This is a genomic window from Oceanobacillus senegalensis (genome assembly GCF_900176885.1).
Classification (GTDB): Bacteria; Bacillota; Bacilli; order Bacillales; family Amphibacillaceae; genus Oceanobacillus; species Oceanobacillus senegalensis.
In genome coordinates, this window is the sequence record NZ_LT839648.1 from 295,946 (window position 1) to 379,351 (window position 83,406).

Annotated in this window: 60 protein-coding genes, 4 rRNA genes, 2 pseudogenes and 1 other annotated feature; of the genes and pseudogenes, 49 read left to right on the forward strand and 17 right to left on the reverse strand. The window is 39.9% G+C overall.

All coding sequences use genetic code 11. From position 1 onward, the window contains the following. Window positions 1-6 precede the first annotated feature (6 nt). From CAO17_RS01435 to rrf (CAO17_RS01445), 4 genes are all read left to right on the forward strand, one after another. Window positions 7-1,570, forward strand: a 16S ribosomal RNA gene (locus CAO17_RS01435). Between the two features lie 350 nt (window positions 1,571-1,920). Beyond that, a 23S ribosomal RNA gene (locus CAO17_RS21275) occupies window positions 1,921-4,586 on the forward strand. Together the 16S and 23S rRNA genes form the textbook arrangement of a ribosomal RNA operon. A 52-nt stretch (window positions 4,587-4,638) precedes the next feature. Further along, window positions 4,639-4,905: a hypothetical protein gene (locus tag CAO17_RS21280; RefSeq protein WP_218775516.1), complete on the forward strand. Its 267-nt coding sequence runs from the start codon at window positions 4,639-4,641 to the stop codon at window positions 4,903-4,905. A gap of 186 nt (window positions 4,906-5,091) precedes the next feature. Continuing rightward, window positions 5,092-7,429 (forward strand) — a sequence feature (most likely nonfunctional fraction of RNA operon). Between the two features lie 77 nt (window positions 7,430-7,506). After that, a 5S ribosomal RNA gene (gene rrf / locus CAO17_RS01445) occupies window positions 7,507-7,621 on the forward strand. A gap of 449 nt (window positions 7,622-8,070) precedes the next feature. Here the strand turns inward: rrf (CAO17_RS01445) and CAO17_RS01450 are convergent. Next, window positions 8,071-9,408 carry an MFS transporter gene (locus tag CAO17_RS01450; protein ID WP_085991069.1) on the reverse strand — a complete coding sequence of 446 codons (1,338 nt, stop codon included), beginning with the start codon at window positions 9,406-9,408 and terminating at the stop codon, window positions 8,071-8,073. A 626-nt stretch (window positions 9,409-10,034) separates the two neighbouring features. Between CAO17_RS01450 and CAO17_RS01455 the strand changes: the two genes are divergently transcribed. The 7 genes from CAO17_RS01455 (at window position 10,035) to CAO17_RS01485 (ending at window position 17,796) form a co-directional block, all read left to right on the forward strand. Then, window positions 10,035-10,331: a hypothetical protein gene (locus CAO17_RS01455; RefSeq protein ID WP_085991070.1), complete on the forward strand. Its 297-nt coding sequence runs from the start codon at window positions 10,035-10,037 to the stop codon at window positions 10,329-10,331. 574 nt (window positions 10,332-10,905) lie between these two features. Beyond that, window positions 10,906-11,922 carry a glycosyltransferase family 2 protein gene (locus tag CAO17_RS01460; RefSeq protein WP_085991071.1) on the forward strand — a complete coding sequence of 339 codons (1,017 nt, stop codon included), beginning with the start codon at window positions 10,906-10,908 and terminating at the stop codon, window positions 11,920-11,922. Between the two features lie 18 nt (window positions 11,923-11,940). Beyond that, window positions 11,941-12,303 (forward strand): GtrA family protein, encoded by a 363-nt coding sequence (locus CAO17_RS01465; RefSeq protein WP_085991072.1) that lies wholly within the window; start codon window positions 11,941-11,943, stop codon window positions 12,301-12,303. Further along, complete coding sequence (locus CAO17_RS01470; RefSeq protein WP_179151861.1) at window positions 12,303-14,900, forward strand: YfhO family protein; 2,598 nt, start codon at window positions 12,303-12,305, stop codon at window positions 14,898-14,900. The genes CAO17_RS01465 and CAO17_RS01470 overlap by 1 nt, the downstream gene beginning before the upstream one ends. 18 nt (window positions 14,901-14,918) lie before the next feature. Further along, complete coding sequence (locus tag CAO17_RS01475) at window positions 14,919-15,509, forward strand: glycerol-3-phosphate responsive antiterminator (protein ID WP_085991074.1); 591 nt, start codon at window positions 14,919-14,921, stop codon at window positions 15,507-15,509. 329 nt (window positions 15,510-15,838) lie between these two features. Beyond that, window positions 15,839-16,636 (forward strand): HAD-IIA family hydrolase, encoded by a 798-nt coding sequence (locus tag CAO17_RS01480; protein WP_085991075.1) that lies wholly within the window; start codon window positions 15,839-15,841, stop codon window positions 16,634-16,636. A 197-nt stretch (window positions 16,637-16,833) separates the two neighbouring features. After that, complete coding sequence (locus CAO17_RS01485) at window positions 16,834-17,796, forward strand: polysaccharide deacetylase family protein (RefSeq protein ID WP_085991076.1); 963 nt, start codon at window positions 16,834-16,836, stop codon at window positions 17,794-17,796. Window positions 17,797-18,335: 539 nt separating this feature from the next. Here CAO17_RS01485 and CAO17_RS21810 read toward each other — a convergent pair. Then, window positions 18,336-18,470 (reverse strand): hypothetical protein, encoded by a 135-nt coding sequence (locus CAO17_RS21810; protein WP_281252902.1) that lies wholly within the window; start codon window positions 18,468-18,470, stop codon window positions 18,336-18,338. A 41-nt stretch (window positions 18,471-18,511) separates the two neighbouring features. On the opposite strand from CAO17_RS21810, the gene CAO17_RS01490 reads away from it, so the two are divergent. The 17 genes from CAO17_RS01490 (at window position 18,512) to CAO17_RS01570 (ending at window position 37,689) form a co-directional block, all read left to right on the forward strand. Continuing rightward, complete coding sequence (locus tag CAO17_RS01490) at window positions 18,512-19,684, forward strand: glycosyltransferase family 2 protein (protein WP_245831737.1); 1,173 nt, start codon at window positions 18,512-18,514, stop codon at window positions 19,682-19,684. A gap of 35 nt (window positions 19,685-19,719) precedes the next feature. Further along, entirely contained in the window at window positions 19,720-20,649 is a 930-nt protein-coding gene (locus CAO17_RS01495) for an LCP family glycopolymer transferase (RefSeq protein ID WP_085991078.1), read from the forward strand. A 191-nt stretch (window positions 20,650-20,840) separates the two neighbouring features. Then, window positions 20,841-22,064, forward strand: a complete 1,224-nt coding sequence (locus tag CAO17_RS01500; RefSeq protein ID WP_218775517.1) for a capsular polysaccharide export protein, LipB/KpsS family — start codon at window positions 20,841-20,843, stop codon at window positions 22,062-22,064. Between the two features lie 144 nt (window positions 22,065-22,208). After that, window positions 22,209-22,940 (forward strand): 3-deoxy-manno-octulosonate cytidylyltransferase, encoded by a 732-nt coding sequence (kdsB, locus tag CAO17_RS01505; protein WP_085991080.1) that lies wholly within the window; start codon window positions 22,209-22,211, stop codon window positions 22,938-22,940. Further along, on the forward strand, window positions 22,933-23,757 hold the full coding sequence (gene kdsA, locus CAO17_RS01510; RefSeq protein ID WP_085991081.1) for a 3-deoxy-8-phosphooctulonate synthase: 825 nt from the start codon (window positions 22,933-22,935) through the stop codon (window positions 23,755-23,757). The genes kdsB and kdsA overlap by 8 nt, the downstream gene beginning before the upstream one ends. Before the next feature lie 27 nt (window positions 23,758-23,784). Next, on the forward strand, window positions 23,785-24,768 hold the full coding sequence (locus tag CAO17_RS01515; protein ID WP_085991082.1) for a KpsF/GutQ family sugar-phosphate isomerase: 984 nt from the start codon (window positions 23,785-23,787) through the stop codon (window positions 24,766-24,768). Between the two features lie 11 nt (window positions 24,769-24,779). Beyond that, a complete protein-coding gene (locus CAO17_RS01520; RefSeq protein WP_085991083.1) occupies window positions 24,780-25,301 on the forward strand; it encodes a KdsC family phosphatase in 522 nt (173 codons plus the stop codon). Between the two features lie 30 nt (window positions 25,302-25,331). After that, window positions 25,332-25,760, forward strand: coding sequence for an HIT family protein (locus CAO17_RS01525; protein ID WP_085991084.1), 429 nt, complete (start codon window positions 25,332-25,334; stop codon window positions 25,758-25,760). A gap of 27 nt (window positions 25,761-25,787) precedes the next feature. Further along, window positions 25,788-26,561: an ABC transporter permease gene (locus CAO17_RS01530; RefSeq protein ID WP_085991085.1), complete on the forward strand. Its 774-nt coding sequence runs from the start codon at window positions 25,788-25,790 to the stop codon at window positions 26,559-26,561. A gap of 12 nt (window positions 26,562-26,573) precedes the next feature. Then, entirely contained in the window at window positions 26,574-27,365 is a 792-nt protein-coding gene (locus CAO17_RS01535; protein WP_085991086.1) for an ABC transporter ATP-binding protein, read from the forward strand. Beyond that, window positions 27,316-30,723 (forward strand): capsular polysaccharide export protein, LipB/KpsS family, encoded by a 3,408-nt coding sequence (locus tag CAO17_RS01540; RefSeq protein WP_085991087.1) that lies wholly within the window; start codon window positions 27,316-27,318, stop codon window positions 30,721-30,723. The genes CAO17_RS01535 and CAO17_RS01540 overlap by 50 nt, the downstream gene beginning before the upstream one ends. A 56-nt stretch (window positions 30,724-30,779) precedes the next feature. After that, entirely contained in the window at window positions 30,780-31,856 is a 1,077-nt protein-coding gene (locus CAO17_RS01545; RefSeq protein ID WP_085994365.1) for a capsular polysaccharide export protein, LipB/KpsS family, read from the forward strand. A 35-nt stretch (window positions 31,857-31,891) separates the two neighbouring features. Continuing rightward, the gene (locus CAO17_RS21815; protein WP_085991088.1) at window positions 31,892-32,584 is read left to right on the forward strand and encodes a CatB-related O-acetyltransferase; all 693 of its coding nucleotides are present in this window, start codon (window positions 31,892-31,894) and stop codon (window positions 32,582-32,584) included. Window positions 32,585-33,332: 748 nt separating this feature from the next. Further along, window positions 33,333-34,637, forward strand: coding sequence for an ABC transporter substrate-binding protein (locus CAO17_RS01555; protein WP_085991089.1), 1,305 nt, complete (start codon window positions 33,333-33,335; stop codon window positions 34,635-34,637). 188 nt (window positions 34,638-34,825) lie between these two features. Next, the gene (locus CAO17_RS01560; protein ID WP_085991090.1) at window positions 34,826-35,917 is read left to right on the forward strand and encodes an ABC transporter ATP-binding protein; all 1,092 of its coding nucleotides are present in this window, start codon (window positions 34,826-34,828) and stop codon (window positions 35,915-35,917) included. Beyond that, on the forward strand, window positions 35,914-36,849 hold the full coding sequence (locus CAO17_RS01565) for a carbohydrate ABC transporter permease (RefSeq protein WP_085991091.1): 936 nt from the start codon (window positions 35,914-35,916) through the stop codon (window positions 36,847-36,849). The genes CAO17_RS01560 and CAO17_RS01565 overlap by 4 nt, the downstream gene beginning before the upstream one ends. Before the next feature lie 6 nt (window positions 36,850-36,855). Next, on the forward strand, window positions 36,856-37,689 hold the full coding sequence (locus CAO17_RS01570; RefSeq protein WP_085991092.1) for a carbohydrate ABC transporter permease: 834 nt from the start codon (window positions 36,856-36,858) through the stop codon (window positions 37,687-37,689). Between the two features lie 212 nt (window positions 37,690-37,901). Here the strand turns inward: CAO17_RS01570 and CAO17_RS01575 are convergent, their stop codons facing one another. Beyond that, the gene (locus tag CAO17_RS01575) at window positions 37,902-38,735 is read right to left on the reverse strand and encodes a metallophosphoesterase family protein (RefSeq protein ID WP_179151862.1); all 834 of its coding nucleotides are present in this window, start codon (window positions 38,733-38,735) and stop codon (window positions 37,902-37,904) included. Window positions 38,736-38,923: 188 nt separating this feature from the next. On the opposite strand from CAO17_RS01575, the gene CAO17_RS21820 reads away from it, so the two are divergent. The 3 genes from CAO17_RS21820 to rrf (CAO17_RS01585) all read left to right on the forward strand — a co-directional run bounded on the left by CAO17_RS21820 (window position 38,924) and on the right by rrf (CAO17_RS01585) (window position 39,509). Beyond that, a complete protein-coding gene (locus CAO17_RS21820; RefSeq protein ID WP_281252903.1) occupies window positions 38,924-39,058 on the forward strand; it encodes a VOC family protein in 135 nt (44 codons plus the stop codon). A gap of 11 nt (window positions 39,059-39,069) precedes the next feature. Beyond that, on the forward strand, window positions 39,070-39,336 hold the full coding sequence (locus tag CAO17_RS01580) for a VOC family protein (RefSeq protein ID WP_085991094.1): 267 nt from the start codon (window positions 39,070-39,072) through the stop codon (window positions 39,334-39,336). 57 nt (window positions 39,337-39,393) lie between these two features. Then, window positions 39,394-39,509: ribosomal RNA gene (gene rrf / locus CAO17_RS01585) — 5S ribosomal RNA — on the forward strand. 227 nt (window positions 39,510-39,736) lie between these two features. Here the strand turns inward: rrf (CAO17_RS01585) and CAO17_RS01590 are convergent. The 4 genes from CAO17_RS01590 to CAO17_RS01605 form a co-directional block, all read right to left on the reverse strand. Further along, window positions 39,737-41,020, reverse strand: a complete 1,284-nt coding sequence (locus tag CAO17_RS01590; protein WP_085991095.1) for a TRAP transporter large permease — start codon at window positions 41,018-41,020, stop codon at window positions 39,737-39,739. Next, window positions 41,017-41,517 (reverse strand): TRAP transporter small permease, encoded by a 501-nt coding sequence (locus CAO17_RS01595; protein ID WP_085991096.1) that lies wholly within the window; start codon window positions 41,515-41,517, stop codon window positions 41,017-41,019. The genes CAO17_RS01590 and CAO17_RS01595 overlap by 4 nt, the downstream gene beginning before the upstream one ends. A gap of 108 nt (window positions 41,518-41,625) precedes the next feature. Beyond that, window positions 41,626-42,678, reverse strand: a complete 1,053-nt coding sequence (locus tag CAO17_RS01600; protein WP_085991097.1) for a DctP family TRAP transporter solute-binding subunit — start codon at window positions 42,676-42,678, stop codon at window positions 41,626-41,628. A gap of 32 nt (window positions 42,679-42,710) precedes the next feature. Continuing rightward, window positions 42,711-43,976 carry a peptidase gene (locus CAO17_RS01605; protein WP_085991098.1) on the reverse strand — a complete coding sequence of 422 codons (1,266 nt, stop codon included), beginning with the start codon at window positions 43,974-43,976 and terminating at the stop codon, window positions 42,711-42,713. 372 nt (window positions 43,977-44,348) lie between these two features. Here CAO17_RS01605 and CAO17_RS01610 point away from each other — a divergent pair, with 372 nt between their 5' ends. Beyond that, window positions 44,349-45,071 (forward strand): DUF4652 domain-containing protein, encoded by a 723-nt coding sequence (locus CAO17_RS01610; RefSeq protein WP_179151863.1) that lies wholly within the window; start codon window positions 44,349-44,351, stop codon window positions 45,069-45,071. Window positions 45,072-45,228: 157 nt separating this feature from the next. Here the strand turns inward: CAO17_RS01610 and CAO17_RS01615 are convergent, their stop codons facing one another. The 3 genes from CAO17_RS01615 to CAO17_RS01625 are packed head-to-tail and all read right to left on the reverse strand — an operon-like array spanning window position 45,229 to window position 48,053. After that, window positions 45,229-46,575: an amidohydrolase gene (locus tag CAO17_RS01615; RefSeq protein ID WP_085991100.1), complete on the reverse strand. Its 1,347-nt coding sequence runs from the start codon at window positions 46,573-46,575 to the stop codon at window positions 45,229-45,231. Window positions 46,576-46,580: 5 nt separating this feature from the next. Next, window positions 46,581-47,303 carry a small-conductance mechanosensitive channel gene (locus CAO17_RS01620; protein WP_085991101.1) on the reverse strand — a complete coding sequence of 241 codons (723 nt, stop codon included), beginning with the start codon at window positions 47,301-47,303 and terminating at the stop codon, window positions 46,581-46,583. 39 nt (window positions 47,304-47,342) lie between these two features. Further along, window positions 47,343-48,053, reverse strand: a complete 711-nt coding sequence (locus CAO17_RS01625; RefSeq protein ID WP_085991102.1) for a DUF5058 family protein — start codon at window positions 48,051-48,053, stop codon at window positions 47,343-47,345. 166 nt (window positions 48,054-48,219) lie between these two features. On the opposite strand from CAO17_RS01625, the gene CAO17_RS01630 reads away from it, so the two are divergent. Beyond that, window positions 48,220-50,337 (forward strand): helix-turn-helix domain-containing protein, encoded by a 2,118-nt coding sequence (locus tag CAO17_RS01630; protein WP_085991103.1) that lies wholly within the window; start codon window positions 48,220-48,222, stop codon window positions 50,335-50,337. A 265-nt stretch (window positions 50,338-50,602) separates the two neighbouring features. Here CAO17_RS01630 and CAO17_RS01635 read toward each other — a convergent pair whose 3' ends face one another. Then, window positions 50,603-52,021, reverse strand: coding sequence for an alanine/glycine:cation symporter family protein (locus CAO17_RS01635; RefSeq protein ID WP_085991104.1), 1,419 nt, complete (start codon window positions 52,019-52,021; stop codon window positions 50,603-50,605). A 402-nt stretch (window positions 52,022-52,423) separates the two neighbouring features. Here CAO17_RS01635 and ilvA point away from each other — a divergent pair, with 402 nt between their 5' ends. Beyond that, window positions 52,424-53,707 carry a threonine ammonia-lyase IlvA gene (ilvA, locus tag CAO17_RS01640; RefSeq protein ID WP_245831738.1) on the forward strand — a complete coding sequence of 428 codons (1,284 nt, stop codon included), beginning with the start codon at window positions 52,424-52,426 and terminating at the stop codon, window positions 53,705-53,707. A gap of 607 nt (window positions 53,708-54,314) precedes the next feature. Beyond that, the gene (locus CAO17_RS01645; RefSeq protein WP_179151864.1) at window positions 54,315-56,609 is read left to right on the forward strand and encodes a glycoside hydrolase family 2 protein; all 2,295 of its coding nucleotides are present in this window, start codon (window positions 54,315-54,317) and stop codon (window positions 56,607-56,609) included. On the opposite strand, the gene CAO17_RS21285 is transcribed toward CAO17_RS01645, so the two are convergent. Further along, window positions 56,572-56,829: a hypothetical protein gene (locus CAO17_RS21285; protein ID WP_218775518.1), complete on the reverse strand. Its 258-nt coding sequence runs from the start codon at window positions 56,827-56,829 to the stop codon at window positions 56,572-56,574. The two genes, CAO17_RS01645 and CAO17_RS21285, sit on opposite strands and share 38 nt — an antisense overlap. A 352-nt stretch (window positions 56,830-57,181) precedes the next feature. Here CAO17_RS21285 and CAO17_RS01650 point away from each other — a divergent pair, with 352 nt between their 5' ends. From CAO17_RS01650 to CAO17_RS01660, 3 genes and pseudogenes are all read left to right on the forward strand, one after another. Beyond that, complete coding sequence (locus CAO17_RS01650; protein WP_245831739.1) at window positions 57,182-58,609, forward strand: MFS transporter; 1,428 nt, start codon at window positions 57,182-57,184, stop codon at window positions 58,607-58,609. A gap of 396 nt (window positions 58,610-59,005) precedes the next feature. Continuing rightward, window positions 59,006-60,322, forward strand: coding sequence for a flagellar cap protein FliD N-terminal domain-containing protein (locus CAO17_RS01655; RefSeq protein ID WP_085991106.1), 1,317 nt, complete (start codon window positions 59,006-59,008; stop codon window positions 60,320-60,322). A gap of 13 nt (window positions 60,323-60,335) precedes the next feature. Further along, window positions 60,336-60,560, forward strand: a pseudogene (locus tag CAO17_RS01660) (chemotaxis protein CheW); the annotation flags it as partial. A 200-nt stretch (window positions 60,561-60,760) separates the two neighbouring features. On the opposite strand, the gene CAO17_RS01665 reads toward CAO17_RS01660, so the two are convergent. From CAO17_RS01665 to CAO17_RS01680, 4 genes are all read right to left on the reverse strand, one after another. Next, window positions 60,761-61,981: an amidohydrolase family protein gene (locus CAO17_RS01665; RefSeq protein WP_085991108.1), complete on the reverse strand. Its 1,221-nt coding sequence runs from the start codon at window positions 61,979-61,981 to the stop codon at window positions 60,761-60,763. Then, entirely contained in the window at window positions 61,982-63,079 is a 1,098-nt protein-coding gene (locus CAO17_RS01670; protein ID WP_085991109.1) for a hypothetical protein, read from the reverse strand. It lies immediately after the preceding gene. 134 nt (window positions 63,080-63,213) lie between these two features. Next, the gene (locus CAO17_RS01675; RefSeq protein WP_085991110.1) at window positions 63,214-64,419 is read right to left on the reverse strand and encodes a CynX/NimT family MFS transporter; all 1,206 of its coding nucleotides are present in this window, start codon (window positions 64,417-64,419) and stop codon (window positions 63,214-63,216) included. A 250-nt stretch (window positions 64,420-64,669) separates the two neighbouring features. Next, a complete protein-coding gene (locus CAO17_RS01680; RefSeq protein WP_085991111.1) occupies window positions 64,670-65,890 on the reverse strand; it encodes an EAL domain-containing protein in 1,221 nt (406 codons plus the stop codon). Between the two features lie 299 nt (window positions 65,891-66,189). Here CAO17_RS01680 and CAO17_RS01685 point away from each other — a divergent pair, with 299 nt between their 5' ends. The 4 genes from CAO17_RS01685 (at window position 66,190) to CAO17_RS01700 (ending at window position 72,368) form a co-directional block, all read left to right on the forward strand. Continuing rightward, the gene (locus tag CAO17_RS01685; RefSeq protein ID WP_085991112.1) at window positions 66,190-67,356 is read left to right on the forward strand and encodes a nucleotide sugar dehydrogenase; all 1,167 of its coding nucleotides are present in this window, start codon (window positions 66,190-66,192) and stop codon (window positions 67,354-67,356) included. A 178-nt stretch (window positions 67,357-67,534) separates the two neighbouring features. Beyond that, window positions 67,535-68,434 (forward strand): formyltetrahydrofolate deformylase, encoded by a 900-nt coding sequence (gene purU, locus CAO17_RS01690; protein ID WP_085994369.1) that lies wholly within the window; start codon window positions 67,535-67,537, stop codon window positions 68,432-68,434. A 295-nt stretch (window positions 68,435-68,729) separates the two neighbouring features. Next, a complete protein-coding gene (locus CAO17_RS01695; RefSeq protein WP_085991113.1) occupies window positions 68,730-70,355 on the forward strand; it encodes an aryl-sulfate sulfotransferase in 1,626 nt (541 codons plus the stop codon). A 147-nt stretch (window positions 70,356-70,502) separates the two neighbouring features. After that, window positions 70,503-72,368, forward strand: coding sequence for a DUF2207 domain-containing protein (locus CAO17_RS01700; protein ID WP_085991114.1), 1,866 nt, complete (start codon window positions 70,503-70,505; stop codon window positions 72,366-72,368). A gap of 172 nt (window positions 72,369-72,540) precedes the next feature. Here the strand turns inward: CAO17_RS01700 and CAO17_RS01705 are convergent, their stop codons facing one another. Continuing rightward, a complete protein-coding gene (locus CAO17_RS01705; RefSeq protein WP_085991115.1) occupies window positions 72,541-72,930 on the reverse strand; it encodes a ribonuclease HI family protein in 390 nt (129 codons plus the stop codon). Between the two features lie 795 nt (window positions 72,931-73,725). Between CAO17_RS01705 and CAO17_RS01710 the strand changes: the two genes are divergently transcribed. From CAO17_RS01710 to mmsA (CAO17_RS01740), 7 genes and pseudogenes are all read left to right on the forward strand, one after another. Then, window positions 73,726-75,513 (forward strand): sigma-54-dependent Fis family transcriptional regulator, encoded by a 1,788-nt coding sequence (locus CAO17_RS01710; RefSeq protein WP_085991116.1) that lies wholly within the window; start codon window positions 73,726-73,728, stop codon window positions 75,511-75,513. 364 nt (window positions 75,514-75,877) lie between these two features. After that, entirely contained in the window at window positions 75,878-77,071 is a 1,194-nt protein-coding gene (locus CAO17_RS01715) for an iron-containing alcohol dehydrogenase (RefSeq protein ID WP_143833702.1), read from the forward strand. 26 nt (window positions 77,072-77,097) lie between these two features. Continuing rightward, window positions 77,098-78,450, forward strand: a complete 1,353-nt coding sequence (locus tag CAO17_RS01720) for a GntP family permease (protein WP_179151865.1) — start codon at window positions 77,098-77,100, stop codon at window positions 78,448-78,450. Window positions 78,451-78,509: 59 nt separating this feature from the next. Further along, a pseudogene (gene mmsA, locus CAO17_RS01725) lies at window positions 78,510-79,667 on the forward strand (CoA-acylating methylmalonate-semialdehyde dehydrogenase); the annotation flags it as partial. Further along, a complete protein-coding gene (locus CAO17_RS01730) occupies window positions 79,663-80,808 on the forward strand; it encodes an iron-containing alcohol dehydrogenase (protein ID WP_085991118.1) in 1,146 nt (381 codons plus the stop codon). The pseudogene mmsA (CAO17_RS01725) and the gene CAO17_RS01730, both read left to right, overlap by 5 nt. A gap of 26 nt (window positions 80,809-80,834) precedes the next feature. After that, window positions 80,835-82,187: a GntP family permease gene (locus CAO17_RS01735; protein WP_179151865.1), complete on the forward strand. Its 1,353-nt coding sequence runs from the start codon at window positions 80,835-80,837 to the stop codon at window positions 82,185-82,187. A gap of 59 nt (window positions 82,188-82,246) precedes the next feature. Next, on the forward strand, window positions 82,247-83,406 hold a 1,160-nt coding region (gene mmsA, locus CAO17_RS01740), incomplete at its 3' end, for a CoA-acylating methylmalonate-semialdehyde dehydrogenase (RefSeq protein WP_085991119.1).

The window sequence follows — 83,406 nt, forward strand, 5'->3', positions numbered from 1 at the left end:
CAAACTTTTTTGGAGAGTTTGATCTTGGCTCAGGACGAACGCTGGCGGCGTGCCTAATACATGCAAGTCGAGCGCGGGAAGCTAACTGATCCCCTTCGGGGGTGACGTTAGTGGAACGAGCGGCGGACGGGTGAGTAACACGTGGGCAACCTGCCTGTAAGATTGGGATAACTTGCGGAAACGTGAGCTAATACCGGATAATACTTTTCATCGCATGATGGAGAGTTTGAAAGACGGCTTCGGCTGTCACTTACAGATGGGCCCGCGGCGCATTAGTTAGTTGGTGAGGTAAAGGCTCACCAAGGCGACGATGCGTAGCCGACCTGAGAGGGTGATCGGCCACACTGGGACTGAGACACGGCCCAGACTCCTACGGGAGGCAGCAGTAGGGAATCTTCCGCAATGGACGAAAGTCTGACGGAGCAACGCCGCGTGAGTGAAGAAGGTTTTCGGATCGTAAAACTCTGTTGTTAGGGAAGAACAAGTATGATAGTAACTGATCATACCTTGACGGTACCTAACCAGAAAGCCACGGCTAACTACGTGCCAGCAGCCGCGGTAATACGTAGGTGGCAAGCGTTGTCCGGATTTATTGGGCGTAAAGCGCTCGCAGGCGGTCTTTTAAGTCTGATGTGAAATCTTGCGGCTTAACCGTGAGCGGTCATTGGAAACTGGAGGACTTGAGTACAGAAGAGGAGAGTGGAATTCCACGTGTAGCGGTGAAATGCGTAGAGATGTGGAGGAACACCAGTGGCGAAGGCGACTCTCTGGTCTGTAACTGACGCTGAGGAGCGAAAGCGTGGGTAGCGAACAGGATTAGATACCCTGGTAGTCCACGCCGTAAACGATGAGTGCTAGGTGTTAGAGGGTTTCCGCCCTTTAGTGCTGAAGTTAACGCATTAAGCACTCCGCCTGGGGAGTACGGCCGCAAGGCTGAAACTCAAAAGAATTGACGGGGACCCGCACAAGCGGTGGAGCATGTGGTTTAATTCGAAGCAACGCGAAGAACCTTACCAGGTCTTGACATCCTCTGACACTCCTAGAGATAGGATTTTCCCTTCGGGGACAGAGTGACAGGTGGTGCATGGTTGTCGTCAGCTCGTGTCGTGAGATGTTGGGTTAAGTCCCGCAACGAGCGCAACCCTTGATCTTAGTTGCCAGCATTCAGTTGGGCACTCTAAGGTGACTGCCGGTGACAAACCGGAGGAAGGTGGGGATGACGTCAAATCATCATGCCCCTTATGACCTGGGCTACACACGTGCTACAATGGATGGTACAAAGGGAAGCGAAACCGTGAGGTCAAGCAAATCCCATAAAACCATTCTCAGTTCGGATTGTAGGCTGCAACTCGCCTACATGAAGCCGGAATCGCTAGTAATCGCGGATCAGCATGCCGCGGTGAATACGTTCCCGGGTCTTGTACACACCGCCCGTCACACCACGAGAGTTGGTAACACCCGAAGTCGGTGAGGTAACCTTTGGAGCCAGCCGCCGAAGGTGGGACCAATGATTGGGGTGAAGTCGTAACAAGGTAGCCGTATCGGAAGGTGCGGCTGGATCACCTCCTTTCTAAGGAAGATAAAAGGCGTAGGCGACTGTTCAGCGGTGACCGCATAAGCAAGGAACCGTAAAGCACCTGGTCTTTGGTGCTTGGAGTGTCAATTGCTTATGACGCGAACCGCTAGGAGCTGAAGCTAGATTATTACGGAATATCTAAATATTTATTTGGATAAAGCATACTGGATTGTTTGGTTCAGTTTTGAGAGAGTGAATCTCTCAATTTTTGTACCTTGAAAACTAAATAAGAGTAATCAACGACATCAAAAATAAAAGAATGCAGCGACTGATTATGGTAGCTGAATCTAGATTAAAACGTAAAGCAAGGCTATTAATTTAGCACGCTTATTCATTGTAAATGTAGTTAAGTGAATAAGGGCGCACGGTGGATGCCTTGGCACTAGGAGCCGATGAAGGACGGGACTAACACCGATATGCTTCGGGGAGCTGTAAGTAAGCTTCGATCCGGAGATTTCCGAATGGGGAAACCCACTGCTCGTAATGGAACAGAACTTGTGTCTGAATACATAGGGCATAAGAGGCATACCTGGGGAACTGAAACATCTCAGTACCCAGAGGAAGAGAAAGCAAATGCGATTTCCCAAGTAGCGGCGAGCGAAACGGAAACAGCCCAAACCAGAGAGCTTGCTCTCTGGGGTTGTAGGACACTCCACATGGAGTTACAAAGGAATTCTTTAGACGAATCCATCTGGAAAGATGAGCCAAAGAGGGTAACAGCCCTGTAGTCAAAAGAGAATTCTCTCCGGAGTGTATCCTGAGTACGGCGGAACACGTGGAATTCCGTCGGAATCCGGGAGGACCATCTCCCAAGGCTAAATACTCCCTAGTGACCGATAGTGAACCAGTACCGTGAGGGAAAGGTGAAAAGTACCCCGGAAGGGGAGTGAAAGAGTACCTGAAACCGTGTGCCTACAAGTAGTCGAAGCGCATTTACGCGTGACGGCGTACCTTTTGTAGAATGGACCGGCGAGTTACGATCGTATGCAAGGTTAAGTGGAAGACACGAAGCCGCAGCGAAAGCGAGTCTAAACAGGGCGAATGAGTATGCGGTCGTAGACCCGAAACCGTGTGATCTACCCATGTCCAGGGTGAAGGTCAGGTAACACTGACAGGAGGCCCGAACCCACGTATGTTGAAAAATGCGGGGATGAGGTGTGGGTAGGGGTGAAATGCCAATCGAACACGGAGATAGCTGGTTCTCTCCGAAATAGCTTTAGGGCTAGCCTCAAAGATTTGAGTACTGGAGGTAGAGCACTGATTGGACTAGGGGCCCTCATCGGGTTACCGAATTCAGTCAAACTCCGAATGCCAGCTACTTAGACTTGGGAGTCAGACTATGGGTGATAAGGTTCATAGTCGAAAGGGAAACAGCCCAGACCACCAGCTAAGGTCCCAAAGTATACGTTAAGTGGAAAAGGATGTGGAGTTGCTTAGACAACCAGGATGTTGGCTTAGAAGCAGCCATCATTTAAAGAGTGCGTAATAGCTCACTGGTCGAGTGACTCTGCGCCGAAAATGTACCGGGGCTAAACGTATCACCGAAGCTGTGGATTGTCTTTTAGACAATGGTAGGAGAGCGTTCTAAGTGCTGTGAAGTCAGACCGTGAGGACTGGTGGAGCGCTTAGAAGTGAGAATGCCGGTATGAGTAGCGAAAAAAGAGTGAGAATCTCTTTCACCGAATGCCTAAGGTTTCCTGAGGAAGGCTCGTCCTCTCAGGGTTAGTCGGGACCTAAGCCGAGGCCGAAAGGCGTAGGCGATGGACAACAGGCAGATATTCCTGTACCACCTCGTGATCGTTATGAGTGATGGGGGGACGCAGTAGGATAAGGAATGCGCACCGATGGACGTGTGCGCCCAAGCAGTGAGAAAGTCAGATAGGCAAATCCGTCTGGCCATTTCAAGCTGTGATGGGGAGGCAACTATAGCCGAAGTTCCGGATTTCACACTGCCGAGAAAAGCCTCTAGCCAGATCACAGGTGCCCGTACCGCAAACCGACACAGGTAGGCGAGGAGAGAATCCTAAGGTGAGCGGGAGAACTCTCGTTAAGGAACTCGGCAAAATGACCCCGTAACTTAGGGAGAAGGGGTGCTCTATAGAGATAGAGCCGCAGTGAATAGGCCCAAGCGACTGTTTAGCAAAAACACAGGTCTCTGCGAAGCCGAAAGGCGAAGTATAGGGGCTGACACCTGCCCGGTGCTGGAAGGTTAAGGGGAAGAGTTAGGACCTTTGGTCCGAAGCTTAGAACCGAAGCCCCAGTAAACGGCGGCCGTAACTATAACGGTCCTAAGGTAGCGAAATTCCTTGTCGGGTAAGTTCCGACCCGCACGAAAGGTGCAACGACTTGGGCACTGTCTCAACGAGAGACCCGGTGAAATTATACTATGCGTGAAGATGCGCATTACCCGCGACAGGACGGAAAGACCCCGTGGAGCTTTACTGTAGCCTGATATTGAATGTCTGTGCAGCTTGTACAGGATAGGTGGGAGCCTCAGAAGCGTGAGCGCCAGCTTACGTGGAGGCATCCGTGGGATACCACCCTGGCTGTATGGACCTTCTAACCCAGGACCGTGATCCGGTTCGGAGACAGTGTCAGGCGGGCAGTTTGACTGGGGCGGTCGCCTCCCAAAAGGTAACGGAGGCGCCCAAAGGTTCCCTCAGAATGGTTGGAAATCATTCGCAGAGTGTAAAGGCAGAAGGGAGCTTGACTGCGAGACCTACAAGTCGAGCAGGGACGAAAGTCGGGCTTAGTGATCCGGTGGTTCCGCATGGAAGGGCCATCGCTCAACGGATAAAAGCTACCCCGGGGATAACAGGCTTATCTCCCCCAAGAGTTCACATCGACGGGGAGGTTTGGCACCTCGATGTCGGCTCATCGCATCCTGGGGCTGTAGTCGGTCCCAAGGGTTGGGCTGTTCGCCCATTAAAGCGGTACGCGAGCTGGGTTCAGAACGTCGTGAGACAGTTCGGTCCCTATCCGTCGTGGGCGCCNTGAAGGACGGGACTAACACCGATATGCTTCGGGGAGCTGTAAGTAAGCTTTGATCCGGAGATTTCCGAATGGGGAAACCCACTGTTCGTAATGGAACAGGACTTGTGTCTGAATACATAGGGCACAAGAGGCATACCTGGGGAACTGAAACATCTCAGTACCCAGAGGAAGAGAAAGCAAATGCGATTTCCCAAGTAGCGGCGAGCGAAACGGAAACAGCCCAAACCAGAGAGCTTGCTCTCTGGGGTTGTAGGACACTCCACATGGAGTTACAAAGGAATTCTTTAGACGAATCCATCTGGAAAGATGAGCCAAAGAGGGTAACAGCCCTGTAGTCAAAAGAGAATTCTCTCCGGAGTGTATCCTGAGTACGGCGGAACACGTGGAATTCCGTCGGAATCCGGGAGGACCATCTCCCAAGGCTAAATACTCCCTAGTGACCGATAGTGAACCAGTACCGTGAGGGAAAGGTGAAAAGTACCCCGGAAGGGGAGTGAAAGAGTACCTGAAACCGTGTGCCTACAAGTAGTCGAAGCGCATTTACGCGTGACGGCGTACCTTTTGTAGAATGGACCGGCGAGTTACGATCGTATGCAAGGTTAAGTGGAAGACACGAAGCCGCAGCGAAAGCGAGTCTAAACAGGGCGAATGAGTATGCGGTCGTAGACCCGAAACCGTGTGATCTACCCATGTCCAGGGTGAAGGTCAGGTAACACTGACAGGAGGCCCGAACCCACGTATGTTGAAAAATGCGGGGATGAGGTGTGGGTAGGGGTGAAATGCCAATCGAACACGGAGATAGCTGGTTCTCTCCGAAATAGCTTTAGGGCTAGCCTCAAGGAAAGAGTACTGGAGGTAGAGCACTGATTGGACTAGGGGCCCTCATCGGGTTACCGAATTCAGTCAAACTCCGAATGCCAGCTACTTAGACTTGGGAGTCAGACTATGGGTGATAAGGTTCATAGTCGAAAGGGAAACAGCCCAGACCACCAGCTAAGGTCCCAAAGTATACGTTAAGTGGAAAAGGATGTGGAGTTGCTTAGACAACCAGGATGTTGGCTTAGAAGCAGCCATCATTTAAAGAGTGCGTAATAGCTCACTGGTCGAGTGACTCTGCGCCGAAAATGTACCGGGGCTAAACGTATCACCGAAGCTGTGGATTGTCTTTTAGACAATGGTAGGAGAGCGTTCTAAGTGCTGTGAAGTCAGACCGTGAGGACTGGTGGAGCGCTTAGAAGTGAGAATGCCGGTATGAGTAGCGAAAAAAGAGTGAGAATCTCTTTCACCGAATGCCTAAGGTTTCCTGAGGAAGGCTCGTCCTCTCAGGGTTAGTCGGGACCTAAGCCGAGGCCGAAAGGCGTAGGCGATGGACAACAGGCAGATATTCCTGTACCACCTCGTGATCGTTATGAGTGATGGGGGGACGCAGTAGGATAAGGAATGCGCACCGATGGACGTGTGCGCCCAAGCAGTGAGAAAGTCAGATAGGCAAATCCGTCTGGCCATTTCAAGCTGTGATGGGGAGGCAACTATAGCCGAAGTTCCGGATTTCACACTGCCGAGAAAAGCCTCTAGCCAGATCACAGGTGCCCGTACCGCAAACCGACACAGGTAGGCGAGGAGAGAATCCTAAGGTGAGCGGGAGAACTCTCGTTAAGGAACTCGGCAAAATGACCCCGTAACTTAGGGAGAAGGGGTGCTCTATAGAGATAGAGCCGCAGTGAATAGGCCCAAGCGACTGTTTAGCAAAAACACAGGTCTCTGCGAAGCCGAAAGGCGAAGTATAGGGGCTGACACCTGCCCGGTGCTGGAAGGTTAAGGGGAAGAGTTAGGACCTTTGGTCCGAAGCTTAGAACCGAAGCCCCAGTAAACGGCGGCCGTAACTATAACGGTCCTAAGGTAGCGAAATTCCTTGTCGGGTAAGTTCCGACCCGCACGAAAGGTGCAACGACTTGGGCACTGTCTCAACGAGAGACCCGGTGAAATTATACTATGCGTGAAGATGCGCATTACCCGCGACAGGACGGAAAGACCCCGTGGAGCTTTACTGTAGCCTGATATTGAATGTCTGTGCAGCTTGTACAGGATAGGTGGGAGCCTCAGAAGCGTGAGCGCCAGCTTACGTGGAGGCATCCGTGGGATACCACCCTGGCTGTATGGACCTTCTAACCCAGGACCGTGATCCGGTTCGGAGACAGTGTCAGGCGGGCAGTTTGACTGGGGCGGTCGCCTCCCAAAAGGTAACGGAGGCGCCCAAAGGTTCCCTCAGAATGGTTGGAAATCATTCGCAGAGTGTAAAGGCAGAAGGGAGCTTGACTGCGAGACCTACAAGTCGAGCAGGGACGAAAGTCGGGCTTAGTGATCCGGTGGTTCCGCATGGAAGGGCCATCGCTCAACGGATAAAAGCTACCCCGGGGATAACAGGCTTATCTCCCCCAAGAGTTCACATCGACGGGGAGGTTTGGCACCTCGATGTCGGCTCATCGCATCCTGGGGCTGTAGTCGGTCCCAAGGGTTGGGCTGTTCGCCCATTAAAGCGGTACGCGAGCTGGGTTCAGAACGTCGTGAGACAGTTCGGTCCCTATCCGTCGTGGGCGCCGGAAGTTTGAGAGGAGCTGTCCTTAGTACGAGAGGACCGGGATGGACATACCGCTGGTGTACCAGTTGTTCCGCCAGGAGCATAGCTGGGTAGCTACGTATGGTAAGGATAAGTGCTGAAAGCATCTAAGCATGAAGCCCCCCTCAAGATGAGACTTCCCATCACTTCTAAGTGAGTAAGATCCCTCAGGGACTATGAGGTAGATAGGTTCGAAGTGGAAGCATGGTGACATGTGGAGCTGACGAATACTAATCGATCGAGGACTTAACTAACTTCTTAAAGGATGTCAGTGATTAACTCTTATTTAGTTTTGAAGGTGCAAACCTAAAAATATATGTCTAGTGACAATGGCGGAGAGGTCACACCTGTTCCCATGCCGAACACAGTAGTTAAGCTCTCCAGCGCCGATGGTAGTTGGGGTTAACCCCTGCGAGAGTAGGACGTTGCTAGGCAATTTTGAAAGGACAGAATACAAGTGTATTCTGTCCTTTTTGATTATCCTTTTATAGAAATGACGAGTATATATTATTTATTTGAAAGGCTCTTTGCGTATATTTTGTTGGTTTTTTACTTAGCATTTGAAGGATAATGTGCACTAACTTGTTAAGATAGTTGGTGCATTAATACCGCTACGGAAAGCGACTGCCCGCAGTGGAAATCAACGTGCACCAACAAACATTATTGTTCTGTAGGTTAATGCCCATCATATCTATTTTGTGTAAAAAGCAACAATCTTTTAGGAAGTAACCATTTCAAAAGTGTCAATAAAATCCTACTAAAAGGTTCAGCATTTTCATTTTTTATGACGAAACTAGGAACAATTCAGATTTTAGTAATAGGAGTTGCATAAAAATAGGGAGACTACAGAACTATCCTTGTAGTATCCCTAGTGTCCTTCATTTTATTGTGCTTTCTCCAACATTTGTCCAGTAGTAACAGTTTTTTTTCCTTGTTGATTGGCTATGACAATAGCTAATGCTGCAATGATTCCTGGAATAGCAAATATGATGAAATTCAGCTGTAAAGTTAAATTAGAATCGAGTAAAATACCACCAACGGCTGGTCCCATTATTGCACCTATCCGGCCGACCCCTAACGCCCACCCGAGCGCAGTTGATCGCATGGTTACCTCATAGAATTGGGAAGTGTAGGAATGGGTAAGGTTTTGTGTGCCAACTGTTGCAGCACCTGCAATCGCTACGATCCCATACAATAGTATCATATTCGTTGCAAATCCAAGACTTGTTATCGTGACAAACGCAACTAGGAAGAACAGAATAAGCGATTTTCCAACACCCCAACGGTCAGCAACCCACCCCATAAGTATGGAACCTACTGTAGCACCGGCATTTAATGCGAGCAAGAAGCTTAAACTTGAGCCAAGAGGGAAACCAGCTTCGGTCATAAATTTAGGAAGCCATGTATTCAAACCATATAACATCAGCAGAGACATAGCGTAGGTGATCCAGATCATCACCGTTAAAAGAGCTCTTTTTTCAGTAAATAAATTCTTCACTGGTGATGAGGTTTCCTTTGGCTTATTTAATACGAAAATTTCCTTTTCAGATGGTTTATAGTTTACATTTAACTTTAGAAGAATATTCTGTATCTTTTTCGTATCATTTTTAGTAATTAACGTACTGACTGAGTCTGGTAATAATTTGATTAAAAAAGGTATGAACAATAATGGAAGGGCACCAATGAAGAAGACGGATTCCCAGCCTAATTTTGCTACCATAAGCATACTTAAAAGAGCAGCGAAAACACCGCCAATTGAAAATCCGGTCATAATAGTAGCAATCATACGGCTACGCAATCTTTTCGGTGAATACTCACTAATCAATCCAATAACGTTCGGCATCATACCGCCCAATCCTAAACCGGTAATGAACCTGAATACTCCGAACCATTCTGGGCTTGGTGCTAGTCCTGATAGAACCATAAATAAACTGAAAATCGAAATACATATCAAGATAATTTTTTTTCGTCCTAATTTATCTGCCAAGGTTCCAAATATAAAAGCACCTAACATCATTCCAAATAAAGCATAGCTGCCATATATCCCTGCTTCAACAGATGATATTCCCCAATCTTCCATGATGGAAGGAACTACAGCACCATAGATGACTAAATCAAAGCCGTCAAACACCATTAAGACTGTACCCCAAAACAATAACATCCAATGAAACTTATTAAACTTTGCTTTTTCAATTAATTGTTCTGCATTTGTTGTATGCATTTATTCTCCCCCTCTAATTTAACCCCTAGTTAAGCGCCTAAAACAATCTATCTATGAATTCACATAATCGTTTATCACTGACACTTCATCCTGTCTCATTTTGTTGAATTATAGCTTGTAATCGCTGCCATTATTTTAGTATCAACTTCCAAAATGTACGCTACTTTCTTTTAGTCGCTTACTATTATTATAATACTAAGATTATTCCGACTTAAATTGAACTTTTCTTCGTTTTCGCCTTAATTCCAAAATATTCTTTATACTCTATGAAAAGGTGGCTTCATTAAATAGAGTGTGGGACTATAATATTCTTGTAAAATACGATGGAGATTTGTAGATTGTTTGCCGGCTGAATCTCGACATTAGGAACACTATTTATTAATAATTTGGCTGAAATAGATGGGAGTAAATGGTAATATAATGAATAAGAAAACTAGGAAAATGGGAAGATATTTGGACAGATCCAACGATAAACGGCTACTTTACGGGAGGATGGAGAACAAACCGAGGTCATATTAAATGAATCAATGGAACTTGAAATCAAATTCCAAGTTATGCTGGGAATTATGTGTTAGAAGTTGAGTTTTATACGAATTTTATTATAGTGTAAAAAGCGGGGTGGCTTTTTGAAAAAGATATTTGTGAAAGCTTGTAATTGGTTAGCCTTTATTCTTTTCATTCTTTGTATCATCAGTGTGTTATTTGATATTACGGTGTATCATTCTAATTACATTGTTTTCTATGGAATAAGTGTTTTAGGTTTAATTATCGGGCTAATGAGTTGGCTTTTTCGTAGGTTTAATCCAATGAAATCAGTCACTAAAATAGTAGGATATATTGGATTTTATGGGAATTTTGCCGTTGTTATTTTATTTTTTCCACCTATTTTTGCGATTTGGGGAACCTTTCTTTTTGGACCGTAAAAAGGATGGTTTAGGCTAGATATCTCTAGAATATAAAACCAAAAATATAGAGGGGAAAATGAATATGACCGTAAAGGAACGAATCAATAGAGAATACTTCCTGCAAATAAAGTCTCTATTTCCCTTCAACACCATCGACATTTCCTGGGAAATAATGATGGATTATGACAAATCAATCGACAGCTTAGGCGTTAGCAGATAGCGGTAAAATTAATTGTTTATCTTAACAAAATCCATTTACAAACCATCGTTTTGTTCTATAGAGCAAAACGATTTTTTAGTTTGAATTTTCATTTGTACTATTATGATAAATGTGCACTAACATGGAGTACGTTGATTTTAAGTTCGTATGAAGATTATTAGATACAAAATGAAAACCTTACAACCAGCGATGTGTTTTTCCGCAGTGGTATTAGCGCACCATCATCCCCTATTTATAATCAGTAACATAGCCTCAATTGATTAACAAATATTTAAACTACTTTTATATTTCCTCAATATTTACCCTATACAATCTAAGGTGAAGGATTGGTTGTGCATATTGTATTTGGAAGTTATAGGGGGTTGGGAAACGATGGAAATGCCGCTCATTACATTTTTACTTCCAGCGTATAATGAGGGAGAAAATATCCATGAACTGTATGAGCAATTGGTTTCGGAAACGAAGGATCTATATTATTCCTTCGAATACTTATTCATTGATGATGGTAGTACAGATGATACGCTTGATAAGATTAAATATCTTGCCTTTTATTCGGATGATGTGCGGTATGTTTCTTTCTCACGGAATTTTGGGAAGGAGGCTGCCATGTATGCTGGATTAAAGCATGCTAAAGGGGAGGCGGTCATCATTATGGATACGGATTTACAGCATCCGTCTCATTTAATTCCGTCCTTAATAAAGGGATATGAGGCGGGATACCATCAGGTGATTGCAAAGCGCAATCGCAAAGGGGAGTCCAGATGTAGTCAATTTTTCACCAGAAGCTTCTATCAAATCATGAATAAATGGAGTGATGTCGCCCTTCAGAATGGGGAAGGAGATTTTCGATTATTAAGTAGAAAAGCGGTAAATGCCCTTCTCAGTTTAAGTGAAGGGAATCGTTTTTCAAAAGGACTTTATTCATGGATTGGTCTGTCTCAAACGACGGTGACCTACGAGAATGTCCTTCGGGAAAATGGAAAAAGTAAATGGAAATTCTCTTCTTTACTTTCCTATGCACTGGATGGAATGCTTTCGTTTAATACGAAGCCTTTACGATTATGTTGCTATTTAGGGCTTATCACGATATTGATGTCGTTTATTTATATTTTCATTACGTTCCTTTCCATTATCCGTAATGGGGTGGAGGTGCCAGGATATTTTACAACGATTTCAGCAGTTCTCTTTCTTGGCGGTGTTCAATTATTTTGCTTAGGAATTATTGGTGAGTATATCGGCCGAATCTACAATGAAACGAAAAAACGACCGCATTATATTCTGGAGGAAAGTAACACAACGGATCCAAACGTAGAAGTTAGAGAAATCATACCCCCGCATCGTTCATGGGATTTATCAGAAAAACAAGGAAAAGAGAAAGTGACTTCATAGTTTGGGGGAAGAGAAAGTTTGAATAAAGAATTTGTTCGATTTGTTGTGGTAGGTGTGATCAATACCATCAATTACTATGTCCTTTATTTATTCTTGCTGAAGGTAATAGGCGTATTTTATCTACCAAGTCATTTTGCTGCTACAATCATCAGTATGTACATATCTTATTTCTTAAACGTTTATTTTACATACAAAGTAAAACCGTCCTTCCAATCCATTCTGATGTTTCCGCTCACCCAAGTTGTGAATGTGGGTGTACAGGGGATGTTACTACTTATTTTTGTTGAACTATGGGGGATACCAAATATAGTTGCACCATTTTTTGCAGCAGTGTTCACCATACCTGTTACATTTTACGTTACAAGGAGAATTTTGCACTAATGTATAAAAAAAACAGGAAGCATTGGGTGGGGATTATTGTTGTTGCCTTGGTCGTTTCCACGATATGTCATCTCTTTTTTATCCTACAAAAAGCAGATGGTATTCTGATGACGGGATTCAATGATGGATTGTCTCAGATGCTTCCATTTAAAAAGCTTATCTATGACGAATACACGAGGGCTAACTTCTTTTATTCGGATTCCTTTGGGTTTGGTGGGGGAATTTACTCCCAGCTAGGCTATTACTACTCAACCAATATCCTATTCCTTATCCATGTTGCTTTCATTTTTTTATTAGAAACGTTACATATTATACCCCATCCGGATATGGCTTTTTGGGCGGATGCTATTTTGCCAATGAGTATTGTGAAGCTTGCTGCAATCATTGTGGTGACGACCGTTTATTTTAAAAAAATATCTTTCCGAACGGCTGCTGCATTCCTAGGTGCCGTTGTTTACGCAGCGAATGTCCTTTATTTCCGACATGCGATGTATTGGGATTTCTTTACGGATGCGATGTTTTGGTTTGTCCTGCTTCTCATTGGGATGGAAAAAATAATACGAAAAGAGTCGACATTGGTTTTTGGAATCGCGGTTGCAGCAAATCTTATTACAAATTTTTATTTTGCTTACGTGAATTTTCTTCTAGCCTTCTTTTATATCTTGCTTCGGTTCGTGATCAAATTTGATAGAAACGAAGAAAAGCCTGTAAAGCAAATTCTTCGGTACAGTTACGTAGGGATGATTGGATTTCTAGTCAGTGCGTTCGCCTTTATTCCAAGTGTGATAGGTTACTTAAAGAACTATCGCCCAGCTTATACGGACATAATTCCGCTACTAGGCTTTACCGATAATATTTTGTTTAACAGTCGTGTTCTATTTTTGCCGGTATTTGTTGTCATCATGGTTTGTTTGATACGGTTTTATAAATATCCTGTATTTCGCTTTTTTGCGATACTATCAATTGTAGGATCCGTGCTCCATTTTGTTCCGTACGTTGGAAGTGTGTTTAACGGATTCTCGGCACCACAAAATCGCTGGGAGCACATCGTTTGTCTCGGCTTTGGTGGCTTGGTAGCTTTCGTCTTCCAGCATGTTAAGGAAGTAAAGACAAAGCATATTCTCCATGGTTTGATAGCATATCTTCTTTTAGCGACTGTGATAGTGAAAATAGATGATTACACATTGAATCAAATGTCGGATTGGATTATTCCTGTGATATCTTTCTTGTTCATCCTGGGCTTCCTTTTTATAAGGAAAAGGGCAGTGCTTTTCATCAGTATCGTGCTTTTCATGGTCATTTCTGCAAATACGTTTCAGTCGGTGAGATTAATGATTCCGCCAAAGGATGGTGTGTTGGCTAGTGAGTCTGTCTTGCTTGATTCAGAAATGTATAATTCTCAGGAACAACGGCAGCTCATTGAGGTGATGGAAAAAGAGAAAGCAACCGAGCATAGCCGAATCGATTGGATGGCGCCTACGCGGAATAATACACCGATTGTCCAAGATTACGATGGAATGAGTGTGTATTCGAGTATTTTGAATGAGAATATTCTCTTTTTCTATTATACCTATGCTGAAATTAGTATGGATCGGGAGAGTGTAAGTCGATATGCGACATTAGGGGACAGAGCCAACTTGATGAGTCTATGGAATGGCCAGTTTTACATGCGAGAGAAAGAAGCAAAGACTGCTCCATATGGCTTTAGAAAAATAGTTGAGAGTGAAAATTATGTTGCCTATGAAAATCAATGGTTGCTTCCAGCTTTTCGTAAAACGAATGTCTTGTATGATGCGGATACATTATTAAAAGAGTCTATATTGACAAGAGAGCATGCGATGCTTTCTGGGGCGATTGTTGAAAATGCGGATATTACTCTGGCTGGATTGCAGAAAGCGGTGAAAATCCGTGATTACTCCATCCAAGAAGTGACGGCTACCTATGATGGAGAGAGGTTAGTTGTTCATGAGGATGGCGGTGGTCTGGAGCTCTCACTCGATGAAGCCTTGAATGAAGGGGATGTTTATCTCTCTTTTTATATTGATGGCATTCGAAAAAAAGATGACTTTTACCTAGAGGTGAATGACTACCAAACATTAAGAAAAAAGTCTGATTCTATCTATCGGACAAATGTCAATGACGTAACCATTCGTGTTGAAGCGGATGAGACAATTTGCTTAAAGCTCCCAAAAGGAGATTACGAGTTAAGAGATTTGCAGATTTTTCATGAGGATTATAGGGTATTGCGAGATGTGCATGAAAAATATGAGGGGAGGGCCCCTTTACCGATAACATGGGAAAATGGCTTGGTTAAAGGCACGGTTGTTAGTGAAGAAGAAAATGAGATGATTGTCACGCCAATTCCGTATGAGAAGGGTTGGCATTTGAAAGTAAACGGGAAGAAAGTTCCGATTGAAAGAGTGAATTACTCGTTTATTGGCATCCCCTTAGAGGTTGGGGAAAATAACATTGAAATGATGTATCTTCCTCCGTATTTTGGCTGGACAGTTGCGATGAGCCTTGGTGGGGGAATAATCTTTTGTTTTCTGTTATATAGGGAGAGGTTGAATGCGAAAACGCGTACTACCATCAAGTAAAGGGGGACCTACGACAATATGGAAAAAGAGATGTTGCTAGAAAAATTACATCAAAATAAAATGGTCGCTGCTCTAAAGGATCCGAAATATATGGAAAAAATGCTGAAACAAAAGCAAAATTTGAGTGCTGTGTTGCTAATGACCGGTACGATTTTAACCGTGAAGCGCTATGTTGATTTTATTCAAGATAATGGGCTCCCGGTGATTTTACACGTGGAGAAAATAGGTGGTCTGGAAATGGACAAGTCTGGAATGGACTTTGTAAAAAAATACGTCAAGCCAGCTGCCATCGTAACGACAAATCAAGGAATTATAAAACGGGCGAAAAAGGCTGGATTGTTCGTTGTTCAGCGAATCTTTCTAATCGATACGGATGTGTATCATCATTTAGTACAGGATCCTCGTAATATCCAGGCCGATGTAATTGAAATTATGCCAAGCAGGGCACCAGACTTTATTGAAAAATTATCCAAAGTGTCACCCGTTCCTGTGATTACAGGAGGACTGCTGTCATTACCAGAGCACGCCAAAGTTGCATTAGAACACGGTGCTATCGCAGTTTCTACTTCTAATCCGGATATGTGGAAGGGAGATTTAAGTCAGATGTAAAGGGGGGAGAGGTTTTTGTCTCCCTTTATTATTTTGCTTCTCATCGCTTTGATTACTTTTTTTCTTTTCCTTTCTAACTCATTTATTCTAACCATATCAAAAGAAGAAGGAAAAAAATACACAGGCTTTACACCTACTTCACATAGAGTTAATATTTATCCTTTATGATAGATAGTGAAGTGAATAGGTTACAGGTATAAAGGAAGAGAGACCGCAAATACAGAATGTTAGCTCAGGCATTCGAATATTTGTGGTCTCTCTTTTTTCGTTGGGAAGGAGTTGATGAACGAAATAGGTGTCATCTAAAATTCTATAAAAGGAGAAAAGATGTGATTACAATTCAAGATTACGATGTGTATGCTTTTGATTTAGACGGTACGATTTATGTTGAGAATATGCTTTTGCCTGGAGTGGCGGATACATTGGAGTATATCCGAAGCAGGGGGAAGAAGATTCGTTTTATTACGAATGCCTCGACAACATCAAGAGAGAGATGTAAGGAGCGGTTAGAGAGGCTTGGTCTTACTGTTCAGCTTGAGGAAGTGATTACCGCTCTCTATTTGACGGTTCAATACTTTAAGCAGCATCCATTAGCAAGGGTTTATGTTGTTGGGGATGAAAGAGTGAAAGATGAACTCCATCAACAAGGCATTGCAATAACGGATGAACCACGAAAAGCAACTCATGTGTTAGTTGGGCATGATCGAGCCTTTTCCTATAAGAAAATTCAGCACGCGATGGATGCCATTCATCATGGAGCAAGGCTCACAGTCATTAATCCCGATCCAACTTGTCCGGTAGCAGACGGTTACATACCTGATACGATGTCATTTGCGAAGGCTATTGAGGTGGCTAGTGGTAGGGCAATTGATCAGATCATTGGGAAGCCATCCGATTATTATGGGAATAGATTGTTAGATATAAGTGAAGCAGATCCGGGGCGTATACTAATTGTTGGAGATCGATTGGAAACAGATATCATGCTTGGAAAGTCAAATGGATTTTCCACCTGCCTCGTATTAACTGGGGTAGCTAGTAAACAGGATATTCGTGATTCTATCGTTAAGCCTGATTATGTTATAGAAAGTATAGGTGAACTATTTGCCTTAGAATTGCTTCTAAAATAGACTATCTTTACTAATTCATATAAGAACGGCTGAATCTCTTTTACTAGATAAGAGATTCAACCGTTTATTTTTTTGGTGAAATTTGGAAAGGGGCAGGCACCTTATTTCGAAATATCTCGTATTATTTAAAAGGCAATAGATTCCAGTAAGGATGGATTTTGATTTGCTACATATAAACAGAGGAGAGAGGTGTAGTCATGTTTAAAAAAGTTGCTTTTTTAACGACCGTAATCTTAGTTTTGTTGTCTTTGCGTGATGATACTGTAAGGGCTGAGGGGTACATCGTCAAGCCGGGGGATACGTTATTAAAAATTTCCGACGAGTATGGTTTATCCGTAGATACAATCGTTAACTTAAACCGATTGCAATCTACTATTCTTGAACCAGGTCAATACGTGGAACTTCCTGACATATATCGGGTAATGGTAGGGGATACCCTTTATAAAATATCTATGAAACTGGAAGTGTCTTTATCTGAGTTAAAAGAAGCCAATCCCGCTATGCAAAATCAGCGGTGGATCTACCCTGGACAAATCATCCATGTCCCTATAAATAATGGGATGGTATTCATGGGGGATTCAAGTGAAAAAAGAATTGCCCTCACATTTGATGATGGTCCAGAGAATACATATACCCCACAGATTTTAGAAATCTTACGACAGGAAAATGTCAAAGCTACCTTCTTTGTGGTGGGAGAAAGGGTTAGGGAGTACCCAGAACAGTTAAGGCGTATGTACAAGGACGGGCATGCGATAGGCAATCATACATGGAACCATCCCCATTTATCGAAGGTTAAGGACAAGGAATTTATAGAAAACATCCGGTCCACTTCTGAGGAAATAGAGAGAGTAATCGGGGTTAAACCAAACCTATTTCGCCCCCCATATGGAGAAATAAAAGACCATCAGTTGGAATGGTTACAGCAACAAGGTTATCAGTCCATCATGTGGACAGCAGACACTAAAGATTGGAGCGGAGTGTCAGCAGAAGATATTGTGTCTAAGGTGAAGCAAGAAGCTAATCCGGGAGTTATTGTGCTTCAACATAACTATCATGCAACTGGTCCCTTTGAAACGGTTCAAGCATTGTCTGTGATGATTGGTGAATTGCGCGAACAAGGCTATCAATTTGTTACCGTACCGGAACTTTTAGGTGACTAGGGGACTATTTTCATAGGATGAAACGTTTAGGATCCGGGTGTTTTTGCACTCGGTCTTTTTTGTTACAAGAAGGTAAATGTCATCGTTTACATTTTTTGTATCTGTTTCAGTAATGTAAATTTTCTCTAATGCTTTATTACAGAACTAGGAAAAAGGAGGGATTCGGTTCTACTTCCCAAATTAGTTATTGGAATAAATTGGAAGTAAAAGTTTTGTTTGATGAAGCCGAATCCACCTCCTTTTGATAAAAAGGAATAATAGCGAAATAGCGTGGAATGAAAAGATATATAGGAGAGGAATTTTGATTTTAAACGACAAAATTCAGATAATTGTAAAGCGCTTCCGTAGGGGCTTTTCATAGTGGGAGCCATTTAGGTCTCGGCAACTAGTAACCAATGTAATATTTTGTAATAAAAGCGGTTGGTAGGTAGGGAGGATGGTTTTGTCGAGAAACCCTTGTAAAAAATGATCTCCTATTGAAAGAATATGTAGTATAAAGTCACTTTTTAGAAAGGAGATTCTGTTCTTGGAGATATTTCTTATGAGTTTGTTTTACGTATGTTTGTTTTTCCCTGTTCTTCATTTGCTCCATTGTCTACCTTTGTTTCGGGTACAAGGAGAAAAGGAAAAGCACCATCCAACGTCTGAAAAGGGATTAAGTATTTTGATCCCATGTTTCAATGAAGAGGGAATTATAGCAACTTCCGTAAACAGCATGAAATCATTATCTTATCAAAATTTTGAGGTGATTTATGTTAATGATGGTTCGACCGATGCTACCTTTCAACTGTTACATGACGATTTAAAACTGGAACCGTGCTGGTTAAAACCTATACATAAATTACAACATCAGGAAATAGAAGGTATTTACCAGTCTAAGCTGTATTCCCATATCTATGTTGTGAATAAAGTGAATGGTGGGAAAGCCGATGCATTGAATGCCGGTATTGAATATTCGTCAAAAGAGTTGGTCGTTACCTTAGATGCGGATACCGTATTAACAAAGACGGCGCTAACCTCCATCAATAATAAATTTGCTGATGAGGATGTGGTTGCTGCAGGGGGAATGGTACATGTCCTACAAACCAAAACAGGTAAACCGTTGAGTAAGCTTTCCTTATCTAAAGCAAACATACTTGTGGGTGTTCAAATGCTTGATTTTCTTAAAGCATTTTACGTTACAAAAATATCGCTAGCGCGTTTCCAAGGATTGGCGATTATATCTGGGGCTTTTGGTATTTTTAATAAGAATCTGCTGATTAAAGTCGGTGGCTACCGTTCATCCGTAGGGGAGGACATTGATATTACCCTAAAAATTCAGCGGTATATATCCAAAAAGAAAAACAAAATGAGAAACAAGAAAATTGTGTTAATAACGGATGCTATCAGTTATACCGAATTACCTGAAACATGGAGAGATTTATTTAAGCAGCGAATACGCTGGCAAAAAGGGTATGTAGATTGTTTTGTTCACTTCTTTCCCTTTTTATTACGAACCGTATTGACCAGATCGGTGTCCTTTTTCTACATTGTTGAATCCTTTATTGTTGCGATTCTAGCAGCCTATGTAACGGTGGGAATTTTTACATATAATGCAGTTATGAATTTTTCCCTCGCTCTCGTTAGTTTTCTGGTTCTTTATTTGTTGTATATCATCTTATTTAATTTCATATACGATGTCTTGGCGATGATGCAAGTAAAGAGATATGGATTTACTTTAGAGAAAAAGGAAAGATTTCGTTTGTTCCGATTGATTGTATATGATGTTTTCGTTCATCGATTTGTAACCATGTACTTCGTTATGTACGGAAGTATTGCCTATTTCTTTAATAGAGATTGGAAAAAGGTTACACGAACAGGTAGAAATTATGAAACGGATGTTGCTTGACCGTTTAGGAGATTGGAATCTGTAGGTGAAAAATTATGAATAAAGATAGACTAAAAAAAATACTCCTGATTGTTCTAACTGGGTTTGGTGTTCTTCTAATTACTACCGGAAGTTATGCATGGAAGACATTCACATCCACCATTACCAATATTCAGGAAGAAATAGATTACCAAAAAAATCAAAAACGCTTGGAAAATATTGACTTAGAAGCGGGAGAACCGATAAGTCTACTTCTGATTGGGGTGGATGACCCTGGAGAAGAGGGCGACCCTTATCAACGTTCGGATGCCCTTATCTATGTAACCTTAAATCCACATACGGAGACAACGCATATGGTAAGTATTCCTCGCGATACCTACACGGAAATCGTTGGTCATGGAAAGAAAGATAAGATTACCCATTCTTATGCATTTGGTGGTACAAAAATGACGATTCGATCCGTGGAAAACTTTTTGAATGCTCGGGTGGATTATTTTGTGAAAGTAGATTTACGCGGACTTGAGGATATTGTGGATGCAGTGGGTGGAGTGGAAGTAAATAACGATTTCAAATTTACCTATCATGATATTACTTTTGAGAAGGGTCCGATTCACCTGAATGGAAAAGAAGTAAAAGAATATACCGTCATGCGAAAAGATGACCCACGGGGAGATTTCGGTCGTCAAGAAAGACAACGAAAGGTCATTAAAGCCATCGTAGAAAAAGGGACCACCTTAACGGGTTTAACATCATCCATTTCTAATTTTGAAGAGATATTTGCTGCCATTGAAGATAACGTTAGAACCAATATGGACTTGGAAGCTATGTGGAATATACAGCGTAATTATCAAGATTCCCTAAATCACATAGTGGAACACGAAATCTCTGGGAAAGGCGGAGAAATCAACAAGACCTATTATTTTATGGCGGATCAAGAAAAATTAAAGAAAGTCTCTAAGGAATTGAACAAACAGTTGGAAAAATAGTTATGGAGTCCACATAAACCGCTGTCCATAAATAAGGCTATGTTCAAAAACAATGCAGTAGATGCGCTTTATACAGAAAGTAGTTGATTCATTCCATGGCTAATTATTTATTTTTAAGAGGGAACCGAAACAAAGGATTTTTTATCGATATAGCAAAAGAGCTTAGACGGAGAGGCCACCAATGCTTTCAAATGAAATTTGAGTTAGGTGAACTTTTGTTTAAAAGTAACATGCATACGATATATGCGCCCTTTCATCTTTCCAAAAAGGAATATCCCATAACGGATGATACGTTACGACAATTAAAAATCTATAACATTACGTATAAGAAGAAAATGCTAAATAAACGTACTACAACGAAAGAACTCAAGCTGTATAAGCAGTATATGCATTTGATTGATCAGTACATCGAAGACAACCAAATCGATAGGATCTGTCTTTTTAATGGCTATCATTGGATTGATCAAGTGACGAAGGTGATTGCGGAAAAACGAGGATTAAAAACCTACATTTTTGAGGATGGTATCTTCCGGCCATATACCCTGACTTGTGATGAAAAAGGAATCAACGCAGATAGCTCTGTTCCAAGGGATATAACGTTTTATGACGCACTGAAATTGGATTCTATTAGACTAAAACGTTATTTATTTCAACCAGAAAATCAGGAACTAGAAAACAAGACAAAAGAGAATTTATTTCTCGTAGCCTTTGTAAAAGCAATTAATATGCTTGGTGATTTGCTGAAACTGAGTCCTAAGCTATATGCACATATTACCTGGTGGCAGGCCATTAAATACTTTATCTATAAAAAAACCTTTCCAATACGACGGGAGGACACATTGGTATGCCCGAAAGAATATATATTTCTGCCATTCCAAGTGGCTAGAGATACACAAATTCTATATAACTCTCCAGCTATAAAAAGCATGGAGCAATTCGTGGAGGTGGTGCTAACCGCAGTAGAGGAAATCAACGCTTCTCAAAAACGTGATATAAAACTGATCATCAAAGAACATCCGGAAGACATGAGCCGTAATCGCTACCGGAAGCTTAAATGGAGATTTAAGAATAATGGCAATGTCATTTTTGTTCAAAAATATAACCTGAATAAACTTATAGCGGGCTCCATGGCGGTTGTAACGATTAATTCCACCGTTGGAATAGAAGCCATCGCCCAGCATAAACACGTCATAACCCTTGGAGAAGCCTCCTATAATATCGAAGGAGTAGCAACAAACTGCAAGGACCCAAACGACTTGGTAGATGTGTTAAAAGAAGTATTAGAATCACCTGTTAACAAGGAAAGAATAGATAAATTTTTGTATTACATGAGGTTTGAATATCAAATAGAAGGAACCATTAATGCAAGGAGTAACATAACAGCTCAAAATGTAGCTAATCGGATATCTCCTTAGATTACATGTATGATTGGTGCATTTACTCGCTACGGAAATACAATGCCCGGAGCGAAAATCAACTAAGCTGACGCTATTTCCAATTTTTTATCAACTATAATTAAAGAACCAAATAAAAAGAAAAACTAAACGAGGTGTATAAATTTGAAAGTAATTGGTGTCATTCCAGCTAGATATGGATCATCACGATTTCCTGGTAAGCCACTAGCATTGATTCATGGAAAACCGATGATTCAAAGAGTATACGAACAAGTGGCTCAAAGTAAGAAGCTTGATCAAGTTGTCGTTGCAACAGACCATGAAAAGATTAAGGAAGCAGTAGAAACGTTCGGTGGACAAGTTGTCATGACGAGTACGGAACATGATACTGGATCCGATCGCATAGCAGAAGTAACGAATAAGGTAGACGGAGATTTCTATGTCAATATTCAAGGGGATGAACCACTTATTCGCTATGAATTAATTGACTCGCTTGTGGAAGCGGCCAAACAAGCACCAAACGCAGTGGTTACAGCCAAAACACAGATTACTAGTTTGGAAGAGGTAGAGAATCCCAATGTGGTAAAAGTGGTTACGGACGCACATGGCTATGCATTATATTTTTCCAGATCTCCTATTCCGTACAACCGAGCCAATCATAAGGTGAGTTATTACAAACATCTTGGTATTTATGGCTACCCGAAAGCCGTTATTAATGCGTTTGTTCAGTTACCGACATCTGAATTGGAAGAAATAGAAGTATTGGAACAACATCGCCTGCTCAATCATGGATATGACATCAAAGTGGTAGAAACAACCTATCATGCGATTGGCGTTGACACACCGGAAGACATTGAAAAAGTAGAAAACCTATTAGGAGGAGTACAACATGTCTAAAACAGTAAAAGTAAATGAAGCAATCACATTTGGAGGAAATAACCCATTCGTTTTAATCGCTGGACCATGTGTGATTGAAAATGAATCACTCATCATGGATACTGCAGGACAACTGAAAGAAATCACATCAAAGCTAAATATACCCTTTATTTTCAAGGCTTCGTATGACAAGGCGAACCGCTCATCCATCCATTCGTTTCGAGGACCGGGAATGGAGGAAGGGCTAGAGATTTTGGCCAAAGTGAAGGAACGTTTCGATGTTCCAGTAACATCCGATATTCATGAACCCGCTCAAGCAGAAAGGGCAGCAGAAGTATTGGACATTCTGCAAATTCCTGCTTTTCTATGCCGCCAAACCGATTTATTGGTTGCTGCAGCGAAAACAGGGAAGGTAGTCAATGTGAAAAAAGGACAATTTCTTGCCCCATGGGATATGAAAAATGTGGTCCATAAACTAAAGGAATCAGACAACGAACAAGTACTACTAACCGAACGTGGCTCCACTTTTGGATACAATAATCTAGTTGTGGATATGCGTTCCTTGATAGAGATGCGCTCATTGGGAGCACCTGTCGTATTTGATGCTACGCATAGTGTGCAAATTCCAGGCGGAAATGGAACATCTACAGGTGGAAAGAGTGAATATGTACCCTATTTATCAAGAGCAGCAGCTGCAGTAGGTGTGGATGCGCTATTTATGGAGGTGCACCCAAATCCAGCTGAGGCAAAATCGGACGGGCCAAATATGGTAAAACTGGATGAATTAGAAGAAGTATTAAAGCCTATAGTGGAAATCGATCGATTCATTAAATCCTAACGTAATCATGAACAGGAGGAATTGCTCATGCAACAAGCGGTTGAAACAAGAGTAGATTATTTACGTAGTGTGAAGGAAGTATTGGCAAAGGAAGCAAATGCGATATTAGAACTGAGAGATATTATTGGGCAATCGATTGAAGAGGCAATTAGAATCATCCTGGCATGTAAAGGTAGAGTCATTATCACTGGTATTGGAAAATCGGGAATTATTGGCCGGAAAATAAATGCAACCATGGCTAGCACAGGGACACCTTCTTTGTTTTTGCACCCATCGGAGGGGCTGCACGGTGATTTAGGAATGGTGACAAAAGAAGATGTCGTCCTAGCCATTTCGAATAGTGGAGAATCAGAGGAAGTTCTTCAACTTCTTCCCTCCATTAAAAAGATTGGTTCCACATTGATTTCCATTACAAAAAATCCCCATTCTACCTTAGGTATTAAATCTGATGTGGTTTTATGTATCGGAAATGTGCAAGAAGCATGTCCTTTAGGATTAGCTCCAACATCGAGTACGACGGTAACACTGGCATTGGGGGATGCAATGGCAGTTGCCCTCTTAGAAGCAAGAGGGTTTCAAAAAGAAGACTTCGCCTTATTTCATCCCGCTGGTTCGTTAGGAAGAAAATTACTACTGACCGTTAATGATGTAGTAGAGTCGACTGGATATAATCCAGTCGTTAGTGAAACAGCTACAGTCAAAGATGCGCTTTTTCAAATGACTGCACAAGGAATTGGTGGCGTTTCTATAGTTAATGAGGATGGAAAGCTTGTCGGTATTCTGACAGATGGGGATATTCGGCGGGCGATGACCGTATCCAATCATGTATTTAATAAATACGTAGCAGCATTATTTAATCCTTCCCCTATTTATATTAAGCAAGGTGCTTTAGCACAGGAAGCAATTCCTCTTATGGAAAATAATAAAGTGAATGTCCTGCCTGTCGTTGATCTTGCACATCGTCCGATTGCAATGATTCAAGTACGGGATCTGATGAATTTGGGCTTATAAGGAGGTTAGCAATGAATATTAAATTAATGGTATTTGATGTAGATGGTGTTTTAACAGATGGAAAGCTTTTCATTGGTTCAGATGGAGAGGAATATAAAGCATTTCATACCCAAGATGGCATGGGAATAAGCTTGGCCCATTATACCGGTATCAAAACAGCCATTATTACAGGTAGAAAATCGGACGCTGTAACCAAGCGAGCGAATGAACTACACATCGATCATATCTACCAGGGAATCCACGATAAAGTAAAAGTACTTAAAGAACTGAAGAAGGATCTGGGGATCGAATGGGAAGAAATCTGTTATATAGGTGATGACATCAATGACATACCGATACTGGATGTAGTCGGTTTTCCATGTGCACCAAACAATGCAGTTGCCATTGTAAAGGAACATGTGACCTATACCGCCAAGGCAAATGGCGGGGAAGGAGCTGTTCGGGAAATTATTGATCATATTCTATCAGCTCAGGAAAATTATGATGCAATCATTCAAGACTATCTGGCACGAAAAGTAAGCATGCGTCAATAGTCAAATATCGAAATGAGGAGTGGGGACTTCGTGAATTGTCCAATTTGTGAAAAACATCAAAACAGAAAGGCTATTATCGATGAGAAGGAGAATTGGGTGATTTCACATGGCCCATTGTCTTCTCAGTTGCTAGGCTATATTTATTTGGAACCAAAAAGACATGTGGAAGATTGGGCCCAATTTACAGAAGAAGAATTAGCTGAAATGGGTGCTCTTATGAAAGAAGTAGAAGAAGCAATCCAAAAAATATTACCTATCGATCGGCTTTACATGGTGGCCATCAGTGAAGCGGTTAGGCATTTGCATGTACATCTCATACCAAGGGAGGAAGGGATGAAGGTGAAAGGTACTGCCTTGATTGAACAGGCCACCCAGCAGAAGGTGAAATCTACTGCAACGGTTACACACGAACAGTTGGAACAGTTTTGTAATCAGCTTCGGATCCAACTATCGATATAAAGAAAATACATACTAAGGTGTTATGTCATGGCTTCAAAAGTTTGGGAAAACAAAGATTTTATCAAAACACTCTCCAAAAGAGAGATTATATCCAAGTACAAACAATCACTACTGGGTAAGTTATGGATATTAATAGAACCCATGGGCTTAATGATTGTGCTAAGCCTTGTGTTTTCTGTTTTTGTTCGAGTACCTAGTGAAGGGGTGCCATATGCAGCTTTTTTATTCGTGGCTTTGCTTCCTTGGCTGTACTTTAATAAGGCTGTTGGCGCCTCATCGAAAATCATCGTGACTAGCGCAGGCTTAATTAGGCAACGGAACTTTTACCGGCCAGCACTGGTTTTCATTAAGCTATTGTCGGAGACCATTAATTTCGGAATTACATTAATTGGACTGGTTATCGTGTTAGGCTATTACCACATTATACCGGGTGTCAATGCGTTGTACGCTATTCCCATATTAATGATTCAAATCATCATGATGCTGGGACTCATGCTGTTTTTGTCAGCAGCAAATGCTTATGTTCGGGATGTAGGATTAGTCGCACCCATTATTTTACGATTAGGACGTTATTTATCCCCGATTATGTATTCCTTTCATACCATTCCAGCGCCCATTCAGCCCATTATGGCATTCAATCCATTGGCTGGAATTTTCGATGGATATCGACAAGCCATATTGCATAATCAAGTCCCAGATATGAAGATGCTACTCTATTCCTTTCTATTTAGTATCGTTGTATTTCTGGTTGGCTTGGTTACGTTTAAACTGTTAGAGAAAAATTTTGCAGATGTTGTATAAGGGTGATAAAAAATGGAAGATTACGCCATTCACTTAGAGAATGTTGGAAAAAAATATAAAGAAAATGCTAGCCGATTATTTAATGTCCGCGATAAATTGCTTTTTAGAAAAGCGAAGAAACAGGACAGGTGGTCTATTAAAGATGTTACGCTCTCGATTCGAAAAGGGGAATCGGTTGCGATAATTGGGGACAATGGTTCTGGTAAAAGTACGTTGCTGAGAATGATATTAGGTGTTACCTCTCCAACAACAGGAAAGGTGACGGTGAATGGGCGAATAGGTGGTCTGATTGAGTTGGGTGCCGGATTTCAAAAGGAATTATCTGGACGGGAAAACATCTATATGAACGGCGTTGTCCTCGGTTTAACAGAAAAGGAAATTGATCAAGTGATGGATGACATTATTGCGTTTTCTGAGTTGGAACATCATATAGACAAGCCAATAAAAACTTTCTCTTCTGGAATGAAGGTCAGACTAGGTTTTTCCATTGCCATTCATGTTCATTCCGATATCGTATTGCTGGATGAAGTATTGGCAGTTGGAGATAAACATTTTCGCAAAAAAGCGTTACAGGCCATCAGACAATTTCTGAAAGGGAAAACCATTGTGTTTGTTTCCCATAGTGCACATCAAGTGCGAGCGGTTTGTGAAAAAGCGATTGTTCTTGACCAAGGAGAAGTCGTTTATTTTGGGGATGTAGATTCGGCATTAGATCTTTATGAAAATGAAATAGTAGAAAGGAAGGACAAAGAGATTGAAGAAAAAAACAACAAATATCGTAAAAAAGACTCTATCACAACTTAACCTATCCAAACCTGAAACTAAGTCTCCTCAAAAAATTCCTTATGAAAAAGTAGGAAGTAATTGGAATGATGCAGAAAAGCCGATTGCATTTATGTATGGTTTTAACCCCTGGAAACGAGAACATATCAGTCATGTTTTCCCGGAATACCGAACGGCTTTTGTGTTTGGTAATGCGGATTTGAATCGCCTTATGCCCTATTTTCCAAGTGACGGCCACATGGTGTTTATTGTCTGGGGATATAAGGAACCTACTAAAATTAGAAAGTATGCAAAAGAAAAAGGCATTCAAATCATCCGAACCGAAGATGGTTTTGTTCGTTCCCTTGGTTTAGGTGCGGGACACAGTTTGCCAATGTCTGTCGTTGCGGATGAGAAGGGTCTTTATTATAACGCACAAAAGCCTTCCGAGCTGGAGCATATTCTCCTACAGTATGATTTTGCTGCTCATCAGAATTTATTAGAAAACGCCAAAGCAAGTATGGAAAAACTTATACAGGCAGGGGTTAGTAAGTATAATCATGTGGGTAAAACGAACGTCAAAAAAATTTACGGAGAGAAAACCAACAAGCGGATATTAGTCATTGGTCAGGTCGAGGAAGATGCTTCCATTCAATACGGTTGTGATCGGGAAATGACGAATAATGATTTGGTATGGGCAGCGTATCGTGAAAATCCAGATGCCGAGATTATTTACAAACCACATCCCGACGTTTTAACGGGCCATCGAAATATGGTTTCTGATCCAGAGGATGTTTCACATGTTGCCAAGGTCGTGACAGAGCCTTTAGGTATAGTGGACGCGCTAGAGACGATTGATCATGTGTATACGATTACGTCACTGGCAGGATTTGAAGCGTTAATGAGAGGGATTACGGTCACCTGTTTCGGGATGCCTTTTTATGCAGGGTGGGGGTTAACCGATGACAGACAGGCGAATAAACGGCGTAATCGAAAATTAACCTTGGAGGAATTATTTGCTGGTGCCTATATACTGTATCCAAGATATATCAGCTTACAAACGAATAAATTGATAGATTGTAAGCAAGCGATTGATGAATTAATGGAACAAATAGAAAAGGACCGGCTTCAAAAGGAAGAGGAATACAAGCAGAAACTATTAAAAAAGAAAGATAAAACGAAAAAGCCTTTTGTAGAAGTAGGAGAGAACTGGGAAGATGATACAGAAGAGAAGCCAATCGCGTATATGTTTGGCTTTAATCCCTGGAAACGAGAGCATATCAGTCGCTTCTTCCCAGAATATCGAACGGCATTTGCATTCGGGAAGACGGACTTAGAGAAACTATTGCCTTATATAATTGATGACCCCCATTTCGTATTTATTGTCTGGGGATTTAAGGAACCGGACGATATTAGAGAGTATGCAGAATCTCATCAAATTAAATTAATTCGAACGGAAGATGGCTTTGTTCGCTCCCTTGGTTTAGGTGCGGGACATAGTTTACCAATGTCCATTGTGGCTGATGAGCAAACATTGTATTTTGATTCCCGCAGTCCATCTGATTTAGAGCAGATTCTACAAACCTATGATTTTAAGGGTCAACCCGAATTATTGGAAACAGCTAAACGGAATATCGAAAAGCTCAACTATACTGGTATTAGTAAATATAATCATGTTGGTCCAACAGATATAGAAAAAATCTACGGGAAGAAAACGAAGAAGCGGATTTTAGTCATTGGACAGGTAGAGGAAGATGCTTCGATAAAGTATGGCTGTGATCGGGAAATTACCAATAATGATTTGGTATGGGCAGCATATCGTGAAAATCCAGATGCCGAGATTATTTATAAGCCCCATCCTGATGTATTAACCGGTCATCGGAACATGATCTCTGACCCCATGGCGGTCGCACATATCGCTCATGTTGTAACAGAACCGTTAAGTTTAGTGGATTCACTAAAAACCATTGATCATGTTTACACAATTACTTCCTTATCCGGATTTGAAGCATTAATCAGAGGTATAAGCGTGACTTGTTTTGGCTCCCCTTTTTATGCAGGGTGGGGGCTCACGGATGATAGACAACCAAATGATCGACGTAATCGAAAACTGACAATAGAGGAATTATTTGCGGGAGCCTATTTAGTTTATCCAAGATATATTAGTCTAGAAACAAATCAATTAATCGATTGTGACCGAACCATAGATGAACTCCTCTCAACGAAAATAAATCATATGATGAAGGAAGTATCGGAAAGCAATAATGAATTAGCAATAGCTGATTTGGAACAGCTAATCCAAAAAGCGGTTGAGTTAGAAGTGGATATTCAGAATAACTACTTACGATTAGCGAAATTATCGGAGATGAAAAAAGATTTCCATACGAGTATTCGGTATTACCAAATGGTTCTGCAGTCTTGTGAAAACCAGACACAAAAGGCTGAGATTAGCTATAAAATAGCGGAATTAAAGATAAAAGTTGGAGATTTTCATGACGTAAAAGATTATTTATATACTGCGATGAATTTGCTGAATGATTATTCGTCTCTCGTTCTATTAGTAAATTATGTATGGGAGAATGAGGGCTTGACACCAGAGTGCATGGATTTAGTGAAGCGATTAGAAGCTAGAACCAATCAACTGTCAGCAGAGGAATACCTTCTTTTAGCAGCCATTTACAATGATTGCGGATTCTATCAAAAAGCTCTTACATTGGTGGAAAAGGCTTTGAATCTGGATAGCAATGTCATGAAAAAGTGCAGATATCTAGCATTAATAGCGATGGTAGATTTTAGAGCTCCGGAATTAATAGGGAATTCTGCTATTGAAAATGTATATTTCCATGAATTAAAACGTTTTGAAGGAAGCTTTGAACAGCTAATCCGAGAGGCGGAGGGTGACATTTGTGTGGTGGGGAACCAACCTTCAAGTAAGGATATAGGGAACGGGGAACGGGTGAATCACACAAGATTAGTTATTCGGGTTGATGATTATTCTATAGAATACCCTAAGTACCTTAGTTATGGTACCAAAACAAATATATGGGTGAAACAACCAACCTATGAAAAGAGTTATCGAAGAAATGTAAAGGACTTGGATCTAGTAGTAATCAGTGGGGCGAATGTGGAACATACTCATGAACATGGTGTCGACCTTTTCATTGATTTTTTAGATGCAGAAAAACCAGTACAGACGATACCACATCCGATATATACGGAACTAGTTGGAAAATTAGGTGCGAAACCTAGTACAGAATTGCTTGTTTTATATTGGATCTATAAAATTCAAGGTCCTATTCCTCGAGAGAATATAGTAGGCTTTTCCAACGAGAATCCAATAGAAATGTCTATCGTTGAAAGTATCACTTTACATGACTATGTCCAGCCGTTGACGAGATAGGATAGGAAAAATGGATGAAGCATATGAACACATTCAAGCAAACAATTAAAAAAGGTATGAAAAAAATCGTCAAGAGGGCTATAGCTTATGGCACGATTTGGTATTGGAAATTTAGACCGATCCAACAGACGGAAAAACCGGTTGCTTTTCTTTTCCACGTATCGAAGTGGAAGCAACCCTATCTCTCATCTTTTCTAGAAGGGTACGAGTTACGTTTTGTTCCTTTTGATTATAAGTTTGCGTTTCTACGATATGAATTGGAAAAGTATACGAACAAGATATTTATGGTTTGGGGCTATCCTCAGGATGATGAATTAATCCTTTACGCCCAAAAACATCAAATTGCCATTTTTCGAATGGAAGATGGGTTTGTTCGCTCCAAGGGACTGGGTTCAATGCATACCCCACCCTATTCCATATGTATCGATAATAGGGGGATGTACTTTGATGCAACTCAGCCTAGTGATTTAGAGGAAATCTTAAATACGTACCCCTTTCAGGAGGATGCCATACTCATGACGGAAGCGGTCCGTTGTATAAAGTTATTAACCAAATATGGCATTAGTAAGTACAATCATATCCAAAGGAAAGATATGGCAGCAATTTATGGATCAAAGACGAAAAAAAGAATTCTAGTTATTGGGCAGGTGGAAGATGATGCCTCGATTGAAAAAGGAAGTTTTAAAAAGTGGACAAACAATGACCTCGTTCGTATTGCTAGTAACGAAAATCCGGATGCAGAGATTATGTATAAACCCCATCCAGATGTCATGACCGGAAGACGGAAAAATCAATCAAACCCTGATGACATTAGGCATCTAGCAACCATCATAGAAGAACCGGTAAGATTAGTAGATGCTTTACAGTCCATTGATCATGTATATACGATTACTTCTCTTTCTGGATTTGAGGCACTGATTAGAGGCATCCCTGTAACGACATTGGGAGCACCATTTTATTCAGGCTGGGGGTTAACCGATGATCGGCAACCTGTTCATAGACGGAAGCGGAAGTTATCATTACTAGAATTATTTGCTGGTGCGTATATTTTATATCCTAACTATAGAGACCCTTATACAAAGGAGAAATTAACACTGGAAGAGACCATAAAACGAATTAATAATCATGGCTAATGCAATAGCTTGCTATTTTTAAGAGGAGTGTTTGAATGACAAAAGTGAGCCAAAAAGAATTATCTACAAAAGGAATATATATAGATGATGTGGATCAGTTGATTGAGAAAGTCACATTCGAACCCCCCGTTAGGTCAAGAAATACAATCATTCATTCGGCAGGGGTTATCGGTGCCTACACGAATTTAAGGGGAGGAGTGATTCGTAATGTAAAATCAGTAGGAAGATTTTGCAACTTAGCTCCTGGTTTTACCATTGGAATGGGCGAGCATCCAATCCACTATTTAAGCACACACGACTTTCAGTATAGTGAAACGTTTGGTTTTGGTTCATGGGAAGAGGCTAGAAATTTTAAAACAAGTGTACCCAGAATAAAAAGTAAGCCTAGTCCGGTAATTGGAAATGATGTTTGGATTGGAGCAAATGTTACAATTTTGAAAGGCGTAACCATTGGCGATGGCGCTGTTATTGCTGCAGGTGCGGTCGTGAATAAGGATGTCGAACCATATGCGATTGTAGGTGGCGTCCCTGCGAAAGTTATTAAGTATCGTTTTGATAAAAGAGTGAGAGACAAGCTCCTGAAATTAAAATGGTGGAATTATACATTAGAATCACTAGAAGGCATCCAATTTGATGACGTAGAAGTCGCTATCAAGCAGCTCGAAGAAAGAAAAGAAAAAGGATTATTGGAAGAAAGGAAAAAGCCAAGGATTAAAGTGGTTGTTTAGGAGAATACCAATTATTTGCATGCGATGTATTTTTAAAAAATAACCCCTCTTAAACAAAAGTTAACAATAGGTTTAAATGTAGTTAATAGTAGTTTGGTACATTAATAATTGAAAAGTGAATAGATTCAAGGTGCGATTAGAGAGACCTCAAAATAGGATGTGTGTATATTTCAGCATACATTCATTTTGAGGTCTCTTTGCATGCACGGCTGTTTATGTATTTTTGTTGCTTATCGTGTCGCATTAGAAAGAAAATACGTAGTAACTAAAAGTCAAGATAGTATGATAATACCGCTGCGGAAATACACCATACACGTGCTATTCTGACAGGACAAGGAAGGCTTCGTCAACACGACATCTCCGTTAGAAAATCGGATAGTATGTATGTCAAGGAGGCAACTTCACTTCGTTCCAATCCACTATTTAATATGTGGATAAATTTATGCCATAAATATAAGGCGTTGCGATGTTTAGCACCAACCAGCGAAGGAAATACACGAAGACTCCTGTGGGAGCAGAGGCCTAGGTGAGACCCCGGAGTGCGTAGCACGAGGAGGGCTCAGCAGCCACCCACGGAAAGCGTAGTGTATTTCCGTAGCGGTATTCCAGATTTCGGGTGAAGTTACTGCGTGTGCAACAACAACCTCTTAAACAGCCAAATATAACAAGTGGGGGGATTGATGAAGGGACAAGCATCTCATGTAGTGATAAATCGAATTCCAATAAAAAAACAATGGGGGAATGAAAAATGAAGAAGGTTTCTTATTTAGTCATGTTTACCGCAATGATATTATTACTCGCAGCTTGTAATAATAGTGATGCTGCTAGTTCAGATGGAGACTCCCAATCAGGAACAGATGGCGATGGTCCGATTGAAATTACATATTGGTATGCATGGGGAGATAAGATTGGAGAAAACAATGAAAATCTAGTCAAACAATTTAATGAAATGCAAGATGAAATCCATGTAACGGCAGAATTCCAAGGTAGCTATGATGAACTACACTCGAAGACACAAGCAGCGTTTGCGGCTGGCAATGCTCCAGAAGTAACGCAAAATGAAATTTCTTCGATTGAAACCTTTGCAAAAGCTGGTATGACGCAAGATTTAACAAAATTTGTGGAAGAAGATGAGGAAGAAATTAATATGGATGATTTTAACCCTGGTTTAATGGGGAACTCTTATGTCGATGACAAGCTTTATGGCCTTCCTTATTTAAGAAGTACACCGATTGTTTATATTAACAAGACCATGTTTGATGAAAAAGGAATTGATCCGGCATCCATTCAAACGTGGGAAGATTTTAAAGCTGCTGCTAAAGAATTAACAGACGGCGAACATGTTGGAATTTCAATGCCGGTTAATATTTGGTTCTATGAAGCATTTGTTGCGCAAGCAGGTGGGGAAATGATCGATGAAAATGGAGAGATTGCCTTTAATGGTGAAGGTGGAGTAGAAGCCCTAAATCTTTGGAAGGAAATGGTAATGGATGGAACGATGCGTGTGCCTGGTGGAGAGCCAGAACAAGCTGGTGACATGGCAAGACAGGATTTTGCAACAGGTCGTGCGGGAATGTATTTCTCTTCTACAGCTGATTTAACATTAATGATGCAATTAGCAGAGGAAAATGGCTATGAATTAGAAACCATCATGTTCCCGGAAAATGAAAAACGTAGTGTTCCAACGGGTGGAGCGAATTTAGTCATGACTGCTGGATTAGATGAAGAGAAACAACAGGCTGCATGGGAGTTTATTAAATTCATGACAGCTCCAGAACAGACTGCTTATGCAAGCTCGTACACTGGATATTTACCAAGCAGACTTTCTGCAGTGGAGTCAGACACCATGCAAGAACTTTACGAAGAGAAGCCACAATTTAAAGTAGCAGTCGACCAATTGCAATATGGGAATGCTCGTCCAATGATTGAAGGATATCCGGAAGTACAAAAAATCCTTATCGAGGAAATCCAACGTTTAATGCTTGATACAAGCTTGGATGCGAAAGATGTGTTAGATCAAGCAGCAGAACGTTCAGCAAGTGTGCTGCAATAAAGGGCAACCTAATCAAAGGGGATTTTTACCAGCACGGATTAGTTGTTGAATGAATCAGCTTAAGGCATTCCGTTATCCCCCATTAAAGTGGGGATCATCCGAACGGGTAGTTTAAAAAATTCACCACATAGGAACGTGGCACGTCCGTCATGTTCCTATGAATCTATTTTACGGTAAGGGGTTATATCATGGCTAAAATCCAATTGAAAAATGTATCAAAAGCGTATGGGAATAATAAAAAAGTGATTGATAACATGAATCTGGACATTCAAGATGGATCATTTACTGTTTTAGTCGGTCCGTCTGGTTGTGGTAAATCAACGACACTTCGAATGATTGCTGGTTTGGAGGAGGTTACTTCTGGGGAGATTTGGATTGGAGATCAGCTAGTGAATGAGGTGGCCCCTGGAAAAAGAGGCATTTCCATGGTTTTCCAAAACTATGCACTATATCCAACCATGACAGTAAGGGGCAATATTGAATTTGGCTTAGCAAATATGAAAATACCGAAAGCGAAGCGCAAGAAAATGGTAGAGGAAATCGCGGAGATTGTGGATCTTACCGAGTATTTGGATAAAAGACCGCAAAATTTATCTGGTGGACAGCGTCAGCGTGTGGCATTAGCACGCGCCATGGTGAAAAAGCCAAAAGTGTTTATTTTTGATGAGCCATTATCGAATTTAGATGCGAAATTACGGGCACAAATGCGGACAGAGTTAATTCAGCTGCATAAACGTTTAGGGACCACTTTCATCTATGTGACCCATGATCAAGTAGAAGCCATGTCGATGGGGGATGAAATTGTTATTTTAGATAAAGGTCATATTATGCAACAGGCCGCACCAATGGAAATATATCATCATCCGGCGAACCAGTTTGTGGCGAAATTTATCGGTACACCAGCCATGAACGTTCTACCCATTTCCATGTTAGAAAGAAAAATTGGTAAGATAACCGATGAGCGCATTTTCCATGTTGGGTTTAGGCCTGAGCATGCAAATATTCAAACCACGTATCAAATGAATGCTGGATTATATCTTCCATGTAATATAGTGACGATGGAAACACTTGGTTCGGAAACATTATATTTAGTGAATAGTGATGCAGGAACATTTCATGTGAAAAGTTTCCATAACCCATTAATAGGTACTGAAAAAGTTCATGTCACCATACCGTTCGAAAAATTATATTTCTTTGACAGTGAAGGGAATCGGGTTTGTACAGATGGGCTTCCCTTTGAAAATCTAGACGTAACGGTTAAAGAAGAGGTGCTCGTATGAATGTAGCGGAGTCGAGTTATAAAGAGGAAGCATCGGTTGAGAGAAAAACAAGGCCTGCTTCTGTAAAGCTAGCAAAATGGCGCCCATATCTACTTATTGCGCCCTCTATCCTTGTTTTTCTCGTATTTTTTATTCAACCTATTTTTTACATGATTTATTTAAGCTTTCATGAGTGGAACTTCATTAGTCCAGATAAAACATTTGTCGGTCTGGGGAATTTTACAGCATTGTTATCTAATCCAATGTTTTTGCAAGTGATTCGAAATACATTGGCGTATACCTTCTTTACGGTGTTATTTTCGATTAGTATTGCGCTCCTTATGTCTGTGTGGTTGAACAGACAAGGGTGGATGTATAGTCTTGTTCAAGGAGCGGTTTTCAGTCCACATATTATTTCACTCGTATCGATTGCGATGCTGTGGATGTGGATTATGGATGCGGACTATGGTTTATTAAACTGGGCATTGAGCTTGGTTGGTATAAATAAAGTTCCATGGCTTACGGATCCAAATACAGCGCTAGCGTCACTCATAATGATTGCGGTTTGGAAAAATATTGGATACTATACGTTGATCATTATCGCGGGATTACAAAGTATTCCAAAACATTTGTATGAAGCGGCTGCATTGGACCAAACTCCTGGCTGGCGTCGATTTACAAAAATCACCTTTCCAATGTTATCGCCAAGTTTATTTTTCTTAACAATTATCGGGATTTTGGATTCGATCAAGGTGTTTGAAACGATTAGCATCATTACAAAGGGGGGGCCACTCAATTCCACGAACACCCTTGTGTACTACATATATGAAAATGGGTTTATCTTCTTTAAAATCGGCTATGCTTCTGCGGCTGGTGTGATTTTATTGATTATTCTAAGTATCTTAACATTGGTTTATTTTAAAGTTCTAAGTAAAAGAGTTCATTATCAATAGAAGGGAATGCGTGCCTTGAAAACATCCTTACCTATTAAACTACTAAATGGAATCGGTTTGCTTATTGTAGTAGCTATTTTCGCCATGCCATTTATCTGGATGGTTTCTACGAGTTTAAAAACGTTGGGAGAAACGATGATTTTCCCGCCAAAATGGATTCCGGATCAACTGATTTGGCAAAACTTTATTGACGCATGGAATTCCGGTCCATTTTTACGATATTTCATCAATAGTATCATCGTATCGGTTGGAATTTTAATCTTCCAATTTATTACCGTCATTCCGGCTGCGTATGCTTTTGCAAGATATGAATTCCGCTTTAAAAATATCTTGTTTGGATTAGTCATGATGACGATGATGATTCCAGCTCAACTTATTTTCTTGCCAGTATTTTTAAATTTAAGTGACTGGGGAATTCTTGATACGCTATGGGGATTAATTCTACCATTTGCGACAAGCGCATTTGGAATCTTCTTGTTACGACAAACCTTTAAACAGGTACCGGAAGAGTTATTAGAAGCGGCACGTTTGGATAATTCATCTGAATTTAAAATTATGATGAAAATCATGGTACCCATGGCTAAACCAACGCTAATTACATTAGGTCTATTCAATTTTATTACACACTGGAATGATTACTTTTGGCCACTTGTTATGACAACAACCGAAAAAGCACGAACCCTTCCTGTGGGAATTGCACAATTACGACAGGTCGACGGCGGTGTCGCGTGGAATATTCTCATGGCCGGTAACGTTATTCTGGTTGTACCAATTTTGATTATCTTCTTCTTTGCACAACGTCATATCATACGAGCGTTTACGTATACGGGGGTTAAGTAACTACATATTTACGGGGAATGGGCTTCAGGAAGAGCTCATTCCTTTTTTTTGATTGGGATATCTTGTTGTGGGTGGAGTGCTGATAAGATTAGTGGAGTGCTGATAAAAGTGTGGGAGTGCTGATAAAAACGCTAGATTGCTGATATGTTTAAAGAGGTGTGGAATAACTTATCCAAATAAAACAAGGCCCCTATAAAGAGCCTTGTTCTATTTTAAACATATAAAACTTTCTTCACCACGTACTCCCGGTTTGGTGTGGTGCCAATGCCTTGTGGATTCAATTGGAAATGATTAATGTTCGAACCGATGATTTGCGCAAGTCCACTTAGTTCTGGATTCCCTACATCAATGGATTGAATGAAGACGTCGTTTTCGCTGATATCCAACACGCGGACACTTTGATCATCAAGTACAGCACCTGCTTGAACAAATGTCCAGTTATCCATGGTTTCAATGGAATCTCTGTGATTATGTCCATTTACGTAAATACCGGTTCCTTTCTTTTTCCGTAAAATATCAAGAATGGGAACGTCGGGTACAATGGATAAGTATGGGTAGTTCGAATGAGTGGTTGTGTCGTAAACAGGATGATGGGCAAAGATAACGATAAGCTTGTCCTCACTTCGCAAAATTTCATGCTCCAACCAATCTAATTGTTCTTTACTTAAGTAACCACTATGGTCTTCGTGATTATGGTCTCGGGCAGTTTCTAAGGAGATAATGTGTACGTGATCATTTTCAATAGAAATATTTTGTTCCATGTTAGAAATGTTAATGACTTCTTCTCTTGGAATACCGTATAAATCATGATTGCCAAATGAGTGAATAAAAGGCTTATCGTATTTTGAAATGATTTCGTAGACCTCACGTAACTCGTCTTCTCTTCCAAAGTTGGTTAAATCACCAATGGAAACATAATAATCAGCCTTTATTTCAAAAAAGGATTGGAGGAATTTAGTATAAAATTCATCTCTAGCTTCTTTCACTTCTTCATCCTTACTAATCATGGACGGGTAATGCAAATCTCCAATAAAAGCAATCTTCAAAACTATCATCTCCTTATTATTGTTACTTTTATCGTAACAAGTGAATGTTAACAGAAAATGGATAGAGTATTAAGATTGGCTAAATTTACTAATCTAAAAGAATCATTATTGTATGACATCATCCTGCTAGTCCAATCCAATTATCATGGTGTACCAATATAGCCCGATGGTGAGAAAGGGAGAGTTCAATGAACTTAAGATTGGAATTGTTTGTGGATTGTATAAAAAATTCGGTGGAGTTCTATTGTGATATTTTGGGATTTAAAGTACCAGATGAAATGAATGCAGATTTTATTTCTGTTAGAAAGAGAGATGTGGTGTAAGGTTTAGGAGAATGAACAATCTAGCTGATGATTATCCACTTAAAGTTTCTGATGGTGCTCAGAAAGACGGCTTAGGTGTAGAAACTGTTTTAAAAGTTGACGAGGTCAAGGATGTTTATCATCAGGTAATAGCAAAAGGGTATCTCATCTATTCGGTGTTGACCAAAAGGCCGTGGGGGATGATTGATTTTATAATCTTTGACCCGGATGGATATTATATAAGAATTACATCTAAAGATTTACCTTATTTCTATAGGTATTTGCTAACGTTTGGATAAAGTCACCTATAAATACTTTAGTTTACCTTAACTTGGACTATATAATGAAGAATATTGTCTGGTAGCGATGGCGAAGAGGTCATACCTGTTCCCATGTCGAACACAGTAGTTAAGCTCTCAAGCGCCGATGGTAGTTGGGGTTATCCCCCCGCGAGAGTAGGACGCCGCCAGGAAAAACTAATAAAAGACCTAAGATATAATTCTAAGGTCTTTTATTGTATGATTTATAATGGTTATTAATGGGAATGTAATTTAGATGGTACAAGGCACGAGATTTAAACGCTATCTGCATCAATTTTGTATCTCTACTTTAATTTTGACAACATATAGTTTCTACTCACTTATGATACATATATTCTGATTTACTATAACAACATAAAACGTTTTAGCCTAGCTAAGTTCAAGGTGATAGTAATTTTGGAATCCCCGTGGATAATGGTGGAAAATAAATAACAATCAATAACGCTATAATCATGCTTATCAAGATTGGAATCATCGCCTTCGTAATCGCTTCGAACGAAACTTTCCCAACAGTTGAGGCAACAAACAGATTGACACCTAATGGTGGGGTTACAAAACCAATAGCTAAATTCATGACAAGGATAACTCCAAAATGAATGGGATCAATACCAATATTAGTAACTACTGGAAGTAAAATCGGTGTTAAAATAACGATGGCCGAAATCGTATCAATGAACATTCCTACAATTAGTAGGAACAAGTTAATAATCAAGATGATTACAATTGGGCTATCTGAAACACTAACAATAAAGTTAGCTATAATGCTTGGAATTCTTTCCTTTGTCATTAAAAAAGCAAAGGAGATAGAAAATCCAATGATGATAACTGTTGCTGCATTAGTAAGTGCCGCTGATGCGAAACTTCTATAAACGGACTTCCAGCTCAATTCCTTGTAAACAAACAACCCAATAATGAGTGCGTAGACTGATGCAACAGAGGCGGACTCTGTCGGGGAGAATAATCCTGCATATATTCCTCCTAAAATAATTATTGGGACGAGTAAGGCCAATTTTGCTTCATTTAATGCTTTTAACACATCTTTAAACGTTGGTATTTCCCCTGTTCCTTCATATCCATTTTTCTTTGCTGTAAAATAAGAGGAAATCATTAAGGTGATTCCAATAATAATACCTGGGATAATTCCTGCTAAGAACATGGACCCAATGGAAACGGTTGCTACCACTCCATACATAACAAAAGGAATACTTGGTGGAATTAATACCCCGATAGATCCAGCAGAAGCAGTAATCGCAGCTGCGAATCCACTATTATATTTATTCTCTTTCATGGACGGAATCATAAACGAACCAATTGCTGCAACTGTTGCTGGACCAGAGCCAGAAATAGCGGCAAAAAACATACTAGCTAACACCGTTACCATCGCTAACCCACCAGTTATAAATCCTATTAATACGGTCGCCAGATTTAGTAACCTTCTTGAGATCCCCCCATGACTCATTAAAACACCTGCTAAAATAAAAAAAGGAATCGCCATCAATGGAAAACTGTCAAGAGAAGTGAATGCCTTTTGAATGATAACACTTGGTGATGAGTCGGTTGCAAAAACCATTGTTATTAATGAAGCTAGTCCAAGTGAAAGAGCGATTGGTACGCCAATAAACATGAGGATAAAAAAGGCTCCGAATAAAATTCCTACTGTCATTTAATATCCCCCGTTCCGTAAAAATCCTCTTTCCTAGTAAATAAAAAATATAATTGTTGAAACAGTCGAATAACCATTAATGTTCCTCCAATTGGAATCGACAAATAAGGTATCCACATGGGTATAGGAAGAGATGGGCTAGTTTGACCACTTACTAAAATATCCATCACGTACTTGCTACCTTCTATTGCTAAAAACGCAGCAAAAACAAACCAACACATGATAGCTAGAAAATGTAATAGCTTTTGCACAAATGGAGGAAATATTTTAATAAATACATCGACACGAATATGAGCTTGTAATCGAATGGCCAAGCTTGCACCTATCCATATTTGCCATACATGTAGGTACTGAGCAAGTTCAGCTCCCCAACTGAATGCTGTTCCAAAGAAATATCTAGAAGTAGATTGAACAAATATGATTAGAACCATTACCGCCATGGTCAAAACCAGAATGGATTCTTCAATTCGCTTATCTAATAAGTCTTTGACATTCATATTTTGTTCTCCTCACTTATTAAAAAAATAGGTTTGATTGAATAAAGGTATACGAAACTAGTTATCCAACCAAACCAATTGTGTAAGAAACGTGTTAACGGTATACCATTACTTAGAATAAGAGCGTGCAAGTTCTAGGAGTTCTTTTCCGATACTTTCCTCATATTTCTCATAGATAGGCTCGGCCGTCTCGATAAACAGTTGTTTTTGTTCAGAAGTCAACTCATTTATTTCCATATGTTCTTTAATAACATCCATCCCATCTTCATCTTGCTGTCTAGCAATTCCTCTTTGATAATCCATCGCTTCAAGTGCAGATTCTTTGACCTTTTTCTGTATTTCTTTTGGTAAACTATTAAAGAATTCTGCATTCATAAATCCAACTGTTGCTGTATACGCATGGTTCGAGATTGTTAAATAATCCTGCACTTCATAAAACTTCATTTGATCAATTAAATTAATCGGATTCTCCATTCCATCATAAATATTTTGTTGAAGAGCACTATACAATTCTCCAAAAGCAAATGGGGATGCATTAGCTCCATACTCTTTAAAAGTATCAATATGAACTTCATTTTCCATTGTACGGATTTTTAACCCCTTTAAATCCTCTGGAGACTCAATCGGTCTTTCGCTATTGGATAATTGCCGCATTCCTGTTTCACCATATGCTAAACCTACAAGTCCAATATCCGGAAGGCCATCGAGTAATGTTTGCCCTAATTCACCATCTAGTGCCTCATAAGCTGTTTCATGATCAGGGAAAATAAATGGTAAGTCGAGTACCATGAATCGTTTATCAAAGCCAGCAACAGGGGCTGATGCTGCTACCGTCATCTCAATATTTCCTGCCTGTGTTGCTTCAATTGCTTCCCGTTCTGATGCATATAGTTGTCCACTTGGATAGAGTTCAACAACTACTTCTCCACCTGTTTTCTCTTCTACTAACTCTTTAAACCTTTCCATTCCAATATGGGTAGAACCAGATTCCGGAGTGGTGTAGGTCACTCCAATGGTATATTTGCCAGATCCAGTTGATTCTGATACATCGTTTGAATCAGAGGTTTCTTCCTTATTATTACTTTGAGCACCTAATGTACATGCACTAATTAACAACAACATCATCAGTAGTAAACCAATAACTGAAAGTACTTTTCTCATGCATTTAGTCCCTCCTTAAAAATATGTTTTTATTAAACCATTTCACACCAATCAATGATTGCTAATGTAATAATCTCAGCCGTTTTAAATAGCTTTTCTAGTTCTACATATTCATCTGTGAAATGTGCCATACTGGTGGTCCCCGGCCCAAAGATGATAGAAGGTATGCTTCCAGCTTGGGTGAGCAATCCACCGTCCGTTCCCCATGTAGATCCCGCGATAACAGGCTCTTTATGCTCCACATCCATGTATTTTTGTTTTAAAATTTCAAGCATTGGATGATCTAGGTTACATCCACCAGGTGGAAGATGGATTCCTCCCCATTTAACAGTAGCCGGATGAGATTCAAACCAAGAATCGATTGTTTTCAAATGATCTAGCATGCTAATGAATTTTTCCTTTGCCTCATCAATGTTCTCACCGGGAGCAATTCCGTAGCGTCCTTGAATAGTTGCTTCCTCAGCCACAGCAGAAGGGAAGTAACCCCCATTGAATTGTCCAATATTAATAGGGATAGGGATTGGATTATCTTTATAGAGAGGATTTCTTCGTAGTGGTTCGTTTCTCTTTTCTTCAAATTTCATGATTTCTTGAAAAACAATCCAACCCTTATCTATAGCACTAACTCCCTCATACCTTGTCCCACCATGAGCAGAAACACCTTTGATTGTTACTGTAAACCAAAGGGAGCCTTGCTGTTGTGGAAAGATTTTCATTTCACTCGGTTCCGGAATGATTGCTACATCTGCTTTATATCCCCGTTGGATGGCAGCAAGGGTTCCAGCACCGCCTGTTTCCTCTTCGATAACGCTTTCATAGATGATATCCCCTTTTAAATCAATTCCTAGGTCGATGATGGTCTCCAAGGCTATCAAAGTTGCCAAATTTCCTCCTTTCATATCGGTTGCACCTCTACCGTACACTTTGCCGTCAATCACCTGTCCTGAATAAGGATCGTTTGCCCATTTACTTATATCTCCTGATGGCACCACATCAATGTGTCCATTTAAAATAACTGATCTTCCATTTTCTTTTCCTTTTAAAACACCAACTACATTTGGACTACCGTCATAATTATCTCTCAGTGGATTAAAATAGTTACTTTCTATTAATTCGTTATAATCAGGTACCCAGATATCAACATCCAGTCCCTTCTCTTTTAAACGATCGGCAACAAGTGTTTGTGCACTCAACTCATTTCCTGTTGTGCTAGGTTGTTGGATGACTTTTTGGAGAAAACGAATATATTCATCCTTTTTACCATGGATGTGTTCCTTTATCTTTTTATTTAAATCCATTTAAACGTTACCCCCTTGTTTTATATTCATAATCTACTAAGCTCTATACTTAAGAAATAAAACGTTCGATAGTTGTTCAATTATGCTATTACTGATAGACTATGAATCATTAGTAATAAATATGTTTCAAATATTTAGATAATTATATTTAACCATCAGTGTTTAATGGGGCCAAATTATGCGGTATCATTCCTGAAAAGAAGAGGGGGGAGATAATAAGCTACTAATAAAGGAAGAATAGACACCTACAAAAAGAGAAATATAAGCGATAGGCAATTAAGACTAATTCCATACAATACAACGACCACTTTTTCCAAATATACCCTATTTATGATAAAATATAGATTAAATAGATTTATGGAGGAAATGATGATGAAGAAATATTTAATGTTTATACTACTAGTAATCCCTCTAGTATTAGGTGCATGTGGTTCTAGTATGGAAGAATCTAATTCAGATGATTCAACGGACACAGAGACAACAGATAAAGAAACAACAGATAAAGAGACTGCTGAGAAACAGGATACACATATTCAAAATGAAACAGTAACACCAGAGGAACAGGAACAGGAAGAACCTAAAGAAGAGGAATCTGAGTTACTGGATATTCAATTAAACTCCGAAACAAACAAGATTGAATTAGTACATCCAGATGGGACAACCGAGGTTTTAGCAGAAAATAACCCTTCTGAACCAGTGAAATCTCCTAATGGTGAAAAAGCTGCTTACATTTCACCTAAGGGTTGGGAGGAATTAAGTGAACTTTACATCGTTGATTTACAAGATGGAAGCCAAGAGGTATTAGTGTCCCATGATAATGAAAACAAACCAAAAAATGTTATTTGGGAAGATGATAAACATGTATTGGCCATCATCGGTTATCCACATGGAACAGTAGCTGTGGGGGGAAATATCTATAGAGTGAATGTTGAAACAGGAGAGCAAGAGCAAATCACGGACTATGACGGTAATACGCAAATAACCGATTTACGATTAGAAGATGGCGTTTTACATTATAGTGGCATTCGCTACACAGATGATATCCAGAACGAACATGAGGATTATTCAAATGAGATTACTTTAGAAAAGGAATAAGGCTTTAAAAAAACAATAGCCAACGATGGACCACAGCAAGGTCTATCGTTGGCGCTTTTTAATCATATAAGGTATACTTACACCTCAAAAATGGAGGAAAAACGAATCCTTTTAGGTGGGGGATAAACTGTTCCGAAAAGGGTGTTTCCTTGTGTCTTTAAATACCTGCTTGATACTCTTTCCCATCCCGAAGTTTATCAAATTCCTCTTTTGCCTTTTCCAGAATATTATCTTTGTTGATAATTAAATCATATGCGGATAGTGCCATGGTACTGGCTGCTAGATGCATTCCTTTGTATCCAATTTCTGTTCCAAATGATGCCGTTGCTTGCCAAGAATGGAGTGCTGTACCAACTGGTGCACAGGTTGTAGTAACCGCTCCTGTTGGTGTAATCCAGCTAACATCACCGACATCGGAAGAACCAGGCATAGACACTCCAGGTTGATACGGTTCAAAAGAAATGGAGGTCGGTAGTAATTCTTCCATAGGTTTTCCTGCTGATGGTAGGGATTTTGCTAAATTTTCTACAAATATCTGCTCTTCTTCTGTATATTGAAGTGGTTCACTGTCCAGCATATTATGGTACATTAATTCATTTAATGCATCATTCGGTAATGTCTCATAACAGAAAGCAAGGAGTTCTGACTCTACTTCTGTTTCATTCATTAGTGCAGCCCCTTTTGCAATGTTTTTCACCCTGTGTAAGATTCCTTCCACTTCCTCCTTGGAGCTCCCTCTTAAGAAATACCAAACGGTTGCCGATTCCGGAACGATATTCGGTGCTAAGCCACCATCGGTAATAGTATAATGCATGCGCGTGCCATCTGGAACATGCTCACGTAAATAATTGACCCCGATATTCATCAACTCTACACTGTCTAGTGCACTTCTTCCGGCTTCAGGTGAGGCGGCAGCATGGGCTGGTTTTCCTTTAAAGTGAAATTTGATAGAGACCATGGATTGCATACTAAAACTCATGGGAGCATTTTTGGACATGGGATGCCAAGTTAATGCAGAATCCAGATCATCGAAAACACCAGCTTTCGCCATATGTGTTTTCCCATTTAATACCTCTTCTGCAGGGCAGCCGTAATAACGAATCGTTCCACGAAGTCCGTCCCTTTCCATCTTTTCTTTCAAAGCAACCACAGCTTCAACTCCTGCTGTTCCAAGTAAGTTGTGACCACAGCCATGACCTGGTGCGCCTACTGTAACTTCTTCCTTTATAGGTGTTGCTGTTTGCGAAAGACCTGGAAGTGCATCAAATTCACCAAGGATCCCAATGATTGGCTTTCCTTGCCCGAATTCTGCTATAAATGCAGTTTCCACTCCACCGATTTGATTTTTCACTGTAAATCCTTGTTCTTTTAGAGCGTTTTGCTGTAATTCACTCGCATATTTTTCCTCATAAGCAATTTGTGGATTATCCCAAATGTCTTGGGCCATCTTCGTATAGGTCTGCTTATTTTCCTTAAACCATTTCAGAATCGTTTCTTTACTCATTCATATTACCTCCTATTGTTGTGTTTGTTTTTTTCTTGCGCTTTCTCTAGCAGAATACATATCGATACGGTGATTGCAATACAAGATAAACTTTTCATGTAAATGGGTAATGCAGTTAAATTAATGAAAAGTCCAACCGTTAATCCGATAACACCATATATTGGCTTTTTGACAGCAAATTGTGCTAGTACTGCACCGAATATGGCTGGTAAAACAAGTGGAAATATGGCCTCTAGTTTTTCAGGTATATTGGACAGGATGAAAGAACCGCCAATAATTATGGGAATTAAAATAAGCTTATTCACGAGGGAAGCTGCGCCGATTCCAAGTGTTGCTGTAAGCTCTCCTTTTTTTGTACCAGGTTCTGCACCAACTGCGTTTTGAGCCGCAGCAGCTGATGGAAGGCACATATTGCTAATATTTCCAGTCAAGAAGCTAATATAGGTTCCTGAAACACCTAGCATTGGGAAATACATTATTGGTTCCATGACCCAAACAACGGCAATTAACCCTGCATATGCAGCAAGTCCATTCAAAATAACCGTCCAGCCTGGATGATAGCCAAGGACATAGGAAAGATAAGCGGGAAGGAACAATGATAAGATAATGACAGCCCATATGGTCAACCGTCCCCAAAAATGTGCTTTTTCATGGAATACATCCATGGACATGGATCCTTCCTTCGTACGGTTACTTGTGTTCATTCCTTGTAATTGTTCTGTTTCCATAAAAATCCCTCCTTTGATTTGTGCCAAAAAACTTAGCTCTTAAATGATAAAATAGCCGAGGCCTAAGCTGATTAGAATCGATAAGCCTAGTGACCATTCACGTAACCAAGAAAGACTGAATTTATCAGCTAACTTAGTTATGATAACCATTGTAGCTGCAGCAACCACTGCTACAACCGTAGGGGCAAAGCCTTTTAGTAATTCTGCACTAACGAGATTACCGAAAGCAGCAATCATTGCTGCTGTTGCAAAAATCCCCATCAATTTTTGGCTCTTTTTTCCCTTACTGACTATTTTCTTTTGCATTTTACCTAGTGATTTGGTGAATAGAACTGTAAATAGTAGCCAACCGGATCCCCCGAGACATAAAACCCATGCGATTGCTGTAAATACTGATTTAGTGTAACCTTCTCCACCTAGTGTTGCTCCTGCTGCTTCCGCTGCAAATGTTGCCCCAACCGATTCAATCGGTGCAGAACCAATTACACCAATTCGCAACATCGTAAGTGGATTTCCAAGAAACGTAATAAGTGAGATGGCTACAATAACGATAGCAAGTGATGGTCCGATTGCTGCAATTGCACCCGTCTTTATAGCACTATTTACTTCTTTCTTACTCATTCCAGCATCCACGCTTGCCTTGGAAGAGAGCTGTATGAATTTAATGCTTTGGAAAATAACGATCCCCATCACGGAAAAAGCGATAATCCATACAATATTGCTGTTTGCCAGCTCCATAACTTGCGCCATATTTTTCTCCCCTTTGCATGATAGAATTGTACTTCTAGATAATAAATAATAGACTTTTCTATTAATTGTTAATATTGTACAATATTGAAGAAAGCGATTACAATGTAAGAAGGTACATATTTTCTTTTGAATTTATAGAATTTATTCCATAAAGGGGGGAGAGGAAGTGGATTTTACGGAATATCTTAGTCGTTTCTTGGACAAGGAATTTGGTTGTGTGAAATATCAAGTATGGAAATTTGAAGGGCTGGAGGGAAAGGTTGATTTAATAGAAGGTGAAGGTTTTCCTTTGGAAGCGTATGATGCTCCGCACTGTAATCCGGATAGAGGGAATTCTTATATTCGAAAAGAAGAAGATATCTATACCGAACTGCATTTTTACTATTCGCAGGAAAAAGGAATGGTACTTCGTATCATGAAAGGCTTGGATAAAGTAGACGAATGGGTGATGGAACAACTCTATTATCATCTCTATTCGATTATATTGACTATAGAAGTTAGCAAAAAGAAAGAAGAGCAAAAGGTCATGATAGAAAGCATGCATTCTATTTCCTCCATTCTTAATCTCGAAGAAGTGTTAAAGAAAATCATTCGTCATGCACTGCATGTTATTCCGGCCGCAGATGCTGGTTATTTAATGCTTTACGATACCAAGGAAAACAGACTTATACCTAAAGCTCCAGTAGGATTTAATGGTAAAATTCACCGGTTTAAAACAAAGGTCGGTGAATCGATTACAGGGAAAGTTTTCGAGGATGGTAAAAGTAGAGTATATAACTCGCATGACGAATTAATAACAGAAATGCATGTAAATAAGATATTACCAGATAATTTTCAAACCATTATTCATTCCTCCAAAAAAGCGGAAGGTGCTATCTGTGTACCCATTTCCATTGACAATCACCGAATTGGAGTCATGATTACGCATCAGTGGAAGTTAAAGAAAAGATTGGGTGAAGAGGATATAAGATTACTTGAAGCTTTTGCTAGGCAAGCTGCCATTGCCATTGAAAATGCTCAGTATCATAGGGAAACAGAAAAACGTTTAGAGCAAATTACTGCTTTAAGTGAACAATTAAAAGATAAAAACGATCAGTTACAAAAACGCCAGGATGTTCATCATACATTGACGATGCTTTCCATGCAAAACAAAGGCATACGAAATGTGTTTGATGGGATGCAGAATATGATCCATCGAAAATTGATATTTTTTAATGGATTAGAAAATAAATTTTATTATCCGGAAGATGATCAAACTGTTTTATTCAGTACCTTTGAAATAACAATGTTATGCACGAATCAGAAAATGGGATTTTATGTGACGGTAGATGCGGAGGATAGGTTTTACTTTTATCCCATATTTAATGGACAAATATTTATCGGTTGTCTCATTGTGGCTCTGCATAAACCTCTTTCAGAATTTGACCAGATTACGCTTGAACAAGGCGGAGGGGTTTTGGCATTGGAGTTAGTCAACCGTCAGATGACGACTAAAATATATCACCGCAGAGTATATGAACAGTTTCGTAAATTACTTTATAGTACAGATAAAGGACAATTAGCAAAATATAGCCAAGAGCTCCATTTAGATAGGAATGGCTACTGGGCGGTTGCAGTACTGGAAGTATCCAATGAGAGAAATGATTTCAAATACCTAGATATATACGTACATCAATTAGCAACTAGGCTAAAAAATGAGTTAGGTGACTGCGTTAGTCTAGTGTATGGATTTTATAATAAAATCTACTTGCTACTTTCTCTCTCCAATGCAGAAGAGGTCTATGAATTAAAAGCGTATTTAAACCAACTTCGAGTACAAGAGCAAAATAGAGGGGCTGCTATATTTCGCGGGGGAATAAGCAGTGTTTATAAAGGCCTTGATTATGTAAGAAAAAGTTATGATGAAGCAAATAACATCATCACCTACTTAACCAACTGTGACAGTATGGAAGTGATAATATATGAGGATATCGGATTGGACCGTTTATTTCTTAACCAACCAACAGAAGATATCGAGCAGTTTATCCAGGAAACATTGAGCCCCATTTTAACAGAAAACAGTCGCAATAAGGAACTAGAGAAAACCCTTATTACGTATATGGAACAAAATCAATCGCCGAGTAAAACAGCAAAACTGCTTCATATTCACATCAACACACTTTATCAGCGAATTCAGACCATTGAAGAATTGCTGGAAGTTGATTTGAATAACGGTCAAGATGCAATGAAAATTCAACTAGCATGTCATTTGAAAAAATCACAGCTAACATCGCGGGGAGGATAATCATATTAGGGGGAGTGGGTAAGTTTTGGGAAAGCTGATAAATGCGGAGCAAAGCTGATACACTGAGTTCATCCTTGTTGCACTTCGGTGTTCTCATCTAGGCCTCTGCTCCCACAGTAGTCCCCGTGTCACTGTGTGGTGCACAAATCTCTTAGTTAATTAAAGGTACGATTAGAGTGGGAAGAACAATAGGTACGTTGTAAAGCATTGGATAAAAAACAAGACTTAGAGAAGAAATTTCCTCTAAGTCTTGTTGATAAGTCATTTATTCATTTCCCTGTGCTTGCTTTTGATCCCAGCACTCGATTCCATCTTGGTTTTCAAGGATATCACGTGAGAACACGGGATCCTTTCCTTCTTTCCGCTGTCTCTTATAATCATTCAGGACAACTTTACAAATGCTGAAGAGTCTGGTGATAGCGTACAGGTTAATAAGTGCCATGATTCCCATGGTTAAATCAGCCAGTGCCCAGACAAGGTCAAAGGTAGCGAGCGTTCCGAAAATGACCATGATGAGTACGAGCACACGGTAAATAAAGAGGCCGGTTTTGCTATCCTTGATATAGGCAATATTGCTTTCTCCGTAATAGTAATTTCCTAAAATCGAACTGAAGGCGAACAGGAAAATGGCTATGGCGATAAAGGCGCCAGCCCAGTCACCAAGTATACTAGAGAAAGCTGATTGGGTAATTTGAATTCCATCTGCATCACTTCCAGCGAATCCTCCAGCAAATAGAATAACGAATCCCGTTGCACTACAAATTAACAGGGTATCGAAAAATACACCTAAAGCTTGCACCAGCCCCTGTTTCACTGGATGAGTTACCTCCGCCGTTGCAGCTGCGTTTGGTGCAGAACCCATCCCAGCTTCATTGGAGAAGAGTCCGCGCTTTATTCCCATCATAATCGCAGCTCCAAATCCACCACCAGCAACCTGTTCCAACCCAAAGGCATTGGCAAAAACAAGCGAGATAAGGTCAGGCACTGCTCCTATATTCATGACTAATATAATTAGAGACAGAATAATGTAGAGAATTGCCATCACCGGTACAATGATACTTGAAACGTTGGCAATACTTTTTAAGCCACCAAATATAACCAGTGCTGTGAGTATAGTCAGCATAACCGCTATCATTACGGGATCGATGGCAAATTGATCGGAAAACGCCAAGCTAATGGTATTAGACTGTACCGAATTAAACACAAATCCATAGGTAAAAGTGATGGTTATCGCAAACACCACACCCAATCCACGGCTTCTTAGACCTTTTTCAATATAATAAGCCGGACCACCACGATAAGAATGGTTGTCTTTTTCCTTGTACACTTGAGCAAGTGTACTTTCTACAAATCCAGACGCCGCACCTAATACGGCAATCAACCACATCCAAAACAGTGCCCCGGGTCCACCTAATGCAACAGCCGAGGCAACCCCAGCCATATTCCCTGTACCAACACGGGAAGCAGCACTAATCGCAAACGCCTGAAAAGAACTCGTTCCCTTCTTCCCAGAATCCGTATACGCTCGTTTGTCCGTAATGACACGGAACATTTCTCCAAGATAAAACTGCACAAATCCAGATCGTATAGTGAAGTACAGCCCTAAACCGATTAGAACGATAATCAGGACATACGACCATAAGATATTATTTAAAAATGAGACCATATTTTCAATAAATTCCATACTTTAACTCCTTTCAAACATTAGTTTATTATACCTGAATTGGTTGTTGTAAAACAATGTTTATTGGTGTTTATGGTAGGAAAATAAGTCTTTTAGAGTAGATAGAGGGATTTTAATAGAGAATTTCTTATAAAAAATGTTAAACATTATCGAATTGTGCCGATATAAGGTATGTAATCATCTAATTCCTATCCCCATCTTCTAAAATAATCCTCTACCTACTAAACATCGAATAATTTTATCCTTTCCAACCAAAAGAAATTCAAAAATAAAATTTCTAGCGATTTAAATATCCACCGTTCACGCACCCGAAAAAATGTTATAATGGTCGATAAATAAAAAGAGATATTTGAAAGTTTTTAAAACGGAATGAGCGCTATGGAGCAAAGGAGACGGATAGAAATGAAAGGGTTAGTGAATATGAATGATGAGGGAACAACAAAGGGAATTCAAATCGAGGACATCATTATTGCCAACCAAGTGTTGAAGGATGTCGTTATAAAAACGCCTTTACAGCGGGATAAAATTTTATCGGAACGGTATCAGTGTAATGTGTATGTGAAACGAGAGGATTTGCAAGTGGTTCGGTCCTTTAAACTGCGAGGGGCTTATAACTCGATTCAAAGTCTTTCAGAGGAAGAATTGAAAAATGGGGTGGTATGTGCCAGTGCGGGGAACCATGCGCAAGGAGTTGCCTACTCGTGCCAATCGCTAAATATCCATGGGAAAATCTTTATGCCATCCACCACGCCACGGCAAAAGGTGAAACAGGTGAAACGATTCGGTGGGGACAATATCGAAGTCATTTTAACTGGGGATACGTTTGATGATTCCTTCCATAGTGCGATGGAATGTTGTGAAGCAGAAAATCGTGCGTTTATTCATCCGTTTAACGATCCTAAGGTGATTGCAGGGCAAGGAACCATCGGGATGGAAATCATGAATGATATGGAAGAACAGTTAGATTTCGTCTTTGCGAGCATTGGTGGCGGTGGTTTAATTTCTGGAGTTTCTACTTACATAAATAGCATTAGCCCCCGTACGAAGATTGTAGGAGTAGAACCAGGTGGGGCACCTAGTATGAAAAAATCGATGGAGCAAAATGAAGTAGTGACGCTTGATAAAATTGATAAATTTGTTGATGGGGCGGCTGTGCAAACGGTTGGCGAGGCTACCTTTGAAATCTGCAAGGAAACTGTTGATGAAATTGCAGTGGTACCAGAAGGGAAAGTGTGTACAACGATCTTAGAACTGTATAATGAGAATGCGATTGTCGCGGAACCAGCTGGAGCCTTATCCATCGCAGCACTCGATTTTTATAAAGACCAGATTAAGGGAAAAAATGTAGTGTGCGTCATTAGTGGTGGGAATAATGATATTAGTCGAATGCAGGAAATTAAGGAAAAATCGCAAATCTATGAAGGCCTAAAATATTACTTTATCGTTCATTTCCCCCAACGTGCTGGGGCACTAAGAGAATTTTTAGATGAGGTCCTTGGACCTGATGATGATATTACCCGCTTCGAATATACCAAATCAAATAACAAAGAAAACGGCCCAGCTTTAGTTGGAATTGAATTGAAACACCGCCAAGATTACCGTCCATTGATTGAGCGTATGGATAAAAAAGGGTTTAAATATGTAGAGATTAATAATGATGAAAGTTTGTTTAATTTGTTGATTTGATGGTATACCCACTTATAGACGGTTAGAAGGAAGGACGTGGGGCAGGTACCTTGTTCGTGGTGGTTCATGATAGCTCGCGCAGATAGGCGATTGTTGGGCATTCCTTTTAAGAGATAGGTTTTATAGGGATTACTGAAAGATTAAATATCCTATTTCATTTTGTAGATTTCACCAAAAGAAAAAAAAGTAACCGGTTCCTGTTCCATTAAGGTTTAAGGCAGCTAAAACCTCTATAAGGGAATCGGGCAAGGAACCTGTCCCTACGTCCATGTCAGTATCTACTAAGGCCTCCAACACCGTTTTCTCTTCTGTGCATCCACACGTATATAATCATCTCAACAAGATGAATAACTCTCCCAAAATAAAACAACCACACGCAAAAAGTCCCAATGCTACTCACTAAAACTATCCAACCATTATCCTATTTTTTCATAATTATGGAAATACTATCTTGAATAATAAAACGCTTTCATGTATGGTCATTAGTAGTAGTTACTTTGTTTACTATTCCAACAAATAATAGGGGGTGGCTAATCGATTCTACCAATCTCGTAGAATAGGAGATTTCTCAAAAATTTAACTATGAACAAAGGAAGGGATGGGTGAGATGTACAAGCGTATAACTATATTGGTTGTTTTACTTACTGCTTTGATGACCGTGTCAGTAGTAAGTGCTGCAGGTAATAATGCAAACAATGGTAACAATGGAAACAACGGAAAGGGAACTAAAACGGCAGATGATGAAACAGGTAGAATAGTAGAAAACCTGGATGAAAGTTGGATGTTTTATAAAGGGGCAGAAGGTAAAGGGGATAATTTTTCCTCAGTAGAATTTGATGATAGGAATTGGGAAGCGGTTAACCTCCCGCATACCTGGAATGCAGAAGATGGTGCGGACGGTGGTGGTGACTATTACATGGGTGATGGTTGGTACCGCAAGCAATTGGATATTCCTCACACCTATGAAGGCAAGGAATTATTCCTGAAATTTGGTGCTGCCAACAAGGAAGCGGAAGTTTTTGTGAATGGTGAATCAGTAGGAACACATGTTGGTGGGTATACGGCCTTCACGGTGGATATCACGGATGCGGTGAACGTTGGCGAAGAAAATACGATTGCCGTAAAAGTGAACAATGAAGTAAGAGATTCCATTCCGCAAAGTGGCGACTTTACGTTCTATGGTGGGATTTATCGTAGTGTAGATTTAATTGTAACAGACCCTACTCATATTGATGTCGAGGATGATGGAGCAAATGGTGTCTATGTGTCGATACCAAATGATCCTTCGATCGAGAAAAAAGCTGAAGTTTCATTGAAGGTACCGGTAAAGGTGAGTGAAGAAGATCTTAACCGTACATCCAATGCGGTGGAAGTGAGAGCGAAAATAAAGGATGCAGATGGAAAGACTAGAGCGAGAACGGAACTAAAAGTGGATGGAAAGAAATTAAAGTCTGCTGACATTACGGGGAATCTTGCAGAATTTACTGGTGACATGAAAGTCAATAAACCGCGTCTATGGAATGGGAAAGAGGATCCATATTTATACACGGTAGAGGTAACGGTTACTCGAAAAGGACAAGTAATTGACAAGGTAACGGATGAGATTGGTTTCCGCTATTTTTCCGTTGATCCGGACGAAGGATTCTTCCTAAATGGGGAAAGCTATCCATTACGTGGTGTCGATATTCATCAGGATAGAGAAGGTTATGGTAATGCGATTCCTGAAGAGGTAAGAGAAGAGGATTTTGAAATTATTGAAGAAATTGGTGCAAACACATTACGTGTAGCCCATTATCCACATTCCGAGTACGTATTTGATAAAGCGGACGAAATGGGACTTGTTGTATATACCGAGATTCCATTTGTTAATGAAATGACGACGACCGAGAATTTTGCCGACAATACCGAACAGCAATTAACCGAAATGATAAAACAGTATTACAATCATCCTTCGATTGTAACCTGGGGAGTTCACAATGAATTAGGCTATCGGGATTATATTCCAACCGAATCAGAGAATTTAACGGAAGAAGAGCAGTATGAAATTGTAACAGACTTGGTTAAACGTCTTGCTAAAAAGGCGAAAGAATTGGATCCAAATCGATTAGTAGCACAAGCTATTATACAATCACGAATTGATCCCAACTTTGACTGGGGGTCAGACATAGCGAAAAACGGAGGGGTAGATGAAGTAGATAAATTTATCGATATTTCCTCTATGAATCTATATTATGGCTGGTATAGTCCGAAAGAAGCAACACCAGCATTGGACGATTTCCTTACTAATTTAGGAGAAAAATATCCGGATGCTGTTCTAGGAATCTCGGAATATGGTGCAGGTGGAAATCCGTATCAACATGCGATTGTAGATGAAGATTTCGAATGGAATGGCATGGAAGATACCCGCGGTGATTGGCATCCAGAAGAATATCAGAATTTCTACCATGAAAAAAATTACGCGATTATTGAAAAACATCCAGAATTGTGGGCAACGCATGTATGGAACCTATTTGACTTTGGTTCAGACGGTAGAGATGAAGGGGACAATCCAGGGATTAATGACAAGGGTCTTGTATCCTATGACCGTCAGCTGAAGAAGGATTCCTTCTATTTCTATAAAGCACAATGGAATCAGGAAAATCCATTTGTTTATATCACAAGCAGAAGATATACCGAAAGACCGGATAGCATCACACCTGTCAAAGTTTACTCCAATCAGGACGAGGTTACATTAACAGTCAATGGCGTTGATTATGGTGTCGGTGAAAAACAACAAAACGGAGTATTTGTTTGGGAAGATGTAGATCTTCAACAAGACGATAATGTTGTGGTGGCATCTGCTGTGACAGAAGATGGAAAAGAAGTTACAGATACAGTAACCGAATGGACGGTTGCTCAATAAACCTTGGAAGAATGGGACGGGTTTTGTAGTGCACCCCAAACATACTAAGATTAGTATGTTTGGGGTGTTTTATTATGGTTAAAAAATATAGTGATGCTTTAAAAATAAAAGTAATACTTTGTAATAAATTATATTCCACAATCGCCTTTTCCGTTTTCACACTAATACCGGCAATCGGTTCAACCCCCGTAATGGTGTAGTCAACAGCTTCAACAACCATATCCTTAAAATGACCCCCATTTGTAACTAGTAAGTTTTGAAAGAAAAATATGAAGATCGGGTTGCTTTTGAATAGTATAATAGAAAAAAGTCTACTAAAAAACCAAAAATAGTTCTAGTTTTATTAACGAAAAGTGCTATATAATAATGCACATACTATTAATTTGCTTGGCGGACAAATTAATAACATATGAAAACGTTATATTTATCGTGTTTACCATTATAGTTATAGAAAATTAAGATAAATGTTTTCTATAAATTTATTAAATTAATTTTAGAACATTTTTATACACTTAATGTAAACGGTTGCTGGTTGGTTAACCTATATAAAGGAAAGTTAAGGAGGAATTACAATGGAACAACAAGTTTTTGATAGACCTGGACAACCAATGGGGGATAATAATAAGTCTGTTCGACCTTTTGGTTTTCGTGATAAATTAGGTTATTTATTGGGAGACTTTGGAAACGATTTTACGTTCATTTTGGTAAGCGCCTTCCTTATGGTGTTTTATACCGATGTTTTTGGAATTAGTGCTGCGGCTGTTGGTACGTTGTTTTTAGTCGCCCGTTTTTGGGATGCAATCGTCGACGTTTTATGGGGCCGTTTTATTGATTCCCGAAAATCAACACCAAAAGGGAAATTCGCACCATGGATTTTCCGTATGTCACTACCGCTTGTTATTTCTAGTGCCTTAATGTATGTATACATTCCAGGAATGTCTGAAGGTTTTTATTTAGCTTATGCTTATGTAACCTATATCCTATGGGGAATGTTGTACTCGACTGTTAATATCCCATATGGTTCGATGGCAGCAGTTATTTCCGGTAATGCTGCAGATCGTACATCCCTATCCGGATGGAGAACAATGGGAGCGATGTCAGCGAATTTAGCAATTAATGCACTTGCACCACTTATTGTATTTGTCGATAATGAAATATCTGCCAATCGTTTATTGATGACTGCTATTATCTTTAGTATTCTAGCTTATGCTTGTTATATAGGTTGTGTCAAACTAACAACAGAACGTATTCAAGCACCTGAAAAAGCACCAGGTGAAAAACTTAGCCTAGCAAAAACGGTTAAAGGTCTTGTGAAAAATATTCCATTAATTACCATATTAATTGCATCACTGTTATTCATGATGACGCAAATGCTTGTATTATCTATCAATGTATATTTGTTCAAAGACTATTTTGAAAGTGCTACCGCCTTAAGTATCTTTAGTATCATTCAAGCGGTCACTGTTTTCGGCTCTATGCCACTCTTAACTCCACTTGTGAAACGTTTTGGTAAAAAAGAAGTTGGTGCCGGTGGAATGCTTCTTGCAGCAATTGGTTATATGGTACTTTACTTTATTCCGAATATCTCTTTAACAGTATTCTTGGCAATCAACTTTGTAGGACTTATCGGCTTTGCCTTGTTCAACCTGATTATCTGGGCTTACGTTACGGATGCGATTGACTATCAAGAGTACTTAACTGGAGATCGAGAAGACGGAACGGTATATGCTATTTATTCATTCGCTCGTAAAGTAGGACAAGCATTCGCTGGTGGTCTAGCAGGTTATGCCCTTACATTAGTGGGATATAATGCAGATGCTGAAGTACAATCAAATGTGGTAAAAGATGGAATCTATACCGTAGCAACACTTGTTCCAGGAATTATCTTCCTTCTTATATTCCTAATTTTGGCATTTGCTTATCCATTAAATAAAAAACGCACCAAACAGCTAGAAATTGACTTAGCTGAAAAACGTGAAGCACAAAAGGATGCGGAATAAAAAGTTACAGACAAAGTGACAGAATGGACAGTTACAGACTAATTTTATCGAAGCCGTACTTTTATGGGGATGTTCCTCCATGGAAGTACGGCTTTTGTAGCTATGAAGACCTGTTTTATTTTACCTAAGGCAATTATCATTTCTATCATGATGAAACTTCCCTATTTTTCTATTTTAATCATGAATACTGTTCTAGAATTCTCATTTTAATATAAATAAACGAAAGAAAACCAGTCATGATGATGGAAATTAAGTAAGAATAGAACAAAGGAAAATTTCCTCTAAATACTTAATGTTCCTCACTAATTATCCGATATACTACAAAGAGAGATACGTCTTACTTACATAAAAGGATAAATGTATCGTATGAAACATAGATAAAATGAGGTGTACAACATGGCGAATGACATGCGTATCGGTGGACTTGCTTCAGGCATTGATACGGATTCCATAGTAAAAAAGCTAATGAATGTAGAACGGATGCCACTGGATAAGATGGAACAGGACAAGACATGGATGACATGGCAGAGGGATGCGTATCGTGAAGTCAATGCCCTATTATTTGATTTGGATTCAGCTGCATTTGATATGAAACTATCGGGTACCTATCAATCGAAAACGGTGAGCTCATCCAATGATGGAGCAGTAACCGCAACGGCTTCGACTTCGGCTGCGAACGGTTCCCATACGATAGATGTCCATCAAGTGGCCACGGCAGCCTATAATATAAGTGAGGGTGGGATATCGACTGGTGATGAGAATATAAATACGGATGCTAGTCTATGGGAGCAGCGCTCTAACCTTGGTCTAACAGTTGATTGGGAAAGTGGGTATGAAAACTCTGATATTACAGTCGGTGAAAATGGAGGGGATACCTTCAAACTGGAAAAAGGTGCACTAACTTGGGATAGCTTTCCGGATGGATCTGAAATAATTGTTACGAACAGCGAGAGTGAAGTGGATAGGGAATATACAGTTGTTACAGGTAGAGAGGCAATAGAGGATGTCGACCCAGGGGAAGGTAATGTGTATATTAATATTGATACAGGAGAAATGAAGTTAGGAGATACGCTTCCAAAGGATGGTATCATTCAGGGACCAACTTATCATTATGCTACTATAAATTTCCAATTTCAAACCTATGACACAAATGGAGAAATTATTGAGGATGATCCAGAAAATCCAAATGGTGGGTATGATTTTACTTTTGATGCCACGGCTTCACTAAATCAAATTTTAAATGAAATTAGCGGATCCGATGTTGGTATATCAGCGTTCTACGATGGATTCACTGATAAAGTAAGTTTTCAACGTACAGAAACAGGAATTCTAAATCCAAATAGAGACTCAAATTCAACAATTGGTGATGATGGTACTATCCTAAATAATAAAACACAGCAAGCTGAAATTAGAATGTCTGGTACATTTTTAACAGACACTCTAAATATGAATCCTGAAAATGAAGACGCCAGTCAAAATGCCAAATTCACTCTTGACGGCTTAACGACAGAACGAAAATTCAACACCTTAAACATCAGTGGGGTCACTTTCTCGATTAAATCAGAAGGCGTATCAACCGTCAGTGTAGAAGACAATACAGAATTGGCAATCATTCTAAAAGTTGATCGAAAGACAGTGGAGGGATGGGTTCTACGTCATGGTTTACCATGTAAGAAACGTACGACAAAGGAAAAGCGAATCTTCTCTTTTTAAATACGAGGTTCCAGAGGAAGAGCAAGAAATTGCTGATACGAAATATCATGCTATTGTTGTTGTGAAAAAAGGAGATAAATTGACAGGCCTGATGGTCGATTCATTTATTGGTCAAAAAGAAATTGTTCTAAAATCACTCGGAACTTACCTACGTGATGTCTTTGCTATTTCCGGTGCCACCATTCTAGGGGATGGCGAACTAGCCCTAATTATTGATCCGAATGCATTGCTAAAATAAAGAAGGTGCGCATATATCCGCTGGAATGAACTTTATTGTCATGTTCGTTGTTTCTCTTGCATGGTAAGTGAATACGGAGCTTTTAAATAAGGGGAAAAAAAGATGGAACTCGTATGGGAGGTACGGTTTCCATCTTTTTGATTTTAAGTACCGTTTGTTTTTTAATTAGCCACTAACCAGGCACCCAAAAGGATGCCTGGTTAGTCACGTTTAATGACACATTTTCCATGATAATATACACTTTTGATTTTTTCAGGATTGGTTATTTCTAGTCCTGGTATTCCTTCTGTAATGATGAAGTTAGCATCCATACCTGGTCTTAATTTACCAAATTTGTTTTCTCCACCAATGAGTTTAGCAGGGTTAGAGGTTATTAGTTTGAGAATGTCATTTTCATCGCACCCATTTTCTTGTAATTTCTTCATCGATGGTTGGGATATTTCCATTAATACCTCAGGACCTTTTAATGATTGGTCTTTATAGGGAAGCCAGTCGACATCAGGATATGGAGGTAAATAGGCATCGGTTGCAATGGATGTCTCGATTCCTGCATGGACCAACTGGAGAATATCCTCTGGGGAGTTTGGTTCGATATGTGTCCCTCCTAAAGGTGTGGCGACAACTTTTACTCCATTTTCAGCAGCACGTTGTAATTGCCTGTCATTTATTCCGTGGGCATGATGCAGGACATCTACACCAGTGTTGAGTGCCATATCAATTCCTTTTTCCCCTGCAACATGAACCCCAATCTCTTTTCCTTGACTATGGAAGAGTCTGACAATGTCTTTTAATTCCCCTTCACTATAAATAAGCTCGCCAGCACGTGGTACTACGTCTTTGGTGAAATTGGCAGGTGTTGCGTTTAAAAAGAGATTTTCTCCAGGATAATCACTTTCGCCAGCCATCTTAAAGAGGATACGTGCACGAATAAGGTCCTCCTTTTCTACGGGCTGAGATTTTGTAATAGATGTAAAATGTGCTAAGGATTTAAAGCCAATAGAGATGCTCGTTGCAGCAAATGCAATGTCAAGTGGCAGTTCCTTTACGGCGTTTTTATAATCTGTTATCGAGTACAAACTCTGTGGATGACCGCAAATTTGCTCACCGAATCCTGTTATCCCTGACATGAGTGCTTTTACTAGAATAAAACTACCAGCATGGAGCTGTGTTTCTTCGGTTATTGGATAAAGGGATCCTGGTGCGAATTCCAGTAAATGGGTATGGCAATCGACCATAGAAGGTGTGATGACTTTATCTGAAAAATCAAAAGTAGGAAAGGATGGAAAGAATTTTTTTGCTAGGTCTCCTTCCAATACACCGGCAATTTTTCCGTTTTGAACAATCAATGCGCCATTAAGAACCGTCCCTATTTCACTCACTGTCACAATTTTCCCAGCAAGAACGATATAAGTATTTTCCATTTATGACACCACCAAGAATGGAGTTAATGCATAGCCGATAATACATGCGGTTATGATGCGGATGATCATCCCAATGACCGCCGCACCGAGTACTTCGCGTTCATTTAAATCGGTTGTTTCTGCCCACGTCACTGGAACTTGCCCGAAAATAACAGATAATGGTAAACCAGAATTGGCAAGAACGAATGACCCAACGATTAATCGAGGATCCACGTTTGCTGCTACATCTGCTAATTGAGCAACAGCAAGGGTTGGTGCTGCAAGGATGGAGACAATTCCAGTACCGGGCTCAATGCTTAGGGCAGTGAGAACACTTCCTAAATTTGCTTCAATGGGTCCCCAAATGCCGAAATAGGTCAATGCTCCAATGAAGAAAAAGACAACGGCAACAGCAGGTATAATGGTTAGTAGGAGTAACTCTGTTCCTTCTTTTGCGGAAGAGAAAATTGTATTCATGATTCTGGTGTTTGGTGTGAAACGTGGTAACTCTACTAAATCAACTTTTCTTGTATCACGATAAAGGCTTTTTGATAAGATCCATGGGACAACAATTAGCGGTGCGAAAATGGTTAGAAGGACTAATGGAAAAACACGAATCCCAAAAATAGATAATGCTATTATCCCTAATACGAATGTGGCGAAGGATTGGGGAGATTGAATCATTGTGGCTACTGCAATTTTTTGCTCTGCTTTGGTTGCATTGGCCTTTACAAGAATGGGGCCAGCGATTTTCCCCGCTGCATTAATATCACCAAGAATATTATACGAGCTTGGAATAATGACAGATGGATTGATTTTTAAGGCCTTCATGATTGGAACGAAAATGCGAATGAGCCCATCGGTAAACCCAAAACGCTCCAGCATTCTACCGACAATTACACTGACAATAATCGCTATTCCAACTTCACTGAGTAGGAAGGTATCGATGACAATAGGTTTAACTTCCTGGATGATTGTATCAAAGAGTTCGGAAAGTGTATTAGGTGCTAGAAATAGCAGGATTAAGGATAATACGACGATGACAAGGCCAATGATTTCATATACATGCCATTTTCTATCATTGTGAGGTCCATTGTGATTTGGCTTTTTCTGCCCCATTATAAAAACCTCCTCTAGGCATTTTTATTAGTGTATGACTAATGCCCAGAAGAGGTGAATAAAATGTGCTGCATTCGGAACGGGGAAAGCCAATTCATCAACAAAATTTGGAAAGTGGTAGGCAGCCGATGGAACTACACGTATTTATTTCGGCCTGCTCCCAAACCAAATGTGATAACGAGGACGGTTACTATTAGAATAGTAATTAACGGAACCGCCCATGTTTGGGTTAAATCAAATAGAAAGCCAATAATAATAGGTCCAGTCGCAGCTAGAATATAACCAAGGGTTTGAGCCATTCCGGAAAGTTCAGCAGCTTCTTTAGCAGTTTGAGCCCGTAAACCTAAGAATGTGAGCGCCAGAGCAAATGCACCAGCTAATGTAATGCCGATAAGAATGATGCTAATAATCATTGTAACTGTAGAGTTTCCTAATAGTAGCCCGCCATACCCACCAATCGCACAAAGTCCTAGTGCAAGCACAATTCCTTGTTGGGAGCGGAAGCGTTCGGCAAGCATTGGAACAAGAAAGCTTGCTGGTAGTCCGATAAACTGGGTAAAGGATAAAAGCCATCCTGCTGTTGTCATGCTTGTTCCGTAACTATGTAAAATTTCTGGAAGCCAGGATATGGTTACATAAAATAAAAAGGATTGAAATCCCATGAAAAGTGCAACCTGCCAAGCGAGTGGTGAGCGCCACATTCTTTGGCCACTAGCTTTGACGAATTTATTTTCCATTTGATTCTTATGTAATGGATCCTTTCGTGCCAGATAGAAGCAGATGAACAGCGCAACAACGGTAGGTATAGCCCATACCAGTAGGGCAACTTGCCAACCAAGGTTCAGTCCGCTAGCAATGGGAACGCTCAATCCAGAGGCGGTCGCAGCGAATATTCCCATCGCCGTTGTATAGACACTTGTCATTAATCCAACTCGTTTTGGAAATTTACCTTTGATTAAACTTGGTAGTAGAACATTGATAATGGCGATTCCTAAGCCGACTAATAGCGTACCAGCAAAAAGTAAAATCCATATGGAGGTAGAGCGTACGGTAATTCCGATAAATAATAAAATAAGTCCAATAAACATGGCCCATTCATTGGAAAAACGATTCCCAAGCTTAGGAGCAATCGGCGACATGATGGCAAAAGCAATAAGTGGTAAACTGGTTAAAAGACCTGCACTCCCATTGGTTAATCCCATATCATCCCGAATAAATCCAATAATCGGACCAACCGAGGTAATTGCTGGTCGAAGGTTGAAAGCAAGTAGAATAACACCGGTAATTAAAAGAATGTGATATGCTTTATTTCTCTGTTTCGCGTCCTGATCTAAATCCATGTACGTTCCCCCTCGTTCACATAATTATCCCTTCACTATATCACAAAACGCTGATATGTGGAGCGTTTTGATGGATAATAAATAGAGAAATGATTCAACATATTCCTACAGAAAACAGGAAATGCCAGTTGTTAAAAAAGCTTCCTAGTTAGCTACTAGACATTCTTGTATTGTAGCTTGACCGTCTAGAAGAATGCGCGCTTTACCATGTAACTCAAATACGAGTAACAAAAAAGGCTGCTTCATGTGATTATAGCAGCCCTTCTTGTTCATATAAGTAATTATATGGTATGTCGATGAAGATATATCGATTGTTGGCAATTGGGTAGGAATAGGTTCGAATTTGTTCATCCCGGTCAATATCGGTGTATAGATCAGAAAGAATTCCTTTTTTCTCGACATTCATTCTGACGATATTTTCAAAGAAATATGGACGCCAGCTCCAGTTTTTATGTCTTCCTTCATAATAAAGTTCCCATTGGCCTTCCTTATTTTTCTCCGCATTGGAGGATAATTGAATTCCTTCATCATTACAAATGTACACCCGGAAGGCAAATGGTGTACATTCTTTGCCAACGGTAATAATAATTTCATCATATGGCGCGTTAGGTTTAATGGTTTGTAATGTCGCACCAAATTGCTTATTGATTCGGTTCGTTAATTCTAATTGCGCTGTCATTTTCTTTGTCTCGAAGTTAACAAATAATTGAAAGTCTCGCTCCATTTTTTCTTTGCAGGCATCGAGTTCTGCAAAATGAGGTTGGGATGGTAATAGATAGTTTCCTTGATAATATCTACCGCCATTTCTCCAAGCATAATTGAATTGATTATAAGTGGACACCCCTTTGAAAAGCAGGGTAGCTCCTATCTTTCTTGCCAGCATGGAAATGGAATAGTGGACATCTTGATACAATTGTGGCAGTTTATTTTCTTTTAAAAATCCAACATTTATTTTAACGATATTTGGCTCAAATTCTACTAGTCGACCGAGATTTCCATTTGTCTTTCCGACATCATCTAAAGCTATTTGAATTCCCAGGGTTTGCATGTATTTGAATAACTGACGGAGGGAGTTCATCTCTTCCGTAATCAATTCTTCTTTTAGTTCAATGACAATTCGATGTAATGCTAATCCTTTGTCTTGATACGTATGTAATAGGTTAAGCAATGTCTCCCCATCATCTTCGTATAGTAATCTCGCATCATAATTTAGAAACAAGGAAAGCGAAGGGTCCGTTTTTAAAAAATCGTCCAGTGCTTTTTCCTGGATCTTACTATTCGCCTCCAATTGGAAATCTTGGGGGATGGAATCATCTTTGAAAAACCAATCCAATCTTTGTTTTTCCCCTTCGTCATCCTTATAATAGGCTTTTACCTCATACCCAATAACTTGCCTCGTATCAGCACTTACGACAGGTTGATAATATGGAATAACCTTATCAAGATTCATCATAATATCTAACGGATCCATAGTTATGCACCTCCCATTACAGGTTAGTGGATCCCATTCGTTTATTATATCATAATAGGTATATGGAAACGCGTGATGCTTGTTAAGCTACGAATCGAGAGGAGCAATTCTCCCATCGTTTTTGTGGCCTACACATGTATCGAATCGTAGCATAATGTTTCTTTGTGACAGAAATTATAAATATTTGTTAAAATTAGTTGAGACTTGTTTTATGATAGACAACAATGGTGTAAAATTGGTAAACATTATATAAAAGATATATACTACATCATAATGTATGAATTAGGAGGATTTGCTAAGTGAAGATTGCAGTAGCAGGGACAGGCTATGTTGGTTTATCCAATGCTGTTCTTTTGGCACAACACCATGAAGTGATGGCACTAGATATTTTAGAAGAAAAAGTAAATGTAATCAATCAAAAAAGATCACCGATTGTGGATAAAGAAATAGAGACATTTTTAAAAACAAAGGACTTAAATTTAACAGCAACATTAGACAATGAACAAGCATTTCAAGATGCAGAGTACGTTATTATTTCTACCCCGACTAATTATGATCCGGATAAGAACTATTTTGATACAAGTACAGTAGAAACCGTAATTGGAAATGTACTATCCATCAATCCTGATGCGGTAATGGTTATCAAATCAACGGTACCAGTTGGGTATACAGAAAGTATGCGTGAGAAATTTGAAACAGATCATATCATCTTTTCACCAGAGTTTTTAAGAGAAGGTAAGGCTCTATATGATAACTTACATCCATCCCGAATTATTGTCGGTGAGCAATCACAAAGAGCAAGAAGGTTTGCTGATTTGCTAGTAGAAGGGGCCATCGAGGATGATATCCCCGTCTTATTTACGGATTCAACAGAAGCAGAGGCTATTAAGCTTTTCGCTAATACCTATCTCGCTATGCGGGTAGCCTTTTTCAATGAATTGGATAGCTATGCAGAGATTAGAGGGTTAAATACGAAGCAGATTATTGAAGGGGTCGGACTGGACCCAAGAATTGGAAGCCATTATAATAACCCATCCTTTGGCTATGGTGGGTATTGCTTGCCTAAGGATACAAAGCAATTACTTGCAAATTATGAGGATGTACCAAATAATATTATCTCAGGCATTGTGGAGGCCAATCGGACAAGAAAAGACCATATAGCTGAAATGATTCTTAAACGGAATCCGAACATCGTTGGTATTTATAGACTGACGATGAAAAAAGACTCCGATAATTTCAGACAATCCTCGATACAAGGAGTAATGAAACGACTGAAGGCAAAAGGAATAGAAGTCGTAGTCTATGAACCAGTGCTAGATGAAGATGAATTCTTTAATTCTAGAGTAATTAAGGACTTTGAAGAATTTAAACATATAAGTGATGTCATCGTTACCAATAGGATGGCAGAAGAACTATCTGATGTAGTAGAAAAAGTATATACAAGGGATTTGTATAGCAGGGATTAATCGCTCACTGCCACGTCCTGAAATAGGACATAATTCATATTGAGAAAGTTGCTAGATTCTGAATCTAGCAACTTTTTTCTGCTGTTAAACATGCCATGGAAATACTAGCACTTTCTTGACTGTTATCTAAAACTAAAATAAAGTATAAGGCAAAATACATAGGTGAGGTATGGATGTTATGAATAATTATATGCGTAAAACAATGGAAAGTTTTCAAAAGGATATGGAAAATAGAGGAAGACTTTTAATTAAGTGTCCAGATCAACCTGGAATCGTATCGACTGTTTCAGATTTTCTATTTAAACATGATGCGAATATTATCGCCTCTGACCAATACACGATGGATCCAGAGGGTGGAGAATTTTTTATGCGTATTGAATTCGAATGTCCGAATTTAAAAGAAAAGGGAAAGGTGCTGGAAGAAGAATTCCAACCGATTGCGGACATGTTTTCGATGGATTGGAAGCTGATGCCTGTTAGCCAATGGAAGAATATGGCCATTTTCGTATCAAAAGAGCCTCATTGTTTGCTTGAATTGCTGTGGGAATATCAAAGTGGAGATTTAATGGCCAATATTGCTCTAGTTATTAGTAATCATGAATCTTCACGACAGGTGGTGGAGGCACTCGGTATTCCATTTTATTATATACCGGCACATAAGGACATCCGTGCTGAGGTTGAGGAGAAACAGAAGCAACTTCTTAAAGAGTATCATGTAGACTTGATTGTACTTGCACGTTATATGCAAATTCTTACGGATGATTTTGTAAAGGAATTTAAGAATCAGATTATCAATATTCATCATTCCTTCTTGCCCGCTTTCATTGGTGCGAAGCCGTATGAGCGTGCATATCGGCGAGGGGTGAAGATGATTGGAGCTACTTCCCACTATGTAACCGGTGACCTGGATGAAGGTCCAATTATCGAGCAAGATATTGGCAGGGTTGATCATCGCGATAATGCAAAAGAGATGAAGAAAATAGGACAAGCCATTGAAAGAAGTGTCTTAGCAAGGGCGGTAAAATGGCATCTTGAAGACCGCATTATCGTACATAAAAATAAAACCATTGTTTTTTAATGGTTCCGGTACTTCCACAAATGATGTTGAAGGGAACTTAAAAAAGACAGTGAAGTATGGTGAATGTTCCACCCCCAATATAAATCAACTAGAATACTGCTTGTATTCTAGTTGATTTCTGCTTTGGTTGTTGCTGCTTGCTTTCACTTCGATTTACTATGGATGACAAAACAGGGAAGTGATAGGCATCTACACTGTTTTTGAGTTAAATTGAAGCAGCGAAAATAAAGGGGAGAGATGGATAGAGATATATGTTAGAATGTGAGGGGAATTATTTTGAGGAGGCTATCAGGAAATGAATAAAAACGTTTACATATATCTTTTTACTATTTTCCTATCTATTATTTTAATAGGATGTAGCGAAAATAAGGAGAAGGAACCACCCTCTACCACTGAAACTTCTGAAACGGAGAAGGGTGCTGCGCATGTAAAGCAAGAGTCTGTGTTGGATAATGCGAGGATTCAAGCGCAGAAAGAAATGGAGCAAGAGCTACAGAAAGCGTACAAAGAACAAGCACACACACTAGAAAATCCGTTTGTCACTTTAGACCCGTATGGTGTTACGCCCTTATCTGCATTGGTTATGTTTGAAACAGAAGAGCCAACGCAAATCAGTATTACAGTTACTGGGAAGGATGAAGCAACGGATGTGACCCATACATTTGATTCGTATGCAACCGAGCATGAGATTCCAGTCCACGGTTTATATGCAAATAGGGAGAATACAGTTATTCTTGATGCAGTGACGAAGGATGGAGAAAGATTTTCCAAAGAACTAACGATTGAAACCGAGAAGCTTCCAGATGATTTCTTAACGACCGAAGTGGAGAAAGCTCAAACAGAAAAAATGGAGGACGGATTAACCTTCTTGGTGCCAAGTACACGTTATGTGTATGCGGTTGATGCGAAGGGAGATGTTCGTTGGTATTCCACTCTCTGGAATTCTCACATTTTTAAGCAATTAGAAAATGGAAATTATCTGTACATCACGAAGGAAGAAGGGCAAAATCAGTATAATGAATTGCTTGAAATGAATTTGCTAGGAAAAGTCTTCCGGTCGTATTTGATACAGCTAGAAGATTATGAGGCTACGAATGTTGTTCATCATGACGTCATTGAGTTACCAAATGGAAACCTTCTTGCAACAACGCATGATATGGATTCCGAATATATTGAGGATAAGATGATTGAAATCGACCGAAAAACAGGGAAAACGGTTCGTGCTTTTAGTTTTAGAGATATTTTACCTGAAAGCTTTTATAAAAATTATGATGGCCCTTCAGCAGATGATGGCGATTGGTTCCATCAGAATGCAGTTTGGTATGATGATACAGATGACACACTTTTAATATCATCACGTCATCAGGATCTGGTCATGAAAATGAGCTATCCTGATGGGAAAATTCATTGGATTTTAGCAAATCATGAAAGCTGGCCAGAGGATTACCAAGATTATCTATTAGATAGTATTGGAGAAGTAAAATATCCTGGTGGACCACATGCAATGATGACCTTACCTGACTTCGATGAAAAGGAAGAAACGTCGGACATTCTTTTATTTGACAATAATATTGTCATTACTAGAGGGGACGAAGAAGTTGCAGAGGATTATAGTCGGGCTGTTCACTACCGGATAGATGAGAAAAATCATACAGTAGAAGAAATATGGTCCTATGGAGAAGAAAGAGGGACAGCATTCTTCTCATCGATTGTTGGAGATGCAGACTATCTGCCAACAACTGGTAACCGATTACTTACTTCGGGCTATATAGAAGTAGGGGAAGATGCAAGAAATAGCCGAATCGTTGAAGTGAGCGGGGAGGAACCATCGGAAGTGATATCGGAGATTGTTGTCTCAGGTTTTGAAAAAGGAAGTCATCGACAAATCTATCGTGCTGAGCGATTACCATTATATGAATAAGAGAGGAACAGATAGAGCAGGTTACCGGAAAAGGGTGGCCTGCTCTAATTAATTTGTATATGGAAAAAAGTGGCTATCCATCCAAGCGTGAAACCTTTTTTGTTTTTATTCGTAATAAAACTATACTCATTATAGGAGGAAGGTTTCTTGAAAAAATATTGGTTTGGTATAATTGTATTCCTCTCCATGCTTTTGTTAATGGGTTGTGTGGGAGAAGAACGGTCATTTTCCATTGATCAGGTGAGTATTGATGCGTATATTCAAGATAATGGGGATATACATGTTGAAGAGTTTTTTACGTACACATTTGATGGATCCTATGAAGGGATGACAAGAACAATTGAGTCAGATGTGGAGAATTTCCAGGCCTTTCTTACGGATGGTTCCGGAACTAGTGGAAATCTCAAGCCTTTAGAAATAGATAAAGAAGAGGATACCTTTGAAATCTTCTCGGAATCAAAAGATGAAACGAAACAGGTTGTTTATCAGTATAAAATTGAAGGATCTGTAAAAAAGTATTCGGATGTTGCTGATTTGCGATATGCTTTTTTCGATGATTCGAATGAAACAGATCTCCATCAGGTTTCCATTTCCATCTACCCGCCATCCAAAACGATGGCAAATACCCATTATTTTTTACATGAAGATGAATCAGGATCTTTAACAAAGCAAACCAACCATTTGCGATATACCAATGACTTATTGAAAGCAGGAGAAACGTCACTTATCCGCTTTGTTTTTCCAGCAGATCAGTTGACGGCGTTGACGGCGATGGAATTAAATAGCGATAAGAAAATGGAAGAAAGTATTCTTTTAGCAGAGCAGGAATATACAGAGAGAGCGACGTATTTGGAGGAAAACATGGGAGAAATCACAGCCTTCCTTCCAATGATAATCATTGGAGTAATTGTTGTGGCGACCATCATGCTTATTTTCCATCCGAATCGCTACCGTGGTTCGAAAAGGGATGATGAATGCATTCGTTTATTAGAAAAAACGGATCCATTGTTTGTGAAATATCTAAAAGAATATTTTAATTTGTCCCATGACAGTTTTATTGCCGCCTTATTTTCTTTGAAACAGCGTGGTGTAGTCAGAATGGAAGAAGTTCCATCTAAATATGATAACAATAATGATACGTATCGTTTTACATGGTTGGATAACGCAGCTGAGGTCGGTGCAGCAGACCAATTCCTTTTCCAGTGGTTATTTACGGAAAAGGATGAAAAGGGAAGGTACTTTTTGTTGGAATCCTTATTGGACAATGAACATGAACCAGATGAAGCGAAGGAAAAAAAGGCAGAGCACTTTGAAAAGAATTTCCCCGATTGGAGCAAATTAGTGAAGGATAGAGAGGAATTTAAAGGATTGCGAAGACCATTTAAAGCTTATTCCCTCCTGTCTATACCGGTGCTCATCATTTCCTTTGGTTTATTTTATTACTTCACAACCATTGATACGATTGGTCCGACTGAACAGTGGGTGTTACCGCTAATTGTCGGTTCATTCACCATCATCGCATTGGTGTTCCATAGAAATAAATGGGTCCTAGCTACCTACTATTTCCTCATTAGTTTGATAACCGGAATAGGTTTTAGCATGACTTCAGCAGTTATATGGACCTTGGTCTTTTATGGAATATCTTTTATAGCATTCCTGGTTATTCCAGCAAAGGTATTACGAGAGGATATCAATAAACGCATATATGCTATTCGGATAGCATCGAAGCTTTTCAAGAAGGGGCAATATCCAGTAGATGCTGATGTGATAAAAGTGGAACGAAGATTGGAATACGCTATTGTGTTGGGAGAAGGTGAGCCTTATGCGAGACGATGTGGTAAAGAACTTCCATTTCAAACGGCAAACGCTTATCTTCCATTCGTAGCTAATCCGATTCACGTAGCTACGACATTTGATCCTAGTAACTTTCATTTGTACACTACAGCCGTTGCATCCAGTCACAACACAACCACAAATTCTTCTACTGGTGGTGGCGGTGCTGGAGCATTTTAATAGAAACGATAAGGGAATGATAGTAAAGCCCTTCTCGTTTTTTCATAAATGCCATTTTTGATGAAAGAGGTAGCGTGTGGGGATGCTTACTAATAAGGTCCCTTACAATGGAAGTGCCAGTCACCGAGTGTGTGCCTGGCACTTCCTATTTAGTTGAAAATGACATGGTTGCTTACATTTGAATGGCTTTCCTTGCTAATTTGTCAGCATTGTTATTTTTCTTTTCGGGTATCCATTTAATAAAGAAGTATGGAAAATGGCTGGATTCTTCTTTTATTTTTTCAAGTAAAGGAATGAAGGTTGGGTTTTTTGTATAATCCTTTTCAATGGTGTCCACTACAATTTTTGAATCAGAGCGGAATGATAGGATTTCATCGGGAAACTCCTTCCTACAGATTTCCAAAGCTTTAATTACCGCATGGAATTCAGCTTCATGATTCGATAATTCTCCCAATGGAAAAGCATATTCATATTGCTGCTGTTTATTTGCTTTTATATAAATACCGGCACCACTTTTTCCAGGATTTCCGCTTGATGCCCCGTCTGTATATACCTCAATCAAACTTATCTACACTCCCTTTTAAATATCCGATAATTAATTAAAAAAGGCTGTTTTCTAAGAGATTGTTGTTTATGCACATAATAGATAGAACGTGCAGTAACTTCACCCGAAATCTGGAGCTTAAATACCGCTGCGGAAATACACTACGCTTTCCATGGGCGCTGCTGAGCCTCCTCCGAGCTAACGCTCTCCGTAGTCTCGCCTAGGCTTTTCATCCCATAGGACAAGGAACGCTACGGCAGCAACGCATCGCAATCAGACAAATGGAACTTTATTTTCGAGGAGTCTTCGTGTATTACCTCCGCTGTTTTTGAGCATAAGCTTCTATTATTGTTTTAGCTATAATAATGTTGATTGGAACGAAGGGTGGTTGACTCTTTGAAAAGGAAAAACACTTTTTCTCACGAAGATGTAACACTGACGAAGCCTCCCTTGTACTGTGGGAATAGCACGTGTCTATAGCCATGCCTTAATGTCCGCGACTGCCCGCGGTGGAAATCAACGTGCACTTTACCGAGTTATTTCACATCACCCTTCTACTAAGACACAAAAAGCAACCAAGTATACGAAAAAACAGCCTTACAAAAACATAGAATCGTAAACCTGTATTACCATCTTATTTTACTATAAACCACTTCCATAATGGAAAACAATATACGTCCATACCTTATACCCAATGAGAAAGGTATTACAAATATTTCCTCCATTCACGCTCCTTATAACCAATTACATTAGTGTATAATGGAAATTACATGAATAATAAAAATTCACTAATTTCTAAGATGAGGTGGAATGATGTTACAGGGCTATTCTTATTCAAATGAATTACAAGAACAGGATTTAACGATAGAAAAATGGATGGTTTCTGATATAAACACGCTTACTCCAACATCAACTGTAAAGCAAGCTGCGAGGATGATGGAAGCCTCTGGTGCAATGTTTATTCCAGTTGTTGGAGAATCTCATAGCCCTCTTGGAATCATGACATATAAAGAGGTTATACAAGCTCTTTTAAATAAAAATGAGAATCATCTTATCATTCATTATATGGGGACGGAGGATTTTCAGATTGTTCGTTTGAGTGATTCCATCTTAGATATTTATCCTTTAGATTATTCGTATTATCTTGTTGTTGATGAAATTAATCAATTGATTGGAATACTGACACAGAAAGAAATTGTGAATGGGCTTTCTACATATATGGAGGAATTAAATCGTAACTCACATACGGCAGAAATATTGGATATTATACTCGACAGTGCATATGAAGGAGTTGCGGTAGTCGATCGAAATGGTACTCTCGTTGAGTTTAATGATTCCTATAGCCGCTTTATTGGAGTGGATAAAAAGGATGCAATTGGTCGTCCAGTACAGGAAGTTATTGATAATACCAATCTCCACCATACCGTGAAAACCGGTATGCCGGAGAGAGGGATTATTCAATATATCCAGGGTCAACCAATGGTAGTGCACCGGATTCCACTGTGGAAAAATAATCAAGTGGTTGGTGCCATTGGGATGTTGATTTTTGAAGGTGTAACCGAATTGTATCGGATCTATGATCGCTTTCAGGAAAAAGTAAAACCTCATCTACCAAACCAGAATAAGGAAGAACCTAAACAAAAGTTCATACCAAAAAGTGGGTCTATTGAGAATATTATTGGTCAAAGTGAAGAAATTGCTAACTTGAAGCGAATGACGAGAAAGGTTGCAAAAACAGGGGCAACTGTCCTGATCACAGGAGAAAGTGGGACAGGTAAGGAACTGTTTGCAAGAAGTATTCATGACCTAAGTAATAGAGCAGACGGTCCGTTTATTAGTGTAAACTGTGGTGCGATTCCCGAACAATTATTTGAATCAGAACTTTTTGGGTATGAGGAAGGCGCATTTACTGGTGCTAAAAAAGGAGGAAAGCCTGGCAAATTCGAGATGGCTCAAGGTGGTACGATTTTTCTAGATGAGATTGGCGAAATGCCGCTAATCATGCAAACAAAGTTACTACGTGTTTTACAGGAAAAAGAGTTTGAAAGGGTTGGCGGAATCAACAAGCAACCACTAGATGTCAAAATTGTACTAGCCACAAACAGGGATTTAAGAAAAATGGTAGAGGAAGGTAATTTTCGAGAGGACCTATACTACCGGATTAATGTGATAGAACTAGAAATACCACCATTACGAAAACGCCCAATTGATGTTCCACTATTAATCTCTCATTATTTAAAACTATTATGCAAGGAATATAACATAGCTGAAAAAGAAGTGACAGGGGAAGCGATGCATATTTTAATGGATTATGCTTGGTACGGAAATATCCGTGAGCTTGCCAATCTAATGGAAAAGCTTGTTATTTTAACGGATGGGAAAACGATTGATGTTATGGATCTGCCAAACTACATGAAGAATAGGAAAATGTTCGTATCCTCCTCTCCCTATCATCAAGTTAAATTAGAAGAAAGCAATAAGGAAAAGGAAATAATTAAAAGAACGCTAGAAGAGACAGGTGGAAATAAAACGAAAGCAGCGGAAAAACTAGGAATACATCGGACTACTTTATATCAAAAATTAAGGAAATATAATTTGTAAGGTTTCCTATCGCAAGCTATTAAGGTGATGAGTTGAGAGGAGTGCTGATAAAAGGGATAGGAACGCCGATATACAGAAAGGAATGCTGATAATCTGGGAGGTCCTTCGGCAAACTGATGATAAGTCTATAAATAGAAAAGCTAATCGCAAGTTAATGCACATTCTCATAAACAATCTCTTTTTTAAAACAGCCAAAATATTGTATGTAGGAAATTGTAGACACTATACTACACTTGTGGACAAGGGGTGTAGATAATTATCTACACTACACATACCGAATTCCAATTCTACCGGTAATTTGATAGTTGGCATGATATTTGCATATTAATTACTGATAGAGAGATAAAATGGGAGGGAAAAAATGATGAGTAATTTTGTTTTTCATGCACCACAAACTATCCACTACGGTAGAAAGGCCTTTGATAAGGTTGGGAAGGAAGCAGCTGCAAGAGGTAAGAAAGCGTTGATCATTAGTGACAAAGTGATGCAGGACCTTGGATATGTTAGTGAGTGCCGGGATCTTCTTTTAAAAGAGAAAGTTGAAAGCGCTGTCTATTTAGGTGTTAAATCCGAGCCAACAGATATATATGTACAGGAGGCGCTTGAATTATTTGAAAGTGAGCAATGTGATGTCGTTATCTCACTTGGTGGTGGCAGCTGTATTGATACGGCAAAAGCCATTGTAGTAGTAGCCACAAATGGAGCTTATGTTGGGGATTATATGGGAGGAAAGAAATGGGCAGATAAGAAACCAGTTTCCCATATTGCGATTCCAACGACAGCTGGGACGGGATCTGAGGCAACGGATGCAACGGTCATCGCGAATACGAAAACAGATGTAAAAATGATGATTAAACAACCTGCCTTCATGCCAGAGGTAGCTATTGTTGATCCACTTTTGACGACTTCTTCACCAAAATCGGTGACAGCAGCTACGGGTGTCGATGCACTTAGTCATGCAATTGAATCGTATATCTCAAGAAGAGCACAGCCTATGACAGATATGTTGGCACTTTCCGCCATGAAAAAGATCGTAGGTAATTTACAAACAGCTTATCAAGATGGCGATAATATTAATGCAAGAGAGGAAATGTCTGTAGGAGCATTACAGGCGGGAATGGCGTTTACCAATGCCTCTGTTTGTCTTGTTCATGGAATGTCAAGACCAATTGGCGCATTATTCCATGTTCCTCATGGATTTTCCAATGCGATGCTTTTACCAGCTGTATTAGAATTCACCAAAGATTCGTGTGTGGATCGATTAGCAGATTTAGGAAGACTTTTTAAACCTGATGCGGAGCAACTTTCCAATGAAGAAGCTGCAGATATTGCAGTAGAATCTGTTAAAAAGCTTTGCTTAGAGCTTAATATTCCGAATCTAGAAGGATGGGGTATTAATCAGGTTGAATTTGAAAACGTTATCAGTAAAATGGCGGCTGATGCACTCGCGAGTGGCAGTCCACAAAATAATCCAAAGGTACCAACGAAGGAAGAGATTGAAACACTTTATCAAACCTGTTTTAACTACCAATACACTTCGGAGAAATCGGTTCGTTAATCGATAGGGATTTGGAGGAAAATAGTATGGGAATTCTAGGAATGATTGGTTTAATAGGCTCCCTTGCATTATTAGTCTATCTTACCATGAAAGGGATTAATATCATCATTGCTGCACTCATTAGTTCGATTGTCGTTGCCATAACTGGCAGGCTTAGTTTAGAGACGGCAATGATGGAAAATTATATGAATGGATTTACAGACTATTTTGCATCATGGTTCCTTGTCTTCTTGCTTGGAGCAATTTTTGGGAAAATGATGCAGGAAACGAAATCAGCTGATAGTATTGCTCAGTTTATTAAGTCAAAGTTCGGTGCTAAGCGTGCTGTATTTGCGGTAGTTGCTGCTGCTGCGATTATGACATATGGTGGAGTTAGTCTTTTCGTAGTAGGGTTTGCGGTGTATCCAATTGCGGTTTCCTTATTCCGAGCTGCCAATCTCCCACACCGATTTATTCCAGCTGCATTGGTTTTTGGATCCATTTCTTTTACGATGACAGCACCTGGTTCGCCGGAAATTCAAAATATTATTCCAACTGAATTTTTCGGGACATCACCAACCGCGGGTGGGTTTATTGGAGTACTGTCTGCACTGTTAATTATGGTAATTGGTGGAATATGGCTTGGTTCCATGGTGAAAAAGGCATCACAAAATGGTGAAACATTTTCACTGCCCAATGCTTCATCTGCCAACACGAATGAAGAAATGGCAGCAAGTCTAGCAGAGCAAGAAGAGGTAGAAAGCAATAGTCCGAAAAAGGATTTGCCAAATATTATCGTTGCTATTATCCCGCTCGTATTGGTTATTGTCGTTCTAAATATATTAGGTCAATTTATGAATCCTACAACGGCTTTATTAATTGCATTAAGCCTTGGAATAACGGTTGCATGTCTGTCCATGCTCCGGTTTCTTACAGAGTTTTGGAATTCCCTTGCAACAGGTGCACAGAATGCATTAGTAGCCTTAGCTAATACTTGTGCGGTAGTCGGTTTTGGTAGTGTTGCTGCCCAGGTAGCAGCTTTTGATGCGCTCATTGATGGTTTAGTTAATATTCCAGGGCCACCATTAGTTGGTCTAGCTATAGGGGTAACCGTTATTTGTGGTATCACTGGTTCGGCATCAGGTGGATTAGGAATTGCCTTGCCAATTCTTGCTCCCATCTACTTGGCTCAAGGTGTTGATCCAGGAGCAATGCACCGTGTTTCTGCATTAGCATCCGGTGGTTTGGATTCCTTACCACACAATGGATATGTGGTCACCACGGTTCGAGCAATCTGTGGGGAGAGTCACAGTAGGGCATACAAGCCTATTTTAATGCTTAGTGTTATTTTGCCAACTATAATATTAGCTCTAGCTGTATTGCTTTATAGTGTTTTTTAATATAGATTTTGTTAGAATGATAGATAAGAATAATAAAAATTTTCAGGAGGTTTTTTATAATGACACAAACAACTGTAGAAACAATTAAAAACTATATTGGTGGAGAATGGGTAGAAGCGAAAACAGATAAAACTGAACCTGTATATAATCCAGCAACTGGTGAAGTGATTGCACAGGTTCCAATTTCAACACAGGAAGATATTGAGCATGCCATTCAAGTTGCCGACGAAGCCTTTGAATCCTGGAAAGAGGTTGCGGTACCGAAACGCGCTAGAATTCTATTTAAATATCAACAATTATTAGTAGAAAATTGGGATGAGCTTGCTAGATTAATAACCATTGAAAATGGAAAAAACTTTAAAGAAGCCTATGGTGAAGTACAACGTGGAATAGAAAATGTAGAATTTGCTACTGGTGCACCAACCTTAATGATGGGGGAACAGCTTCCATCGATTGCAACGGAATTAGAATCTGGTGTCTATCGTTATCCAATCGGTGTCATTGGTGGAATTACACCATTTAACTTCCCAATGATGGTACCTTGCTGGATGTTCCCAATGGCTATTGCAACGGGAAATACCTTTGTGATGAAGCCATCTGAGCGTACCCCATTACTTGCTAATCGTTTGGCAGAGTTACTAGAAGAAGCAGGACTTCCTAAGGGTGTATTTAATATTGTTCATGGGGCACATGATGTCGTAAATGGACTATTGGATCATAAGAAAGTTGCAGCGATTTCTTTTGTTGGTTCACAGCCTGTTGCAGAATATGTGTACAAGCGTGGAACAGAAAACTTGAAACGTGTGCAAGCATTAGCTGGTGCGAAAAACCACTCTATCGTATTAGGTGATGCAAATCTAGACAATGCTTCTACACAAATTTTGAATGCGGCATTTGGTTCTGCTGGGGAACGTTGTATGGCTGCATCTGTTGTAGCGGTGGAAGAATCTGTTGCAGATGAATTTATTGCTCAATTGAAACAAAAAGCGGATGACATTGAAATTGGAAATGGATTAGATGAAGGGGTATTCCTTGGACCAGTTATCCGTGATAACCACAAAGAACGTACATTAGGCTATATTGAACAAGGTGAGAAAGAAGGAGCAAAACTTGTTCGTGATGGTCGTAAGGATGAAGCGGCGAAACAAGAAGGCTACTTTGTTGGACCAACTATTTTTGACAATGTATCAACAGAAATGAAAATTTGGCAAGATGAAATNTGATAAGGTTGGGAAGGAAGCAGCTGCAAGAGGTAAGAAAGCGTTGATCATTAGTGACAAAGTGATGCAGGACCTTGGATATGTTAGTGAGTGCCGGGATCTTCTTTTAAAAGAGAAAGTTGAAAGCGCTGTCTATTTAGGTGTTAAATCCGAGCCAACAGATATATATGTACAGGAGGCGCTTGAATTATTTGAAAGTGAGCAATGTGATGTCGTTATCTCACTTGGTGGTGGCAGCTGTATTGATACGGCAAAAGCCATTGTAGTAGTAGCCACAAATGGAGCTTATGTTGGGGATTATATGGGAGGAAAGAAATGGGCAGATAAGAAACCAGTTTCCCATATTGCGATTCCAACGACAGCTGGGACGGGATCTGAGGCAACGGATGCAACGGTCATCGCGAATACGAAAACAGATGTAAAAATGATGATTAAACAACCTGCCTTCATGCCAGAGGTAGCTATTGTTGATCCACTTTTGACGACTTCTTCACCAAAATCGGTGACAGCAGCTACGGGTGTCGATGCACTTAGTCATGCAATTGAATCGTATATCTCAAGAAGAGCACAGCCTATGACAGATATGTTGGCACTTTCCGCCATGAAAAAGATCGTAGGTAATTTACAAACAGCTTATCAAGATGGCGATAATATTAATGCAAGAGAGGAAATGTCTGTAGGAGCATTACAGGCGGGAATGGCGTTTACCAATGCCTCTGTTTGTCTTGTTCATGGAATGTCAAGACCAATTGGCGCATTATTCCATGTTCCTCATGGATTTTCCAATGCGATGCTTTTACCAGCTGTATTAGAATTCACCAAAGATTCGTGTGTGGATCGATTAGCAGATTTAGGAAGACTTTTTAAACCTGATGCGGAGCAACTTTCCAATGAAGAAGCTGCAGATATTGCAGTAGAATCTGTTAAAAAGCTTTGCTTAGAGCTTAATATTCCGAATCTAGAAGGATGGGGTATTAATCAGGTTGAATTTGAAAACGTTATCAGTAAAATGGCGGCTGATGCACTCGCGAGTGGCAGTCCACAAAATAATCCAAAGGTACCAACGAAGGAAGAGATTGAAACACTTTATCAAACCTGTTTTAACTACCAATACACTTCGGAGAAATCGGTTCGTTAATCGATAGGGATTTGGAGGAAAATAGTATGGGAATTCTAGGAATGATTGGTTTAATAGGCTCCCTTGCATTATTAGTCTATCTTACCATGAAAGGGATTAATATCATCATTGCTGCACTCATTAGTTCGATTGTCGTTGCCATAACTGGCAGGCTTAGTTTAGAGACGGCAATGATGGAAAATTATATGAATGGATTTACAGACTATTTTGCATCATGGTTCCTTGTCTTCTTGCTTGGAGCAATTTTTGGGAAAATGATGCAGGAAACGAAATCAGCTGATAGTATTGCTCAGTTTATTAAGTCAAAGTTCGGTGCTAAGCGTGCTGTATTTGCGGTAGTTGCTGCTGCTGCGATTATGACATATGGTGGAGTTAGTCTTTTCGTAGTAGGGTTTGCGGTGTATCCAATTGCGGTTTCCTTATTCCGAGCTGCCAATCTCCCACACCGATTTATTCCAGCTGCATTGGTTTTTGGATCCATTTCTTTTACGATGACAGCACCTGGTTCGCCGGAAATTCAAAATATTATTCCAACTGAATTTTTCGGGACATCACCAACCGCGGGTGGGTTTATTGGAGTACTGTCTGCACTGTTAATTATGGTAATTGGTGGAATATGGCTTGGTTCCATGGTGAAAAAGGCATCACAAAATGGTGAAACATTTTCACTGCCCAATGCTTCATCTGCCAACACGAATGAAGAAATGGCAGCAAGTCTAGCAGAGCAAGAAGAGGTAGAAAGCAATAGTCCGAAAAAGGATTTGCCAAATATTATCGTTGCTATTATCCCGCTCGTATTGGTTATTGTCGTTCTAAATATATTAGGTCAATTTATGAATCCTACAACGGCTTTATTAATTGCATTAAGCCTTGGAATAACGGTTGCATGTCTGTCCATGCTCCGGTTTCTTACAGAGTTTTGGAATTCCCTTGCAACAGGTGCACAGAATGCATTAGTAGCCTTAGCTAATACTTGTGCGGTAGTCGGTTTTGGTAGTGTTGCTGCCCAGGTAGCAGCTTTTGATGCGCTCATTGATGGTTTAGTTAATATTCCAGGGCCACCATTAGTTGGTCTAGCTATAGGGGTAACCGTTATTTGTGGTATCACTGGTTCGGCATCAGGTGGATTAGGAATTGCCTTGCCAATTCTTGCTCCCATCTACTTGGCTCAAGGTGTTGATCCAGGAGCAATGCACCGTGTTTCTGCATTAGCATCCGGTGGTTTGGATTCCTTACCACACAATGGATATGTGGTCACCACGGTTCGAGCAATCTGTGGGGAGAGTCACAGTAGGGCATACAAGCCTATTTTAATGCTTAGTGTTATTTTGCCAACTATAATATTAGCTCTAGCTGTATTGCTTTATAGTGTTTTTTAATATAGATTTTGTTAGAATGATAGATAAGAATAATAAAAATTTTCAGGAGGTTTTTTATAATGACACAAACAACTGTAGAAACAATTAAAAACTATATTGGTGGAGAATGGGTAGAAGCGAAAACAGATAAAACTGAACCTGTATATAATCCAGCAACTGGTGAAGTGATTGCACAGGTTCCAATTTCAACACAGGAAGATATTGAGCATGCCATTCAAGTTGCCGACGAAGCCTTTGAATCCTGGAAAGAGGTTGCGGTACCGAAACGCGCTAGAATTCTATTTAAATATCAACAATTATTAGTAGAAAATTGGGATGAGCTTGCTAGATTAATAACCATTGAAAATGGAAAAAACTTTAAAGAAGCCTATGGTGAAGTACAACGTGGAATAGAAAATGTAGAATTTGCTACTGGTGCACCAACCTTAATGATGGGGGAACAGCTTCCATCGATTGCAACGGAATTAGAATCTGGTGTCTATCGTTATCCAATCGGTGTCATTGGTGGAATTACACCATTTAACTTCCCAATGATGGTACCTTGCTGGATGTTCCCAATGGCTATTGCAACGGGAAATACCTTTGTGATGAAGCCATCTGAGCGTACCCCATTACTTGCTAATCGTTTGGCAGAGTTACTAGAAGAAGCAGGACTTCCTAAGGGTGTATTTAATATTGTTCATGGGGCACATGATGTCGTAAATGGACTATTGGATCATAAGAAAGTTGCAGCGATTTCTTTTGTTGGTTCACAGCCTGTTGCAGAATATGTGTACAAGCGTGGAACAGAAAACTTGAAACGTGTGCAAGCATTAGCTGGTGCGAAAAACCACTCTATCGTATTAGGTGATGCAAATCTAGACAATGCTTCTACACAAATTTTGAATGCGGCATTTGGTTCTGCTGGGGAACGTTGTATGGCTGCATCTGTTGTAGCGGTGGAAGAATCTGTTGCAGATGAATTTATTGCTCAATTGAAACAAAAAGCGGATGACATTGAAATTGGAAATGGATTAGATGAAGGGGTATTCCTTGGACCAGTTATCCGTGATAACCACAAAGAACGTACATTAGGCTATATTGAACAAGGTGAGAAAGAAGGAGCAAAACTTGTTCGTGATGGTCGTAAGGATGAAGCGGCGAAACAAGAAGGCTATTTTGTTGGACCAACTATTTTTGACAATGTATCAACAGAAATGAAAATTTGGCAAGATGAAAT

Excerpts from the sequence above, each read along its gene's own strand:
- CAO17_RS01470 (WP_179151861.1), top strand. The coding sequence starts at position 12,303 with ATGTATAAAAAAAACAGGAAGCATTGGGTGGGGATTATTGTTGTTGCC.
- CAO17_RS01710 (WP_085991116.1), top strand. The coding sequence starts at position 73,726 with ATGTTACAGGGCTATTCTTATTCAAATGAATTACAAGAACAGGATTTA.
- CAO17_RS01580 (WP_085991094.1), top strand. The coding sequence starts at position 39,070 with ATGAACAATCTAGCTGATGATTATCCACTTAAAGTTTCTGATGGTGCT.
- CAO17_RS21820 (WP_281252903.1), top strand. The coding sequence starts at position 38,924 with ATGAACTTAAGATTGGAATTGTTTGTGGATTGTATAAAAAATTCGGTG.
- CAO17_RS01545 (WP_085994365.1), top strand. The coding sequence starts at position 30,780 with ATGAAAAAAATCGTCAAGAGGGCTATAGCTTATGGCACGATTTGGTAT.
- CAO17_RS01565 (WP_085991091.1), top strand. The coding sequence starts at position 35,914 with ATGAATGTAGCGGAGTCGAGTTATAAAGAGGAAGCATCGGTTGAGAGA.
- CAO17_RS01460 (WP_085991071.1), top strand. The coding sequence starts at position 10,906 with ATGGAAATGCCGCTCATTACATTTTTACTTCCAGCGTATAATGAGGGA.
- CAO17_RS01715 (WP_143833702.1), top strand. The coding sequence starts at position 75,878 with ATGAGTAATTTTGTTTTTCATGCACCACAAACTATCCACTACGGTAGA.
- CAO17_RS21815 (WP_085991088.1), top strand. The coding sequence starts at position 31,892 with ATGACAAAAGTGAGCCAAAAAGAATTATCTACAAAAGGAATATATATA.
- CAO17_RS01485 (WP_085991076.1), top strand. The coding sequence starts at position 16,834 with ATGTTTAAAAAAGTTGCTTTTTTAACGACCGTAATCTTAGTTTTGTTG.
- CAO17_RS01670 (WP_085991109.1), bottom strand. The coding sequence starts at position 63,079 with ATGGGGCAGAAAAAGCCAAATCACAATGGACCTCACAATGATAGAAAA.
- CAO17_RS01590 (WP_085991095.1), bottom strand. The coding sequence starts at position 41,020 with ATGACAGTAGGAATTTTATTCGGAGCCTTTTTTATCCTCATGTTTATT.
- CAO17_RS01720 (WP_179151865.1), top strand. The coding sequence starts at position 77,098 with ATGGGAATTCTAGGAATGATTGGTTTAATAGGCTCCCTTGCATTATTA.
- CAO17_RS01490 (WP_245831737.1), top strand. The coding sequence starts at position 18,512 with ATGAAATCATTATCTTATCAAAATTTTGAGGTGATTTATGTTAATGAT.
- CAO17_RS01520 (WP_085991083.1), top strand. The coding sequence starts at position 24,780 with ATGAATATTAAATTAATGGTATTTGATGTAGATGGTGTTTTAACAGAT.
- CAO17_RS01595 (WP_085991096.1), bottom strand. The coding sequence starts at position 41,517 with ATGAATGTCAAAGACTTATTAGATAAGCGAATTGAAGAATCCATTCTG.
- CAO17_RS01535 (WP_085991086.1), top strand. The coding sequence starts at position 26,574 with ATGGAAGATTACGCCATTCACTTAGAGAATGTTGGAAAAAAATATAAA.
- CAO17_RS01625 (WP_085991102.1), bottom strand. The coding sequence starts at position 48,053 with ATGGCGCAAGTTATGGAGCTGGCAAACAGCAATATTGTATGGATTATC.
- CAO17_RS01615 (WP_085991100.1), bottom strand. The coding sequence starts at position 46,575 with ATGAGTAAAGAAACGATTCTGAAATGGTTTAAGGAAAATAAGCAGACC.
- CAO17_RS01695 (WP_085991113.1), top strand. The coding sequence starts at position 68,730 with ATGAATAAAAACGTTTACATATATCTTTTTACTATTTTCCTATCTATT.
- CAO17_RS01515 (WP_085991082.1), top strand. The coding sequence starts at position 23,785 with ATGCAACAAGCGGTTGAAACAAGAGTAGATTATTTACGTAGTGTGAAG.
- CAO17_RS01600 (WP_085991097.1), bottom strand. The coding sequence starts at position 42,678 with ATGAGAAAAGTACTTTCAGTTATTGGTTTACTACTGATGATGTTGTTG.
- CAO17_RS01650 (WP_245831739.1), top strand. The coding sequence starts at position 57,182 with ATGGAACAACAAGTTTTTGATAGACCTGGACAACCAATGGGGGATAAT.
- CAO17_RS01645 (WP_179151864.1), top strand. The coding sequence starts at position 54,315 with ATGTACAAGCGTATAACTATATTGGTTGTTTTACTTACTGCTTTGATG.
- CAO17_RS01665 (WP_085991108.1), bottom strand. The coding sequence starts at position 61,981 with ATGGAAAATACTTATATCGTTCTTGCTGGGAAAATTGTGACAGTGAGT.
- CAO17_RS21285 (WP_218775518.1), bottom strand. The coding sequence starts at position 56,829 with ATGGTTGTTGAAGCTGTTGACTACACCATTACGGGGGTTGAACCGATT.
- CAO17_RS01655 (WP_085991106.1), top strand. The coding sequence starts at position 59,006 with ATGGCGAATGACATGCGTATCGGTGGACTTGCTTCAGGCATTGATACG.
- CAO17_RS01560 (WP_085991090.1), top strand. The coding sequence starts at position 34,826 with ATGGCTAAAATCCAATTGAAAAATGTATCAAAAGCGTATGGGAATAAT.
- CAO17_RS01635 (WP_085991104.1), bottom strand. The coding sequence starts at position 52,021 with ATGGAATTTATTGAAAATATGGTCTCATTTTTAAATAATATCTTATGG.
- kdsA (WP_085991081.1), top strand. The coding sequence starts at position 22,933 with ATGTCTAAAACAGTAAAAGTAAATGAAGCAATCACATTTGGAGGAAAT.
- CAO17_RS01475 (WP_085991074.1), top strand. The coding sequence starts at position 14,919 with ATGGAAAAAGAGATGTTGCTAGAAAAATTACATCAAAATAAAATGGTC.
- CAO17_RS01610 (WP_179151863.1), top strand. The coding sequence starts at position 44,349 with ATGAAGAAATATTTAATGTTTATACTACTAGTAATCCCTCTAGTATTA.
- CAO17_RS01450 (WP_085991069.1), bottom strand. The coding sequence starts at position 9,408 with ATGCATACAACAAATGCAGAACAATTAATTGAAAAAGCAAAGTTTAAT.
- CAO17_RS21810 (WP_281252902.1), bottom strand. The coding sequence starts at position 18,470 with ATGGGATCAAAATACTTAATCCCTTTTCAGACGTTGGATGGTGCTTTT.
- CAO17_RS01605 (WP_085991098.1), bottom strand. The coding sequence starts at position 43,976 with ATGGATTTAAATAAAAAGATAAAGGAACACATCCATGGTAAAAAGGAT.
- CAO17_RS01530 (WP_085991085.1), top strand. The coding sequence starts at position 25,788 with ATGGCTTCAAAAGTTTGGGAAAACAAAGATTTTATCAAAACACTCTCC.
- purU (WP_085994369.1), top strand. The coding sequence starts at position 67,535 with ATGAATAATTATATGCGTAAAACAATGGAAAGTTTTCAAAAGGATATG.
- CAO17_RS01495 (WP_085991078.1), top strand. The coding sequence starts at position 19,720 with ATGAATAAAGATAGACTAAAAAAAATACTCCTGATTGTTCTAACTGGG.
- ilvA (WP_245831738.1), top strand. The coding sequence starts at position 52,424 with ATGAAAGGGTTAGTGAATATGAATGATGAGGGAACAACAAAGGGAATT.
- CAO17_RS01570 (WP_085991092.1), top strand. The coding sequence starts at position 36,856 with ATGCGTGCCTTGAAAACATCCTTACCTATTAAACTACTAAATGGAATC.
- CAO17_RS01620 (WP_085991101.1), bottom strand. The coding sequence starts at position 47,303 with ATGGAAACAGAACAATTACAAGGAATGAACACAAGTAACCGTACGAAG.
- CAO17_RS21280 (WP_218775516.1), top strand. The coding sequence starts at position 4,639 with ATGGGGAAACCCACTGTTCGTAATGGAACAGGACTTGTGTCTGAATAC.
- CAO17_RS01500 (WP_218775517.1), top strand. The coding sequence starts at position 20,841 with ATGAAATTTGAGTTAGGTGAACTTTTGTTTAAAAGTAACATGCATACG.
- CAO17_RS01680 (WP_085991111.1), bottom strand. The coding sequence starts at position 65,890 with ATGGATCCGTTAGATATTATGATGAATCTTGATAAGGTTATTCCATAT.
- CAO17_RS01735 (WP_179151865.1), top strand. The coding sequence starts at position 80,835 with ATGGGAATTCTAGGAATGATTGGTTTAATAGGCTCCCTTGCATTATTA.
- CAO17_RS01555 (WP_085991089.1), top strand. The coding sequence starts at position 33,333 with ATGAAGAAGGTTTCTTATTTAGTCATGTTTACCGCAATGATATTATTA.
- CAO17_RS01675 (WP_085991110.1), bottom strand. The coding sequence starts at position 64,419 with ATGGATTTAGATCAGGACGCGAAACAGAGAAATAAAGCATATCACATT.